The 115343-nt window shown below is 70.4% G+C and carries 91 protein-coding genes, 4 tRNA genes, 3 rRNA genes and 4 pseudogenes (2 of these 102 cut by a window edge); 71 read left to right on the top strand and 31 right to left on the bottom strand.

The genetic code is table 11. The features are described from left to right. Both C3V41_RS06335 and C3V41_RS06330 read right to left on the bottom strand, forming a co-directional pair. Nucleotides 1-150, bottom strand: the start of a protein-coding gene (locus C3V41_RS06335) for an ATP-binding cassette domain-containing protein (RefSeq protein WP_106109560.1). It extends 660 nt beyond the left edge of the window; the window shows 150 of its 810 coding nt (coding positions 1-150); it begins with the start codon at nt 148-150; the stop codon falls past the left edge of the window. After that, nucleotides 147-533, bottom strand: a complete 387-nt coding sequence (locus C3V41_RS06330) for a GntR family transcriptional regulator (protein WP_106109559.1) — start codon at nt 531-533, stop codon at nt 147-149. The genes C3V41_RS06335 and C3V41_RS06330 overlap by 4 nt, the downstream gene beginning before the upstream one ends. Nucleotides 534-824: 291 nt before the next feature. Between C3V41_RS06330 and rpsP the strand changes: the two genes are divergently transcribed. The 4 genes from rpsP (at nt 825) to C3V41_RS06310 (ending at nt 4600) form a co-directional block, all read left to right on the top strand. Then, entirely contained in the window at nt 825-1259 is a 435-nt protein-coding gene (rpsP, locus tag C3V41_RS06325) for a 30S ribosomal protein S16 (RefSeq protein WP_106109558.1), read from the top strand. A 2-nt stretch (nt 1260-1261) separates the two neighbouring features. After that, complete coding sequence (locus tag C3V41_RS06320; protein WP_106109557.1) at nt 1262-1498, top strand: RNA-binding protein; 237 nt, start codon at nt 1262-1264, stop codon at nt 1496-1498. A 919-nt stretch (nt 1499-2417) separates the two neighbouring features. Continuing rightward, on the top strand, nt 2418-2975 hold the full coding sequence (gene rimM / locus C3V41_RS06315; RefSeq protein WP_106109556.1) for a ribosome maturation factor RimM: 558 nt from the start codon (nt 2418-2420) through the stop codon (nt 2973-2975). Next, nucleotides 2975-4600 carry a GNAT family N-acetyltransferase gene (locus tag C3V41_RS06310; protein ID WP_106109555.1) on the top strand — a complete coding sequence of 542 codons (1626 nt, stop codon included), beginning with the start codon at nt 2975-2977 and terminating at the stop codon, nt 4598-4600. The genes rimM and C3V41_RS06310 overlap by 1 nt, the downstream gene beginning before the upstream one ends. A 291-nt stretch (nt 4601-4891) precedes the next feature. Here C3V41_RS06310 and C3V41_RS06305 read toward each other — a convergent pair whose 3' ends face one another. Next, entirely contained in the window at nt 4892-5545 is a 654-nt protein-coding gene (locus C3V41_RS06305) for a DUF4241 domain-containing protein (RefSeq protein WP_165271590.1), read from the bottom strand. A 242-nt stretch (nt 5546-5787) separates the two neighbouring features. Here C3V41_RS06305 and rplS point away from each other — a divergent pair, with 242 nt between their 5' ends. The 18 genes from rplS to C3V41_RS06215 all read left to right on the top strand — a co-directional run bounded on the left by rplS (nt 5788) and on the right by C3V41_RS06215 (nt 28443). Next, on the top strand, nt 5788-6135 hold the full coding sequence (gene rplS, locus C3V41_RS06300) for a 50S ribosomal protein L19 (protein WP_106109553.1): 348 nt from the start codon (nt 5788-5790) through the stop codon (nt 6133-6135). Nucleotides 6136-6268: 133 nt separating this feature from the next. Further along, nucleotides 6269-7363 carry a signal peptidase I gene (lepB, locus tag C3V41_RS13395; protein WP_217350964.1) on the top strand — a complete coding sequence of 365 codons (1095 nt, stop codon included), beginning with the start codon at nt 6269-6271 and terminating at the stop codon, nt 7361-7363. A 53-nt stretch (nt 7364-7416) separates the two neighbouring features. Beyond that, on the top strand, nt 7417-8247 hold the full coding sequence (locus C3V41_RS06290; protein WP_106110712.1) for a ribonuclease HII: 831 nt from the start codon (nt 7417-7419) through the stop codon (nt 8245-8247). Then, on the top strand, nt 8244-8549 hold the full coding sequence (locus tag C3V41_RS06285; protein WP_106109552.1) for a DUF2469 domain-containing protein: 306 nt from the start codon (nt 8244-8246) through the stop codon (nt 8547-8549). Before C3V41_RS06290 ends, C3V41_RS06285 begins: the two co-directional genes overlap by 4 nt. 321 nt (nt 8550-8870) lie before the next feature. Then, a complete protein-coding gene (locus C3V41_RS06280; RefSeq protein WP_106110710.1) occupies nt 8871-9404 on the top strand; it encodes a YraN family protein in 534 nt (177 codons plus the stop codon). After that, the gene (locus tag C3V41_RS06275) at nt 9401-10969 is read left to right on the top strand and encodes a YifB family Mg chelatase-like AAA ATPase (protein ID WP_106109551.1); all 1569 of its coding nucleotides are present in this window, start codon (nt 9401-9403) and stop codon (nt 10967-10969) included. Before C3V41_RS06280 ends, C3V41_RS06275 begins: the two co-directional genes overlap by 4 nt. Next, nucleotides 10966-12405: a DNA-processing protein DprA gene (locus tag C3V41_RS06270; RefSeq protein ID WP_106109550.1), complete on the top strand. Its 1440-nt coding sequence runs from the start codon at nt 10966-10968 to the stop codon at nt 12403-12405. The genes C3V41_RS06275 and C3V41_RS06270 overlap by 4 nt, the downstream gene beginning before the upstream one ends. Beyond that, the gene (locus C3V41_RS06265; RefSeq protein WP_106109549.1) at nt 12402-13511 is read left to right on the top strand and encodes a tyrosine recombinase XerC; all 1110 of its coding nucleotides are present in this window, start codon (nt 12402-12404) and stop codon (nt 13509-13511) included. Before C3V41_RS06270 ends, C3V41_RS06265 begins: the two co-directional genes overlap by 4 nt. Nucleotides 13512-14069: 558 nt before the next feature. Beyond that, nucleotides 14070-15455 carry an NAD-dependent malic enzyme gene (locus C3V41_RS06260; protein ID WP_106109548.1) on the top strand — a complete coding sequence of 462 codons (1386 nt, stop codon included), beginning with the start codon at nt 14070-14072 and terminating at the stop codon, nt 15453-15455. Nucleotides 15456-15984: 529 nt separating this feature from the next. Continuing rightward, nucleotides 15985-17527 (top strand): 16S ribosomal RNA (locus C3V41_RS06255). A 444-nt stretch (nt 17528-17971) separates the two neighbouring features. Then, nucleotides 17972-21147, top strand: a 23S ribosomal RNA gene (locus C3V41_RS06250). A gap of 245 nt (nt 21148-21392) precedes the next feature. After that, nucleotides 21393-21509: ribosomal RNA gene (gene rrf, locus C3V41_RS06245) — 5S ribosomal RNA — on the top strand. The 16S, 23S and 5S rRNA genes sit together here with 1 tRNA gene alongside, the layout of an rRNA operon. A 100-nt stretch (nt 21510-21609) precedes the next feature. Beyond that, a tRNA-Met gene (locus C3V41_RS06240) sits at nt 21610-21683 on the top strand. A 119-nt stretch (nt 21684-21802) separates the two neighbouring features. After that, nucleotides 21803-22750 carry an aldose epimerase family protein gene (locus tag C3V41_RS06235; protein ID WP_129591492.1) on the top strand — a complete coding sequence of 316 codons (948 nt, stop codon included), beginning with the start codon at nt 21803-21805 and terminating at the stop codon, nt 22748-22750. A 148-nt stretch (nt 22751-22898) separates the two neighbouring features. Further along, nucleotides 22899-24386 (top strand): FAD-dependent oxidoreductase, encoded by a 1488-nt coding sequence (locus tag C3V41_RS06230; RefSeq protein ID WP_106109546.1) that lies wholly within the window; start codon nt 22899-22901, stop codon nt 24384-24386. A 327-nt stretch (nt 24387-24713) separates the two neighbouring features. After that, nucleotides 24714-25829 (top strand): alanine dehydrogenase, encoded by a 1116-nt coding sequence (gene ald / locus C3V41_RS06225; RefSeq protein ID WP_106109545.1) that lies wholly within the window; start codon nt 24714-24716, stop codon nt 25827-25829. Nucleotides 25830-25977: 148 nt separating this feature from the next. After that, on the top strand, nt 25978-26850 hold the full coding sequence (htpX, locus tag C3V41_RS06220; RefSeq protein WP_106109544.1) for a zinc metalloprotease HtpX: 873 nt from the start codon (nt 25978-25980) through the stop codon (nt 26848-26850). A gap of 189 nt (nt 26851-27039) precedes the next feature. Next, complete coding sequence (locus tag C3V41_RS06215; RefSeq protein WP_246742144.1) at nt 27040-28443, top strand: peptidase T; 1404 nt, start codon at nt 27040-27042, stop codon at nt 28441-28443. 52 nt (nt 28444-28495) lie between these two features. Here the strand turns inward: C3V41_RS06215 and C3V41_RS06210 are convergent, their stop codons facing one another. Further along, a complete protein-coding gene (locus C3V41_RS06210; RefSeq protein WP_106109543.1) occupies nt 28496-28993 on the bottom strand; it encodes a YajQ family cyclic di-GMP-binding protein in 498 nt (165 codons plus the stop codon). A gap of 217 nt (nt 28994-29210) precedes the next feature. Here C3V41_RS06210 and C3V41_RS06205 point away from each other — a divergent pair. The 6 genes from C3V41_RS06205 (at nt 29211) to C3V41_RS06180 (ending at nt 31466) form a co-directional block, all read left to right on the top strand. Next, nucleotides 29211-29294: transfer RNA gene (locus C3V41_RS06205), tRNA-Tyr, on the top strand. Nucleotides 29295-29407: 113 nt separating this feature from the next. Next, nucleotides 29408-29480 (top strand) — tRNA-Thr (locus C3V41_RS06200). Nucleotides 29481-29520: 40 nt separating this feature from the next. Further along, a tRNA-Met gene (locus tag C3V41_RS06195) sits at nt 29521-29594 on the top strand. Nucleotides 29595-29641: 47 nt separating this feature from the next. Continuing rightward, nucleotides 29642-29812 (top strand): 50S ribosomal protein L33, encoded by a 171-nt coding sequence (gene rpmG, locus C3V41_RS06190; protein WP_106109542.1) that lies wholly within the window; start codon nt 29642-29644, stop codon nt 29810-29812. Nucleotides 29813-29829: 17 nt separating this feature from the next. Then, complete coding sequence (locus C3V41_RS06185) at nt 29830-30570, top strand: MaoC family dehydratase (RefSeq protein ID WP_129591491.1); 741 nt, start codon at nt 29830-29832, stop codon at nt 30568-30570. A 44-nt stretch (nt 30571-30614) separates the two neighbouring features. Beyond that, nucleotides 30615-31466, top strand: coding sequence for an MT-A70 family methyltransferase (locus tag C3V41_RS06180; protein WP_106109540.1), 852 nt, complete (start codon nt 30615-30617; stop codon nt 31464-31466). 101 nt (nt 31467-31567) lie between these two features. On the opposite strand, the gene C3V41_RS06175 is transcribed toward C3V41_RS06180, so the two are convergent. Beyond that, entirely contained in the window at nt 31568-32242 is a 675-nt protein-coding gene (locus C3V41_RS06175; protein ID WP_106109539.1) for a Maf family protein, read from the bottom strand. Nucleotides 32243-32264: 22 nt separating this feature from the next. On the opposite strand from C3V41_RS06175, the gene C3V41_RS06170 reads away from it, so the two are divergent. The 4 genes from C3V41_RS06170 to C3V41_RS06155 all read left to right on the top strand — a co-directional run bounded on the left by C3V41_RS06170 (nt 32265) and on the right by C3V41_RS06155 (nt 36466). Continuing rightward, entirely contained in the window at nt 32265-33182 is a 918-nt protein-coding gene (locus C3V41_RS06170) for a biotin--[acetyl-CoA-carboxylase] ligase (protein ID WP_106109538.1), read from the top strand. A gap of 158 nt (nt 33183-33340) precedes the next feature. Beyond that, nucleotides 33341-34525, top strand: a complete 1185-nt coding sequence (locus C3V41_RS06165) for an adenylate/guanylate cyclase domain-containing protein (protein ID WP_106110708.1) — start codon at nt 33341-33343, stop codon at nt 34523-34525. 144 nt (nt 34526-34669) lie between these two features. Next, complete coding sequence (locus C3V41_RS06160) at nt 34670-35350, top strand: response regulator transcription factor (RefSeq protein WP_106109537.1); 681 nt, start codon at nt 34670-34672, stop codon at nt 35348-35350. 36 nt (nt 35351-35386) lie between these two features. Further along, the gene (locus C3V41_RS06155; protein ID WP_106109536.1) at nt 35387-36466 is read left to right on the top strand and encodes a sensor histidine kinase; all 1080 of its coding nucleotides are present in this window, start codon (nt 35387-35389) and stop codon (nt 36464-36466) included. 25 nt (nt 36467-36491) lie between these two features. On the opposite strand, the gene C3V41_RS06150 is transcribed toward C3V41_RS06155, so the two are convergent. From C3V41_RS06150 to C3V41_RS06140, 3 genes are all read right to left on the bottom strand, one after another. Continuing rightward, nucleotides 36492-37199 (bottom strand): DedA family protein, encoded by a 708-nt coding sequence (locus tag C3V41_RS06150; RefSeq protein ID WP_106109535.1) that lies wholly within the window; start codon nt 37197-37199, stop codon nt 36492-36494. A gap of 219 nt (nt 37200-37418) precedes the next feature. Continuing rightward, nucleotides 37419-37937, bottom strand: coding sequence for a GtrA family protein (locus tag C3V41_RS06145; protein WP_106109534.1), 519 nt, complete (start codon nt 37935-37937; stop codon nt 37419-37421). A 111-nt stretch (nt 37938-38048) separates the two neighbouring features. Then, entirely contained in the window at nt 38049-39236 is a 1188-nt protein-coding gene (locus C3V41_RS06140; protein WP_106109533.1) for a hypothetical protein, read from the bottom strand. A 113-nt stretch (nt 39237-39349) separates the two neighbouring features. Here C3V41_RS06140 and C3V41_RS06135 point away from each other — a divergent pair, with 113 nt between their 5' ends. The 3 genes from C3V41_RS06135 (at nt 39350) to galE (ending at nt 42459) form a co-directional block, all read left to right on the top strand. After that, on the top strand, nt 39350-40606 hold the full coding sequence (locus C3V41_RS06135; RefSeq protein WP_106109532.1) for a 5-(carboxyamino)imidazole ribonucleotide synthase: 1257 nt from the start codon (nt 39350-39352) through the stop codon (nt 40604-40606). Nucleotides 40607-40770: 164 nt separating this feature from the next. Next, entirely contained in the window at nt 40771-41292 is a 522-nt protein-coding gene (gene purE, locus C3V41_RS06130) for a 5-(carboxyamino)imidazole ribonucleotide mutase (RefSeq protein ID WP_106109531.1), read from the top strand. Between the two features lie 177 nt (nt 41293-41469). Next, entirely contained in the window at nt 41470-42459 is a 990-nt protein-coding gene (gene galE, locus C3V41_RS06125; RefSeq protein WP_106109530.1) for a UDP-glucose 4-epimerase GalE, read from the top strand. Nucleotides 42460-42534: 75 nt separating this feature from the next. Here the strand turns inward: galE and C3V41_RS13680 are convergent, their stop codons facing one another. The 3 genes and pseudogenes from C3V41_RS13680 to C3V41_RS06110 all read right to left on the bottom strand — a co-directional run. Continuing rightward, entirely contained in the window at nt 42535-43437 is a 903-nt protein-coding gene (locus C3V41_RS13680; protein WP_254423707.1) for an LCP family protein, read from the bottom strand. Between the two features lie 745 nt (nt 43438-44182). Beyond that, nucleotides 44183-45445 (bottom strand): LCP family protein, encoded by a 1263-nt coding sequence (locus C3V41_RS06115; RefSeq protein WP_106110707.1) that lies wholly within the window; start codon nt 45443-45445, stop codon nt 44183-44185. 122 nt (nt 45446-45567) lie between these two features. Further along, nucleotides 45568-46611: pseudogene (locus tag C3V41_RS06110) on the bottom strand (glucosaminidase domain-containing protein); the annotation flags it as partial. Nucleotides 46612-47093: 482 nt separating this feature from the next. Between C3V41_RS06110 and C3V41_RS06105 the strand changes: the two are divergent. The 3 genes from C3V41_RS06105 to C3V41_RS06095 all read left to right on the top strand — a co-directional run bounded on the left by C3V41_RS06105 (nt 47094) and on the right by C3V41_RS06095 (nt 52552). Continuing rightward, nucleotides 47094-49067 (top strand): DUF6541 family protein, encoded by a 1974-nt coding sequence (locus C3V41_RS06105; RefSeq protein WP_106109528.1) that lies wholly within the window; start codon nt 47094-47096, stop codon nt 49065-49067. A gap of 126 nt (nt 49068-49193) precedes the next feature. Then, a complete protein-coding gene (locus tag C3V41_RS06100) occupies nt 49194-50273 on the top strand; it encodes an NAD-dependent epimerase/dehydratase family protein (protein ID WP_106109527.1) in 1080 nt (359 codons plus the stop codon). Between the two features lie 131 nt (nt 50274-50404). Next, nucleotides 50405-52552, top strand: coding sequence for an N-acetylmuramoyl-L-alanine amidase (locus C3V41_RS06095; RefSeq protein WP_254423706.1), 2148 nt, complete (start codon nt 50405-50407; stop codon nt 52550-52552). A 102-nt stretch (nt 52553-52654) separates the two neighbouring features. Here C3V41_RS06095 and C3V41_RS06090 read toward each other — a convergent pair whose 3' ends face one another. Continuing rightward, nucleotides 52655-54589 carry a DUF6541 family protein gene (locus C3V41_RS06090; protein WP_106109525.1) on the bottom strand — a complete coding sequence of 645 codons (1935 nt, stop codon included), beginning with the start codon at nt 54587-54589 and terminating at the stop codon, nt 52655-52657. A gap of 138 nt (nt 54590-54727) precedes the next feature. On the opposite strand from C3V41_RS06090, the gene C3V41_RS06085 reads away from it, so the two are divergent. Then, entirely contained in the window at nt 54728-55270 is a 543-nt protein-coding gene (locus C3V41_RS06085; RefSeq protein ID WP_217350962.1) for a hypothetical protein, read from the top strand. A gap of 57 nt (nt 55271-55327) precedes the next feature. Here the strand turns inward: C3V41_RS06085 and C3V41_RS06080 are convergent, their stop codons facing one another. Both C3V41_RS06080 and rfbB read right to left on the bottom strand, forming a co-directional pair. After that, nucleotides 55328-57046 (bottom strand): NlpC/P60 family protein, encoded by a 1719-nt coding sequence (locus tag C3V41_RS06080; RefSeq protein ID WP_368033289.1) that lies wholly within the window; start codon nt 57044-57046, stop codon nt 55328-55330. A 116-nt stretch (nt 57047-57162) separates the two neighbouring features. After that, nucleotides 57163-58158, bottom strand: a complete 996-nt coding sequence (rfbB, locus tag C3V41_RS06075) for a dTDP-glucose 4,6-dehydratase (protein WP_106109522.1) — start codon at nt 58156-58158, stop codon at nt 57163-57165. Nucleotides 58159-58412: 254 nt separating this feature from the next. Between rfbB and C3V41_RS06070 the strand changes: the two genes are divergently transcribed. The 18 genes from C3V41_RS06070 (at nt 58413) to C3V41_RS05985 (ending at nt 80065) form a co-directional block, all read left to right on the top strand. After that, nucleotides 58413-59966 (top strand): alpha/beta hydrolase, encoded by a 1554-nt coding sequence (locus tag C3V41_RS06070; RefSeq protein WP_106109521.1) that lies wholly within the window; start codon nt 58413-58415, stop codon nt 59964-59966. A gap of 231 nt (nt 59967-60197) precedes the next feature. Next, nucleotides 60198-61139: a glycosyltransferase gene (locus tag C3V41_RS13675; RefSeq protein WP_106109520.1), complete on the top strand. Its 942-nt coding sequence runs from the start codon at nt 60198-60200 to the stop codon at nt 61137-61139. Continuing rightward, entirely contained in the window at nt 61136-61996 is an 861-nt protein-coding gene (locus C3V41_RS13670) for a glycosyltransferase (RefSeq protein ID WP_106109519.1), read from the top strand. Before C3V41_RS13675 ends, C3V41_RS13670 begins: the two co-directional genes overlap by 4 nt. A 118-nt stretch (nt 61997-62114) precedes the next feature. Continuing rightward, the gene (locus tag C3V41_RS06055) at nt 62115-64226 is read left to right on the top strand and encodes an acyltransferase family protein (protein WP_106109518.1); all 2112 of its coding nucleotides are present in this window, start codon (nt 62115-62117) and stop codon (nt 64224-64226) included. Between the two features lie 194 nt (nt 64227-64420). Further along, on the top strand, nt 64421-65608 hold the full coding sequence (gene glf, locus C3V41_RS06050; RefSeq protein ID WP_106109517.1) for a UDP-galactopyranose mutase: 1188 nt from the start codon (nt 64421-64423) through the stop codon (nt 65606-65608). Further along, nucleotides 65605-67623 (top strand): glycosyltransferase, encoded by a 2019-nt coding sequence (locus C3V41_RS06045; RefSeq protein WP_106109516.1) that lies wholly within the window; start codon nt 65605-65607, stop codon nt 67621-67623. Before glf (C3V41_RS06050) ends, C3V41_RS06045 begins: the two co-directional genes overlap by 4 nt. 87 nt (nt 67624-67710) lie before the next feature. Continuing rightward, nucleotides 67711-68877 carry a UDP-galactopyranose mutase gene (glf, locus tag C3V41_RS06040; protein WP_106109515.1) on the top strand — a complete coding sequence of 389 codons (1167 nt, stop codon included), beginning with the start codon at nt 67711-67713 and terminating at the stop codon, nt 68875-68877. Further along, entirely contained in the window at nt 68874-69761 is an 888-nt protein-coding gene (locus C3V41_RS06035) for an ABC transporter permease (RefSeq protein WP_106109514.1), read from the top strand. The genes glf (C3V41_RS06040) and C3V41_RS06035 overlap by 4 nt, the downstream gene beginning before the upstream one ends. Next, nucleotides 69762-70490 (top strand): ABC transporter ATP-binding protein, encoded by a 729-nt coding sequence (locus C3V41_RS06030; RefSeq protein ID WP_106109513.1) that lies wholly within the window; start codon nt 69762-69764, stop codon nt 70488-70490. It abuts the gene before it with no gap. A 4-nt stretch (nt 70491-70494) separates the two neighbouring features. Next, a complete protein-coding gene (locus C3V41_RS06025) occupies nt 70495-72087 on the top strand; it encodes a glycosyltransferase (protein ID WP_106109512.1) in 1593 nt (530 codons plus the stop codon). After that, entirely contained in the window at nt 72084-72986 is a 903-nt protein-coding gene (locus tag C3V41_RS06020; RefSeq protein ID WP_106109511.1) for a glycosyltransferase family 2 protein, read from the top strand. Before C3V41_RS06025 ends, C3V41_RS06020 begins: the two co-directional genes overlap by 4 nt. 26 nt (nt 72987-73012) lie before the next feature. After that, nucleotides 73013-73753, top strand: a complete 741-nt coding sequence (locus tag C3V41_RS06015; protein WP_106109510.1) for a glycosyltransferase family 2 protein — start codon at nt 73013-73015, stop codon at nt 73751-73753. A 16-nt stretch (nt 73754-73769) separates the two neighbouring features. Further along, nucleotides 73770-74138 (top strand): DUF2304 domain-containing protein, encoded by a 369-nt coding sequence (locus C3V41_RS06010; protein WP_106109509.1) that lies wholly within the window; start codon nt 73770-73772, stop codon nt 74136-74138. A gap of 159 nt (nt 74139-74297) precedes the next feature. Continuing rightward, complete coding sequence (locus C3V41_RS06005; protein WP_106109508.1) at nt 74298-75728, top strand: sugar nucleotide-binding protein; 1431 nt, start codon at nt 74298-74300, stop codon at nt 75726-75728. A gap of 45 nt (nt 75729-75773) precedes the next feature. Then, complete coding sequence (locus C3V41_RS06000) at nt 75774-76613, top strand: NAD-dependent epimerase/dehydratase family protein (RefSeq protein ID WP_106109507.1); 840 nt, start codon at nt 75774-75776, stop codon at nt 76611-76613. 144 nt (nt 76614-76757) lie between these two features. Further along, nucleotides 76758-77633 (top strand): LicD family protein, encoded by an 876-nt coding sequence (locus tag C3V41_RS05995; protein ID WP_106109506.1) that lies wholly within the window; start codon nt 76758-76760, stop codon nt 77631-77633. 15 nt (nt 77634-77648) lie between these two features. Beyond that, entirely contained in the window at nt 77649-78881 is a 1233-nt protein-coding gene (locus tag C3V41_RS05990; protein ID WP_106109505.1) for a lipopolysaccharide biosynthesis protein, read from the top strand. A 95-nt stretch (nt 78882-78976) separates the two neighbouring features. Next, nucleotides 78977-80065, top strand: a complete 1089-nt coding sequence (locus tag C3V41_RS05985; protein ID WP_254423705.1) for an acyltransferase family protein — start codon at nt 78977-78979, stop codon at nt 80063-80065. Between the two features lie 41 nt (nt 80066-80106). Here the strand turns inward: C3V41_RS05985 and C3V41_RS05980 are convergent, their stop codons facing one another. After that, nucleotides 80107-80988 (bottom strand): glycosyltransferase family 2 protein, encoded by an 882-nt coding sequence (locus tag C3V41_RS05980; RefSeq protein ID WP_106109503.1) that lies wholly within the window; start codon nt 80986-80988, stop codon nt 80107-80109. A gap of 89 nt (nt 80989-81077) precedes the next feature. After that, nucleotides 81078-81950, bottom strand: coding sequence for a glucose-1-phosphate thymidylyltransferase RfbA (rfbA, locus tag C3V41_RS05975; protein WP_106109502.1), 873 nt, complete (start codon nt 81948-81950; stop codon nt 81078-81080). A 226-nt stretch (nt 81951-82176) separates the two neighbouring features. On the opposite strand from rfbA, the gene C3V41_RS05970 reads away from it, so the two are divergent. Next, a complete protein-coding gene (locus tag C3V41_RS05970; protein WP_106109501.1) occupies nt 82177-83913 on the top strand; it encodes a hypothetical protein in 1737 nt (578 codons plus the stop codon). 37 nt (nt 83914-83950) lie between these two features. Here C3V41_RS05970 and C3V41_RS05965 read toward each other — a convergent pair whose 3' ends face one another. The 5 genes and pseudogenes from C3V41_RS05965 to C3V41_RS05945 all read right to left on the bottom strand — a co-directional run bounded on the left by C3V41_RS05965 (nt 83951) and on the right by C3V41_RS05945 (nt 90468). Continuing rightward, nucleotides 83951-85354 carry an ABC transporter permease gene (locus tag C3V41_RS05965; RefSeq protein ID WP_106109500.1) on the bottom strand — a complete coding sequence of 468 codons (1404 nt, stop codon included), beginning with the start codon at nt 85352-85354 and terminating at the stop codon, nt 83951-83953. 653 nt (nt 85355-86007) lie between these two features. Next, nucleotides 86008-86799, bottom strand: a pseudogene (locus C3V41_RS13665) (ABC transporter ATP-binding protein); the annotation flags it as partial. Beyond that, nucleotides 86796-87851, bottom strand: coding sequence for an efflux RND transporter periplasmic adaptor subunit (locus C3V41_RS05955; RefSeq protein WP_106109499.1), 1056 nt, complete (start codon nt 87849-87851; stop codon nt 86796-86798). The pseudogene C3V41_RS13665 and the gene C3V41_RS05955, both read right to left, overlap by 4 nt. 503 nt (nt 87852-88354) lie before the next feature. After that, entirely contained in the window at nt 88355-89632 is a 1278-nt protein-coding gene (galK, locus tag C3V41_RS05950) for a galactokinase (RefSeq protein WP_106109498.1), read from the bottom strand. Then, on the bottom strand, nt 89629-90468 hold the full coding sequence (locus C3V41_RS05945) for a DeoR/GlpR family DNA-binding transcription regulator (RefSeq protein WP_106109497.1): 840 nt from the start codon (nt 90466-90468) through the stop codon (nt 89629-89631). Before C3V41_RS05945 ends, galK begins: the two co-directional genes overlap by 4 nt. Nucleotides 90469-90727: 259 nt before the next feature. On the opposite strand from C3V41_RS05945, the gene C3V41_RS13095 reads away from it, so the two are divergent. The 3 genes and pseudogenes from C3V41_RS13095 to C3V41_RS05925 all read left to right on the top strand — a co-directional run bounded on the left by C3V41_RS13095 (nt 90728) and on the right by C3V41_RS05925 (nt 93842). Next, nucleotides 90728-91270: a 2'-5' RNA ligase family protein gene (locus tag C3V41_RS13095; protein WP_217350960.1), complete on the top strand. Its 543-nt coding sequence runs from the start codon at nt 90728-90730 to the stop codon at nt 91268-91270. A 212-nt stretch (nt 91271-91482) separates the two neighbouring features. Beyond that, nucleotides 91483-92541, top strand: coding sequence for a YihY/virulence factor BrkB family protein (locus C3V41_RS05935; RefSeq protein ID WP_254423704.1), 1059 nt, complete (start codon nt 91483-91485; stop codon nt 92539-92541). 192 nt (nt 92542-92733) lie between these two features. Beyond that, nucleotides 92734-93842 (top strand): annotated as a pseudogene (locus C3V41_RS05925) (mannose-1-phosphate guanylyltransferase). A gap of 318 nt (nt 93843-94160) precedes the next feature. On the opposite strand, the gene C3V41_RS13085 reads toward C3V41_RS05925, so the two are convergent. From C3V41_RS13085 to C3V41_RS13655, 8 genes and pseudogenes are all read right to left on the bottom strand, one after another. Beyond that, nucleotides 94161-94496: a hypothetical protein gene (locus tag C3V41_RS13085; protein WP_165271587.1), complete on the bottom strand. Its 336-nt coding sequence runs from the start codon at nt 94494-94496 to the stop codon at nt 94161-94163. Continuing rightward, a complete protein-coding gene (locus C3V41_RS05915; protein ID WP_106109493.1) occupies nt 94493-94780 on the bottom strand; it encodes a hypothetical protein in 288 nt (95 codons plus the stop codon). Before C3V41_RS05915 ends, C3V41_RS13085 begins: the two co-directional genes overlap by 4 nt. Before the next feature lie 2 nt (nt 94781-94782). After that, nucleotides 94783-95046: a hypothetical protein gene (locus tag C3V41_RS05910; protein WP_106109492.1), complete on the bottom strand. Its 264-nt coding sequence runs from the start codon at nt 95044-95046 to the stop codon at nt 94783-94785. 12 nt (nt 95047-95058) lie between these two features. Beyond that, entirely contained in the window at nt 95059-95313 is a 255-nt protein-coding gene (locus tag C3V41_RS05905; RefSeq protein ID WP_106109491.1) for a hypothetical protein, read from the bottom strand. Between the two features lie 3 nt (nt 95314-95316). Then, nucleotides 95317-97602 carry an FtsK/SpoIIIE domain-containing protein gene (locus C3V41_RS05900; protein ID WP_106109490.1) on the bottom strand — a complete coding sequence of 762 codons (2286 nt, stop codon included), beginning with the start codon at nt 97600-97602 and terminating at the stop codon, nt 95317-95319. A gap of 33 nt (nt 97603-97635) precedes the next feature. After that, nucleotides 97636-98511, bottom strand: a complete 876-nt coding sequence (locus C3V41_RS05895) for a hypothetical protein (RefSeq protein WP_106109489.1) — start codon at nt 98509-98511, stop codon at nt 97636-97638. A gap of 709 nt (nt 98512-99220) precedes the next feature. Further along, entirely contained in the window at nt 99221-101206 is a 1986-nt protein-coding gene (locus C3V41_RS13660; protein ID WP_254423703.1) for a diacylglycerol kinase family protein, read from the bottom strand. Nucleotides 101207-101507: 301 nt separating this feature from the next. Beyond that, nucleotides 101508-101906: pseudogene (locus tag C3V41_RS13655) on the bottom strand (GDSL-type esterase/lipase family protein); the annotation flags it as partial. Between the two features lie 548 nt (nt 101907-102454). Between C3V41_RS13655 and C3V41_RS13650 the strand changes: the two are divergent. The 3 genes from C3V41_RS13650 to C3V41_RS05865 all read left to right on the top strand — a co-directional run bounded on the left by C3V41_RS13650 (nt 102455) and on the right by C3V41_RS05865 (nt 108786). Continuing rightward, nucleotides 102455-106261, top strand: coding sequence for a PfkB family carbohydrate kinase (locus C3V41_RS13650; RefSeq protein WP_254423702.1), 3807 nt, complete (start codon nt 102455-102457; stop codon nt 106259-106261). A 105-nt stretch (nt 106262-106366) separates the two neighbouring features. Continuing rightward, a complete protein-coding gene (locus C3V41_RS05870; RefSeq protein ID WP_106109488.1) occupies nt 106367-107854 on the top strand; it encodes a purine-cytosine permease family protein in 1488 nt (495 codons plus the stop codon). Further along, nucleotides 107851-108786 carry a purine-nucleoside phosphorylase gene (locus C3V41_RS05865; RefSeq protein ID WP_106109487.1) on the top strand — a complete coding sequence of 312 codons (936 nt, stop codon included), beginning with the start codon at nt 107851-107853 and terminating at the stop codon, nt 108784-108786. The genes C3V41_RS05870 and C3V41_RS05865 overlap by 4 nt, the downstream gene beginning before the upstream one ends. A gap of 81 nt (nt 108787-108867) precedes the next feature. Here C3V41_RS05865 and C3V41_RS05860 read toward each other — a convergent pair whose 3' ends face one another. After that, nucleotides 108868-109092 (bottom strand): CsbD family protein, encoded by a 225-nt coding sequence (locus tag C3V41_RS05860; RefSeq protein WP_106109486.1) that lies wholly within the window; start codon nt 109090-109092, stop codon nt 108868-108870. Between the two features lie 170 nt (nt 109093-109262). On the opposite strand from C3V41_RS05860, the gene C3V41_RS05855 reads away from it, so the two are divergent. The 5 genes from C3V41_RS05855 (at nt 109263) to C3V41_RS05840 (ending at nt 112807) form a co-directional block, all read left to right on the top strand. Further along, on the top strand, nt 109263-109658 hold the full coding sequence (locus C3V41_RS05855; RefSeq protein WP_254423701.1) for an MmcQ/YjbR family DNA-binding protein: 396 nt from the start codon (nt 109263-109265) through the stop codon (nt 109656-109658). A gap of 41 nt (nt 109659-109699) precedes the next feature. Continuing rightward, entirely contained in the window at nt 109700-111124 is a 1425-nt protein-coding gene (gene fumC, locus C3V41_RS05850; RefSeq protein ID WP_106109485.1) for a class II fumarate hydratase, read from the top strand. A 219-nt stretch (nt 111125-111343) separates the two neighbouring features. Further along, nucleotides 111344-111937, top strand: coding sequence for a hypothetical protein (locus C3V41_RS05845; RefSeq protein ID WP_129591488.1), 594 nt, complete (start codon nt 111344-111346; stop codon nt 111935-111937). 169 nt (nt 111938-112106) lie between these two features. After that, nucleotides 112107-112229 (top strand): hypothetical protein, encoded by a 123-nt coding sequence (locus C3V41_RS14165; protein WP_302475980.1) that lies wholly within the window; start codon nt 112107-112109, stop codon nt 112227-112229. A gap of 191 nt (nt 112230-112420) precedes the next feature. Beyond that, the gene (locus C3V41_RS05840) at nt 112421-112807 is read left to right on the top strand and encodes a DUF1304 domain-containing protein (protein WP_174714757.1); all 387 of its coding nucleotides are present in this window, start codon (nt 112421-112423) and stop codon (nt 112805-112807) included. A 244-nt stretch (nt 112808-113051) separates the two neighbouring features. Here C3V41_RS05840 and C3V41_RS05835 read toward each other — a convergent pair whose 3' ends face one another. Continuing rightward, nucleotides 113052-113825 carry a DeoR/GlpR family DNA-binding transcription regulator gene (locus C3V41_RS05835; protein WP_106109483.1) on the bottom strand — a complete coding sequence of 258 codons (774 nt, stop codon included), beginning with the start codon at nt 113823-113825 and terminating at the stop codon, nt 113052-113054. A 241-nt stretch (nt 113826-114066) separates the two neighbouring features. Here C3V41_RS05835 and C3V41_RS05830 point away from each other — a divergent pair, with 241 nt between their 5' ends. Together C3V41_RS05830 and C3V41_RS05825 are read left to right on the top strand one after the other, a co-directional pair. Further along, complete coding sequence (locus C3V41_RS05830) at nt 114067-115068, top strand: ABC transporter ATP-binding protein (protein WP_106109482.1); 1002 nt, start codon at nt 114067-114069, stop codon at nt 115066-115068. Continuing rightward, on the top strand, nt 115065-115343 hold the 5' portion of the coding sequence (locus C3V41_RS05825; RefSeq protein WP_106109481.1) for an ABC transporter permease subunit. The gene runs 468 nt beyond the window's last position; only the first 279 of its 747 coding nucleotides appear in the window; its start codon is at nt 115065-115067; the stop codon falls past the right edge of the window. Before C3V41_RS05830 ends, C3V41_RS05825 begins: the two co-directional genes overlap by 4 nt.

The raw sequence follows: 115343 nt of genomic DNA, 5'->3' as shown, positions 1-115343 counted from the left end.
GAGCGTGAGCCCGGTCAGGGCCGGCCCGCCGCCCCGCGCGTAGCGGTAGCCGAGGTCGGTCACGTCAATGGCCGGCCCGCCGGGAGCGGTCTCGCAGGAGGTCTCGGGGACGCTCTCAGGGGTGGGTGGCGCGGGGCGGTGGGTGCTCATCGGGTCTCCTTGGGGGTGCGGGTCCTCAGGTGGGTGGCGACGGCGTCGCGCAACTCGGTGGAGCTCAGGCCGAGTGCGAGCCCGGTGTCGAGCGCGGGGTGCAGGACGTCGTCGGTGTAGGTGGTGCGCCGTGAGCGGCGCAGGTTCTCCAGGGCGCCCTCGGCCACGAACATGCCGATGCCGCGTCGCTTGACCACCAGGCCCTCGTCGACCAGGAGCGAGACGGCCTTGTTCGCGGTGGCCGGGTTGATGCGGTAGCGGGTGGCGTACTCGGTGGTGGAGGTCAGGCGTGCCCCCTCGGCCAGGTCGCCACTGAGGATCTGGGTGCGGATCTCCTCGGCGATCTGGAGGTAGATGGGGGACGCGTCGTCAAAGTGGGGCAAGGGTGGGCACCTCCTCGAGGACTTCGTTGGTTAGTTACATGAGTAGTTAACCACGGAACCAGGGGTGTGGCAAGACGGACTCTGTGGGAGATCTCGCACCGGTGTCCCGGCGCCGGGTGGCGCCGCCGCTGGCAGCCTGCGGGGGCGTTCTGGCAGAATCCTCTGCTGTACTCGGCTGAGTACGGCCCCTCTCCCGGACCCAGTCGCGTCTCGGCAACCACCGGAAACTGTTGCTTGACCCCACCGGGGACCAGTGCGAGCCAAACCATCCAGAACCAGGAGTTCAACCAAGTGGCAGTCAAGATTCGCCTCAAGCGCATGGGCAAGAAGTTCGCCCCGTTCTACCGGGTCGTCGTCCTCGACTCCCGTAAGCGCCGCGACGGCCGTGTGATCGAGGAGATCGGCCTGTACGACCCGATGCAGGAGCCCTCGCTCATCCGCATCAACTCCGAGCGAGCCCAGTACTGGCTCGGCGTGGGCGCCCAGCCCACCGACGCCGTGTTCAAGCTGCTCAAGATCACCGGCGACTACCAGAAGTTCAAGGGCCTGCCGGGGGCCGAGGGCACCCTGAGGGTCAAGGACGCCGACGCCGAGGCGGTGGCCACCCAGGCCGCCGTCAAGGCCGTCGCCGACGACGCCGAGAAGCGCAAGGCCGCGGCGGCCAAGGCCAAGGCCGAGAAGGAGGCCGCCCAGGCCTCGGCCGAGGCTCCCGCCGAGGAGGCCTGAGGATGCTGGCCGACGCGCTCGAGCACCTCGTGCGGGGGATCGTCGACAACCCTGACGACGTCACCGTCACCTCCCGCTCGCTGCGCCGCGGCGACCTGCTGGAGGTGCGGGTCAACCCCGAGGACCTGGGTCGTGTCATCGGCCGCTCGGGTCGCACCGCCCGCGCCCTGCGCACCGTCGTCGGCGCCCTGGCGGAGGCGCCGGTGCGGGTCGACGTCGTCGACACCGACCGCCGGTAGGCATCGCGTCAGCTGACGGACGGCCCGGCCCCGCTCAGGGAGCCGGGCCGCCGCCGTCCCCACCCCCTCCCACCGCGAGAACGGTACTTATTCCCCGTGAGAACGGTACTTATTGCTCGCGAGAACGGTACTTATTCGCCGTGAGAACGGTACTTGTTCGTCGTGAGAACGGTACTTATTGCTCGCGAGAACGGACAGCCCCTGTCTCACCGGGCCTGACCTGCGCGGGCGTCCCGTTCAGGTGCCCTTGAGCGGCTCTCGCCGCCACTGTAAGGGCTCCCGAGGGTGGATGCGACCCCTCCGGTAACACTATATGCAGTAATCCAAATAATCTCCCAGGTTTCGGTCGCCCCGGCTTCCCGCGTTTGACGCAATCTGAGGATCAGAACGGGTCCCACCTTTGGCCGCGCTGGCGGACAAGTCTCTGACCTGCGTGGACATTAAGTGCACAAAGGCTGGAGCGGGGTGTGGGTGGTTCTGATCCTCAGATTGCGACAGAACCGGGTACCAGCCCCAGCAGGGCCGCGCATAGCACCCCGGTACCCGGCGGGGATTAGGGTGCACGCGGTGGCCCCACGGGGCCAGCCGTGCAGTGCGAGCGTGACCCGCTGGTCGCCCGGCGTGCCCTACTGGCCGCGCGGCGCGACCGGCCAACCGTACGGCGTGCCCTGCGTTACCCACTGGCCACGCGGTGCGACCCGCCAGCTGTACGGCGTGACCCACTGGCCGTGCTGGTGCCCGGGACGTGGTGGCTCCTGCCTGCTCCCGGCTCCTGACCACGGTGGTGCGCTCGTGGCCGGCGTGGTCAGCTGGCCCCGCCCACGCCCGACCCTGCCCGCATCCCGACCCCGCCCTCTCCCGGCACGCCTCAGCCGGTAGTGTCGGTTCCGGACACCTACCAGCCACCCAGGAGCCCCGCGTGCTGCTTACCGTCGCCGTCATCGGTCCCGCCCACGCCCTCAAGGGCGAGGTCCGCCTTGCGATCCGCACCGACGACCCCCGGGGGCGGCTCGCCCCCGGGACCACCCTGCCCGTGGAGGCCCCCGGCGGCTGGCAGGGGCCTGCACCCGCTACCCTGACCGTCTCGCGGCTGCGCTCCGACGGCGCCCGCTGGTTCGCCGCCTTTGAGGGGGTTCCTGACCGCACGGCCGCCGAGGCGCTGCGCGGCCTGCGCCTCCTGGTAGACACCGACGCCGAGGAACGTGACCCCGAGCGTGACGACCAGGAGTGGTACCGACACGAGCTCGTGGGCCTGCGCGCCCTCCACGTTGACGGGCACGTCCTGGGCACGGTGACGGACCTGGAACCCGGCGTCGCCCAGGACCGGCTGGTGGTGCGCACCCCTGACGGGCAGGAGGTGGCGGTCCCCTTCGTGACCGCGCTGGTTCCGCAGGTCGACCTGGAGGCCGGCGCCCTCACCCTGGATCCACCCGGCGGGCTCTTCCCCGCCTCGGGGCAGGCCGAGGAGGCGCGCTAGTGGCCGCCGCAGACCAGGGACAGGCCCGCACACGCCGCTACGACGTCGTCACCATATTCCCCGACTACTTCCAGGCCCTGGACCTGTCCCTCATTGGCAGGGCGCGCCAGGACCACCTCCTGGAGCTGCGGGTCCACGACCTGCGTGACTGGACCCACGACCGCCACCGCACCGTGGACGACACCCCGGTCGGCGGGGGCGCGGGCATGGTCATGCGTCCCGACGTGTGGGGTCGGGCCCTCGACGCCGTCCTGGACCTGCCCGCCCCGGGGCCGGACCCGCTGACGACGACGGCTCCGGGTGGTGCTGCCCCCCTCCTAGCTGGTGGCGGGATCGAGCCAGGACCTGGTGGCGCCGGGGCCGCCCCGGCCGGACCGGGCCGTACCGAGCTGCCCGCCCCAGCCGGACCACACGGTACCGGGACGGCGGGGGCACCCACCCAGGCAGCCGGTACCGGGACGGACGCCCCGCAGCGGGGCCGCACTGTGCTCGTCATCCCCACCCCCGCCGGGGACGTCCTGACCCAGCGGGTCGTCGAGGACCTGGCCGGTGCCGAGCACCTGGTCCTGGCCTGCGGACGCTATGAGGGTATTGACTCCCGCGTCGCCGAGCACTACCGCGCCCGGGGCGTGGAGGTGCGCGAGCTCTCTGTCGGCGACTACGTCCTCAACGGCGGGGAGGCGGCCGCCCTGGTGGTGATCGAGGCGGTGGCCCGGCTCCTGCCCGGGGTCCTGGGCAACCCGGACTCCGTGGTCGAGGAGTCCCACGGCACTGACGGGCTGCTGGAGCACGAGGTCTACACCCGGCCCACCACCTGGCGGAACCTGGCCGTGGACCCGGTCCTGCTGTCGGGGGACCACGGCCGTATTGCCCGTGCCCGGCGGGACCAGGCCCTGACCCGCACCGCGCGGCGCCGTCCGGACATGGTCTCCGCCCTGGACGCCGCCGCCCTGGACGCCGCCGACCGCGCCCGCCTGGCGGCCCTGGGCTGGGTGGTGCCGGTGGGGTGCGCCCACCCGGTGCCCGTGGGGCTGCGGGCCGCTGGCGTTGAGGACGCCCAGTGCCTGGCGGCCCTGGCGGCCCGTACCTTCCCCGACGCCTGCCCACCCTTCCTCAGCGAGGACCGGGTCGCCGAGCACATTGCGACTCACCTCACCGCAGAGCGCTTCAGTTCCTGGGCCGCGGACCCGCGTGTGCTCCTGACCCTGGCCTCCCTCGGGCGCGCGGTGCCACCGGGGGCCGACGTGCCCGCCCCGGGGGAGGTGGTGGGCTACAGCGCCCTGATCCTGGAGCGCCGGGACGGCGGCCGCCTGCCCGAGGGGCTGGACGCTAGGCCGTCCTGCGTCCAGGTCGGGGACACGGATCTGGTGGCTGAGCTGTCCAAGGTGTACGTGGACGCCCGCCTGCGCGGCTCAGGCCTGGCCGCCGCGCTCCTGGAGCGGGCCCTCCACCAGGCCCGGCAGGCCGGGGCCACGCTGCTGTGGCTGGGTACCCACACCGGTAACAGGCGGGCCCAGAAGGCCTACCGGCGGGCCGGGTTCACGGTGGTGGGAACACGTAGCTACGACGTCGGCGGACGGGCCTGCCGCGACGTCGTTATGGTGCGTCGGCTCCCGGACCGCTGAGGGCAGCCGCTAGCCCACTGACCCCGGGCCCCGGCCACAGGCCATGAGCCCCGGGCTGCGAGCCCCGGCCACAGGCTGCGGGCCCCGACCCCAGGCCACGGGCTCGCGCTCGCAGTACCGACCCGGGTCCGCGGCCAGGTGGTCGCAGGCGGGCCGTTCCCGGGGCCCGGAAGTCGCAGATCACGTGGGCCGAGGCGGCCCCGACCCAGGCGAGCTGTTCCGCGCTCCTCGCCGGGTTCCGGCAGAACCTGCTAGGCGGCCCCGGCCTAGGCTCCGGCCCGGGCGGGCCGTTCAGCCCTCGTCATCCTCGTCCTCCTCGGGCGCAATGAGGAGGAGGTCAATGTGCAGTCCCAGCGGCCTGCCCGCGGCGTCGCGGGTCAGGTACACCGGGTAGGAGCCGTCACCGAACCCCGAGTGGCTCATGACGACGTTCTCGCCGTGGGTCGCCAGCGGCATGACGATATTGGCGAGTCCGGGCTGGTAGTGCTCCTCGGAGTCCATGAGCTCGAACCAGGAGGTCGGCTCCCCGCTGTCAAAGATCTCTTCGTACCAGTCGCACTCATCGTTCAGCTCGGGCATGCACCGCTCCACGGCGTCGGCGTCGACCATGCCCACGGTCCCGGCGTCCACGGGGACCAGCCAGCAGCTCCCGGGCTCCGGGGCGCCCTCGACAGAGGCCGCCGGCTCGACGCTGGCGGCCTCCCCCTCGCCCAGTACCAGGGAGAAGTAGGCCTCACAGTCGGCCATGGTGACCCGTACCGGGTAGTCTCCCGGCGGGACCGCGAACTCGAGGCAGTCGTCGAGGTTGACGAACGGGTCGCAGACCCGCACCCGTCCCGAGGGCACGCGCAGCGTCCCCAGGTCGTGGACGCTCAGGGTCACCTCGTCCCCCTCGCCGTCGCGGACCGTACCGGGGTGCAGGGCGTGGAAGTCAGTGATCTTCATGCGGTGATGGTTCCGTAGCCGGTTCCGCGGTGTCAAACACGCCGTGAGGTCGCGCACGTCCTCGCCCCTGTGCTCGCCGCCTGCTGAGGGGCTGTGGCACACTTGCCTGGCCCCGGGCCCGGGAGCGGCTCTGCCACTGGGGAGCCCCTGCCGAGCGGGACCTGCGGGCACGAGCACCGACGCCCCGTGAGGTGTCGCCGACCAAGCGCCCATGACCAGTGGCACGTGCGTGGAGAAGAACCATGAACCTCATTGACCAGATCGACGCCGCCTCCCTGCGCGAGGACGTCCCCGCCTTCCGCCCTGGCGACACCGTCAAGGTGCACGTCAAGGTCGTGGAGGGGAGCCGTTCGCGTATCCAGGTGTTCCAGGGCGTGGTGATCGCGCGCTCCGGCGCCAGTGTCTCCGAGACCTTCACGGTCCGCAAGATCTCCTTCGGGGTGGGCGTGGAGCGCACCTTCCCGGTGCACACCCCCACTATCGACCGGATTGAGGTCGTCACCCGTGGTGACGTTCGTCGCGCCAAGCTGTACTACCTGCGCAACCTGCGTGGTAAGGCCGCCAAGATCAAGGAGCGTCGCGAGGCCTGACGTCCCAGGGCAGCCTTGCCCGCGGGTGAGGGCGTCCGTGACCACAGCGGTTGCGGGCGCCCTTTCGCGTGGCGGGTAGGTAGGATCACGGCAGGTTTCCGCGCCAGCGGAGCACACGAGTGAAGGGATTAGCGTGACCTCCGAGCAGGACGACGCCCAGCCCACCGCCGACGCCCGGGACGAGCCGCAGGACGACGCCCCGCAGGCGGACGGCGCCCGACCCGGGACCCGCCCCCAGTCCGAGGCCTGCCCCCGGACCGAGTCGCAGGACGGTGCCTCCCGAGAGGACGCTGCCCGCCTCCAGACCGAGCCCGAGGCCGAGCCTGAGACCGAGCCCGAGGCCGGGACTCAGGCTAAGGCCCAGGACGCTTCCCGGGACGAGCCGCAGGACGACGCCTCCCAGGCCGACGACGCCAGCTCCCAGGGAGAGACCCAGGACGGCTCCCAGGCTGAGACCCAGGACGGCTCCCAGGGCGAGGCCGGTCCGCAGGACGACGACCCGCAGGACCTCCCGCCCTCCTACCCGCCCCAGGAGCGCCCGACATCGTCGGACGACTCCGAGAGCAGCAGACCTGCACGCCGTCGGCCACGCCGAGGGTCCTTCCTGGTCCCCTTCGTCGTCATTCTCCTGCTCGTAGCGCTGTTCAAGACCTTTGTCATCCAGTACTTCGAGATTCCTACTGGGTCCATGGAGAGCACATTGGTCAACGGTGACCGGGTAGCGGTGACTATGTATGACTCCGACGACATTAAACGCGGCGATATTATCGTCTTCCGCGATCCTGATCACTGGTTGAATAGCATTGACCCTACCGGTCTGAGAGGGCTCATCCGTGACGGCCTCATCCTTATCCGGATCCTCCCGGAGGACTCGGGCCACCACCTCATTAAGCGTGTGATCGGAATGCCCGGGGACCGGGTCGTCTCCGACGGGCGGGGGACGGTCTCGGTCAACGGGGTGGTCCTTCACGAGACCTACGTCAAGGCAGGTGTCTCGCCCTCCGAGGTCGCCTTCGACGTCACCGTGCCCGACTCCATGGTCTGGGTCATGGGGGACAACCGCTCCAACTCCGCGGACTCCCGGGCGCACATGGATGACGTCCACGGCGGCTTCGTCCCCCTGAGCGACGTCGTGGGGGTGGCCAAGAGCATTATCTGGCCGGTGAGCCGCTGGGACGGCCTGGGCGAGGGGGAGGACGTCTTCGCCGGCGTCCCCGCGGCCCGGTGAGCCGCAGGCCAGCCTCCCGACCGGTCCCCGACCGCCTGGTCGAGCGCGCCCTCATGGAGCGGTTCCCGCTGGTGGGAGGGATGGACGAGGTCGGGCGAGGGGCGCTGGCCGGCCCGGTCACGGTGGGCCTGGCAGTCGTCGGCGCCGCCACGCCGGAGGCCTTCCCCGCCGGCCTGGCGGACTCCAAGCTCCTGTCCGCCCGACGGCGTGAGGACCTGGTGGGACCGTGCCGGCAGTGGCTGGAGGACTGGGCCCTGGGCAGCTCGACGCCGGGTGAGATCGACGCCCACGGCATTGTCGGCGCCCTGAGGCTGGCGGGCCTGCGGGCCCTGGCGCAGGTCGCCGCCCGGGGCCACCTGCCCGACGTCGTGCTCCTGGACGGCAGCGCCGACTGGCTCAGCCGGCCCCACGAGGACCTGCTCACGACGCTGGCGGGGCGGCCGGGCGCCGGGAACCAGGTGCCGGGTGCTGGCAGGGCCCAGGTGCCGGGTGCCGGTGGGGCCCAGGCGCTGGGTGCCGGTGGGCTAGAAGACGCGGGCACTGGTGGGCTGGAGGACGCGGGCGCCAAGGAGGCTGGGGCCCGCGACCCAGGGGAGTACGGTGCCCCCCTGCCCCCCGGGCTCACCCCGCCAGTGCGCACCAGGGTGAGGGCCGACGCGCACTGCGCCGTCGTGGCCGCGGCCTCCGTCCTGGCCAAGGTCCACCGGGACGGGCTCATGAGGCAGCTGGAGGATCCCGGCTACGGCTGGGCCAGCAACAAGGGCTACGCGGCCCGGGCGCACGTGGAGGGGCTGGCGCGGCTGGGTGCAAGTGACCAGCACCGCCGTAGCTGGCGCCTGCCCGGCTTGGAGAAGCATGAACGTCAGGGCATGATAATCCAGTGAGTATTGAGGATCTTGAGGCCTACGAGAACGACCTGGAGTTAGAGCTCTACCGCGAGTACCGAGACGTGGTGAGCCTCTTCTCCTACGCCGTGGAGACGGAACGACGCTTCTACCTGACCAACTCCGTGGACGTCCAGGTGCGCACCAACGGCGGGGAGGTCTTCTTTGAGCTCACCCTGGAGGACGCCTGGGTGTGGGACATCTACCGGGCCTCCCGGTTCGTCAAGTCCGTCCAGGTCGTCACCTTCAAGGACGTCAACGTGGAGGAGCTGGCCAAGCCGGAGATGGGTCTGCCCTCCTGACGGCTGCCGGGGCACAGGGGCTGTCCGGCGAGTCGGCTGACGTCGCTGGCCAGGTCCCTGGCGCCTCACCCCTCCTCGCCGGGGGGTGGCAAGGCCCGCTGGCGGTGCGGCTCCGGCAGCGGCGCGCCGGGCACCCCGGATCCACCGGGCACCCCGGATCCGAGGGGCCTCATGACGTACGGTTGACATACCCGGGGCGCGGGGACGCGCGGCGTCACCCGTCGCCTCCAGCCTGTGGACAGGAGGTTTTCCACAGGTCCAGAAGCCCGCGGTGGCGCGGGCAGGACGCGGCGGTGCAGCCTCATGACGGAGGTGATCCGCATGACCACAACCCGTCCCGCCCCCCGGGACACCGACTTCTGCCAGCGACCTGCGAGACTTGCGCCCCGGGAGGTCGGGCGTCGCGGCGAGCAGATCGCAGCCCGGTACCTTACGGATCTGGGCTGGCAGGTCCTGGAGCGCAACTGGCGTCCCTCCTCCGGCCGTCGTGGCGGGCAAAGGAGGCCTGGCCAGCAGCCCGGACCAGGGGCCCCGGGCGCCCCGGGGTCCGCCGACCAGGCGCCAGACGGTCCGCGGCTGCGCGGGGAGCTCGACATTATCGCCCTCCAGCCCCGGGAAGGCTCCCGGCCCCGCCTGGTGGTCATTGAGGTCAAGACCCGCACCAGCACGCGACTGGGGCCGCCCGGTGCGGCGGTGGACGCCCGTAAGGTCGCCCGGCTGCGGGCCCTGGCCGGTGCCTGGGCGGCCAGCCACGAGGTACCTCACGAGGGCCTGCGCCTGGACGTCATCTCCCTGCTGCTGCGCCCCGGTCAGCCCGTGTTCCTGCGTCACCACGAGGGGGTGGGGGAGGGATGAGCCTCGCCCGGACCCTCGCTATCACCCTCACCGGCCTGGACGGCCACCTGGTGGACGTCGAGGCCCACGCCGCGCCCGGCCTGCCCAGCTTCACCCTGGTAGGGCTGCCCGACGCCGCCGTCAGGGAGTCGCGGGAGCGGGTGCGTGCCGCCCTGACCACCTGCGGCCTGCGCTGGGGGGAGCAGCGTCTGACCGTCAACCTCTCCCCGGCAGACCTGCCCAAGTCGGGTACCGGGCTCGACCTGGCCCTGGCCCTGGCGGTGCTGGGGGCTCGCGACGCCCTGCCCGCTCAGGCCCTGCCCGAGCTCGCCCGGACCGTCTACGTCGGTGAGCTCGGCCTGGACGGCAGCGTCCACGCCGTACGAGGGGTCCTGCCCTCCGTCCACGCCGCCGTCGCCGCCGGGGTGCGGGACGTCGTGGTCTCGGCCGCGTCCGCCAGCGAGGCGCGCCTGGTCCCGGGCGCCCAGGTCACGGCGGTGGCCCATGTGGGGGAGCTGGTGGATCGCTACGGGGGCAGGCTGCCGACGGCCACCTACCCGCTGGTGGAGCGGGCGCTCCAGGAGGTCACGGTGGGCACGGACCAGGAGCCTGAGCCCACCAGCCACCTGGACCTGGCTGACGTCGTCGGCCAGCGTGGTGCTCGTCACGCCCTGGAGGTCGCGGCGGCTGGCGGGCACCACCTGCTCCTCGTGGGCCCGCCGGGTGCCGGCAAGACCATGCTCGCCCAGCGCATGCCCACCATCCTGCCTCCCCTGGAGCCGTCCGACGCCGTCACCGTCACCGCTATCCACTCCCTGGCCGGGACCTTCCGCGCCGAGTCCGGCCTGCTGAGCACCCCGCCGCTGCGGGCCCCGCACCACACCGCCACCCGTGCCGCGGTCATCGGGGGCGGCAGCGGGACGCCGCGCCCTGGGGACGTGTCCCTGGCGCACTGCGGCGTCCTGTTCCTGGACGAGGCCCCGGAGTTCGCCAGCGGGGTCCTGGACTGCCTGCGCCAGCCCCTGGAGTCGGGCACGGTCTCGATCGACCGCGCCGCGGGACGGGCCACCTACCCGGCGGCCTTCCAGCTGGTCCTGGCGGCCAACCCCTGCCCCTGCGGGGGCGCCAGCGGGCGGGGGACCGGCTGCACCTGCACCTCGCTGCAACGACGGCGCTACTTCTCCCGGCTCTCCGGCCCCCTGCTGGACCGCGTGGACATCCAGGTCGAGGTCCGCCCCGTCAGCGCCACCGACCTGGCCCTGACCGAGGGCCCGGAGTCCAGCAGGACCGTGGCCGCCCGGGTGGCCGCCGCCCGGCAGCGGGCCGCACGGCGTCTGGCCGGTACGCCCTGGCGTCTGAACTGCCAGGTCCCGGGCCGGTACCTGCGCAGCGCCGCCTCAGGCACCGACCCGGCGGTCGTGGCGCGGCTCATGCGGGTCCTGGAGACCGGCGACCTGTCCCTGCGCGGCGCCGACAGGGTCCTGCGCCTGGCCTGGACCCTGGCCGACCTGGGGGGCCACGCCTCACCCACCCTGGAGGACCTTGGCGGTGCCATGGCCCTGAGAATGAGAGGAGCACGCCCATGACGTCCCTGCCCTACGACGTCCACGACGAGGCCCTGGCACGTGCCACCTGGTCCCGCCTGGTGGAGCCCGCCGACGCCGCGGCCGCCGCCCTGGTCGGTCACCTGGGCGCGGGCCCGGCCCTGGAGTGGCTCCTGTCCGAGGGCCTGACCCCTGAGGGGGAGGCGCGCACCAGCCCCCGCCCGCCCCTGCCCTCGTGCCACGACGCCGCCGTCGCCAGTGCCCGCTGGGCCCAGGCGGTAGGCAGGTGGGCGCCGCGTCTGAGCGGGCTGGACATCCGCCGTGAGCTCGATGTCCTGGAGCGCCTGGGCGGGAGCCTGCTCACCCCGGGCGACCCGTGGTGGCCCCCGGGCCTGGGTGAGCTGGCCCAGCCACCCATGTGCCTGTGGGTGAGGGGGGATCCTGCCCTCCTGGTCAGCGCCCAGGACCAGGACCTCCTGGAAGGGGCGTCCCAGCCGCAGGAGGGCCAGGGACCCGGTGGGGAGCCGGACGAGGAGGACGCCGGTGGGCCCGAGGACCAGGAGGCCCCCGGCGAGGATCCGCCGGAGGAGCGGTCCGTAGGGCAGGAGGCCCCGGAGGAGCTGCCCCGGGGGTGGGGTCTCCCGGACCGCCCGCCCACCCGGGAGGACCGGGTCCCTCACGGCGTGGCCACGGGGTACTGCCTGGCCGTGGTGGGGGCGCGGGCCTCTACCGCCTACGGGGAGGAGGTCGCCACCGAGCTGGCCGGGGGCCTGGCTGCGGCCGGCTGCGTGGTGGTCTCCGGGGGCGCCTACGGGATTGACGCGGCGGTCCACCGCGGTGCCCTGGCCCGCGGCCGCACGGTCAGCGTGAGCGCCGGGGGAGTGGACCGCCTCTACCCTGGCGGCAACACGGCCCTGCTGGAGGCCGTCATCCGGCAGGGCGCCCTGGTGGCCGAGGTCCCGCCGGGCTGCAGCCCCGCCCGGCACCGGTTCCTGAGCCGCAACCGCCTGATCGCCGCCATGACGCAGGCGACGGTGGTGGTCGAGGCCGCCTGGCGCTCCGGCGCCCTGTCGACCGCCCGCTGCGCCCAGGACCTGGGACGTCCCCTGGGGGCCGTACCCGGCCCGGTCACCTCCATGGCCTCGGTCGGCTGCCACCGGATCCTGCGGGCCGGTGCGGTCCTGGTCACTGACGTCGACGAGGTGCTGGAGCTCCTCCTGCCCGTAGGCGCCCAGGACGCCGACGCCCGCAAGGAGGCGCAGCCCCGCAACCAGGGCCAGGGGCTCCTGGACGGGCTCGACGGCGACTCCGCCCTGGTCATGGACGCCCTCCCGGCTCGGCGGTCGGCCGGAGCGGAGTCCGTGGCGCGTAGTGCCGGGCTCTCCGTCCCCCAGGTCCTGGCGGCCCTGGGCCTCCTGGAGCTGTCCGGGCGTGTGGAGCAGGAGGGGGAGCGGTGGCGTCGTAAGGTGGCCGCATGAGCGAACATGGGCCCGCAGGCGCTGGGACGTCCCGGAGGGGCGTCGGCGGGGGCCGGAGCCGGTCCCGGACCAGGGGAGCCGTCACCCGCACCGGGAGCGGTGACGGCGCCCGCACCGGGGACGGCCCGGGCGGGTCCGCACAGAGCCCCCAGGCCGACGCCGCCCCGGGAGGGCAGGACGACCCCGGGCTCACCCGGGGCGCGCTCACGCAGGACTTCGCCCGGTACCTGGACTTCCAGCGGGGTCTGTCCCGGCACACCGTGCGCGCCTACACCGGTGACCTGGACGCGCTCCTGACCTTCCTGGGGGCGGGGCCGGACCAGGAGGCTGACGTCAGCCCCGTCCTGGCGGGCCTGAGCCTGGCCGACCTGCGGGCGTGGCTCGCGGACCAGGCCGCGACGGGCCACTCGCGTGCCACCATGGCCCGCCGCGGTGCCACCATCCGGACCTTCTCCACCTGGGCCCACCGCCGCGGCCTGCTGGGGGCCGACGTGGCGGTCCGCCTGCGCTCGCCCCGGGCTGACAACCGCCTGCCCACGGTCCTGAGCCAGGACCAGGCCCGCCAGGTCATGGAGGTGGCCGGGCAGGCGGCGCGGGGTGACCGGCCGTTGTCGGTACGCGACCACGCGATCCTGGAGATCCTCTACGCCAGCGGGATCCGGGTCTCTGAGCTGGTGGGCCTGGACCGGGCTGACCTCGACCCCTCCCGACGCACCCTGCAGGTCGTGGGTAAGGGGGACAAGGACCGGGTGGTGCCCTACGGCCTGCCTGCCGCCCGGGCGCTGTCACGGTGGCTGGCCGTGCGCGGCCGCCTGGCGGGGCCGGGGTCGGGGGACGCCGTCTTCCTGGGTGCGCGTGGGGGGCGGATCGACCCGCGCACGGTGCGCCAGGTCGTCCACCGCGCGACGGCTGCCGCCGGGGTCCCGGACCTCGGCCCCCACGGGCTGCGCCACTCCGCCGCCACCCACGTGCTCAGCGGAGGGGCCGACCTGCGCAGTGTCCAGGAGATCCTGGGGCACTCCTCCCTGGCGACGACGCAGCGCTACACCCACGTCACACCAGAGCGCCTGCGCACGGCCTACGCCCAGGCCTTCCCCCGAGCCTGAGGGGCCACGGCGCACCAGCGCCCCACTCGCCCCTCCCCTCCTCTCCCTCCCTCCCTCCCTCCCCACCGCGAGAACGGTACTTATTGCTCGCGAGAACGGTACTTGTTTCTCGTGAGAACGGTACTTGTTTCTCGTGAGAACGGGCTGTGCCCCTGCTGGCGCCACTTCTGAGAGGTATATCACCTTATATGGCCGGTCGTCCCCTCCCGGGCGGGGTGCCCACCACCGTCATAGGTGCTGCCGCACGGCGTCGTCCTTGCCCGTGCCCCGATTCCGGGTGGGCCCTCTTGCCCAGACCCGTTTCGGGGGTTCCTCCTGACTGTACCCCGGGCCCGGGTGGGCCCGTCCCGGCCTCGTGCCGGTGGGGCCGTGTGCCGGGGCCGGGCGGCTGCCGTACGCGGCGGTCGGCCCCGGGCGGGGACGGCACGACAGGCCCTTCTCGGTCTCAGCCAGTGGGATGAGGGACTGTTCATGTCTTTCCGACACGGGCTCCGACCAGCTCTGGCGATAGGCTCACCCCCGACATACAGCATCCTTGATGACCGGGAGGACATCCCCATGGCACAACCCAGTCCCAGTTACACCGTCGCCCTGCGCCTTGAGGTCCCCGCGACCCAGAAGGTCGTCGCGGCGCTGGTGGACACCGCGACCGCGACCGGAGCCATTGTCACCGGTGTCGACGTCGCCGAGGCGGACAACGACACCCTCATCGTCGACCTGACCGCGGACACCCGTGACTCCGTGCACCGTGGCGAGCTCGTCAAGGCCGTCCAGACCATTGACGGCGTCGTGGTGAACAATGTCGGTGACTCGACCTTCCTGGCCCACGTGGGCGGGAAGATCGAGATCGACTCGAAGTACCCCATCCGCAACCGGCGTGACCTCGCGCGGGTCTACACCCCGGGGGTGGCCCGCGTGTGCAAGGCCATCTACGACCACCCCGAGCGCGCCCGCCAGCTGACCATTAAGAAGAACACGGTCGCCGTGGTCACCGACGGTACCGCCGTCCTGGGCATGGGTGACATCGGGCCCTCGGCAGCGATGCCGGTCATGGAGGGCAAGGCCGTGCTCTTCAAGCAGTTCGGCGACGTGGACGCCTGGCCCGTGGCCCTGGACACCAAGGACCCCGAGGAGATCATCGCTATCTGCAAGGCGATCGCCCCTGCCTACGGCGGTATCAACCTGGAGGACATCGCGGCGCCCAAGTGCTTTGACATTGAGGCGCGTCTGCGTGAGGAGCTCGACATCCCGGTCTTCCACGACGACCAGCACGGTACCGCGATCGTGACCCTGGCCGCCCTCATTAACGCCCTGAGGATCGTGGGCAAGAGGATCGAGGACGTGCGCATCGTCCTGTCCGGCGTCGGCGCGGCGGGCAGCGCCATCGCCAAGCTCCTCATGGCCCACGGCGCGACCGACATCGTGGGCTACGGACGCACCGGGGCCCTGGTGGCCACCGACACCGAGGGGATGAACGAGCACCGCAGGTGGCTGGCGGAGAACACCAACCCCAGGGGCGTGACGGGCTCCCTCAAGGAGGGGCTCAAGGGCGCCGACGTCTTCATCGGCGTCTCCTCGGGCAACCTGCTCCAGCCCTCGGACCTGTCCGTCATGGCCAAGGACGCGATCGTCTTCGCCATGGCCAACCCGACGCCGGAGGTGGACCCGATCGGGGCCGCCGACTACGCCGCCGTGGTGGCCACGGGCCGCTCGGACTACCCCAACCAGATCAACAACGTCCTGGCCTTCCCGGGCCTGTTCCGCGGCCTGCTGGACACGGGGATCACGAACATCTCCACCGAGCTGCTGCGGGCCGCCGCCACCGGTATCGCCTCGGTGATCTCCCAGGAGGAGCTCAGCCCGGTCTACGTCATCCCCGGCGCCTTCGACAAGCGTGTGGCCAAGGAGGTCGCCCGGGCCGTGCGACGGTTCGCCGACGCCTGAGCGACCTCCGGGCGGGTGACCGCCGTCGCGCCAGCTCCTGGGGGCCGGGGGAGGGGGACCTCTCCCGGCCCCCAGCCCGCTGACGAGGGAGATATGGTCAGGGTCACTGGCTGCTGGTTTGACCGGTGGGGCTGGGATCTGGTTTAGTTATCTGCTGTCGCCGCGCGGGGTCCACTCGGATTCCACGCACGACACGGAGGATCCGCCGCAGGGCGCCCCAGCTTGTTGAGACCGAGATCACTTGGTTTTCGCTTGCTGGAGCCAAGATGCTCTGCTAAAGTACTCCAGGCGCTTGCGAGGTGCTGCTCGTCCTGTCCCTGAGGGCATGGCGGGCGACGTCGCTGGGTGTGTTGTTTGAGATCTCGATAGTGTGTCTTGTTTTTGTGTTTTTGTTTGTCTGGTTTTTTGCTGGGTGTGTTCTGGGCGCGTCTTGTTGGGTGTGTCTGGGGTGTGCTTGGTTGTTTTGTTTGTCTGGGTGGTGCTGGTGCCTGGTTCTGCTGGGTTTCTGGTGTTGCCTGGGTGATTGGTTTTTTTGGAGAGTTTGATCCTGGCTCAGGACGAACGCTGGCGGCGTGCTTAACACATGCAAGTCGAACGGGCCTGCCCTTTTTTGGGTGGGTTAGTGGCGAACGGGTGAGTATCACGTGAGTAACCTGCCCCCTGCTCCTGGATAACGCTCTGAAAGGGGTGCTAATACGGGGTGTGCTGGTGCTGCCGCATGGTGGTGCCGGGATAGGTTCCCCTGTTTGGGGGTTCTGGTGGGGGATGGGCTCGCGGCCTATCAGCTTGTTGGTGGGGTGATGGCCTACCAAGGCGGTGACGGGTAGCCGGCCTGAGAGGGTGGACGGCCACACTGGGACTGAGACACGGCCCAGACTCCTGCGGGAGGCAGCAGTGGGGGGTATTGCGCAATGGGCGGAAGCCTGACGCAGCGACGCCGCGTGAGGGACGGAGGCCTTCGGGTTGTGAACCTCTTTCGCCGGTGGAGAAGGCGCCCCCGTGTGGGGTGCTGACTGTAGCCGGGTTAAGAAGCGCCGGCTAACTACGTGCCAGCAGCCGCGGTAATACGTAGGGCGCGAGCGTTGTCCGGAGTTACTGGGCGTAAAGGGCTTGTAGGCGGCTGGTCGCGTCCGCCGTGAAATCCCCTGGCTCAACCGGGGGCGTGCGGTGGGTACGGGCCGGCTTGAGTGCGGTAGGGGAGGCTGGAACTCCTGGTGTAGCGGTGGAATGCGCAGATATCAGGAAGAACACCGGTGGCGAAGGCGGGTCTCTGGGCCGTTACTGACGCTGAGGAGCGAGAGCGTGGGGAGCGAACAGGATTAGATACCCTGGTAGTCCACGCCGTAAACGTTGGGCACTAGGTGTGGGGGGCCTCTTCCGGGTCGTCCGCGCCGTAGCTAACGCATTAAGTGCCCCGCCTGGGGAGTACGGCCGCAAGGCTAAAACTCAAAGGAATTGACGGGGGCCCGCACAAGCGGCGGAGCATGCGGATTAATTCGATGCGACGCGAAGAACCTTACCAGGGCTTGACATGGGCCGGTCGTCCGCGGAGACGCGGGCTCCCTTCGGGGCCGGTCCGCAGGTGGTGCATGGTTGTCGTCAGCTCGTGTCGTGAGATGTTGGGTTAAGTCCCGCAACGAGCGCAACCCCTGTCCCGTGTTGCCAGCACGTCGTGGTGGGGACTCGCGGGAGACTGCCGGGGTCAACTCGGAGGAGGGTGGGGACGACGTCAAATCATCATGCCCCTTATGTCCTGGGCTTCACGCATGCTACAATGGCCGGTACAGAGGGTTGCGATGCCGTGAGGCGGGGCGAATCCCTTAAAGCCGGTCTCAGTTCGGATCGGTGTCTGCAACTCGACACCGTGAAGCTGGAGTCGCTAGTAATCGCGGATCAGCAACGCCGCGGTGAATACGTTCTCGGGCCTTGTACACACCGCCCGTCACGTCATGAAAGCCGGTGACGCCCGAAGCCCGTGGCCCTACGGGGAGCGGTCGAAGGCGGGGCTGGTGATTGGGACGAAGTCGTAACAAGGTAGCCGTACCGGAAGGTGCGGCTGGATCACCTCCTTTCTAGGGATCTAGGGGTCTGCGGGGGGCGGGGGCGCGCACGGGCGCGCCCCCGGGTCCTCTCGTGGCCCGTCGGGAGGGCCGGACGGGCGGACAGCACGGGAACACGCTCCCTGGCCTGTGTCTGCTGGTGCCCGTGTGCGGGTGCCGGTGGGTGGGTGGGGGGTGCCCGCCCTTCCTCGCTCTTGTGGTGGGGGGGTGGGGGCATGCTGTCGGGGTCTGGGGCTGCGTGCCCTTTTGTGTCCTGCTTCTGCTTCTCTCCTGGTTGTTTGCTGCTGCTTGTTTGGTGGTGGTGTGGGGGGTTGTGGGGGTGTGGGTGGGTTGGTTGTGAACTGTATAGTGGACGCGAGTATCTTTGTTCTCTGTGGTGTGTTTTTGTTGTGTGCCTCGCGCCCGGGTCCTGCTGCTGTTGTGGTGGGTTCTGGGGCGTGGTTTCTGCCTGTGTTGTGTGTTGTTTTTATGGGCGTTCGGTGGATGCCTTGGCACCAGGGGCCGATGAAGGACGTGGTGGACTGCGATAAGCCTCGGGGAGCCGTCTTGCGGGCCTTGATCCGAGGGTTTCCGAATGGGGGGACCCGGCGCCCGTCACGGGGCGTCACCCGCGTCTGAATGTATAGGGCGTGTGGGGGTTACGCGGGGAAGTGAAACATCTCAGTACCCGTAGGAGAGGATATTCCGTGAGTAGTGGCGAGCGGAAGCGGATGATGGCTGAAACCGTCGTGGTGCTGGTTACCCGGCAGGGTCTGCCGCGGCGGGGTTGTGGGGTCGTGCCGTCCTGTTCCTGCCGGGGCGGGGGCGTGGTGAGAAACCGTGGTGGTAGCCGAACCCCCTGGGACGGGGGGCCGTGGAGGGTGAGAGCCCCGTAGGCGGAACTGCCTCGGCCGCGCTGGCACGGTGCCCGAGTAGCACGGGGCACGTGGAATCCTGTGTGAATCTGCCGGGACCACCCGGCTGCCTGAATACCTCCTGGTGACCGATAGCGGAGTAGTACCGTGAGGGAACGGTGAAAAGTACCCCGGGAGGGGAGTGAAAGAGTACCTGAAACCGGGCGCCTACGAGCCGTCAGGGCCCTGCCGCCCCCCCGTTTTTCGTGGGGGGTGGGGGGTGGTGGCGTGCCTATTGAAGAATGAGCCTGCGAGTCAGTGGCGTGTCGCGAGGTTAACCCGTTGTGGGGTAGCCGTAGCGAGGGCGAGTCCGAACAGGGCGTCTAGTGGCGCGTCCTGGACCCGAAGCGGGGTGATCTACCCATGGCCAGGCTGAGGCACGTGTAAGAGCGTGTGGAGGGCCGGACCCGCCTGGGTTGAAAACCGGGGGGATGAGCTGTGGGTAGGGGTGAAAGGCCAATCAGACTCCGTGATAGCTGGTTCTCCCCGAAATGCATTTGGGTGCAGCGTCGCGTGGTCCCCGGCGGAGGTAGAGCTACTGGTTGGCTGATGGGCCCCACAGGGTTACTGGGGTCAGCCAAACTCCGAATGCCGTCGGGTGTGAGCGCGGCAGTGAGACCGCGGGGGATAAGCTCCGTGGTCGAGAGGGGAACAGCCCGGACCGCCGGCTAAGGCCCCTAAGCGCGCGCTAAGTGGGAAAGGATGTGCGGCCGCGGTGACAACCAGGAGGTTGGCTTAGAAGCAGCCACCCTTGAAAGAGTGCGTAACAGCTCACTGGTCAAGTGGTCGTGCGCCGACAATGTAGCGGGGCTCAAGCGCGCCGCCGAAGCCGCGGACCCCCGGCCCCCTGTGGGGGGTTGGGGGTGGTAGGGGAGCGTCCTGTGCTGGGTGAAGCCGGTGGGGTGACCCCTGGTGGACGGTGCGGGAGCGAGGATGCAGGCATGAGTAGCGAGACCGGGGTGGGAGTCCCCGGCGCCGTGTGACCAAGGGTTCCAGGGGAAGGTTCGTCCGCCCTGGGTGAGTCGGGGCCTAAGGCGAGGCCGACAGGCGTAGTCGATGGGTGACGGGTTGATATTCCCGTACCGGTGGGGCACCGCCCGTGCTGACTGGTGGGTGCTAACCCACGCCGGGTGCCGCCTTCTTCCCCTTGTCCCGGGCTTCGGCCCGGGTGGGGGTGGTGGTGCCGGGTCTGGGGGTCCTCCGCCTTGGTAGGCAAGCGTGTTAACAGGGGTGACGCACAGTGGTAGCCTCCGCGGGCCTGATGGCTTGGCCCGTCCAACCGTGTGGCCCGTCCCCCAGGTAAATCCGGGGGGCTGTCTTTGGTGACGAGGGTGAGGCGGGACGGTGACCTGCCCCGTGGGGCGGGGAAGCAGGGTGATCCTGTGGTGCCTAGAAAAGCCTCGACGCGATGGTGTGAGCCGCCCGTACCCTATACCGACACAGGTGGTCCGGCAGAGTATGCCGAGGCGGGCGGGTGAACCGTGGTGAAGGAACTCGGCAAGATGCCCCCGTAACTTTGGGAGAAGGGGGGCCCTGTCCCCTGAGGCCCCGTGCGGGCTGGGGGGGCGGGCCGCAGAGACCAGGGGGGAGCGACTGTTTACTAAAAACACAGGTCCGTGCGAAGCCGTAAGGCGATGTATACGGACTGACGCCTGCCCGGTGCTGGAAGGTCAAGAGGATCCGTCAGCCCCCCGCGGGGGGTGAAGCGGTGAGTTCAAGCCCCAGTAAACGGCGGTGGTAACTATAACCATCCTAAGGTAGCGAAATTCCTTGTCGGGTAAGTTCCGACCTGCACGAATGGCGTAACGACTCCCCCGCTGTCTCCACCACGGGCCCGGTGAAATTGCACTACGAGTAAAGATGCTCGTTACGCGCAGAAGGACGGAAAGACCCCGGGACCTTTACTGCAGCTTGGTATTGGCGTCCGCCGTGTCCTGTGCAGGATAGGTGGGAGGCGTGGATCCCGGCGCGCCAGCGTCGTGGGGAGCCGTTGTTGGGATACCACTCTGGGTGCGGCGTGCGCCTGAACCTCGGCCCGTGACCCGGGTCAGGGACAGTGCCTGGTGGGTAGTTTAACTGGGGCGGTTGCCTCCTAAAGGGTAACGGAGGCGCTCAAGGGTCCCCTCAGCCTGGTCGGTAACCAGGTGTCGAGTGCAAGCGCACAAGGGGGCTTGACTGCGAGACCGACGGGTCGGGCAGGTGCGAAAGCAGGAGCTAGTGATCCGGCGGCCCCGTGTGGGTGGGCCGTCGCTCAACGGATAAAAGGTACCCCGGGGATAACAGGCTGATCCTGCCCAAGAGTCCATATCGACGGCATGGTTTGGCACCTCGATGTCGGCTCGTCGCATCCTGGGGCTGGAGCAGGTCCCAAGGGTTGGGCTGTTCGCCCATTAAAGCGGTACGCGAGCTGGGTTTAGAACGTCGTGAGACAGTTCGGTCCCTATCCTCTGCGCGCGTTGGAGGCCTGAGGGGGCCTGTCCCTAGTACGAGAGGACCGGGACGGACGGACCTCTGGTGTGCCAGTTGTCCCGCCAGGGGCACGGCTGGTTGGCTACGTCCGGGAGGGGTAACCGCTGAAGGCATCTAAGCGGGAAACCATCCCCGAGACCAGGCCTCCGCACGACCACCCCCCTGGGGTGGTGTGGTAGGCCCCCGGTAGACGACCGGGTTGATAGGCCGGGCGTGGAAGCGGGGTGACCCGTGGAGCTGACCGGTACTAACAGGCCGACACAACACACAAACACACGCGAACGAGCACGCGTCAGGCACACGGAGCGTGCCACGGACCACCCCCCAGGCGGGGGGTGGGCGTCCACTATACGGTCCACGACCAACCCCCACCACACACGCTGGTCCGCACCACACCGGTGCACGAGCGGGCGTGGGACACACGAGAACAGAACACGGGGCACGCACACCACCGGGACACCACCCCCCACACCCGGGGGGCCACAGTAGCCCGTGGGAGCCCCTACCAGGCCCGTCCTGGTGGTCATAGCGGGGGAGCCACGCCCGGCCCCATACCGAACCCGGAAGCTAAGACCCCCAGCGCCGATGGTACTGCACCCGCCAGGGTACGGAAGAGCAGGACACCACCAGGACACCACAACACAACTACACAAGAGGTCCCGAGAAGTGAGCGGGTGCATATGACACGTACTTGCTCTCGTCAGGTGCCTCATTGTATAGTGTTCTCGCTGACGCGGGGTGGAGCAGTTCGGTAGCTCGCCGGGCTCATAACCCGGAGGTCGCAGGTTCGAATCCTGCCCCCGCTACGAGACGGCGGCCCGGTTCCAGGGTACTTCCTGGAACCGGGCCGTTTGTGTTGTGCCACCCCCCAGGACCCGCCTCTGAGCTCCCCGCCCCGAGGGGTGCGGTGGGGCACAATATCCCCATGATCAACGGCGAACTCATTGACCTGTCCTCGGGCCGCTACCAGGCCCGGGTCGCGACCTGTGGTGCCACGCTCGTCCACCTGCGCCGCGACCACCGCGACCTGATCGTCCCCTTCGACGCCGAGAACTGCCTCCCGTCGGGCTGGCAGGGCAAGACCCTCATCCCCTGGCCCAACCGCATCCAGGGCTCGCGCTACACCTACCGTGGGACCACCTACCTGGTCAGCTGCAACGAGCCCGAGACCGGCGCCGCCCTCCACGGCCTGGCGGGCTGGGCCGACTGGAGCGTCTCGGAGGTATCCGACGACGCCGTCGTCCTGGGCCTGACCGTCCCTGCCTCCTACGTCTACCCGTGGAGCCTGGAGGCCACCGCCCGCTTCCGCCTGGACCCGGCCGGGGGCCTGGCCCTGAGCATCACCACCACCTGCGTGGGAGCCGCCGCCCCCGCCGTCCCCGCCACCCTGACGGTGAGCGCCCCTGAGGTGGACGGACACCTGGCACCCGCCCCCTACTCGGTCTCCACCCACCCCTACCTCACCCGGTCCGTCCCCCTGGACGACTGCGTCCTGACCTCCCCCGGCAGCCAGGTCCTGGACGTGGACCCCGCCACCATGGCCCCCACGCACCTGCGGGACGTGACCGGCACCGACTGGGACTGGCGTCAGGGCCGCCTCGTCGGGGCCACTACCACCGACAACGCCTACACGGGCCTGCCGCAGGGCACCTGGCAGGTCCGCCTGGCCCGCGCCACCGGCGGCCCCGCCGTCGTCATGCGTGCTGACGCCCCCTGGGTCCAGCTCTACACCGCCGACCACATGGGCCGCCGCGGGGTGGCGGTGGAGCCCATGACCGGCGCGCCCAACGCCTTCAACAGCGGCCAGGGGCTGCTGACCCTGGATGTCGGCCAGTCCCACACCTTCGACGTCGCCCTGTACGAGGAGGACTGAGGCGGTTCCCAGGCACGGTGGGGTGTGTCTAACTCCATGAGGGCGGGGCGCCGGGGGCCCATAGACTGGCGCGGGTGCGCCCCCGGTCCCGCCCTGGGACCGCCCGTGTCTGATCCCAAGTCCCACCGCTTAGAGAAACGAAAGAGCAGTGAACGCACGTCCTCTCAGTGTCGCCGTCATCGGGGCCGGCCCCGCAGGTATCTACGCCTCCGACATCCTGTCCAAGTCCGGGCTGGACGTCTCCATTGACCTCTTTGAGCGGCTCCCCGCCCCCTACGGGCTGGTACGCTACGGCGTCGCCCCGGACCACCCGCGTATTAAGCAGATCATTGTGGCCCTGTACAAGATCCTCCAGCGCGGGGACATTCGCCTGATCGGCAACGTGGAGGTGGGGCGGGACGTGTCGGTCGCCGAGCTGCGCGAGCACTACGACGCCCTCGTCTTCTCCACCGGGGCGGACACCGACGCTCCCCTGGACATCCCCGGCGTGGACGCCCCCGAGTGCTACGGCGGCGCCGACTTCGTCTCCTGGTACGACGGGCACCCCGACCACCCGCGCACCTGGGACCTGAGCGCCAAGGAGGTGGCCGTCATCGGCGTGGGCAACGTGGGCCTGGACATTGCCCGGATCCTGGCCAAGCACGCCGAGGACCTCATGGTCACCGAGGTCCCCGCCAACGTGGCCGAGATCCTGCGGACCAACCAGGCCACCGACGTCCACGTCTTCGGCCGTCGTGGGCCCGCCCAGGTCAAGTTCACCCCCCTGGAGCTGCGTGAGCTGGGCAAGCAGCCCGACGTCAACGTCCTGGTGGACGAGGAGGACTTCGAGTACGACGAGGGCTCGCAGGCCGCCCTGGCCGCCTCCAACCAGCAGCGTCAGGTCGTCAAGGCCCTGGAGGGCTACGCCATGGCCGAGCCGGAGGACCTCACCGCCTCCCACCGCATCCACATCCACCTCTTCTCCGCCCCCCACGAGGTCCTCACCGACGAGGACGGGCACGTGCGGGCCCTGCGCACCGAGCGCACCCGGCTGACCGGTGACGGCACCGTCACCGGCACCGGCGTCTACCGTGACTGGCCCGTCCAGGCCGTCTACCGTGCCGTCGGCTACGCCTCGACCCCCGTCAAGGGCCTGCCCTTCGACTCCGAGAACCACGTCCTGCCCAACGCGGGCGGCCGGGTCCTGGGTGAGGACGGGGAGCCGATCACCGGCGTCTACGCCACCGGCTGGGTCCGGCGCGGCCCGGTGGGCCTCATTGGCTCCACCAAGTCCGACGCCCAGGAGACCATTACCAACCTGGTGGCTGACGCGCAGGCCGGCCTGCTGCACGCTGACACCGATGACGCCAGCCAGGTCGGGCACGACGCCGTCACGGTGCTCCTGACCAGGCGCGGCGTGCCCTTCACCACCTGGCAGGGGTGGGAGCTGCTGGACGCCTACGAGCGCCAGCTCGGCCAGGACTACGGGGAGGTGGTGGTGACCTCCGGGCAGTCCAGGGGCCGCGAGCGCGTCAAGGTGGTCTCCCGTGAGGCCATGACCGCCATCTCCCGCAGCCAGGAGGTCCCCGAGGACCTCATCGCCGCTCCCGAGGTCGACCGGGTCCCGGACCGCGTGGCCCACCGCCTGGAGGGCTGAGAGCGTCCGCTTACGGCGCGACCGGGCCCGGCCGCGCCGTAAGTGGGTGCGGGGCTGTAAGGCGGGTGCGCACCGGCCGGACCGGCGCAGGCACCCCGGCCGCGGTGGGCCCGGGGCCGTAAGCGGGGCGGGCCCGGCGGGGGAGACCCGGGGAGGCGGCCAGCAGACCGTCCCAGGTGGAGGCGCCGGGCCGGTGGCCTCAGACGGGTGCGGCCCCAGGTGGGTGACGCCGTCGGCCCCGGTGCGCCCGGACCGGGGGTGCGCTAGAATCTGCGTGCTGTGGCGCCGGGCACGTGCGCCCCTGGTTCCGGCGAGGAAGGATCGACTATGCGTATTGGTGTCCCCACCGAGGTCAAGGACAGTGAGTACCGGGTGGCCCTGACCCCCGCCGGGGTGGACGCCCTGGTGCGGCGGGGCCACCAGGTGACCGTCCAGACCGGGGCGGGGGAGGGCTCGGCCATTGCCGACGCCGCCTACGCCGACGCCGGGGCCGACCTCACCCAGGACGTCGCGGCGCTGTGGGGGAGCAGCGAGATGGTCCTCAAGGTCAAGGAGCCCGTGGCCAGCGAGTACGCCTACCTGCGTCCCGGCCTGCTGCTGTTCACCTACCTCCACCTCGCCGCCAACCGGCCCCTGACCCGTGAGCTCCTGGAGCGGCGCGTCACCTCCGTCGCCTACGAGACCGTTCGGACCTCGGACGGCGCCCTGCCCCTGCTGGCTCCCATGAGCGAGATCGCCGGCCGCCTGGCCGCCCAGGTCGGTGCCGACTGCCTGCTGCGCCCCCACGGCGGGGCCGGGGTGCTGCTGGGAGGCGCTGCCGGGGTGCGTCGCGGTGACGTCGTCGTCCTGGGCGGTGGTACCGCTGGCCTGGCCGCGGCGCGGGTGGCCGCGGGCATGGGCGCGGACGTCACCGTCCTGGACGTCAACCCGCAGGTCATGCGTCGTATTGAGGAGGTCACCGGCGGGGCCGTGCGCACCCGCTACTCCACGCCCCTGGACGTGGCCCGGGCGTGCGCGGGCGCGGACCTGGTCATTGGCGCGGTCCTGGTGCCCGGGGCCCGCACCCCCACCCTGGTGACCCGCCAGATGGTGGCCGGGATGCGCCCGGGCAGCGTCCTGGTGGACGTCGCCATTGACCAGGGCGGCTGTTTTGAGGACTCCCGTCCCACCACCCACGCCGAGCCCACCTACACCGTGGAGGGCTCCACCTTCTACTGCGTGGCCAATATGCCCGGCGCCGTGCCCCACACCTCCACCTACGCCCTGACCAACGCGACCCTGCCCTACGCGCTGGCCCTGGCGGACTCCGGCTGGCGCCAGGCCTGCCTGGAGCACCCCGACCTCGCCCAGGGCCTGGCCACCTACGAGGGCCGCCTCTACGCCGCCGGTGTCGCCCAGGGCCTGGGGCTGGAGGCCGGGGACCCGGGGGTCCTGCTTGCCTGAGCGGCCCGGGCCGCCGGGTCGGGACGCCGTCGCGTAACCCGCGGGACGCACCGGTTCCTGTAGGGGGCCGGCCGGGCCCACGCGGGTACCCGGGGGCCCGCCGCCTCGTCCACAGCCTGGACACAGGTAGCCTTCCTAGACTTGCCCCATGCACGGGACGAACCACCACAACGGCCTCAAGACCGCCGTCCTCCTGGGCGTCATGTGGGGCCTGCTCATCCTCATTGGCTACCTCCTGGCCCAGTGGACCAGGTCATCGGTCTGGTTCCTCATAATGCCGCTTATTGGCGTGGCGCAGACCGCCTACTCCTACTGGAACTCGGACAGGATCGCCGTGCGCTCCATGGGGGCGGTCGAGGTGACCGAGGCCCAGGCCTCGGCCATGTACCGGATCGTGCGTGAGCTCTCGGCGACCGCGGGCCAGCCCATGCCGCGCCTGTACGTGGCCCCGACCATGAGCCCCAACGCCTTTGCCACCGGGCGCGACCCGGCCCACGCCGCCGTGTGCTGCACCCAGGGCATCCTCCAGCTCCTCAACGAGCGTGAGCTGCGCGGCGTCCTGGGCCACGAGCTCTCCCACGTCTACAACCGCGACATCCTCACCGGCTCCATTGCCGCAGGCATCGCCGGGATCATCTCCTCGGTGGCCACCATGTTCTTCTGGCTCGGTGGCGGCGCCAGGCGCGACCGGGACGACGGGGCCTCGGGCCTCGCCCTGCTCCTCATGGTGCTGCTCGCCCCGCTGGCCGCCAGCGTCACCCAGTTCGCCGTCTCACGCACCCGGGAGTACGACGCCGATCACGACGGGGCCATCCTGACCAATGACCCGCTGGCCCTGGCCAGCGCCCTGGGCAAGCTGGAGTCGGGCGTCTCGCGCGTGCCCATGGGCAGGGACCCCCGTGTGGAGCCGGTCAGCGCCATGATGATCGCCAACCCGTTCGGGCGGCTGAGGAGCCTGTTCTCCACCCACCCGCCCATGGCCGACCGCATTGCCCGCCTGGAGGAGATGGCCGGGTACTAGCGTCAGGTAGCCGGCTACGCTCAGCCCGGCCCCTGGGGTGCCTCCAGCCTGGTCGGGGGCGGGCAGGAGGAGACCGGGGCCGTGGCGCTGGTGTGCGCGGGCCGGTGTCCCGGGACCGGCCGGTCCCCACAGCGCCCTGGTGGCGCCAGCCCGGTGGCGTCGCGGGCGCGCGCCCGGGATACTGGCCCCGTGAACGCTCCTGGTACGCCCGCCACCGCGGGTGCCTCCACGCCCCTGGGGGCGGGTCCTGGCGACCTTGGTGCTGACCCCCCGGGGCGTCCGGGCCCCGACGAACCGGGACCGAGGGCCCGTCAGGACTCCCTGGTCGCCCGGTTCCTGCGCTACAGCGCCGTTCCCAGCCAGTCCGACGCGGGCGCCACCACGGTCCCCTCCTCGCCCGGGCAGCGTGAGCTGGCCGAGCTCCTGGCCGCCGAGCTGCGGGCGGCCGGCGCCGCCGACGTGCACCTGTCGGCGACATCGGTCCTCACGGCCCGGGTCCCCGCCAGCCTGCCACCCGGCCACGCACCGGTGCCCCCGGTGGGCTTCTGCGTCCACCTCGACACCGCCGACGCCGGGCTGAGCCCGCGGGTGCGTGCCCGCGTCATTGACTACGTCGGCGGGGACGTGCGCCTGAGCGAGCCCTGGGACGAGGGTGAGGAGGACCCCGACGCCGTCTGGCTGCGCGTGAGCGAGCACCCGGAGGTCGGGCGCTACACCGGGGACCGCCTGCTGGTCACCGACGGCACCAGCGTGCTGGGAGCGGACGACAAGGCCGCCGTCGCCACGGTCATGGAGGCGCTCACCGACGTCCTGGCCGACCCCGGGATCCCCCACGGCGAGGTCTACCTGGCGGCCGTGCCCGACGAGGAGATCGGCCTGCGGGGCGTGCGCACCCTGGACCTGGGACGCTTCCCGGTCCGCTACGCCTGGACCCTGGACTGCTGCGGGCTGGGGGAGGTGTGCTGGCAGACCTTCAACGCCGCCGCCGTCACGGTCCGGATCCGGGGCGTGTGCGCCCACCCCATGAGCGCCAAGGGCGTCCTGGTCAACCCCCTCCTGGTGGCCCACGACGTCGTGGCCCGGCTCGACCGCACCCGGACCCCCGAGTGCACCGAGGGGACCGAGGGCTTCACCTGGGCGCAGGAGATGACGGCGGACCCCTCCACCGCCACCCTGGGGCTCATTGTCCGTGACCACGACCTGACCCGCTTCCACGGGCGCGTCCAGGAGGTGCTCGACGTCGTGGACCAGGTCCGCGCCCTGCACCCGCGCGCCCGCCTCGAGGTGGAGGTCGAGGACACCTACGGCAATATCGCCGACGCCCTCACCCCGGCCAACCGCGCCGGGATCGACCTGGTCCTGGGCGCGATGGACGCCCTGGGCATCACCCCCAGGCCCGTGGCCATGCGCGGGGGCACGGACGGCTCCTGGCTGTCCCGTCAGGGGATCCTCACCCCGAACGTCTTCACGGGGGCCCACAACTTCCACTCCGCCTGCGAGTTCCTGCCCCTGTCCAGCTTTGAGCGCAGCCACGCGCTGGTCCGCACGCTCATGACCCTGGTCGCGCGGCAGGCGGCGCGGCAGGCCCCGTGAGCGAGCCCGAGGCCGCCGCGGCGGTCCTCGCGGCCCTGGGCCGGGTGGCTGCTCAGCGGTAGTTGACGAACTGGAGGGGGGCGTCCACGTCCAGGTCCTTGAGCAGGGCGATAACAGCCTGGAGCTCGTCACGGGACTTGGAGGACACGCGCACCTCCTCACCCTGGATGGTGGCCTTGACCCCCTTGGGGCCCCGGTCCCGGACGGCCTTGGTCACCTGCTTGGCCACCTCCTGGCTCAGCCCCTCCCGCAGTGGGCAGACCAGCCGGTAGATCTTGCCGCTGAGCCTGGGCTCGCGGTCGCCCAGGTCCAGGGCCTTCAGGGAGACGCCGCGGCGGAAGAGCCGGGACTCCAGCACGTCCAGGACGGCCAGGACCCGCTCGGGGGAGTTTGCCTCCAGGGTGATGACGTCACCGGACAGGTGGACCGCGGCGCCCACGCCCCGGAAGTCGTAGCGCTGGGAGATCTCCTTGGCGGTCTGGTTGACGGCGTTGTCCACCTCCTGGCGGTCGAGCCGGGAGACGACGTCGAAGGACGAGACAGAGGCCATGGCGGGGATCCTTTCGGGTCAGGGTGGTCCTGGGAGGGTACCGGTTGCCGGGGGCAGGCGGGGGAGGCGGCCGGGCGCGCCGGGCCAGATACCGGGTCTGAGAACGTCCGGGACGGTGTGAGAAGGCTCCCAGGGCCCTGGGTGGCGTACTCAGCTGGCAGCTTGCTATTCTTCCACGGCACCAGGCGCGAGACTCGTGGGGCTCGCGCACGGTCATGGCGGGTTGCCCGAGCGGCCAATGGGAGCTGACTGTAAATCAGCCGCGCAAGCTACGGGGGTTCGAATCCCTCACCCGCCACCATGACGGCCCCGGCCGTCAGAGGCCTCTCTTCAAGGGAGGTCCCCGCAGTGAGTGAGAACACTGTAGGACGTAGTTGCGCCAGCGACGACGGTCCGGCTAGAGTTCCGCTCGTTGCCCCGATAGCTCAGTCGGCAGAGCGTCTCCATGGTAAGGAGAAGGTCAAGGGTTCGATTCCCTTTCGGGGCTCTGGTACGGCGGGGCCCAGGACGGCCCCTCTTGTGTCTATGGCGAGGTAGCTCAGCTGGTTAGAGCGCACGACTCATAATCGTGAGGTCGAGGGTTCGAGTCCCTCCCCCGCTACGCAAGGCAGCTTCGAGCTGCTCGAGGATCAGTGAGAGGAGACCGACGTGGCTTCCAAGTCCAGCGACGTCCGCCCCAAGATCACTCTGGCCTGCTCGGAGTGCAAGGAGCGTAACTACATTACCAAGAAGAACCGTCGCAACACACCCGACCGCCTGGCGCTGTCCAAGTTCTGCGCCCGCTGCGGCAGGCACACCGAGCACCGCGAGACCCGCTGAGCACCCGACAGCCTGCCATGGGCGCTACCAGCCCCGCTGACGCGCAGTCAGCGGGGTTCCTCATTGCCCGCGGGGCGACGGGGCCAAGGGGGCCGCAGCCGTCTGACGGCGAGCCGCCGCGCCGCCTGGCCTCCTCCGTGCTGACGGCCTCCTCCGTGCTGACGGCCGCGGTCCGGGCCGTGGACGCGGTGAGGGAGGCGGTGGGGCCCAGGGCCTGGGACGGCCTGGTGCACCGGGGGTGCTCCGTGGGGGCGCGCGGGGCCGGCCCGGCTGCGGCCCCGCTGCTCCTACGCGCTGAGAGGGGCGGGTGGGAGCTCCTCCGTGCCCAGGTCGTGGTGGACGGTCGGTTGGTCACCCACGAGCTCGCCCGCCTGGTGGGGGAGGCCCCCGTGCCAGCCGCCTCCGCGCCCCCGTGCCAGGAGGTGCCGGAGGGCGCACGGACCTGGTTCCTCAGGGCGCGGGACGTGGTTGACTGGGCCGCGTGGAGCGGGGACCGCAACGCCGTCCACCGGGTTCCCGGTGCCGCCCGGGCCGCCGGGCTGGCGGTCGGTGAGGGGGCGGTCGTCGCCCACGGCATGTGCCTGGCGGCCATCGCCCTGGGCCTGCGGGGGGCGGAGCCACGTGGCGTGCGCCTGCGTTTCCTGGCCCCCTGCGCCGTGACGGGCGACGCCGTCGTGCCCCTGTGGTGGGAGGAGACGACCGGCCTCCTGCGCTCCCCCCAGGGCCCCCACCTGCGACTCCTCGCCCGGGGCGCGTGATCCTAAAGCCCGCTGGCGGATCTACCGGGCGCTAAGGTGCTCCGGTGACCGCCTCCATCGACGCGCTCCCCGACGGCGCCCCCGCGGCCCCCCTCCCCCGTGTGGACGGCGGCTTCCGGACCGTCCTGGCGGACCCGCCGTGGCGCTTCGCCAACCGCACCGGCAAGGTCGCCCCTGAGCACCGGCGCCTGGACCGCTACAGCACCATGGACCTGGAGGCGATCAAGGCGCTCCCGGTCGGTGAGGTCACCGCCAGGGACGCGCACCTCTACCTGTGGGTACCCAACGCCCTCCTGCCGGAGGGCATGGCCGTCCTGGAGGCGTGGGGCTTCCGCTACGTCTCCAACATTATCTGGGCCAAGCGCCGCAAGGACGGCGGGCCGGACGGGCGCGGTGTCGGCTTCTACTTCCGCAATGTGACAGAGCCCATCCTCTTTGGGGTCAAGGGCTCCATGCGCACCCTCCCCCCGGCACGCTCCACCGTGAACATGATCGAGACCAGGAAGCGCGAGCACTCGCGCAAGCCCGACGAGCAGTACGACCTCATTGAGTCCTGCTCCCCAGGCCCCTACCTGGAGATGTTCGCCCGCTACGCCCGTGAGGGGTGGACCGCCTGGGGCAGTGAGGCCGACGCCGAGACCGAGCCCCAGGGCAGGGCCCGGAGGGGCTACGAGGGCGGGCAGATCGAGCGCGTCCCCTACCTCTCCCCTCACGGGCGGATGAGCGACTGGCTCGCGGACCGTCTGGCCTCCGTCCTGGCGGACGAGTACGCGCGTGGCGCCTCCGTCCGGCAGCTCGCCGAGAAGACGGGCTACCCCGTGTCCCGTGTCCGTGCTCTTCTCAAGCGGGGGGGAGCGGAGCTGCGGGGCCGCGGCCGCCCCCGGGCCGCCCTCTAGGTGCCCGCCGGGGAGCGACAGGCCTGGCGCCGGTCGGCCTCACAGGGCGCGGTGTCCCCTCCCCGGGAGCGTGGACAGGCCAGCCGCACGGCCCACAGGGCTCAGGGCCTTGGGTCCTCCCCCGGGAGGTCGCGGACAGGGACCTCCCACAGGCTGGTCCACACCACACCCAGGTCGGCCAGGAGGAGGCGCAGCAGCGGCAGGGACACGCCGACCACCCCGTGCGGGTCCCCCTCGACCCCCTCGACGAAGGCGCCGCCGAGCCCGTCGAGGGTGAACCCGCCCGCGCACCCCAGGGGCTCGCCGGTGGCGACGTAGGCCTCGATCTCCGCCTTACTGGGGGAGGCGAAGCGGACCACGGTGCTGGAGACCCCGTGGCGCTCCCGGCCGTCGTCGGTGCGGATGAGCGTGTGACCGGTGTGGAGCGTGGCGCGGCGTCCCCGCAGGGCGGCCCAGCGCTCGCGGGCCCGCTGGGCGGTCAGGGGCTTGCCGATGACCTCCTCGCCGACCTGGAGCATGGAGTCGCAGCCCAGGACGACGCAGGCCTCGTGCGCCCCGGTGCGCGAGGCGACCTCACGGGCCTTGGCGGCGGCCAGGGCCTGGACCTGCTCGGCCGGCGTGGGGCGGGGCAGGCCCGCCTGGGTGCGGGAGCGGGCCAGGGCGTCCAGGACGGTGGGCTCGTCCACCGTCGAGACACGTACCAGCGGCACCACCCCGGCGGCGCGCAGGGTGGAGAGTCGACCTGAGGAGGCGGAGGCCAGGCAGAGCGGTAGCACCCCACCAGCGTAGTGTCAGGCCATGACCCCCCAGCCCGCGCCGAGCCCGGACGCCCCGCCCCGCCTGGTCACCGTGGGGACCACCGGATCGACCAACACCGACCTGCGCCGGGCCCTGACCGCGGCGGACGGCCACCTGGACGTGGCGGCTGCCCGCGCCTGGCCGCACCTGTCCGCCCTGCGGGCCGTGTCCCAGAGCGCCGGCCGCGGCCGGGGCGACCACGTGTGGACCACCCCGCCCACGGGCGCCCTCCTGGTCTCCTTCGTGCTGCGTCCCCTCGTGCCCCTGGCCCACCTGGGCTGGCTGCCGCTGGTGGCGGGCCTGGCCGTGCGTGACGTCGTCGCCGCCCGGGCCCGTATCTGGCAGGTGGGGACCAAGTGGCCCAACGACGTCGTGGTGGCCCCCCGGGACGGGGGCCTGCCCGACGTGCCCGGCTGGGGGGGCCTGCGCAAGGTCGGGGGCCTGCTGACCGAGGTGGTGCTGCCCTCCCCCCGCCTGGAGGGGGCTGCCACGCAGCGCCGCGCCCCGGCCCGGCGTGACACCGCCTGCGCGGTCGTCGTGGGCGTCGGCCTGAACGTGTGCCAGGACGACGCCGACCTGCCGGTGCCCTGGGCGGCCTCGCTGCGGACCATGGGCCTGGAGGCCACGGTGGACGGGCTCCTGACGGACGTGACCCGGGCCCTGGGCCAGGCGGTGGGCACCTGGGAGGCCGCAGGCGGTGACCTGACGGTACCGACGGCCGGGGGCCGGCAGCTGGGCGCCCGGCTGCGTCAGACGTGCACCACCCTGGGGCGCCGGGTGCGGGTCCAGGCGCCGGGCGGGGAGGTCGTGGGCACCGCCGTGGACCTCCGCCCCGGACTGGTCGTGACGGACGCCTCCGGGCAGGAGCACGTCCTGAACGCTGGTGATGTTAGTCACGTCCGATACCCGGTGGCCTGAGCCGGGCACAGGCTGCGGTGGCGGCGGTCCCGGCCGATTGGGCCACCGCACACATATGAGATGTGTCACCTGCCTTTGAAAGATCAGACATCGGACCAGTCGGACAGTGCCCGCTCAAGGTGTGATGAGGGATACATAGAGGCTAGACTGGCGTGGTGATGAACCAACACGCAGCCGATGACTCAGGACGGTGCACGGGCCGTCCCGAATCCGTCTCTGCGTCGGACGCCGCCAGGGCGCCGGGCCCCGCCGTGGGCGGCTTCGGGCCCCCGAGGCCCGCGTCGGACGCCGCCGGGACGCCGGGCCCCGGCCTGGACGGGGTGGTCGGGGCGGGCCAGGAGGCGCGGTGGGCCACCGTGGCCAGCCACAGCCGCCACCTGCTGGGGGAGGACCCCCACCTCACCCTCGCCCAGATGGCCGAGCACGCCGGGGTGGACGTCACCGCCGCCAGGCACTTCTGGCGGGCCATGGGGTTCGCCGACGCCAGCGCGGACACCACCTGCTTCACCCGGGCCGACGCTGACGCCCTGAGCCTGGTCGAGGAGCTCCACCGGGGCTCCGGCCTGCGCTCCGCCACGCTCATGGAGCTCCTGCGGGCCCAGTCCTACACCATGGACCGCCTGGTGCTGTGGGAGCTGGAGTCCCTGGTGGCCGACGTCGCCGACCGCTACGGCCTGGACGACACCTCCGCGCGCCTGGTCGCCCTGGACCAGGTGGGCGGGCTCATTGACACCCTGGGCCAGCAGCTCACCTACGTGTGGGGCCGTCACCTGGCGGCCCTCCTGGAGCGAACCGGCTCCGAGGTCGCCCAGCGCGGCCGCGAGGAGGCCGGCCCGGACCTCTACCCGCTCATACGCTCCCTGGGCTTCGTGGACATCGTCTCCTTCACCCAGCGCGCCCAGGGCATGGGGCGGGCCGAGCTGTCGGCCATGATCAACGACTTCGAGTCCACCGCCCGGGACGTCATCACCTCCCGCGGCGCCCGGGTGGTCAAGACCATCGGCGACGCCGTCATGTACATCTCCGAGGACCTGGAGGTGGCCGCCGACGTGGTCACCGCGCTGGTCGAGGAGCTCCAGTCCGGGCCGGACATGATGCTGGTACGCGCCAGCCTGGTCTCCGGGCGGGTCGTCTCCCGCTCCGGGGACGTCTTCGGCCCCACCGTCAACCTGGCCTCCCGCCTGGTGAGCACCGCCGAGCCCGGAGGGATCCGCATGGACGAGTCCACGGCCCGCGCCCTGCGTGACAGCGCCTCCGCCCGCCTGTACGAGATACGGCAGTGCCACGACGTCGTCGCCAAGGGCCTGGGCACGGTCACCCCCTGGTCGCTCAGGCGGCGCTGAGGGCGGGGCAGGGCGGCCAGGACGCCGTGGCACCCGCCGCGGTGGCCGCCCCGCCGGCGGGCGGCCGGTGGCGTGGGCCCCGGGCGCTGCTCTCCTCCTGGAGGATGATGACGCCGGGCGCTCGCCTCGCTTAGTATCGTCAGGGTGACCACTGTGCTTCTTGTTGAGGACGACCCCGCGATCTCCGAGCCCCTCGCCCGCGCCTTCGGGCGTGAGGGGTACCAGGTCCGCGCCCACGGCACCGGCACCGGTGCCCTCGCCGAGGTCCAGGACGCCGACATTATCGTCCTGGACCTGGGACTACCCGATATGGACGGGCTCGACGTGGCCCGTCAGGTCCGGGCCCAGGGCCTGGCCACCCCCATCCTCATGCTCACCGCCCGCAGCGAGGAGACCGACCTCGTCGTCGGGCTGGACGCCGGGGCGGACGACTACGTCACCAAGCCCTTCCGCCTGGCCGAGCTGCTCGCCCGCGTCCGGGCCCAGGTACGGCGGGCCTCCGGCGAGGTGGCCGAGGACTCCCTGAGCGTGGGGGGCGTCCGGGTGGACGTGGCCAGCCGACGCGCCTTCGTGGGCAGCCGCGAGCTCCAGCTGACCATCCGGGAGTTCGAGCTCCTGCGGGTCCTGGTGCGCGGCGCCTCCCTGGGGGGCGGGGCGGTGGCCGCGGACGACATACTCAAGGAGGTCTGGGGCGAGGACCCCACCGGGACCCGCCAGACCCTGGAGATGCACGTCACCTGGCTACGCCGCAAGCTCGGGGACGACGTCGACGCCCCCGCCCTGCTGGTGGCCGACGGTGAGGGCTACCGTCTCACGGCCGCCTGAGGCCGTCGGGACCGGGCGCGGCCGTCAGGAGGTGTCATGCGTCGTCGAGCCATGGAGATGACCATGGTCACGGTCCTCGTGGCCGTCGGCCTGCTGGGGATCCCCCTGGGCGGGGTGTGGGTCGTCCTGGCCATGCGCACCACCGCCGGCGCCGAGGACCGCCTGCAGGTGGTCCTCATGGTCGTGGCCACCCTCCTGGTGCTGACCGCGGTGGCCCTGGTAGCCGCCTTCGTGGTGGCCGCCAAGGTCTCACGGCGTATCTCCGCGCCCCTGATCTACCTGGCCGCCGAGGCCGAGCAGCTGGGCAGCGGCCAGGTCCGCCCCCGGCTGCGCTCCAGCGGTATCGAGGAGATCGACCTGGTCCAGGCCGAGCTCGTGCGCTCCGCCGAGCGGGTGGCCGGCCGCCTGGCGGCTGAGAGGCAGTTCGCCTCCGACGCCTCCCACCAGCTGCGCACGCCGCTGACCAGCCTCACCCTGCGCCTGGAGGAGCTGGAGCTGCTGGCCCCGGACGAGGACACCCGCGCCGAGGCCCGCGCCTGCCTGGAGCAGGTGGAACGGCTCACGGGCGTGGTGGAGGACCTGCTGAGGGTCTCGCGGCGCAAGGGCGGGGGCTCCACCGAGGCCCTACGCCTGGAGGACCTCTTTGAGCAGCAGCGTGAGGAGTGGGGCCCCGCCTTCGAGGCGGCCGGGCGCCGCCTGACCTTTAGTGACGACGTCGGGATGCCGGTCCTGGCCACCCCCGGCTCCTTGGCCCAGGTCCTAGCCACCTGCATTGAGAACTCCCTGCGCTACGGCGGGGGCACCACCAGCGTCTCGGTGCGCAGCGCCACCGGGGGGCACGGTGTCTTTATCGACGTCGCCGACCAGGGGGAGGGGATCGACGACGACCTGGCCCCCTACGTGTTCGAGCGCTCCGTGTCCGGGCACGGCTCCACGGGGGTGGGCCTGGCCCTGGCCAAGAGCCTGGTGGAGGCCGACGGCGGACGCATTGAGCTGCGTCAGCGCCGCCCTGCCGTGTTCACCGTGCTCCTCAACGCCGTCCCCAGGTCCCTGGACCCCGACCAGGTCCTGCCCCAGGGCGCCGTGGTGAGCGTGGGCCGACGGCGCCGCTTCTGAGGGGGCCTGGCGGTGGAGCGCCGCCTTACGCGGTCTCGGAGACGCCGTCCTTGCGGGCCTTGATCTTGGCCTGGGCCCAGGCGATGATCATGGGCAGCACCGAGACGAAGACGATTGCCAGGATCATGGAGTCGATATTCTTCTGGATCCAGGTCACGGAGCCCAGGAAGAAGCCCAGGCACGTGATGAGGAACGCCCAGAACGTGGCGCCAATGATGTTGAAGATCGTGAAGTGCCGGTGGCTCATCCGGCCCACGCCCGCCATAACGGGAGTGAAGGTGCGCACGATCGGCACGAACTGGGCCAGGGTCACCGCCTTGCCCCCGTGCTTCTCGAAGAAGGCCCCCGTGCGCTCCACGTGCTCCTTCTTGAACAGGCGCGAGTCCGGCCGGTTGAAGATCGACGGTCCGGCCCGGTGGCCGATGTAGTAGCCGGTCTGGTTGCCGATGACGGCGGCGAGCCACACCGCGGGCGCGGCGACCCAGATCGGCACGCCGACGGTGCCCGCGCCCACGAACATGCCCAGGGTAAAGAGCAGGGAGTCGCCGGGCAGGAAGAAGCCGACCAGCAGGCCGGTCTCGGCGAAGACGACCAGGGCCACACCCAGGACGGCCCAGGGGCCGACCCAGCTGACGAAGCTGTTAATGATGTAGGCGGGATCCAGCCACTCGGGGCCCAGGGCGGGAAGGGGCGTCGCCGGAAGGAGGGAGTGGGCGGCGGTCAGAGCAGTCACGGCGTCACCCTAGGCGTACCGGCCCCCAGGTGCTGGGAGACGGACCACGGGCAGCCTATGGGATCGGCCACGTGGGGACCGGGGGCGGTAGGCCCGCCCCCGCCCTTGTGGGACCGGCCGGACCGGCCTGGCCCGGTGGCAGTCCCGGGCGCGGGGCCGTCACGACTGACCGACTGCGGAGTGACGCCAATCGCGCGGGCAGCCCCGGGCGCGGGGCCATTAGGCGTCGTCGGCCTGCTGCGCGTCGGCGGGGCCCGCCGGGCCGGGCTCGGGTGCGCCCCCGGTGAAGACGATGTAGTGGTAGAAGACGAAGCGGAAGGCGGTACCCAGGCCGAACCCGACGACGTAGGCGGCGATATTGTCCGCCACCGCCCCGGTGAGGTACAGGACGTGGTGGGTGAAGAAGATACAGAACTGGGTGATGAGCAGGCCGCCGACGTTGGCGAAGACGAAGAGCAGGGCCTCGCGCCCCACGTCCTGGCGCGTCCGGCCCCGGTAGGTCCACAGGCGGTTGGCCACCCAGGAGAAGACCGTCGCAGTGCTGGCGCTGACTACGTTCGCGGTGTTGGCGTGCCCGGCCAGGAGGCCCAGGGGCCCGTGCTGGAGGGCGTTGAACAGGCCCGCGTCAATGACGAAGGCGAGCGCCCCGACCAGGCCGAACTGGACGAACTCCCGTCCCAGGGCCACCAGGCGGGTACGCAGGCTCCGAGGACGTGGGGGAGGGCTCTGCTTGGTCACGGACCGATCCTAGGAGGCCGCCGACCAGGGGGGACGACGTCGTCCACGCTTTCGGGGCCTACCTCACTAATGCGAGGAGGGCCGCGGGGCCAGCGGCCTCGGGCCCTCGGCTCACGGTATCCAGGTCATCTGGACCGTACGGTCCCACACCCAGCTCACCCAGAACAGCTGCCCGACCACCCCCGCCACGAGCAGGAGCGCACGCACCCGGGTGCCGGCCCGGCCCACCGCCCACGCCGCGGGGGCCAGCGGCAGCAGGAGGCGGAAGACCGAGGACGTAGGGTCAAAGAAGACCAGGAGGTAGAGGCAGTAGGACACGCACCAGCACCAGGGGACCGCACCCAGGGACCGGACCCCCGGGGCGCTGAGCACCAGGGCCCCGGCCGCGAGCACGCCCAGCACCAGCAGCCACCCCAGGTGAGGGCCCACCCAGGTGGCGCTGCGGGCCAGCCACGGCAGGACGTCAGGGGCCGCCCCCTGGCGCCAAGCCGTCTCGGTGGCCGTGTAGGCGTCCACCCGCCCCGTGACCAGCCAGGCCGCCACCGGCCAGGCCGCCGTCGCCGTCGCCGCCCCCAGCACCAGCACCAGGAGCCCACGACGCTGCCGGGCCTCCAGGACCTCGTGGCCCGGCAGGAGGCGGGCCAAGGCCGCCCGGGGTACCGTCCCCCGGGCCTGGGCCTCCTCCATGAGCCACCACAGGCCCAGGGCGCCGGTCAGGGGCACCCCCACCGGCCGGGCCAGGGCGGCCAGGGCGACCAGGGGCAGGGCCGCCAGGAACCGCCGTCGCCCCGCCAGCCACAGGCCCGCGCAGACCAGGAGCAGCCCCAGGGACTCCCCGTAGGGCACCTGGAGGACGGCCGCGCAGGGGGAGGACCACACCAGGGCGACCGCCCACAGCGACGCCGCCCCTCCCGCCCGGGGGGCGAGCCACCGGTCCAGGACCACGGCCGCCCCCGCGCTCGCGGCCAGGCAGACGACGGCGGCAAGCGGGTAGAAGCCCGCCCCGCTCCAGGTCAGCAGCCCGGTCAGCAGCGGCAGGAGGGGCATAAAGGCCCAGGCGTTCTGCTGGACCACCCCCGCCCCGTCCACGGGCAGGACGGCGGGGTAGCCCTGTCTGGCGATCCGCTCGTACCAGCCGGCGTCCCAGAAACGCAGGTGCTCGCCCCAGGAGGGCGCCGGACCAGCCCAGGGCGTCGCCCCGGTGTCGGCGGCACCCAGGCGCAGAATGAGCAGGCTGGTCGCCGTGCAGGCGGCCCAGAGAGCCAGCACCTGCACGGTGCGGGGAGGTCGAGGAAGCACGGTGGCAGCCTACGGGGCCCGCCCGCCCCGCCGCTCCGGTCGTGCCCGGCACCCTTTCGCAAGGTCCCGGTGCTCGGGTGCCGCTGGCCGGGACCGGAAGGTAGGCTGGGGGCGTGAGCACACCGGTCGTGGCTGTTGTCGGAGGTGGGCAGCTGGCCCGCATGATGCAGGAGGAGGCCTCGGCCCTGGGGATCCACCTGCGGGCCCTGGTGGAGGCCCCTGACGGCTCCACCGCCCAGGTCACCGTGGACGCCCCCGTGGGCGCCGCCGACGACCCGGGCGCGGTCCGCCGGGTCGTGGCCGGCGCGGACGTGCTCACCTTCGAGCACGAGCACCAGGACCCCGCCCTGCTGACCGCCCTCCAGGCTGAGGGGGTCAGCGTCCGGCCCGGCCCCCAGGCCCTGCTCCTGGCCCGCGACAAGCTCGCCATGCGTCGGGCCATGAGCCGGGCGGGCCTGCCCCAGCCCGTCTGGGCGGAGGTGACCGGGAGCGCCGACCAGGTGCGTCATGCCGTGACGGACTTCGCCGCCGATCACGGCTGGCCCCTGGTCCTCAAGACCCCGCGCGGCGGCTACGACGGCCACGGCGTCCTGCTGGTGCGCGACGCCGAGGACCTGGGGCGGGGCGAGGCCGCTGAGTGGATCGACGTCGTGGCCCGCGCCGGGGCCGGGCTGCCCACCACCCAGGCCGGTGGCGGCGGCAGCCTGGGCGGCGCGACGGTCACCAGCCTGCTGGTGGAGGAGGCCGTCCCCTTCACCCGTGAGCTCGCCGTGCTCCTGGCGCGCCGCCCCAGCGGGCAGACCGAGCTGTGGCCCGTGGCGCAGACCGTCCAGAGGGACGGCATGTGCGCCGAGGTCATCGCCCCCGCGCCGGGGCTGTCCGCGCAGGCGGTGGCGGAGGCGGAGAGGATCGGGCGGGCCGTGGCGGAGCACTGCGGGGTCACCGGCGTCCTGGCCGTCGAGCTCTTCTGCGTGGAGCGGCCGGGCGAGCCCGCGCGCCTGTACGTCAACGAGCTGGCCATGCGTCCCCACAACTCCGGTCACTGGACCCAGGACGGCGCCGTGACCAGCCAGTTCGCCCAGCACCTGCGTGCCGTCCTGGACCTGCCCCTGGGCTCGACCGCCCTGACGGCCCCGGCCACCGTCATGGTCAACCACATTGGCGCCCAGGTGGAGCCGGGCCCGGACGCCCTGGCCCGGGCACTCGCGGCGGACGCGCAGGCGCACGTCCACCTCTACGGCAAGGGCTGGCGGCCCGGCCGCAAGCTCGGGCACGTCAATATCACCTGCCCCGGTACCGGTCCCGCTGACATTGACCAGGCCCTGGCCCGGGCCCGCGCGGTGGTGGCCGCCCTCGGGGGCAGGTCCTGAGACGGCGGGGAGGCACCGGTCACGGTGAGGGCGACCGGCCTGGCCGGGGGCAGGTCCTGAGACGACGGGGAGACGCGTAGGCGCTGGCAGGGGCGGCGCGTCGGACCCGCCCCTCCCCGGGGTCCCGCGTACTGTGGCAGCCCCACGACCTGAAGGAATATGACATGACTAACGCAGCCCCCCTGGTCGGCATTGTGATGGGCTCGGACTCCGACTGGCCCACCATGAGCGCCGCCGCCGACGTCCTGGACGAGTTCCAGGTCCCCTACGAGGCCGACGTGGTCTCCGCCCACCGTATGCCCGACGAGATGATCAGCTACGGCCGGGGCGCCGCGGGTAGGGGCCTGCGGGTCGTGATCGCGGGCGCGGGCGGGGCCGCACACCTGCCGGGCATGCTGGCGGCCGTCACCGAGCTGCCCGTCATCGGTGTGCCCGTGCCGCTCAGGCACCTTGACGGCATGGACTCCCTGCTCTCGATCGTGCAGATGCCCGCGGGCGTGCCCGTGGCCACGGTCTCCATTGGCGGGGCCCGCAACGCCGGGCTCCTGGCGGTCCGTGTCCTGGGGGCCGGCCAGGGCCCGCAGGCGCAGCGGCTGCGTGAGGCCATGCTCGGCTTCCAGGACCGGCTCTCCCAGGTGGCCCACGCCAAGGGGGAGGCGCTGCGCCAGCGCCGCTGCCAGGGCTGAGGCCCGTCGGCACTACCGGGCGCGGGGCAGGGCGTCCACCCGCACCGCCTGCGCGCCCTCTTAAGAGCGAGTCTCGGCAGGCCCGGCAGCTGGCCGCGGCGGCCCCCTGTCGTTCGGTTCTGTTCGATTCTGCTCGGATCTGGGGTTTTCGGCCACCCTGTGCGCTACGATGGGCCCATGAGCATTCTCGTTGCCGGAGGCGCCGGCTACATCGGCGCCCACGTGGTCCGACTCCTTCTTGAGCGCGGGGACGAGGTGGTCGTCGTCGACGACCTCTCCTACGGCTCCCCCAGCCGCGTCAAGGGTGCCGACGTCGTCGAGCTCGACGTCGCCTCCGGTGGGGCGGTCAAGGTCCTCACCGACCTCATGGAGTCCCGGGGCGTGAGCGCCGTCATCCACTTCGCCGCCCGTAAGCAGGTGGGGGAGTCCGTGGCCCGCCCGGCCTGGTACTACCAGCAGAACGTCGGTGGTCTGGCCAATATGATGCTGGCCATGGAGCGCGCCCGCGTGGACCAGATGATCTTCTCCTCCTCAGCGGCCGTCTACGGGATGCCCCCGGTGGACGTCGTGAACGAGGACGTCGAGTGCCACCCCATTAACCCCTACGGGGAGACCAAGCTGATCGGGGAGTGGATGATGGCGGACTCCGAGAGGGCCTGGGGCCTGCGCTGGGCCGGGCTGCGCTACTTCAACGTGGCGGGCGCCGGCTGGGACGACCTGGGTGACATGGCCACCCTCAACCTCATCCCCATGGTCATGGAGCGTCTGGCCAAGGGGGAGGCCCCCAAGATCTTTGGCACCGACTACCCCACCCCTGACGGCACCTGCGTCCGTGACTACATCCACGTGCGGGATCTGGCGACGGCGCACATTGCCGCCCTGGACTACCTCGCCAGCGGCAGGACCATGACCGAGCACGTCTTCAACGTCGGCACCGGGCAGGGGGCCTCCGTGCGCGAGGTCGTCTCCAAGGTCATTGCCGCTACCGGCCTGGACGTGGTGCCCGAGGAGCTGGACCGCCGCGCCGGGGACCCGCCCCAGCTCATCGGCGACGCCACGCGCATTGGCAAGGTGCTGGGCTGGCGAGCCGAGCACGACCTGGACGACATTGTCACCTCCTCCTACACCTCCTGGCAGGCCGACCCCGCCCGCCCGCACTTCGTCTGACCGGCTCCGCCCGCGGGTACGTGCCCGTCCCAGGCACGTACCCGCGAGGGCCCTGCGCACCCGCGCGGGCGGGGGTCAGGAGTGGTTGAAGGAGGCCTTGGTCAGGGTCCCGTTGCGCAGGGCCTCAAAGAAGCCTGGTGCCGTGGTGTCCTTCAGCAGGACCGCGGCACCGATACCGCCGGGCTCGTAGTCCAGTGACTCGATCGGGGGCGCACCGGTCAGGCCGTCGTGCGAGGCGGAGCGGAAGGCCATGACCATGCGCGCCAGGGAGGGGACCGTGGCCTGCCGGTCCACGGTCAGCGCCTGGGTGCCGGCGTCGACCAGGGAGTCCTGCCGGAAGGGGTTGAGCAGCGTGCCGACGTTCATGGCCTTGGAGACCACCGCCGAGATGACCGCCCGCTGGCGCAGGCCACGACCGATGTCCCCGGTGGGATCCGACTTGCGCATACGGGAGTAGGCCAGCGCCTTGGTGCCGTCCACATCCTGGCAGGTGCCCCGGGACGTGTCCCACACCAGCCCGGAGTCCGCGTCGTCCACGTCGTAGTCCAGGCAGACCGAGATGCCGCCGACGGCGTCCACGAGCTGGGCGACCCCGTTCATACCGACCTCCACGTAGTGGTCAACGGTCAGCCCGGTGAGCTTCTCGACGGTCCTGACCGTCAGGGCCGGGCCCTCGTAGGAGTAGGCCGCGTTGATCTTGTCCTCGCCGTACCCGGGGATCTCCACGTAGGTGTCCCTGGGCAGGGTGGTCAGTGAGGCCTGCCCGTTGGGCGCCTTGTGCAGGAGCATGATCGAGTCGCTGCGCGCACCCTCGGTGTCGTCGGTCACGGCGGCGTCACGTGCGTCGGAACCCACAATGAGCCAGGTCTCACCTGGGGTGTCCGCGGCCCCAGAGAGGGCGTCGACCCTGTGGAGCCTGCTGCTGACGTCGTCCACCAGCATCCAGATGCGGCCGGCCACCAGGACCAGCAGGACCACCAGGACCAGGACGGCCCACCGCAGTGGGCGCCGCCGACGTCCCGACGTCGGTCCCTCGGGCCCCCCGGGGAACGGGGAGCCAGCAGGCAACGGGTCGCCGGGCCGAGGGAGCTGACGGGCTGGTCCTGGCGGTTGGGTGTAGCCCACCTGGCCGGGCTGCCCGGGACGGACCTGGCCCGGGCGCGTCCGGCTGCTGGGGGAGCCGGGCAGCAGCCGGGTCCGGTCAGGCCCCTCCGCCCCGTCCCGGGAGGACTGGCCGGGCCTGGGCGCAGCGCGTCGGTGCCCCTCGGGCCCGCCACCGGGTCCGGAGGCGGCCAGTGGCACCGCTGAGGAGCCGGAACGGGCCCGGCTGTGGGGCCCGGGGGCCGGTGCGCCGCCAGCGGGCCGGGGTGGTGAGGGAGGGCCGGACCGGGTGGGGCGGGGGGCCTGGGGTACCGGTCGCGGCTGCCGGGGACTGCCGTCCCCTCCGGGCTGCCCGCCCTCCTGACCGGGGGTCCCCGGTTGGGGGAGGCGCTGGGAGAGGGGGCGCCGGGGCGTGCTCCCCGAGCGTCCCGCGGACGCCGGCGGTGGCCCCTGGGAGGCGCCTGCCTGGTGCGCGGAGGTACGGCGTGGGGCTGCTGCCTGCGGCGGGTCCTGCCTGGGCGCGGGCCGCTGACGCCTCGCACCGGGGACGAAGGAGGGCGGGATGAGTGAGTCGTCGGCGCCAGGATGGTTCGAGGGGGTCTCAGGTGTCATGCGGTGCCCCTCAGCGGCACTCGAGCGCGGGGTCCTTGGTGGGGACCGGGGCGCTCTGGCCGGAAGGGGCGGGCGCCGGAGCAGGTGCGGGCGCCGGGGCACCCTGATCGGGCGTGGTCTCCTGGCCGTCAGAGGCGCTGGGCGTCGAGGGCTGGTCCGTGGGGGCGGTGGTGGAGCCGTCCGCGGAGGTGTGGGTGATAGTGCCGGGGATCGGGGCGTCCTTCCTCAGGGCCTCCCAGACCGTGCTGGCGTCGTCCGTAGGGATCACGCGGTTGTCGTCCAGGGGGTCGACCGTGTTGGGCATGGTAATGAAGTTGACGTTCTGCATCCCGATGCTGTTCATGCTCATGGCCAGCCCCGCCAGGGTGGACAGGTTGCCGATCGCGGGGTCCACGGTCAGGGACGACAAGGTGGCTGAGATAAAGTCGTACAGAGCCGGTCCCTCGGTTAGGAGGTTCTTGTTCATGGCCGCTCGCATCATGGCGGCCATGAGCTTCTGCTGGCGGCTGATACGGGAGATGTCGGAGCCGTCGCCGACGCTGTAGCGGGTCCGGGCGTAGCCGAGTGCCTGCTGCCCGTTGAGCCGCTGGCAGCCTGCGCTCAGGGAGAGGTCAGCGTTCTGGTCCTCAATGGGCTCGTCCAGGTACATGGGGACGCCGCCCAGGGCGTTGACCATGCTCTCAAAGCCCGAGAAGTCAATGACCATAAAGTTTTCAATGCGCATTCCGGTGAGGTTCGCCACCGTCCTCATGGCGCAGGCTGCGGCGTACTTGGTGTCAGCGGGGTTGCTGCTGCTGTTGGCGCCGGTAGAGAAGGCCGAGTTGAACATGGCGTAGCTCTGCGCCTCGCTCTTGCTCCCGTCGGGCAGCTTGCAGGAGGGGATGGAGAGCATGGTGTCGCGGGGTATTGAGACGACGTCAATACGCTTGCGGTCCGCCGAGAGGTGGAAGATCACGGTGGTGTCGGAGCGCATCCCCTCGGTGCCGTCGTCGTACTCGCCTTCCCTGCGGACGTCCGAGCCCATAATGAGGATATTGACGGGCCTGCCGTCAAAGTCGTCAACGGGGTGCGAGGGCGCGGCGGTCGGGTCGTCCACCAGCAGCGTGGTGACGTCCTGCCTGTCGATCTGGGAGTTGAGCTGGTTGTACACCCCGTAGGCCGCGGAGGTCAGGAACAGCGCGATGGCGAGGAGGGACAGACCGAACCGTCGGCCGATGTGCCGGCTGAGGTCCTTGGTGGAGTGGCGCGCGCGCGACATGGGAGACGGTGGCATGGACACGATCATACGGAACCCGGCGCCGGTGCGTACACTAGGGCCCAGGGTTTGAGAGCCTGCCCACGTCATAGTCCCTGGCATGTTTGATGACGTGAGACCTAAGAGACAATCTAAGACTATTAGAAATACTGGTTGATCATGTCAACGAGGTCCATCCCGTAGTAGCGGGCGGCCGCCCAGCCTGCGCGGGCGGGGTTCTCCTGGATGCCGAGGTACTGGACGTAGGAGGCTGACCCCTTGCGCACGTAGGCGAACCTCGGGTCGACGACGGCGTGGGCCAGGGCGCCCGGGGTCACCTGGGGGTCGGCGTAGGCACGCAGGTGCTGGACCTGGGCACGCAGGCCGGTGCGCACGTCGGGGAACCAGTTGCCGGCTGCCCCGCCGCCGGTGGCGCCAATGCCACCGAAGTTGAACTGCTCGACGGCGACGTCACCGGTGAACTGGAGCCACCCTGTCTCCTTCATCACCTGGGCGAAGAGCAGCTCGGGGCTGACCCCCTCGGCGACCGCCTCGTCGTAGACCATGGCAAAGAACTCCTGGGGCGTACCCGCCCCTCCGGCTGTGAGGGCCCATGCGGGGTAGGAGCAGCCCGATGCCGCGTAGGCCGAGGTCATGGTGGCGATCAGGACGTCCCTGGAGGCTGTCGGGGCGGCCATGACCGGGCGCAGGGTCTGGGACGCGGTGGCTACGCCGTCGACGTAGCGGGTGTAGGTCCACCCGTCCAGGACCCAGCCGTTGAGGTAGCCGGTCCACGCCCCGCTGCTGGTGAAGCCGGACCACTGCCCCTGGACCTGGACGGTTCCCGTGACCATGGCTCCTGAGGCCCCCAACCAGTACCAGGAGCCGTTGCTGGGCAGCCAACCGGTGACCATGGCACCGGTGGAGTCCAGGAAGTACCACTGCGAGCCGATCTGGAGCCAGCCGGTGGCCATGGCACCGGTGACGGAATCCAGGTAGTACCAGGAGGAGCCCACCTGGATCCACCCCCTGACCATGGCCCCTGAGGCTCCCAGGTAGTACCAGGAGCCGCCGCTGGGCAGCCAGCCGGTAACCATGGCGCCGGTGGAGTCCAGGTAGTACCACGATCCTGAGTCCTGTACCCAGCCCGTGGCACTGGCGCCGTCCGGGGTCCGGTAGTACCACCGGCCGCCGGAGGCCACCCAGGTGCCGCGGGACAGGGAGGCGGGATCCGCCTGCCCGTGGCCGTCCTGCCCGGTCGCAGCGACCTGGTCGGAGCCCGCGGCCGGGCGGACTACCGCGGGAACGGCAGGCACCTCCTGCGCCCAGGCCCCGGAGGAGCCCGGGACGACAAGGCCTGCGAGGACCGCAGGCACCACGAGCGCGGGGCGCAGGTATCGAGGAACGGTCACAAAGGACTCCTTCGGGCGGCACTGCACGCACGTGCGCCGACTTGGGGAACACGTGCCGGTGCGACTGACGGGATTCACGGCGCATCCTAGCCCTCGGCTTACTGGCCCGCGAGGACGGTCCTATACTGTGCCCGCACCGACGCTCAGCCCACTGGAGGAAGTATGCGTGTTCCCGTGCCCGCACCGGGAAGGACCGGGCTTCCGCTGGCGGTCCGGTACGCCAGGACCAGGCACGGGGCGGTCGACGTCAGCTCAGGCGGCGCGGGCGGTGGCAGATGACTCACGTTATCGCCGGTGTCCTGCTGGCGGCCACGGTCCTGATCGCCCCCGGGTTGCTCCTGGCCCGCCTGGGGGGTGTACGCGGCTGGGGGGCGGTGAGCGCCGCACTACCGCTGAGCTGTGCCGTCACAGGGATCTCGGAGGTCGTGGCCGCTGCCGGCGGGTGGGCCTGGGTTCCCTGGGGCTGGGCCGCGATCGCGGGGACCACGGCTGTGGCCGCCGGTGTCCTCGCGGTTATCCGTCGGGTCTGCCCCGGGGACTGGCGGGCCCGGCCCGATGACGGGCCGCGTGACCCGCGTGCTCGGCGTGGCGACCTCGTGCCCTGCGCGGTCGTGGTCGCATGCCTCGTCCTCGCCGTGGGGACGCTGATCGGCATGGGCTCGGTATCCACCCCGGGCCAGTCCTTTGACATCGTCTTCCACCTCAATGCCGTCCAGGCGATCCGGGAGACAGGCAACGCCTCCAGCTTCGGGAGCATGGCGGTCCTCTACCAGGGGGCCCCGACCTACTACCCGACCGTGTGGCACGGGGTGGTCGCCCTGCTCCCCGCCAGTGTGACGGTCGCCTCGAATATCATGGTGCTCGTCGTGGGCTCCCTGGCCTGGCCGCTGGCCGTGACCGGCCTGCTGACCGAGGCTCTTGACGACGACGCCCGCCCTCAGAACCGTACCGCGGTCGCCCTGGCCGTCGTCCTGAGCGCCGCCACGGTGGGGGCCCCGACAATGCTGCTGGGCACCCTGTCGGTGTGGGCCTACAGCGTGAGCGTGGTCTGCCTGCCCGGGGTGCTCGTCCTGGGACTGCGTCTGGTGCGCGTCCTGTCCCTGACGGTGGCTGACAAGGGGGACGGTCGGACTCGTCAGGCGCTCTTACGTGATCTGCTGACGAGTGGTCTGCTGCTCCTGGGGGCGGCTGCCGGGACGGCCCTGTCTCACGGTGCGGGCGCCTTCAATATCGCGGTGCTCCTGGCGCCGCTCACCGTGATCGTCCTGGTGCGCCTGGTGAGGGCCGGAGGCCGGTGCAGGACAATGACACTGTCGGTCCTGGGCGTGCTTGCCGTCTGCGTCCTGGCGGGAGCATGGGTCATGCGAGGTACCCTGGCCCTGGTCCTGAGCTATCCACGTCCTGGTGGGAGCCTGCTGGGAACGCTGGGGCAGGCGCTGCTCGACCTGCCGCAGTACGGTCCTCTCGCCTCCCACGGCCTGCCGCTGGGAGGCACGGTGTGTGTCCTGGCGGTGCTGGCGGCGGTGCACGTGCCCCAGGCACGTCCCTGGCTGGTGGCGGCGGTACTGGCGCTGTGCCTCGTTGTGCTTATAGGAGGCCCCCAGTGGTGGGGGCGTCAGATCGGTAGCCCGTGGTACCTGCAGAAGGCCCGTGTTCAGCCGATCCTCGTTGTCCCCGGCCTGGTGCTGGCCGCCATGGGGCTGCGCTACCTGCTGGGGAGACACCCTGGACGCAGGGCGCTCGCCGTCCTTGCCGCGGTCGTGTGCGTGACGGCACTGGGACGTGTGCCGCTGCAGGCGGCCCTGGCGGGGTCGGTCCACAATGCCACGCAGATCGCCTACGGTGTCCTGGTCACGCCTGAGGAGGCGAGTTTCATGGCGTCAGCGGGCGGCCGTCTTCCCGCTGACGCCGTAGTCGTCGGCGCACCGTCGCGAGGTGCGAGCTACCTGTGGTCGCTGGGGGGTGTCAACGTCGTGTACCCGCTGCGCTCAGAGCCGACGCCTGGGTCGGCCGCGGAGCTCCTGGCACGCCAGGAGCCGGACCTGCGCCCGGGCTCGTACACCTGCGACCTGCTGCACGAGCTGGGGGCTGAGTACTACCTCAAGGTTGACCGGAGCGGTACCGAGTGGGAGGGGCGGCAGGCCCCTCTGCGCTGGGACACGGCCCTGACCGCGTGGCCTACTGACGATATGGAGCTGGTGGCCTCGGCGAGCACGGTCAGCCTGTGGAGAATCGCCTCCTGCGGCTGACCGCGTCTACGGGCGAGAGCCTGACGCCGGGGGAGGCGGGACGCGAGGCCGGTGGTGCCGTTGTCACGCTGTAGAATCCTGGTGATTCAGCGGCCCGCTCGGGTCCCTGCCGAACTAGGAGGATGGATGCCAAAGGCCCTTATCACCGGAGGTGCTGGTTTTATCGGCCAGTACGTGGCGCGTGAGCTCAGTGACCGGGGATGGCAGGTTACCGCCCTGGACGTGCTGCACCCTCAGGTCCACAACGACCCTCAAGGGGCTGTGGACCGGTTTCCCGGAAAGGTCGTGGTCGGTGACACCACCGTACCGGCCGACTGGGAGCAGGCGGGGCCTGCCGACGTCATTATCCACCTGGCGGCTGAGACCGGGACCGCCCAGTCCATGTACGAGACTGAACGCTACCGTCACGTCAATGTTGACGGGACCCGGCTTGCCGCCGAGCACGCCCTGTCCTGGGACGCGCCCGTGGTCTTCACCTCCTCCCGTGCCGTCTATGGTGAGGGGCCCTACGTCTGCCCCTCCCACGGCCAGGTCACAGGGGCGTGCTGTGAGCAGGCCGTCTCACGTGACTCCAGGGAGGACGACGCCCTGGCCCCGGTCTCCTTCTACGGCCAGACCAAGGTCGAGGGCGAGGCGCTCCTGACCCGGGCCCTGACCGGACGCGTCCCGCTGGCGGTCGTCCGCCCGCAGAACGTGGTCGGCCCTGGTCAGGCGCTCCACAACCCCTACACCGGTGTCCTGGCTGCGTTCCTGGCCCGTCTGCGTGAGGGCCGTCCCCTGACCGTCTACGGGGACGGCTCGGCCACCAGGGACTTCGTGCACGTTGCCGACCTGGCGCAGCTCCTGGCCTGGCTCGCTGCCGGGCACGACGACGTCGCCTGCCCGTTGACCGTCAACTGCGGCACAGGGGTCCGCACCAACCTCACCCAGATGGCGCAGGCCGCTGCCGCCGGATCCCCCCAGGGCGTCGCCCGTATTGAGTATCTTCCGGTTCACCGGGCCGGCGACATTGAGCACGCCTGCGCCGACATGACCCGTTACCGCGCTATCGGCGCCCCGCAGCAGAAGTGGACCAGCCAGGAGGCCATCACTGACTTTATCCGGGCCTCGTGGAACCAGCCCGGGGTGGACTCCAGCGCCTGGGACCGCGCCCTGGACGAGCTCGCTCAGAGGGGCATGGCCTCCCAGCAGGAGCAGGGTAGGTAATTCCATATCAGCGCCTTTTTCTGCCTGCGGGGTTGCCACCCTGTTCAGGCGGTATGATAAGGTTGCCTCGTCTGTCTCAGTCCCATGAGTCTCAGCGTCCTAGCCCCTGTTCTCCTCACGGAAGGTCAACCATGCCCGCCTCCCGACCCCTTCGCGCGCTCCTGGCGGGCGCGCTACTGGCCCTCGGCCTGGTGCCGGCGACCGTCGCCGTAGCCGACCCCGCCACCAGGCCGGCACCCGTCCAGATCCTCCCCCTGACCACCTCCAGCGGGCACGTCACCGAGGTCGGCCAGGCGGGCCTGGACCAGGCCGCCTCCGCCCCGCAGGCCCCCGCCTCAAAGGACACCGGCACCCAGGCCGACGCGGGCACCACTGACACCTCCTCCCCGACCCCTGCTCCTGGCACCGCCCCTCTCGTCCTGACCGACCCCGTGAAGGTGGACAGCTTCCTCGTGGCGGGGTTCCGCTGGAGCGGGACGGACACCCTGCCCGAGGGCCTGTCGGTCTACCTGCGGGTGCGTGAGAACGGCGCGTGGTCCCCCTGGTACGAGAGCGGGCCCAGCTCCGCCGGCAAGGACACCGGCGGGGTCGCCGGGAGCGACGAGTTCGTCACCGGTGGTGCCGACGCCGTCCAGGTCAGTGTGGCGGGCAGGAGCGAGGACCTGCCCGCGGACCTCTCCCTGGCAATGGTGCCCGCCACGCCCTCCGGGGAGGCGACCCTCCAGGCCGGTGACCTGGAGACCACGGCGGCCGAGCCCACCGGCGTCGTCGCCTCCTCCACGGAGTCCCAGGACTCCCTTGCTGACCGGCTGACCTCCCCGGCCACCCTGCCCGGTGGCGGAGCGGGGACGACGTCGGACACCACCGACTCGACCACTGGTAGCGGCGACCACCTCACGCAGCCGGCCGTGGTCGGGGCAGGAAGCTCCGTGGGGTCCCTGCCTGTGGACGTGAACACCCGTGCCGACTGGGGGGCCGACCCCTCCGTCATGACGTGGGACCCGGAGTACGTGGCGGCCCACCACGTGGTGGTCCACCACACGGCGGGGACCAACAACTACAGCGCCTGGCAGTCGGCCTCGATCGTGCGCGGTATCTACCACTACCACGCGGTCGTCCTGGACTGGGGCGACATCGGCTACAACTTCCTGGTCGACAAGTACGGGCAGGTCTTCGAGGGGCGCTCAGGCTCCCTGGCGGCCGCTCCCGGCCAGATGGTCATAGGCGCCCACGCCCGCGGGGTCAACACCGGCAGCATGGGCATCTCCATGCTGGGCGACTACTCCTGGGTCCGCCCCAGTGACATGACCCTGGACCGGGTAGGCAAGATGGCGGGCTGGTTCCTGGGACGGGCCGGCTACACCGACGTCAACCAGGTCGCCGGGATCCTGGTGCGCACCACCGAGAAGTACCAGGCCGGGACCGTCCTGAACCTGCCCCGTATCTTCGGGCACCGGGACTCCGGGAACACCGCCTGCCCGGGGGACACCGGCTACTCCATGCTGGGGACCATCCGTTCCATCGCCCAGGACCAGGCGCAGATCTCCAGCCGCCCCTCTACCAACTACCTCGGGTGGGTCCACGAGGGCGGGTCGTGGTACTACTTCTCCTCTCCCGGCGTCATGGCCACCGGCTGGGTCCAGGTAGGGGAGAACTGGTACTACCTGGACCCCGGTACCGGTGCCATGGTCACCGGCTGGGCTGCAGTCGGCTCGCGCTGGTTCTACTTCCGCTCGGACAGCGGTGCCATGGCCACCGGCTGGATTCACCTGAGCTCTGGCTGGTACTACCTGGACCCCACCAACGGCGCCATGGCCACCGGCTGGACCCAGATCGGTCCGGACTGGTTCTACTTCGACGCTACCGGTGTTATGTCCACCGGATGGCTCCAGGTCGGCTCACGCTGGTTCTACCTGGACCCCGCCACCGGCGCCATGGCTCTCGGACGTATCCAGGTCGGCTCGCGCTGGTACTACCTCGACCCCACCAACGGCGCCATGGTCACCGGCTGGGTCCAGGTAGGGTCCGACTGGTACTACTTCGGTGCCTCTGGGGCAATGGCCACCGGGTGGACGGTGGTCGGCTCGCGCTGGTTCTACTTCCGCTCGGACAGCGGTGCCATGGCCACCGGCTGGATTCAGCTGGACTCTGGTCGCTACTATCTTGACCCCGCCACCGGCGCCATGGTCACGGGCTGGATTCTGCTGGACTCGACGTGGTACTACCTGGACCCCACTACGGGCGCCTTGGTCACCCAGCAGCCCGCGAAGGGGGCGTAGCGTTTCCTCCTCCCCGCGTCGGCTGATGTGGGCGACGAGAAAGACTTGCTCCCGAGGTAACACCTCGGGAGCAAGTCTTTACGTGCCGTGGTCGCGTCGGCCTTATCCGCAGGCGGTGATACGGTAGAGGGACGCCTTGCCCTGCCGGGAGACCAGCTCGAATCCCGGGGCGTTGTCCAGGTGCGCGAACCCGGGGACCGGCTTCTTGTCTGAGATGATCTTGCCCGGGAAGTACAGGACGTAGGTGATCCGCATGCGTCTCAGGGCGGGGCAGACAGCGGGGTCGGTGCTTGCCTTGTTGAGCCTGTAGTCAACTCTGTCGATATCCGTGTTGTGCCGGTGCAGAAGGTGCTTCAGGTTGGTGTCGACCCCGGAGATCGCGTAGGCCAGGGACGCCCCTGTCCCAGGGTCGACAGCTACTACGGCGTCCTTCTCAATCAAGTCCGGCAGCCGTTCGATCAGGGCGTACTCGTCAGGGGTCAGCGACGACGAGTCGGCAGACATCAGGTAGCCCTTCTCCACCAGCTTCACCGTGTCGGACATGGCCTCTGAGAGAGGGCCGGTGAGCACCAGGGCGAGAACTATGACAGGGTACGAGGAACGCACCAGCCACTGCGGGACGGTGAGTCTCCCGGCTACCGCCTTCCGAGCCCACCGGGCGAGGACGATCATGCCGAGTGCCGCCAGGGGAACCGCGGTGACCGGGATCAGGGCCGCCAGGCGGCTGGCGTCCTTGTACCAGGTGCCCACGAAGATATAGCGTATCTCCTCGTCCTTGGTGGACCGGGCGACGACGTAGAGGATGCTTGTCGTAATGTGGAGTACGGCCAGCCACCTGTAGGGGCGGGTACGCAGGGCGGCGACAAAGCCAATAAATGTCAGTACGCTGGCTGTCCAGACCACCGGGAGCTGTACGGGCATCGTGGTTACGACTTCCCCGATCGATCCGCTTGTCGCGTAGCTGGGCTCCCAGATCGCTGACTCAAACGGCGGGCGCAGGAAGATCCACGTCACCGCCATGACGATGATCAGGGCGTTGGCGACGTAGGCCTGACGGCGGATCCTGGCCGCGGCGCCCTTGTCCTGTGAGGTACCCAGGACGGTGGTCACACTGAGGACGACCGAGGCGATGACGAGGGTGACTACGGTGTTGGGCTGGGACAGTCCGAGGCCTCCGATCGCCAGGATCCCCGCGGGCAGGAGGAGAGGAGTCGGCTGGGTGTCCGCTGCCGTCAGCAGCTGGTGGGTGGCGGCCAGGACTGACGGAAGCAGGGAGATCGCGAAGAAGTTGGGGTAAAGCACCCCCCAGGACAGCATGACGGAGGGGAAGGCGCTGAGGCTTCCGGCGATGACCGCGGCTGTAAAGAGGGCCAGGTGGTGTCCACGGAAAATGACGTGCGTCAGCGTCAGGCACCCGGAGGTCCACACCAGGGCGGCGACGGCCAGTACGGTCGCGTTCGTGGCCACGGGGACGGCGGTCGCGTGGCACAGCTTCATGGACAGGGCGACGAGCGTGTGCCACCCGACGGGGTAGACGAACCCCTCGGGGGCCTCCAGGTAGAAACGCAGCGAGGACGCGTTATCTGTTTGGAGTATCCACTCCACGGCATTGAGGTGGAAGACCGCGTCAAAGGTCTGTGAGATAGCGTTGGGGGTGTTGATAATGCGGCACACAGTGAGTCCAGTCACTGCCGCTGATAGCGGCCATGCCAGGCACCAGGTCACGAGAGTGCCAAGCCGCGGCCACTGCGAAGCGCTGGTTCTCCGACGCTCAGGGTGTCGCCTGGCGAGCACGAGCCTGACAGCCAGGATGACGATGACAGTGAACAAGGTCACTGCCGAGACCGTTAGCAGCCCCCAGGGAACTGCGAGCATGGGGGCGATAACGCCTGTTCCGGCGATGAGCCCTACGGAGATCGCTGGCGCCAGGCCAATGGCCAAGGACTTTCGCAGCCCTGCGGCGATGCCGACGAGGCCGCCGGGAACGAACAGCAGCGTAGCCGCTGAGGCAAAGACGGGTATGAGTGAGGACCACACGGAGGATACTCTACCTACCCGTGCGCAGTCCGCCCTGCCTTCTGGCGGCCGTCTCCCGGGGCCGGGTGACTCCAGGCGGAACTGGCCGGAACCTACGGGACTGGTGTCGACCACTCTGCGTGCGGCTATTCTTGGGGCATGGGTCCCCGACACGCAGTCCTCGGTTCAGTCGTCCTCCTCACGGCTCTCGGCTTGGCGGGGTGCTCATCGGACCCGACCTCTGCTGCCTCGGCCGTGCCCTCCGGCCCACCGCAGACCGAGGCCCCCACCAGCGCGTGCGGGGCGATGGACGCGGTCCTGGTGGAGGCCCTGGCCCAGACCCCTGAGGGACAGGCCTTCACCAGCCGCCCCCAGGACGCCACCGCTGACCAGACCCGGGCCGCGTGGGGGTCGTTCACCCAGGTCCTGGCTACCGACTACCTCGCCCGGCTGCAGGCCGCCGCCGGGGACGAGGCCACGGCCAGCAGCGCCGTCACTGCCCTGACGACCTACAACTCGGCGAGCGCCCGTCTGGCCAGCGGCCAGGTGCCGGAGTTCCAGGACGAGGCCCAGGCCGAGAAGGACATTAAGCTGGGACGCACCCCGACGCCCAACCCCGAGTACACCCAGGACGTCGAGGCCCTCACCAGCGCCCACCTTGAGCTCAGCCAGTGCATGCCCCACTGGCCGGTCGTCTTCTAGGGGTCTCCAGGGCGGCCCGGTGGGCCGCCCCGGTCCCTGCCGAGGTCGGGGCTGAGGTCACGGGAAGGGCCGGACGACGTAGCCGGTCATGTTCTCCCAGCCGTAGCCGACGGTAATGTGCTGGACCCGGGCCGGACGGCCCATCCAGTCGGTGTGGATCACCTGGTCGTCACCCAGGTAGATCGCCACGTGCGTGACGACGCCCTCGGAGGTGTAGAAGATGAGGTCCCCGCGCTGCCGCTGGCTCAGCGGCACGTGCATGAGGCCAGGGTGGTTGTAGAGCTCCTGGGACGTGCGGTACGCGGGCCAGGCGTGCTTGTACACGTCGATCGGCTGGGGGTCCAGGCCAGCCCGGTAGAGGGACTGGAGGCTCAGGCCCGAGCAGTCGAAGCCGAGGTTGTAGGGGCCGGCTCCGCCCCACGTGTAGCTTGAGCCCAGCTGGTCCCGGGCGTAGCCGATCATGGCCTCAATGCGCTCGCTGCGCGTGGCGCTCAGGGACACTGGTGTCGCCTGGTACTGGTCCACCCACCAGGAGTACCCGGTGTCCAGCGCGTTCCAGGTGCTCTGGTCGACCACGCCGGTCTGGGGAAGGCCGACGCGGCGCTGGAAGTTGCGCACGGCGTTCTGGAAGCTGGCGTCCACGCTGGCCAGCTTGGTGGAGTACCACAGGCCCAGGCGCTGCTGGACGATGCGCACCTTGACGCCGTTCATCCCCCAGGTGAGGTCGTTGGTGGCCCACCCCAGGGAGGTGATCTGGGAGACCGGCTGGAGGTATCCGGCGGGAGCCTGGTAGCCGATCCACACCCCGGTCGAGGTGAAGTGGTAGGTGGTTCCGTCAATGGTCAGGGTGCCGGTGGCCATGGCCCCGGTGATGGGGTTCAGGTAGAACCAGGAGTCACCGACCTTGGTCCAGCCGGTGGCCATGGCCCCGGTGGTGGGGTCCAGGTAGAACCAGTACTGCCCGATGGAGGTCCAGCCCGTGGTCATGGTCCCGGTGGTGGGGTTCAGGTAGAACCAGGAGCCGTTGATCCTGGTCCAGTCCGTGGCCATGACGCCGGTGGCCGGGTCCAGGTAGTACCAGTTGCCGGAGTCGGCCTGCCAGCCGTGGGCCTGCTGGCCGCTGGAGCGGTAGTAGTGCCAGCCGTCGTCCTGCTTGAGCCAGCCGGTGACCATGACGCCGGTAGCGGTCAGGAAGTAGGTGAAGCCGCCCACAGTCAGGGTACCGGTGGCCATGACGCCGGTGGCCGGGTCCAGGTAGTACCAGTTGCCGGAGTCGGCCTGCCAGCCGGTGGACAGGGCGCCCGAGGTACCCAGGTAGTACCAGGACCGGCCGTCCTGCCACCACCCGGTCTGTACGTACCCCTCGTCGTCAAAGCGGTAGACCACGGCCTTAATCCGGGCCCACTGGGAGCGGGCCAGGCTCCCGTCATTCAGGTGCCACTGCCACCGCCCGTTCGCAGCGACCCAGCGGCCCTTACCGGTGAGGTCGACCAGCCCGGGGATGGCGGATCCGGGGCCGTCGGTCTGCGACGCCTTGGCGTCGTCCTGCGGGGTGCCACCGTTCCCGGGGGCACCCTGGGTCACCTCGGGAGTGGCAGAGGGGGAGGGAGTCGGTGAGACCGGGGCACTGGGCGTGGCGGTCGTCGTGTCCTGGGCGGGCGGGGCAGGGTCGTCCGTGCCCACGAGCGCGGCCGCCGGTGCCCCGACCACTACCAGGGCGGCGGACAGAAGCAGCATGACGCCTGTGCGCAGCGGTGCGCGATACCTTGTACTCACCATCTCAGGGTACCGTCTCATAATGCCTGGTGGGAGCCCTGAGGGGCAGGTTCGCTGGTCAGGGGCGCACGGCACCTGTCCTGCTGCGGGGGCGACAGCGCGACCGCCCCGGGTCCCTACTGGCCCTGGGCGGCGTAGGCGGCTTCGACCTCGGCCTTGAGCGGGCGCCACCAGGCCTCGTTGTCCCGGTACCAGTCGATGGTGGCCTGCAGGCCGGAACGGAAGTCGGTGAAACGGGGCGCCCAGCCCAGCTCCTGGACCAGCTTGGAGTTGTCAATGGCGTAGCGCATGTCGTGGCCGGGACGGTCCGCCACGTGGTCGTAGTCGTGCGGGTCGTGGCCCATGAGCTCACAGATGAGCTCGACGACCTCCTTATTGCTCTTCTCCCCGTTGGCGCCAATGAGGTAGGTCTCGCCAATGCGGCCCCGCTCGATAATGTCCCACACGGCGTCATTGTGGTCCAGGACGTGGATCCAGTCGCGCACATTGGCCCCGGCGCCGTACAGGCGCGGGCGCACGCCGTCCATGAGGTTGGTGACCTGGCGGGGGATGAACTTCTCAATGTGCTGGTAGGGCCCGTAGTTGTTCGAGCAGTTGGAGATCGTAGCCTCTACCCCGAAGGAGCGCACCCAGGCCCGCACCAGCAGGTCGGAGCCCGCCTTGGAGGATGAGTAGGGGGAGGAGGGGTTGTAGGGGGTGGTGGGAGTGAACTTGGCAGGGTCGTCCAGCTCCAGGTCCCCGTAGACCTCGTCGGTGGAGATGTGGTGGAAGCGCACCTTGTGACGGCGCACCGCCTCCAGCAGGGTGAAGGTCCCCACCAGGTTGGTGCGGATAAAGGGGGAGGGGTCGCGCAGGGAGTTGTCGTTGTGGGACTCGGCGGCGAAGTGGACGACGACGTCGGCGTCCGCCACCAGCGGGTCCACGGCGTCGGCGTCGGCGACGTCGGCCACGACGAGGGTGACGTGCTCGCCCAGGTCCGCCAGCGAGCCCTTGTTACCGGCGTAGGTGAGCTTGTCCAGGACCGTGACGGTGGCGTCGGGGTAGCGGTGAAGCGTCTGGTGGACGAAGTTGGCGCCAATGAAGCCGGCACCGCCGGTGATGAGGACGTGCATGTCTTGGGTTCTCCCTGAAGATGAGGTGGCGTTCGACGCCGTCGTTCCGTCCCGATGCTACCCGGTCATCCGCCCGCCCCCTCGGCCGGGCAGGCGGGTGCGGTCCCATCTGGTGGGAGGTGGGCTCCGCCCGGCCCCGTGCCGTGGGTCAGGCTCCGGTGCGTTCTCGTCTGGCGGGAGGCGTCCCGCCCGACAGGGCCGGGCGGCTCCTGACGTGTTGCAGGTAGCCGCGTACCGCGGGGCATGATTCCCCCATGCACCAGATCGCCGACGTCAGCGTCATCGGGGCCGGTTTCTCCCGGGTACTGACGGCCGTCACCCTCGTGACGGTCCTCACTGTGAGCGCCGGGCTCGTCTGGTCCGCACGACGGGGCAGCGACCAGGAGAAATGTGATATTAGTCGCGAAGAGTCGGGCCTGGTTCACGGCCTCCGGCGAGCGCGGCGCCTGGGCCGACAGGCCCTGAAGGTGGGGGCGGTGCTGCTGTGCCAGCTGCTCGCCGTCGGCCTGGTAGCGGCCCGGGTCAACTCGGCGATCGTGTTCGTCACCACTCTCGGTCAGGCCGCGAACCTGCTGCTCCCCGGGGGGCAGGAGCAGGACGCCGTCCTCTCCCCGGTGACGCCTGCGCCGCTGCCCGCGGCCGGTACGATACCGGACCCCCGTGATGTCCTCACCCCGGTCCCCCAGGAGGACGGCTACGGCGCCGCCACCGTCACCGGGTGGCGCAGCGGCGCCTCCGGGCAGGTCCGGGTGTGGACGCCGCCGGGGTACGCGCCCGATGACGGGCGGACCTACCACGTCCTCGTGCTCCTGCACGGCCAGCCGGGCACCCCCGAGAGCGTCTCCGAGGGGTACGCGACGGCGCAGCGCCTGCAGGCGGCTGTCCAGGACGGGACCATCCCCCCCACGATCGTGGTGGTCCCCTCACTCAACCTGGACGACCAGCAGTGGCACGAGCCCGACTGCGCCGACGTCGAGGGACACGTCCGGACGGGGACGTGGCTGGCCCAGGACGTGCCGGCCATGATCACCGCGACCTACCCCAACGTGTCCCGGGACCGTGCGCACTGGGGCGTGGGAGGCAACTCCTCAGGGGCCTACTGCGCCCTGTGGACGGCGCTGAGCCACTCGGAGGTCTTCGGGTCGGCCATCTCCATGTCCGGCTACGACATCCCCGTGGTGGGCGGTATGCGCACTACCGCGCAGCTGCGTCGGGAGAACACGCTGAGCACCCTCATTGCCGCCCGGGACCACCAGCCACTGCGGTTCTGGGTGCTCGGGGCCTTGGACGACCCCTCCTCCACCGACCTGGGGCGGACCCTGGCCCAGGCCGCGCCCGCGACGGACTCGGTGACCAGCGTGTCGCTGGCCTCAGGGTCGCACTCGTGGACGCTGTGGAACACCTGGTTCCCCTACGCCCTGGCCTGGTTCGGGGGCGCTACCGACCCGGTCCTGACCGGGCAGTCCCAGTCCGTGGAGGGGGACCAGGTAGGTCCGGTGCCCTGGTGGCGACGGGGCATTGACTCCTTCACGACGATCCGGGGCAGCGGGCTGCTGGTCCTGTCCTGGGCGGCGGTGATCCTGGCCACTGTCCTGGTCCTGCGTGCCCCGGGCTGGCTGGCCGGCCCCCGGCGTCGGGGGACGCAGGCCTTCCTGTGCGCGTGGGCGGTTCGTCTGGGGGCGCTCGGGGTGTGTAGCCTGCTGGGGGCCCTGGCGCTGGGGCTGACCCTCAACAGCTGGGGTGAGTTCTACTCCAGCTGGGAGGTAGCCAGTCTGGATCTTCTGCCCTCGCTGGTCACCGGGCACTGAGCGGCGAGGGCCGTCGGCGCCTGCCTGTGGTCCTGACGCCCGTGCGTCGCCGTCTGCGCCTCGTCCGCCATATGCGACCATAGACGTCTATGGAACGGCACGTAAGTGCCGTGTCCTGATCAGGAAAGGAAGTGAGCCAGTGGGAGTGCTCAGAACCAGGCGCTCGGCCCTGGGCCGGGGAGAGGACGTCGCGGCCGTCTCCGTGACGGGAGGGGTCGTGGAGGCCGGCCAGTGAGCGGGGTCGTCGCCGTCGTGGTGGCCTACAACCGTGCCGAGCTGCTTGCCCAGTGCCTGGACGGACTGGCTGAGCAGGCGGTGGCCCCCAGAGGGGTCGTCGTCATTGACAACGCCTCCACCGACGGCTCCGCCCAGGTCGCCCGTCAGCACCGGGTGGGCGCACAGGTGGTGAGCCTGCCTGAGAACACCGGGGGCGCCGGAGGCTTTGCTGCCGGGATCGCCCGGGCCCTGGCCGTCTACCCTGACGCGCGCTGGGTGTGGCTGATGGACGATGACACCGTCCCTACCCCCGGCGCCCTGGAGGCGCTGCTGGACGCGGCAGCCCGCTACCCGGGCCAGCCGGCCGTCCTGGTGTCGCGGGCGGTGTGGCACGACGGTACCGAGCACCCCATGAACCGGCCCCGTACCCGCGTGGGCCTGACCCGCTCCCTGTACCGGCACGCTGAGGAGGCCGGGTGCCGCCAGGTACGCAGCGCCTCTTTTGTGTCCGTCCTCATGGACGTGCGCGAGGTCCGCGCCCAGGGGCTTCCCAGGGCGGCCTTCTTCCTGTGGAATGACGACTTCGAGTACACGATGCGCCTGCTGCGGCACCGTGTGGGGCTGTACGTTCCCCAGTCCGTGGTCCGGCACCTGACGAGGACGCTGGGCTCCTCCGACTCCGACCCCGGGGAGCGCTTCCGTTTCGAGGTCCGTAACAAGATGTGGACCTTCCGCTACGGAACCGGTCTGGGGGCGCTGGACCGACTGCTCTACGGGTTGGGTACCACACGGCGCTGGGTGCGGACGTACCTGGGGTCCACGGACCGGGCCGCCCTGGTGCGGGCTGGTTGGAGGGGGGCGCGTGAGGGGCTGGGCGCCCCCAGGCCCACGACGCGGATCCTGGCGGCCACACCGGTCGGTGACGATGTCGCCCGCCTTGAGGCGGGTGCGGTGTGACGACCCGGGAGAGCCCTCCGGAGTTCAGCGTCCTCCTTCCCGTCTACCACAAGGACCGGGCCGCGTTCCTGCGCCGTTCCCTGACGTCGGTGACCGTGGACCAGGAGCTGCCCCCTGACGAGGTGCTCCTGGTGCGTGACGGTCCGGTGCCGTCCAGCCTGGAGGACGTCCTCGTCGACGCCGAGTCCGGGAGGCTGACCGACGGCGTACCCGTGCGTGTGCTCAGGCTGGAGAGGAACCAGGGCCTGGCGCGGGCCCTGGAGGAGGGGCTCGCCGCCGTCTCGTACGACACCGTCGCGCGGCAGGACGCTGACGATATCTCACTGCCCGCTCGTTTCTCCTGCCAGCTGCCGCTGATAGCCAAGGGCTACGAGCTCGTCGGATCCGCTATTCAGGAGTTTGTTGACGAGGCCGACCAGGAGGGCCTGGTGAGGCGTCAGCCCGCGAGTATGGAGGGTATCCGTCGCGCCCTGAGCATCCGTGACCCCTTCAACCACCCCTCCGTGGTGTTCAGCGCGAGCAAGGTCCGTTCTGTCGGCGGCTACCAGGACCTGGATCTGATGGAGGACTACTGGCTCTTCGCCCGGATGGTCCACTCCGGGGTCCGGGCCGTCAACGTCCCGGAGGTCCTGGTACGTTACCGGGTCGGCGCCGGCGCCTACGCTCGTCGCGGCGGCCTGCGCCTGCTGCGTAGCGAGCTGACCCTCCAGGCCAGGATGCGCCGTTCCGGTATCGTGACACGTTCCCAGTTCGTGCGTAATATCGTCGTGCGGGCTGGATACAGGCTGGTGCCGACCCCGGTGAGGGCGACAGCCTACAGGGGGGCGCAGCGTGCGCTCCTGCGTCGTCGAGGCTGAGACCGGGGCAGGCGGCCCAGCGCGCCCCACGTCCAGGCGGTGGCCGGCTGCATGAGGCGGACGCCACCTCACGGTCAGGGCCCGGGGTGGCAGCAGAGGCTGAGGAACGAGGAGGAACGTGAGGCACGGTATCCGTTCGCTGGGTACGGCACGCCCGAGGAAGACCCTCCGGGGGGACATCCAGGCCCTACGCGCGCTGGCGGTGCTCATGGTCGTCGGCGTCCACCTGTGGCCCTCGCGGCTCAAGGGCGGCTTCGTGGGGGTCGACATCTTCTTCGTCATCTCCGGCTTTCTCATCACCTCCCACCTCCTGCGTGAGCTCGACGCCACCGGCAGCATTAGCCTGGGGCGCTTCTACGCCCGACGTGTGCGGCGTCTCCTGCCTGCCGCCTACCTGGTCATCCTCGTCTCGGCGGCTGGTGTCGTCCTGCTCATGCCCTGGGACCTGTGGGGACGCAACTTCACCGAGCTGGCCGCCTCCGTCGGCTACGTGCAGAACCTCTGGCTGACGGCGCAGTCGGTGGACTACCACGCCCAGGGGCAGGCCGCCACCGTGGCCCAGCACTACTGGTCCCTGTCGGTCGAGGAGCAGTTCTACCTGGTGTGGCCTGCCGTCCTGCTGGCCCTACGTCACCTGTTTGGCCGACGCCGGTACGTCCAGGGGGGTGGGGACGCGATGAGAGCTCGTTTCCGCAGGTTCCTCGCGCTCGGGTCGGTCGTGATCGTCCTGGTGTCCTTCGGGTTCTCCCTGTGGTTTACTGGGTTCAGCCCGAGGCAGGCGTACTTCTTTACCCCGGTGCGTTTCTGGGAGTTTATGACCGGAGGGTGCCTCGCGGTTTTGTCTCCCTGGATCTCCCGGGTGCTCGGTGGCGCGGGCGCGCTCGTGCTGGCCGTGGCCGCCTGGGCGGGACTGGTGGTCAGCGGGTTCGTCGTGGACCCGGCGAAGCCCTTCCCGGGATGGTGGGCGGTCCTGCCGGTGGTGTCAACGGCGTCAGTCATTGCCGCTGGCTGCCCCGGGGCGGTGCCGGGACTGCGCCTCCTGACGGACCTCAGGGCGGTGCGCCTCCTGGGCGACGCCTCTTACTCGATGTACCTGTGGCACTGGCCGTTCATTATCCTGCTCCCTCATCTGCTGGGACGTGCCGTCCTGCTTCCTGAGAAGCTCGTTATCCTGGTGGCGACGACCTTCCTGGCGGTCCTGACCAAGAGGTGGGTCGAGGAGCCGGGACAGCGGGTGAACTGGGGTGTACGTCGTACCTTCGCCGTGACGGCCGGCGCCATGTCCGTGGTCCTGGCCCTGTGCGCCGGATCGGTGGTCTGGGCCCACAGGTCTATTGCGTCCGCCGCCGCGGTACAGCGGGACTTCCTCGACCAGGAGTGCTCCGGCCCGGCTGCCCTGCTCAGGACCGAGTGCCGCGACCACGTCAACGACCCCCTGGTATCGACCGTCCTGGGGCAGGACGCCGAGTACTTCCGGGAGATCCCCGGGTGCGTGTGGCTCTCCGACGCCCAGGACAACGGTATGCCGTCCGTCTACGAGTGCGACTACACTCCGGCCGGGCAGAAGCCTTACACGGTCATGCTCATTGGGGACTCCCACGCCCAGCAGTGGGAGGGCACCCTTAACGCCGTCGCCAAGCGTAACGGCTGGCGCATGCGCCTGAGTCTCAAGGGCGGGTGCCCTATTACCCACCTCCCCCTGTCCATCGGGGATCCCAAGGCTGAGGCAGAGTGCAGCAGGTCCCAGGCGGCCGTGGACGAGTACGTCCTGGCTCAGGCGCCGGACGTCGTCGTGTACTCCACGTACGCCATCGGGGAGCACGTCGACGACGGGACAGGACGCAGCCAGGGCGAGATGTACTCCGACGCCCTGGGGGCCACGTGGTCCCGGTGGGCGGCCAATGGTACGCGGGTGGTGGTCGTCGCGGACACGCCCCTCAACGACGCCGTCCGGCCGGCTGAGTGCGTGACCGCTAACGCCAGCAACCCGGAGGTGTGCGCCCGCCCGCGTTCCGAGGCGCTCCCGGACTCCCCCATGAGCACGGCAGTGAGGGCGCTGGGGGATCCTCGGGTCACCCTCGTGGACCTGACCGACGCCTTCTGCGACGAGACCCGGTGCTACGCGGCGGTCGGGGGCCTCCAGGTCTACTACGACTACAACCATGTCCAGCGGGCCTACGCCATGAAACTTGTGGACCAGCTCGACGCCGGGATCAAACGGCAGACATAAGATGGCGCACGTACTGGTGGCCGGGGCGGAGTGGCGGCACAGGTGGGGCCGACGGTGCCCGGAGGCTCGTCGCGCACCAAAAGGTGACGATAACCACTGCCGCGGGGAGGGGGCTGGCGGGGCTGCGCGGGCTCGTCGCGGCTCTGACGTGGTGGAACCTGGGTTAGACTGTTGGTTGAGGGAAGGATCTTGTGGTGAGTTATGATGTCGTGGTTGTTGGCTCGGGTTTGTTCGGGTTGACGGTGGCTGAGCGGTGTGCTAATGGGCTTGGTCTGAGGGTTCTTGTTGTTGAGCGGCGTGATCATATTGGTGGTAACGCGTACTCGGAGGCTGATCCGGTTACCGGTATCGAGGTGCACCGGTATGGTGCGCACCTGTTCCACACGTCTAACGAGCGGGTGTGGGAGTACGTGAACAGGTTCACGTCGTTCACGTCGTACGTGCACCGTGTGTACACGGTGCATGGTGGGGTGGTGTACCCGATGCCGATCAACCTGGGGACGATCAACCAGTTCTTTGGTGCGGCGTACTCTCCTGACGAGGCGCGTCGGTTGGTGGCGGAGCAGGCGGGTGAGCTGGCTGGCAGGGATCCGGGGAACCTGGACGACAAGGGGGTCAGCCTGATCGGGCGGCCGTTGTACGAGGCGTTCATCAAGGGGTACACGGGTAAGCAGTGGCAGACGGATCCGCGGGATCTGCCGGCGTCGGTGATCTCGCGGCTGCCGGTGCGGTACACGTACGACAACCGGTACTTCAGTGACCGGTACGAGGGGCTGCCGGTGGACGGTTACACGGCCTGGCTGGAGCGGATGGCGGACAGCCCGCTGATCGAGGTGCGTACGGGGGTGGACTTCCTGGACGGGTCGCAGCCGCTGAGCCGGGACGCGCTGCGGGGGCGGGTGCCGGTGGTGTACACCGGGGCGGTGGACCGGTACTTCGACTTCTGTGAGGGGGTGCTGGGGTGGCGGACGATCGACCTGGTGCGGGAGTACCCGGACACGGGTGACTTCCAGGGTACGAGCGTGATGAACTACGCTGACGCTGACGTGGGGTACACGCGTATCATTGAGCCTCGGCACTTCCACCCGGAGCGTGACTACCCTGGTGACCGGACGGTCATTATGAAGGAGTACTCGCGTTTCGCCGGGGAGGGTGACGAGCCGTACTACCCGGTGAACACGCCGCGGGACCGTGAGCGGCTGCTGGCCTACCGTGCCAGGGCCGAGGCGGAGCCGGGCGTGTACTTCGGCGGCCGGCTGGGGACCTACCAGTACCTTGACATGCACATGGCGATCGCCGCGGCCCTGAACATGTTCGACAACACCATCACACCACACTTCCACAAAGGCACCTCCCTGAACGGAGAAGGAACCAAGGCATGAGCACCACGACGCGAGTCCTCCAGCGTTTTGTCCTGCCCGCTGACAGTGACGACGACATTCTGCCGCTGTACGCTGAAGGCGAGATTCTCTCGGTGGCCCCGCCCCCTGCCGACAAGCAGGACAGCGACCTTCCCACCGGCATGGCCGAGACCGCGCGCCAGAGCGGCGGTCAGATTATCTCTCGGTACAGTTACCGGATTCCCTCCCAGACTCGGTCGTCCTTTGGTACCTACTTCAACGCCTTCCCGGCGGCGTACTGGCGTCGCTGGACCATAGTGACTGAGGTCACGCTGAAGGTTCAGGTCCGGGGATCCGGGTCCGTCATTGTCTACAAGTCCAATGCCCGGGGCTCTGCTCACCGTGTGGCCAGCTCCCGCATTGGCGCCCAGGCCGAGGAGCTGGCCTTCAAGCTGCCGCTGGACACCTTCGGCGACGGGGGCTGGTACTGGTTCGACGTCGTGGCCGACTCCGCCGACGCCGTCGTGGAGGCCGCCCACTGGGAGACCGAGGTTCCCCAGGAGACGCCCTCCGGACGCACCACTATCGGGATCACCACCTTTAACCGCCCGCACGACTGCGCCACCGTGCTCACCCAGCTAGGCGCCTCCAAGACCCTGCCGAGTGTGCTTCGCGAGGTCGTCGTCGTGGACCAGGGGGACCGGAAGGTCAAGGACGACCCGCTTTTCCCGGACGCTCAGCAGTCCCTGGGCGAGCACCTGCGTGTCGTGGACCAGGCCAACCTCGGTGGCTCGGGCGGCTTCTCGCGTGGCATGTACGAGGCCCTGGAGGACGGGGCCGACTACGTCCTGCTCCTGGACGACGACGTGCGTATCGACCCGGAGGGCATTGTGCGGGCGACCACCTTCGCGGACCTCACACGTGTGCCGACGATCGTGGGCGGGCACATGTTCTCCATGTATGAGCGCACCATGCTCCATGCCTACGCCGAGCACATCCAGCCCTGGCGCTTCTGGTGGGAGGCGTCCAGGGGCACCGAGCACGACCACGACCTGTCCAAGGCGCCGCTGCGTACCACACCCTGGCTGCATCAGCGTGCCGAGGCCGACTACAACGGCTGGTGGATGTGCCTCATCCCGACCTCCGTCGTCCGCCGGATCGGCCTCAGCCTGCCCTTCTTCATTAAGTGGGACGACTCCGAGTACGGTCTGCGGGCCAGCGAGGCCGGCGTGCCCACGGTCTCCTTCCCCGGGGCCGCTGTCTGGCACGTGCCGTGGACCGACAAGGACGACTCCCTGGACTGGCAGGCCTACTTCCACGAGCGCAACCGGCTGGTGGCGACCCTGCTCCACTCCCAGTACAAGTACGGCGGGCGGTTCATTAAGGAGTCGATGTACGACCAGATCAAGCACCTGCTGTCCTCTCAGTACTCAGTCGCGGAACTGCGTCTGAAGGCCATTGAGGACGTCCTCAGCGGCCCCGGCCACCTTCAAGCCGGGATCTCGACGATCGTGCCGGAGGTGCGGGCTCTGCGCTCGGGCTTCGATGACGCGACGGTGGAGAGGGATCCCGACGCCTTCCCCATGGTCCGGCGTCAGAACCTGCCCCCCAAGGGTGAGAACCGTGGCTACCCCAAGACCATCGTCGGCCGCCTCACCATGGCGGTCAAGGGCACCATTAAGCAGGCGCTGCCGGTCAGGGAGTCCTCCCTGGCCCACCCGGAGGCGCGCGTCCCGTGGACCGACGCCCGCTGGTGGGTGCTCTCCCAGTTCGACTCCGCCGTGGTGTCCAACTCCGACGGCTCGGGTGCCTCCTGGTACCACCGTGATCCCGTCCGGTTCCGTGACCTGCTGGCCCGCTCGGTCGTCCTGCACAGGCGCCTGCGCCAGGAGTGGGACGCTCTCCAGGGCAGCTATCGCAGGCAGCTCGACGAGGTCGTGGGGCCCCAGGCGTGGATCCGGACCTTCGGTATCGTCCCTGCTGGCTCCAAGCCCAGGAAGGCCGCCGTGAAGGGGAAGAAGACCGCCGTGAAGGACGGCTCTCGGAAGTCTCGGTGACTTAGGCCTGCCGGGCCGGGGGCGACCCCGCCCCCGGCCCGGCAGGGCCGTCTGGGTTAGACTGTTGGTTGAGGGAAGGATCTTGTGGTGAGTTATGATGTCGTGGTTGTTGGCTCGGGTTTGTTCGGGTTGACGGTGGCTGAGCGGTGTGCTAATGGGCTTGGTCTGAGGGTTCTTGTTGTTGAGCGGCGTGATCATATTGGTGGTAACGCGTACTCGGAGGCTGATCCGGTTACCGGTATCGAGGTGCACCGGTATGGTGCGCACCTGTTCCACACGTCTAACGAGCGGGTGTGGGAGTACGTGAACAGGTTCACGTCGTTCACGTCGTACGTGCACCGTGTGTACACGGTGCATGGTGGGGTGGTGTACCCGATGCCGATCAACCTGGGGACGATCAACCAGTTCTTTGGTGCGGCGTACTCTCCTGACGAGGCGCGTCGGTTGGTGGCGGAGCAGGCGGGTGAGCTGGCTGGCAGGGATCCGGGGAACCTGGACGACAAGGGGGTCAGCCTGATCGGGCGGCCGTTGTACGAGGCGTTCATCAAGGGGTACACGGGTAAGCAGTGGCAGACGGATCCGCGGGATCTGCCGGCGTCGGTGATCTCGCGGCTGCCGGTGCGGTACACGTACGACAACCGGTACTTCAGTGACCGGTACGAGGGGCTGCCGGTGGACGGTTACACGGCCTGGCTGGAGCGGATGGCGGACAGCCCGCTGATCGAGGTGCGTACGGGGGTGGACTTCCTGGACGGGTCGCAGCCGCTGAGCCGGGACGCGCTGCGGGGGCGGGTGCCGGTGGTGTACACCGGGGCGGTGGACCGGTACTTCGACTTCTGTGAGGGGGTGCTGGGGTGGCGGACGATCGACCTGGTGCGGGAGTACCCGGACACGGGTGACTTCCAGGGTACGAGCGTGATGAACTACGCTGACGCTGACGTGGGGTACACGCGTATCATTGAGCCTCGGCACTTCCACCCGGAGCGTGACTACCCTGGTGACCGGACGGTCATTATGAAGGAGTACTCGCGTTTCGCCGGGGAGGGTGACGAGCCGTACTACCCGGTGAACACGCCGCGGGACCGTGAGCGGCTGCTGGCCTACCGTGCCAGGGCCGAGGCGGAGCCGGGCGTGTACTTCGGCGGCCGGCTGGGGACCTACCAGTACCTTGACATGCACATGGCGATCGCCGCTGCCCTGAACATGTTCGACAACACCATCACACCACACTTCCACAAAGGCACCGTCAAGTGAGTTCGATCGCCGACCAGGAGTTTGTGACGCCGGGCCGTTCCTCCGGTCTCTTCGAGGTTATTAAGCAGCCCTACCTGACGTCGCTGATCGTGCACAAGGAGCTTCGGGCCCGTTACCGGGGCTCGGTCTTCGGTATGCTGTGGAGCTACGCCAAGCCCGCTACGCAGTTCCTGGTCTTCTACTATGCCATCGGCGTGTTCATGCGGATGAACGACCAGGTGCCGAACTACGTCATCTACATGTTCTCCGGCGTCATTCTCATCAACTATTTCAGTGAGATATTCGGGAACGCCACGCGCTCTGTCGTCGGCAACGCCCCCCTCGTGAAGAAGATCTACCTGCCTCGTGAGCTCTTCCCGGTCTCCTCCATGCTGGTAGCCCTCGTGCACTTCCTGCCCCAGGTGGTCACCCTTCTCGTGGGCGCCCTGTACATGGGGTGGTGGCCCTCGTTGACCAGCGTCGCCGCGATCCTCGTGGGTTTTGTGATCGTGACCTTCTTCGCTCTCGGCCTGGGACTGCTCACCGGGGCGGTCAACGTGTTCTACCGGGACTCTGAGAACTTCGTCGACCTCATCCTCATGATGGCGACCTGGCTGTCCCCGGTCCTGTACACCTGGAGCATGGTGTACAAGGCGCTGGGGCAGGTGTGGGGCGGCGCCCTGTGGTACGTCTACCAGCTTAACCCGCTCACGATCGCCGTCGAGCTGTTCCACTACGGCTTCTGGGAGGCGACTCTCGACGGCACGGGCGGGGTCGTGGTGTCCGCCGTGATGCCTGGCATGACGAGGTGGGTGCTGCTCGCCCTGGTGACCTCCTGCCTGGTGCTCCTCCTTGGTGAGACAGTGTTCCGTAAGCTTGACTCCCAGTTCGCCCAGGAGCTATAGATGTCAGAGATCATCAGGGTCGACTCCGTCATCAAGGAGTTCCGTATCCAGAACACCCACACGCTCAAGGACCGTCTGGTGTGGACCCTGCGGGGCAGGCGTAACCAGCTCACTCACGAGTTCCGGGCCCTGGATGACGTCTCGTTCCGGGTCAACGAGGGGGACTCGATCGCCCTCATCGGTTACAACGGCTCGGGGAAGTCCACCATGCTCAAGCTGATCTCCGGGGTCATGCAGCCCACCGCCGGGAAGATCGGCGTCCGCGGCAGGATGGCGGGCCTGATCGAGGTGGGCGCCGGGTTCCACCCCGACCTGACGGGGCGGGAGAACGTGTTCCTTAACGGGGCCATCCTGGGAATGACCCGAACGGAGATCGAGGACGCGTTCGACGACATCGTGCGGTTCTCCGAGATCGAGCAGTTCATCGACACCGAGGTCAGGTTCTACTCCTCCGGCATGTTCCTGCGCCTGGCGTTCTCGGTAGCGGTCCACACCGACCCGGACATCTTCCTCATTGACGAGATCCTTGCCGTCGGGGACGAGCCGTTCCAGCGAAAGTGCCTGGACCGTATACGTCAGATGCAGGAGATGGGGCGCTCCCTGGTCATTGTGAGCCACGACCTCAACATGGTCAGGGAGCTCTGCACCAGGGGCATTATGCTCCAGCAGGGCAAGCTGGTCGTGGACGATACCGCTGAGAAGGCGGTCAGCGTCCTCAGGGAGGCGTAGGCGCATGGATGCCGAGCTGTTCGCCGCCCAGGTCTCCGACCTGCTGGGGGCGGAGACCGTCTCAATGTCGGTGACGCCCAGGGTGAGGGCGGTTATCGACCGCCTGGGGGCGGCCTGGGTCGCCTCCGCCCTGCGCCCGCTCCTGCTGCTCAGGGGCGCTGACCAGACACTGTCCGCGGAGCTTCACGTCTGTGACCGCCAGCCAATGACCTACGTGGCCCAGACCCGGGGAGCCGGCCATGAAGGAGTCGTCCTGGTCGGGGACGGCCGGGGCCTGTCCGCCGGGCACCTGACCCTCCCCGGCCCGGGCGTACTGGACGGGTCGGCACCGTTCGCCATAGGGCCGCAGGACACCACCTGGATGCGGCTGGCCTCCGGGGCCTACGGGCGCTTGTACCGCCACCTCCCGCTGGGCCTGGACACCTACCGCCAGTGGTGCAACCACCGCCGTCGCCTGGATCTACGAGCTGGCTCCTGGAGCAGCGCCACCACCGGGGCCGGTCCTGGCGCGGGACAGCGGACCATGTGGGTGGCCATGCACTGGGCCGAGGAGGGAGGTGCCGAGTCGTGGGCCTGGGCCCAGGCCAGGCTTGCGGCCCAGGCCGGCTTCAACCTGGTCATCACCACCGACCGCGCCGCGCCGCAACGCCTTCTGGACCAGGCCCTGAGCCTGACCCCCCACGTCTACAGCGCGGGTAACGCCGTCCCGGTCTCGGAGTTCCCCCGTCTCGCCATGGCCCTCATGGACAGGCACCAGGTCACCGATATCCACATCCACCACTCACTCCTGGCCTACCGGGCGCTCCCCCTTGTCCGCGCCCTCTACCCCGGCACCAGGGTGGAGGACTCCACCCACGTGGTGGAGTACCGCGGTGGTGGTTTCGTGGGGATGTCCGTCGCCGCTGACGGCATGATCGACCTGCACCACGTCATCTCCCCCCAGCTCCTCCGCCTTTACCGTCAGGCGGGTGTACCTCGGCACAAGGTCGTCTACCGGCCCCTGACACAGGTCGGGGCACCTGGTCGGGCCCGGGCCCGGCGGCCGGTAGCGGGCGCCCCTGTGCGCGTCGGCTTCCTGGGCCGTTTCTCGGTGCAGAAGCGTCCTTATCTTTTCCAGCGCGTCGCGGCGGTGCTCTCACGGGGCCTCCCGGGACGTTTTGCGTTCATTATGCAGGGCGCCGGTGAGCTCGAGGGGACGATCCTCAAGGACAGCCGGAGGCTGCGGCTCGGGGACACGATAGAGTACCGGCGGTGGGGGCCGGCGGAGGACCTCCTGCAGGACGTTGACGTGCTGCTTGTCCCCTCCGAGAACGAGGGGCTGACTCTGACCGCGCTCGAGGCCGACGCCGTGGGCGTGCTCGTGGTGTCAGCCGACGTCGGCTCCCAGGACTCCGTCGTCGCCCAGGAGGCCCTGCTCCCGGCGCAGCCCGTCGCCTTCATGGCCGAGGCCGTCCGCCTGCTGAACCGGCTCGCACGACACCCCTCCCTGCGGGTCCGGCTCCTGGCCGAGCAGCACCGCAAGGTGGGCGAGGTCGAGCGCGCGGAGTCGGCTAGCTCGTTCTTTTCCCACCACTACCAGAAGCTGGTGTCCCCGTGAACGGACAACCCGAGGTGGCCGCGGTCGTCGTCACCTATAACCGTCTTGAGCTCCTTGAGAGGGTACTGGACGCCCTCGAGTCCCAGACCTACCCCGTAGGGCGCGTCTACGTCATCGACAACGCCTCAACGGACGGCACGTCTGAGTACCTGGCCTCCCGGAGGTGGAAGCGCCCGGCGTCGGTCATAACCGCGAGGGTCAACACCGGCGGGGCGGGCGGGTTCACCCGGGGTATCGAGGCCGCTGCCGCAGGCGGGGCCGACATGTTCTGGCTCATGGACGACGACACCCTCCCGCACCCTGACGCCCTGGAGAAGCTCGTAGAGGCCTACGCCCGCTCCACCGGCATGCGGGGTAAGGCGCCTTCCTTCGCCTGCTCCCAGGTGCTGTGGTCGGACGGCAGCCTCTGCGAGATGAACAACCCGGAGCCGACCTGGGACTGGTCACGTCCCCTGGCGGCCGGGGGGACGTGGCTGGACGTGCAGTCCTGCTCGTTCGTCTCGTGCCTGGTCTCGCGTGAGGCCGTCAGGTCAGTGGGGCTACCCTACAGGGAGTACTTTATCTGGTACGACGACGCCGAGTACACTCTGCGCCTGTCGAAGTGGAGCCCGGGGATATTCGTCCCGGAGTCCCGGGTCACCCACCTCCTGGCGAGCAACCGTGGAGTGAACTGGGGGGACGTCACTGCTGACAACATCTGGAAGTTCGAGTACGGCATGCGCAACCAGGTCTCCGCCGCGTGGTCGCTGCGCAGGCCTCACATCGCCGTCGTCCTGGCAGAGAACGTCATTGGGCAGATGAGGGGATCCGGCGTCCCGGCGCCCCTGCGTCTGCGACTGCTGCGAGCGGCCTGCCGAGGACTGTTCTTCCACCCCAAGAGACGTTACCTGCGCTCATAGGTACCGGTAGCACCGAGGAGAAGCGTATGAGTCAATCTCACCACAACGTACTGGTGATTATGCCGGCCTGGAACGAGGCCGCCGTCATCGCAGGGGTGCTCCAGGAGGTCACCGGCTCCGTCGGGGCGTTCGCGGACGTCCTCGTCGTGTCTGACGGCTCGACGGACGCGACCGCCCAGATCGCCAGGGGCGCCGGTGTCATGGTGCTTGACCTGCCCATTAACCTGGGCGTCGGTGGTGCTATGCGTGCCGGGTACCTGTACGCCCGTCGTATGGGCTACGAGTACACCGTGCAGCTCGACGCTGACGGCCAGCACGACCCCGCGGAGATCCAGTCACTGCTGGAGTGCGCCCGCCGGGAGTCCGCCGACGTGGTGATCGGCGCACGATTTGCCGGTAAGGGCGAGTACGCTGTCCACGGTCCCCGTCAGTGGGCCATGAAGATACTCTCCTTCATTCTCTCCCGCGTGTGCGGGACCCGCCTGACAGACACCACGTCAGGTTTTAAGCTGGCCAACCGCCGGGCGATCGAGCTCTTCTCCTACGAGTATCCCGCAGAGTACCTGGGAGACACCGTCGAGGCGCTTGTCGTCGCGGCGCGCCACGGCCTCAGGGTCCGCCAGCAGCCGGTGGCGATGAGGGCCCGGGCGGGCGGGGAGCCCTCCCACAGTCCGCTGAAGGCGGCACGTTTCCTCGTCCGGGCCTTCCTCGCGCTGGGAGTGGCCCTGACCCGCCCCAAGACGTCCGTCGACGTCACGCAGTCCTGATAGGAGGGGGACCGGAATGCAGACGACATATATTTTTGGCCTGGTGTTCGGGGCGATCGTCCTCGTCTCCATCTTCATGCGCATGCGCAATCAGGGCATGAAGGAGCGCTACGCGACGTGGTGGATCGTCATCGCGCTGTCGGTGATCACGTTTTCCGTCTACCCTCCGTCGCTCGATGCGATCGCTGACTTCCTCGGTTTCCAGGTGTCGCTGAACCTGCTGTTCTTCCTGGCCAGCATCGTCATGCTCATGCTCTCGCTGCGGTTCAGTATCGATCTCTCCCGGAGCGACGAGGAGCGCCGTCGGCTGACCGAGGAGATCGCCATCCTCAGGGCCCAGGTCGCGGAGCTGCAGGACAAGGAGTTGCAGGACAAGGAGTCTTAAGAGGGCGGGGGAGCGGGCCGTCAGGGGCGCTGACCGTCATGACATGCTATGCTCTCCTGCCGGCGAAACCCGATCTGCCTTCCCGGTCGAGCCGTGTCGTGGCAGGAGGGTGTGGGCAGGTTCATGCGAACCATGAAGACAAGGAAATGAGGCGGTCCAATGACTGAGACCAGGCCCCTGGGCATCCACACCACGCCGATCCCCGGCTTCCTGAGGATCGACCTGACCCTCCACGGGGACAACCGGGGGTGGTTCAAGGAGAACTGGCAGCGGGAGAAGATGGTGGCCCTGGGCCTGCCGGACTTCGGCCCGGTACAGAACAACATCTCCTTCAACGACGAGGTGGGGGTGACCCGGGGTATCCACGCCGAGCCCTGGGACAAGTTCGTCTCGGTGGCCACCGGCCGGGTCTTCGGGGCCTGGGTGGACCTGCGCGAGGGCCCCAGCTTCGGCACCGTCTACACCTGTGAGATCGACCCCTCGGTGGCGGTCTACGTTCCCAAGGGCGTGGGCAACGCCTACCAGACCCTGGAGCCGGGCACGGCCTACACCTACCTGGTCAACGCCCACTGGTCGCCGCAGGCCCGGTACACCTTCCTCAACCTGGCCGACGAGACGGTGTCCGTGCCCTGGCCCATCCCCCTGGAGCAGGCGATCCTCTCCGACAAGGACAGGGCCCACCCGCGCATGGAGGACGTCACCCCCTTCCCGGCCGCCCCCGCCGAGGGCCTCGCAGGCAGGCGCGTCCTGGTCACCGGGGTCAACGGACAGCTGGGACGCGAGCTCATGGCCCAGCTGCCGGCGGCGGGCTACCACCCCACCGGCGTGGACCTGCCCGAGTTCGATATCGCCGACGCCGCCGCCGTGGACGCGCTGGACTGGGGCCGCTACGACGTCGTCGTCAACGCGGCCGCCTGGACCGACGTCGACGGGGCCGAGACCCCCCGGGGACGCCGGAGCGCCTGGAGGGCCAACGCCACCGGGCCGGCCAACCTGGCCCGCGCGGCGGCCGTCCACGACCTCACCCTGGTGCACGTCTCCAGTGAGTACACCTTCGACGGAAGCGCCGAGATCCACACCGAGGACGAGCCCCCCAGCCCCCTGGGCGTGTACGGCCAGTCCAAGGCCGGGGGCGACGCCGCCGTCCAGGCGGCCCCCCACCACTACCTGGTGCGCACGTCCTGGGTGGTGGGAGAGGGCAGGAACTTCGTGCGGACCATGGCCTCCCTGGCCAGGCGCGGTGCCGCGCCCAGGGTCGTGGCCGACCAGACCGGTCGCCTGACTTTCACCACGGACCTGGCGGCGGGCATTATCCACCTGCTGGCCACCGGCGCACCCTACGGCACCTACAACCTCTCCGGCCAGGGGCCCGTGGTCTCCTGGTGCGACGTCGCCAGGCGCGTCTACGAGCTCACCGGCCACGCCCCGGACCTGGTCACCCCGGTCACCACCGAGGAGTACTACGCCGGGCAGGAGGGCGTCGCCCCTCGCCCCCTGGTCTCCACCCTGGACCTGGGCAGGATCGAGGCCACCGGTTTCACCCCCGGCAACTCCATGGAGCGCCTGGAGGCCTACGTCGCCGGGCTGTAGGAGGCCCTCCTGGCTGCCGGCACGACTTGGGCATAGGATACCCGCATGCACAAGACCGCCGTTGTCACCGGTGCCGGTGGATACATTGGACGTCACGTGGTCCGCTCCCTCCTGGACCGGGGGTTCTCGGTCGGGGCGGTGGACCCGCGCCTGGACGGCGTGGACGCCAGGGCCGAGAGGCTGGACGTGGACATCTTCTCCGGGGCCCCGGACGTGTACGAGCGCATGGGCCGCCCCGACGTCGTCCTGCACCTGGCGTGGCGTGACGGCTTCAAGCACGCCTCGACGGCGCACCTGGACGACCTGGCTAGGCACTACCACCTCATTGAGGACCTCTACGCGTCCGGCCTGCACCAGCTCGCCGTCATGGGCACCATGCACGAGGTCGGCTACTGGGAGGGCGCTATCGACGAGAACACCCCCTGCCGTCCCGCCTCCCTGTACGGCATCGCCAAGAACGCCCTGCGCCAGGCCACCCTCCTGTCCGCCGCCGCGCACGGCGGCGTCGCCCAGTGGATCCGGGCCTACTACATCGTGGGGGACGACGCGTTCGGCAGCTCGATCTTCTCCAAGCTCCTGTCCGCCGCCGCCGAGGGCCGCAGGACCTTCCCCTTCACCTCGGGGAAGAACCGGTACGACTTCATCTCCGTGCAGGACCTCGCCGACCAGATAGCCGCGGTGGTGTGCCAGGAGGACGTCGACGGCATTATCAACGCCTGCTCGGGCCGGCCCGTGACGCTGGCGGAGCGGGTGGAGCAGTACATTAAGGACAACGACCTGGACATCACGCTGGAGTACGGCGCCTTCCCGGACCGCCCCTATGACTCGCCCGGCGTCTGGGGCGACGTGTCAAAGATCACCAGGATCCTTGACTCCGTAGGCTGATCCCCGTACCACCCGCATGCCGCGGCGGCGTCCTGCCGGACGCGCACCGGGGACGGGTCCTGCTGGTCCCGCCGTTGTGGCACAATCATCCCCGGTCCGCCACAGTGGCGTGACCGGTCCCGTGCGACGGATAGGAGTTCTGGTATGGCTTCCGACGAGGCGCTGACAGACCCGGAGCTGCTGCACCGTATACAGGCCCTGCTCCTCAAGATGCTGGCGGACTTTGACGACACCTGCCGCCGCCTCGACATCCCCTACGTCGTCTACGGCGGCACCGCGATCGGTGCCGTGCGCCACCACGGATTCATCCCGTGGGACGACGACGTGGACGTCCTCATGACACGGGCGGACTACGAGCGGTTCCTTAAGGAGGCGCCTGATGCGCTGCCGGAGGGGTACCAGATCGACAACACGCGCACACGTCCGGACTTCCCCTTCATGTTCACCAAGCTCGGGCTCAAGGGAACGCTCCTGGTACCGGAGTTCGGCAGGGACTCCAAGTACCGGATGCCGATCTCGCTCGACGTCCTGCCCGTGGACAACGTCCCCGACGACTCCCGCGCGGCCCGCTCCATGAGCCGCAGCACCTGGCTGTGGGGCAGGCTCCTCTACGTCCAGGGCACGCCCACCCCCTACCTGATCGGCATTAAGGGCCTGAGGCGGGTCGCCATCCACACCGCCACCTCCGCCGCCCACTGGGCCATGAGGCTGCTGCGGGTCACCCCCCGGACCCTGCAGGCGCGGTGGGACCGGGCCGCCCGACGCTACGAGGACACCCCCACCCGGAGGATGGCGGACTTCTCCATGCGGGACCCGTGGAACTGGGCGGTGACCACGGACGACCTCTACCCGGCCCTGGAGGTTCCCTTCGAGGACATTACGGTCAAGCTGGCACGCAACTACGACAAGCTGCTGCGCCGCTCCTACGGGGACTACATGCAGCTGCCTCCGGAGGAGCAGCGGCGTAACCACAAGCCGTGCGTCATCGACTTCGGCCCCTACGAGACCACCGGCTCCTGAGGAGGGGCCACGTGCATGCCTGGCACGAGTGAACGCTCCCAGCTCGGGCGCGACTACCTGTGGAACACGGCGGCGTCCCTCATGACGTCCCTGGCGACCGTGGTCATGCTCCTGGTGGTCACCCGTACGGCGGGGATCCGGGCGGCCGGCGTCTACTCCCTGGCCATTGCCGTGGGCCAGCAGTTCCAGACCCTGGGCATGTACGAGGTCAGGACCTACCACGTCACCGACCTGCGCCACCGGTTCACCTTCGGCACCTACCTGGCCACCCGCATTGTCACCGTGGCCCTCATGCTGGCGGGTATCGTCGGCTACGCCATGGTGTCAGGGGACGGCGGCAGCGACGTCCTCCTCATTGTGCTGGTGGCCAGCCTGCGTGTGTTCGACGCCTTCGAGGACGTCTACGTGTGCGAGCTCCAGCGGGTCGGGCGCCTGGACCTGGGGGGCCGGGCCTGCTTCTGGCGCGCCCTGAGCACGACCGCGTCCTTCTCCGGCATGCTCGTGGCCACCGGCAACCTCCTGGTGTCCACCGTCGTGTCCCTGGTGGTCTCCCTGGTCGTCATGGTGGGCGTCTACCTGCCGCCGTCCCGCGGCCTGTTCCCGCTCCGGCCCACCTGGGACCCCCGGCGCGTCGGGCAGGTGCTCCTGGCCTGCCTGCCTCTGTTCCTGGCCTCCTTTATATCCATGTACCTGTCCAACGCCCCTAGGTTCGCCATCGACCGCTACCTGGACCCCACCCAGCAGGGCTACTTCGCGATCCTGTTCATGCCCGCCGTCACCATTAACCTCATGTCCCTGGTCATCTTCCGCCCCCTGCTGACGCGAATGGCGGGTTTGTGGGTCCAGGGCGACCGCCCCGGGTTCCGGGCGGTGGTCAACCGGGGGCTGCTCGCCACCGCCGGCGCCTTCGTGGTCGTCGGCCTGGTCACCTACGTCGCCGGCGTACCGATCCTGGGCCTGGTGTTCGGCAAGGACGTGTCCGCCTTCTCGGTTGAGCTCATGGTGCTCGTGGCTGGCGGGGCCATGAACGCCGCCAGCGTGGTCCTCTACTACGCCCTGACGACGGTGCGCCTGCAGAACCTCGTCTTTGCGGGGTACGTCCTGGCTGCCGGGGCCATCACCCTGCTCTGCGTGGTGCTCGTGCCCCAGGGCTCCCTGCTGGGCGCCTCGGTCGCCTACACGGCGGCCATGTCCGTGCTGGTGGCCGTGTTCGCCGTGGTCCTGTACCGCGCCGTCACCAGGAGGTAGGACGGGGCCCGCCCGGGCCCGCCCGTCGGTCATGGTGCGAAGGAACACAGGCTGGCGGCGGAGGCGGCGGAGGCGCCTGTACTAGGCTGCCGCGTGTGGAACTCTCCCGTTTGTTCGCTGCACGTGACCTGGGGTCGCGCGACAACTCCCTCAACCTGATCCGGCTCCTGCTGGCCTTTATGGTGCTGTACTCCCACGCCGAGATCCTTACCGGGGTGGGGGACGGGATCAAGTGGCAGGGGCAGCACATTGGCAGCTGGGCCGTCGTGGGGTTCTTCGCGATCTCGGGGTTCCTCATTACCGGGTCCAGGGAGCGCTCCGACGCCGGACGCTACCTGCTCAACCGGGTCACCCGGATCTTCCCCGGGTTCCTGCTCGCCCTGGTCTTCGTGGCCTTCTTCCTGGCCCCCATCGCCCAGGTCATTGAGACAGGGAGCCTGCGCGGCTACTTCAGCACCCCCGTCACCCCCGGTTACTACGTGTACGGCAACATTCTGCTGAGGATCATGACCTACGAGATCGGCACGACGCTGGCCGACATCCCCTACCCCAAGGCGTGGAACGGCTCGCTGTGGAGCCTGTACTACGAGTTCTGGTGCTATATCATTATCGGTGTCTTCCTGTCCTGGAAACTAACCCGGGAGAAGGTCTGGCCCACGGTCCTGCTGTTCCTCCTCAGCGTGGGGGTGCACTCCGGGATCGGCTATATCGGCGGTTTTGTGGACGAGAGCTACGACTTCAGCATGCTGTCGTTCATGTTCCCCTACTTCATGGGCGGGGCGGTGGTGTACAAGCTGCGCGACCGTCTTCCCATGCGGCCACTGATAGCGTTTGTCTGTGCCGTAGTGGCGGTGGCCCTGATCAGGTACTCCAACGACTACGGGCCGCAGCTGGCCTCCCCTCTGATCGCCTACGTGGTGCTGTGGCTGGGGGCTGTCGTGCCCTCTCCGGCGGTGACCAGGGTCCACGACATCTCCTACGGGGTGTACATCTTCCACTTCCCTGTCATCCAGTTCCTGGTCCTGCTGGGCCTGCACCGCCACGGGTTCGCTCTCCTGCTCGTGGTCGCGGTGGCGGTCACCATCGTCCTGGCCACGGCCAGCTGGCTGGGGGTGGAGCGGGCCGCCATGCGGTGGTCGCGCGGACGCAGGCCCTGGGGGGACCTGCGCCAGGCGGCCCGCTGACGCGCGCCGGCCTGTCCGCGGCCGACGCGCGTCAGCTGCGGCTAACGGGCCAGGGCGTGGGAGGCCAGCATCCGTGCTGAGTCCGTGTCCCTGCGGCGCAGCGCGGTAGGCAGCAGGGCCAGCGCGTGGGCGCGCGAGGTCGTGTGCCACCGGGCGGCCCGGGCCGCCCTGGACCAGCCGTTGCGTCGCACCAGGTCCGCGGCCAGCGCGAAGTAGGCGCGCTCACCGCTGAAGCGGCGTCCGTCGAACAGGGCCGTGGAGGAGGCGGACTCCTCGTGACGGCGGTAGGCGAAGCACGTGTAGGGGTCCAGCAGCAGGCAGCCGCCCGCCACGACTACGTCAATGACCAGGGCGAGGTCCTGGATAATGGGGAAGCCCGGCCGGAAGGGGGTCCGCGTGAGCACCTCACGACGGAAGGTCAGCGAGGGCCAGTAGAGCCAGTCGGCGCGCAGCAGCGAGGCCGCCAGGTCCTCGCCCGACAGCAGGCGCGGGGAGCGGGTCCGTGGCATGGTCAGGCGCTTGACGGTGTCGGCCAGGGAGCCTGAGACCGTCCCTGAGGAGTCAATGACCTGCACCCCGGGCTGGATAATGTCCGCCTGGGGGAAGTGCCTGTGGTCAGCCAGGACCCGGGCCACGTAGTCCGGTAGGAGGACGTCGTCGCACCCTAGGAGCATGACCAGGTCCGCGGAGGCCAGCTCGATGCAGCGGGCGTAGTTCCCGGTGATCCCGAGGTTCTTCTCATTGCGTACATAGGTCACCTGGGGGTGAGCGAGATCCTTGAAGTACTCCTGGACCTGCGGGTCGGGGTAGCAGTCGTCGACGACGGTCAGGTGCCAGTGCCTACTGGTCTGGCACAGGACCGCCTGGACCGTCTCGTACAGGTAGTGAGGCTCGCCCCAGAAGGGGATCATAATATCGATCATGGGTGTCCTTGTTACTTGGTGGTAGGTGTGGGTCGCCGGGTGCACGAGGCGGACGGCGCAGCGCCCGCTACCCGCGGGGCCCGGTCCCCTCAGTGCCGGGCCCGGGCGAGGATGTCCAGGAGGTACTGGCCGTAGCCGGACTTGACCAGGGGCTCGGCGCGGGAGCGCAGGCCATCGTCGTCAATGAAGCCCATACGCCAGGCGATCTCCTCGGGACAGCCGATGTTGAGCCCCTGGCGGTGCTGGATGGTGCGTACGAAGCTGGTGGCGTTGGCCAGGGAGTCGAAGGTCCCGGTGTCCAGCCAGGCGGTGCCGCGCGGCAGGACCTCCACGTTCAGGCGCCCGGCCTCCAGGTAGGTGCGGTTGACGTCGGTGATCTCGTACTCCCCGCGGGCGCTGGGCCTGAGGTTCCTGGCGATCTCCACGACGTCGTTGTCGTAGAAGTATAGGCCGGGGACGGCGTAGTCGCTCTTGGGGCAGGCGGGCTTCTCCTCGATGGAGACGGCCTTGAGGTCGGCGTCGAACTCCACGACGCCGTAGGCGCTGGGGTCGGCTACCTGGTAGGCGAAGACGACGCCGCCCTCGGGGCTGGTGTGGCGGCGCAGCTGGGTCCCCATGCCGGGGCCGTAGAAGATGTTGTCCCCCAGGACCAGGGCCGCGCTGTCGGAGCCGATGAAGTCGGCGCCCAGGACGAAGGCCTGGGCCAGGCCGTCGGGGGCCTCCTGGACGGTGTAGGACAGGCTGACCCCCAGCTGGGAGCCGTCGCCGAGCAGCCGGTGGAAGCTGGGGGCGTCGTGCGGTGTGGTGATGATCAGCACGTTCTGGATGCCCGCGAGCATGAGGGTACTCAACGGGTAGTAGATCATCGGCTTGTCGTAGACGGGTACGAGCTGCTTGGAGGTGCCCAGGGTGATCGGGTTGAGTCGCGTGCCGGAGCCGCCGGCCAGGATAATGCCTCGCATGGTGCCAGTCTGTCCTAAAAGATGCCACCTGTCACGGTAGCCGGGTGTGCTCGGCGACGTCGTCGGGAAGCCGCACCGGAGTATATTATATGTGGTGCAACGCATAGCCGGTCCGGTGCGCGCGGCGTCTCCGTTTCGGCAGGGCGCCGGGTATGCCCTATGATCTCGGCGTGTGCGGCGGGCCCTCATCCAGGCCGCGTCGGGACTCTGAGCGAAGGGGTAACGGATGCGGGTACGTGTTGACGTCGTCCTGGCGAGGGCTCTGACCCTGTGGGTGCTCTGCCTGATGTGGCTGTCCCTGCTTCTCCCGCTCCTGGTGACCTCCTCGGGGACCGTGCTCATAGGGGCCGGAGCGGTCTCCCTGGGAATCTCGGCCTACTATCTGGTGAGGGCCCTGCGCGGGAGCCGTGGCGGCGCAAGGTGGTGGAGGCGCCTGGCGGCGGTCGCGACGGTGAGTTGCTCTGCCGTCGTGGGCACCGCCGACATTATCGCCAATGTGGTGCGCTACCACGGTATGTCCCCCCACTTTACCCGTGAGGACATGGTGTTCAACTCGATCCTCTCCCTGCGTATCCACCAGGCGGGCGGTATCGACGACATCAACAACCCGGCGTTCCTCGCCAACCTCGTGACCTCGCTGTTCTACGGGCCCGGTAAGGGATACCCGCCGCTGCGCGTCATGATGACCGGTAACGCCGTGAGTGTCGCCCTGATATGCGCCCTGGCCAGCCTGGTGGGGGCCGCGTACACGTGGTCACGTACCCAGCGGGCGCGTCCTCTGGGGCGTCTGGTCGCGGTCGTGGCCGTGGGGTGGATCCCCTTCACCGGCGTCGTCCTGGGGTCCGAGGTCATTGTCGGCCACATTAACGTGGTCATGACCTACCTGGTCCTGTGGCTCGCCTGGATCCTCTATGACTCGGAGGACGAGAGGGCCGGTGTCGCTCTGGCCTGGGAGCTGTGCGCGACGACCCTCGTTCTGGCGTGCTGGCCGCCAGTGGCTATTATCCCGGGCGTCCTCTGCGTTCTCATGGGCGTCCGCTGGCGCAAGGCACTGCGGGCGCAGGGCGGCAGGCCTGAGCGCAAGGAGCTTGTCATCCTGACCGTCTCGGCACTGGGCTTCCTGGCCTTCACGGTCGGCTACCCCCTGCGGGCGCTCGCCTCGTACGGGGAGGTCCTCGGGGCGAACGGGGGGAACATCGGGGACCCGCCCTTTATCCTCCTGGCGATCCTGGTCGATATGCTCTGCGGCCTGTGGCTCGTCCTGGCCCGGCCTCAGAGCCGTGAGCGGAGCCTGGCCATAGTCCTCGTCTTCAGCGGGGCGTTCCTCGGGGTGGTGTACCTCCTCAACCAGCGCACCGAGGACACGATCGGGATGGGCTACTACGTCAACAAGTACCTCCTCCTCGTGAACGTGTTCACCGCCAGCATACTGGCGGTTGAGCTGGCTAGCGAGATGGCGTCCCAGGACAGGAGCTCCGGGCCTCGCTCGTTGTTGCGGCACGCGACGATCGTGCCTGCCCTCGCGCTGGTGCTCTGCGCCGTCGGCCTGCCTCTGCAGAACTACGGAATGCGTTCCTGGGTCGCTCCCATCCACACCCCGGTCAACTGGGCGGTATTCGCCCCGGTGGAGGTCATGAACCACGAGGACGACGTGTTTGCCCGGGTGTTCGACAAGGAGCAGGGAGGGGCGGCCATGTTCTACAAGGCCTCGACCGAGCTGCTGGTCGATATGGACCGCAACAGGTTCATGATCCAGTTCAGCGCCCCCACGGACAAGGAGGTGCGCATCTACGCCTACACCTCGGCCAGGGACTACTACGGGCGGGTGTGCGGCGTGTTCGAGGCCTGGGGGAAGGACGCGACCGTCTACACCAGCAAGAGCCGGCGGACTGACGCGCGTCTGTGGGTCGAGGGCTGCCGGGCCCCGGGCCAGAAGGTGGAGATTATCGCCGTTGACGACTGAGCCGGGCTTTCTGCTCGGCTCGTTGCCGACGCCTCTCTTAGTAGCGGATGGCGTCGATAGGACGGATCCGCACCGCCACCAGGGCGGGGACGGCGCCTGCCAGCGCCCCCACGCCGGTGGCCGCCGCCAGGCCGATGAGCGCCGCGCTCATGGGGAACGGCGGCCGGGTGGGGACCGGGAGGCGGAGGATCGTCTCCAGGGGGGCCAGGCGCATCCCCACGATCGCGATCCCGATCCCGATCACGCCGGCCACGACCGTGGCCACCACCGACTCCAGCATAATGGAGAAGAAGATGCGTCTGCTGGTGGCCCCGAAGGCCCGCCTCACCCCGATCTCGTGGATGCGCTGGCGCACGGTCACCATGGAGATGTTCACCAGCCCCAGGACCCCCATGAGCATGACGCACACCCCCGCGATGGTGACCACCTTGGTGAAGGTGCTGGACGACGAGGTGGTGGCACCCTGGTCCACGTTGGACTCGGCCCGGGTGGACCCCGCCCCGAAGGCCGCGTTGAAGTCCTGCTTGGCCAGCTCGATGACGCGCTGGTCGGCACCGTCCTGACCGGCCCAGATCTCCAGGACGGGAGTAGCCCGCTCCACGTTCGTGGGCAGCATGCGCTCATAGGGTGTATTGAGGACCATGGCCATCAGCGGCTGCGCGCAGGGCGTCTCGTCGGGGCCGGAGGTCTGGCAGCTCTCCCTCTTCTCGGGCTTGAGGACCCCCACGATCGTGTAGGTCATGGGCGTGGGGGCGTAGGCGCGCACCTGGACCGGCCCGGTGAGCCGCTTGAGGCCCAGCTGCTCCAGGAAGCCCTGGGAGACGATAATGGAGGGGGAGAGGTCGTCGGCGTCCTCGGCGGAGAACCAGCGCCCCTGGGCCACGTCGGTGTGGTGGAGGATGCCGTACTGGAGGCTCACCACCTGGGTGTGCACGGTGCGTCCCCCGCTGGGGAAGGCGACCCGCAGGTTCTGGTCGTAGTGGGTGGCCCAGGCCTTGACCTGGTAGCGCTCGACGAAGGAGCTCTGGGCCCGTACCACGTCCGCCGCGCCCAGCCCGGGGCGGGAGCCGGCCTGTGCGCCCGTACCGCCCGCGGGACCGTCCGGGGAGGTGCCCGAGGAGGTGCCCGGCCCGGAGGGGGTTGACCCGGAGGAGGACCCCGAGGAGTCGCTGTCACCCGAGGCGTCCGTCCCCTTGCCGGTAGGGGAGACCATAATGCTGACGGTCCCGGGACGTCCCGTGTGGGACTCGTTGAGCCTGTTCACGGCTGAGACGGTCACCTGCCCCAGGGCGATGACAAAGGTCATGGCGGCCACCGCCACGGCCACGCCGACCAGGGACAGGAGCACCCGCAGCCTGCCGATACGCAGCTGGGCCCAGGCCTCGCTGACCGCACCCACCAGTCCGGTGAGGATTCTGTTGACGTTGCTCAGGCCCTTCACGGCACGACTCCAATCTTCTGGGTGTCCTGAAGATCCTGGGTGGTGGGAGGCTGTGGCCTGCTGGTGGTGGGAGGCTGTGGCCCGCCCGAGGCCGGGGCGCTGGCGTCAGGCCTGGGTACGGGCTTGGGGGCCGGAGCGGGAGTCGGGGCTGAGGGGGGCGTGACAGGCCTCTCCGCTGACCCCGGGGTCGGCGGCGTGGGCGGGGGTGAGGCCGCTGGCTCCACTGGTTCCACGGTGGGCGGGGGTGAGGTCGCTGGCGCCGGGGTGGCCGGGGGCCTGGGCCGTGCGGGGACGCGCCTGGCCAGGGGGGTCCGGCTGGTCGCGGGCACCTGGCGGGGGGCGCGGGCGGGCGCGGGGCCGCCCCTGGGTCTGGGGCCGTTGCGGGGCGCAGGGCCGTTGCCGGGACTGGGGCCGTCTCCTGGCGCCGACGTCATTGCGGGGGCGGACTGGGCCGAGGAGGCCGAGGGGCTGGAGGCAGCCGGTCGTGGTGCGGCTGGTGGTGCCGACTGGGCCGATGGGGCGGAGCGGGCCGAGGGGCTGGAGGCGGCCGAGGGGCTGGAGGCGGGCGAGGGTGCCGACCGGGGCGTAGCCAGCTGTGGCCTGACAGCCGGGGCCACCCGTGGCGGGACAGGCCCGGACCCGGCCGATGGGGCGGAGCGGGCCGAGGGGCTGGAGGCGGCCGAGGGGCCGGGCGCAGGGGCCGAGGACGGGGCTACTGCCTCGCCGAACTCCTCCAGGGTCCCCACCCGGTGCCGGGTGACTGTGACCTGGGTGAGCACGCCGTGGTCCAGGCGGTACTGGGTGGAGGCGCGTGCGGCCACAGCCAGGTCGTGGGTGATAATGATCAGGGCCGCTCCCCTCTGGGCGCACTGGGCCTCCAGGAGCTCCATGACGGCGGTACCCGTGTCCACGTCCAGCGCCCCGGTGGGCTCGTCGGCCAGGATGACCCGGGGCTGGCGGGCAATGGCCCGGGCGATGGCCACCCGCTGCTGCTCACCACCGGACAGGAGCCCGATCGGTGAGTCGACCTTGTCTCCCAGGCCGACGGCGTCGAGCAGCTCGCCTGCCCGGGCGGTACGGGTCCAGAAGGACCTGCCGGTGTCGTACAGCAGGGGGGCCGCCACGTTCTCGGTGGTGCTCAGGCCCTCAATGAGGTTGAAGGACTGGAACACGAAGCCGAAGGTGGCTCCCCGCAGACGGGCCCGGCGTCCCTCGGACAGGCGGGTGGCGTCCTGGTCCTCCAGGGTGTAGGTGCCCGACGTCGGCTGGTCGATCAGGCCCAGGATATTGAGCAGGGTGGACTTGCCGGTGCCCGAGCGCCCCACGATCGCAATGTGCTCCCCGGGCTCTACGTCCAGGTCCACCCCGGTGAGGATGTGCAGGTCAGGGGCGTGCGGCACCTGGAAGGTACGGGTCAGCCCCCGCAGCGACAGCAGGGGGCTCACAGGATCTCCTTGCCGTTGTCGTCGTAGCACACAGACATGTCCGCCTCGCAGGTGTTGGGCTTGCCGGTGCGAACCGTGTCCTTGTTGGGCACGAACAGGAGAATCTCGTCACCCTCGGACAGGCCGTCAGTGACCTGGACGTTGGTGCCGTCGGTAATACCCAGGGTGACCTCGCGCTTCTCGGCGGCGTCGGGCTTGGCGGGGTCGGTGACCACCCAGACGTTGCCCTTGAGCACGGTGCCCTCCACCGCGGTGACCGGCACCAGCAGGGCCCCCGTGGCGCTGCCAGCGTCCACGCCGATACTGACCGTCAGGCCCGGGAACACCTTCTGGTCCGCAGGCACCGGGCAGCGCACCTCCACGCTGGTGCCGTCACCGGTGGTCGTGGTGGTGGTGCCGTCCTGGCTGGTGGTGGTGGAGGTGGTGGGCTTGGTGCCGATCCTCAGGTTGTCGCAGGTGAAGGGCGCCGCCCCGCCCTCAATGGTGAGGGTGGCCTGGGTGGGGGCGTTGACGAGCTGGTACTGCTGGGAGGCGGTGATGGTGCCCGTGGCGGAGAAGGTCCCCGGGGTCACGGAGGCCACCGTCATGCCCACGGACGTCTCCTGGTCCTTGATCACGTTGAATGAGACCGTCCCGGAGACCGGGGCGTAGACCGCGGCGCGGGTGACCTTGTCCGGGACCTCGGTGGTGGTGACCCTGCCGTCCTCGTCCGTGCGGGTGACCGGCTCCTGCCTCTCGACCTTCTTAATGGTCAGCAGGGCCGCTCCCGCCTCGACGTAGCCGCCCTTGTCCACGGACAGGGACTCCACGGTGCCCGAGAGGGTGGCGAGGGCTGTCACGGCGGCGTCCTCGACGATCTTGCCCTTGACCTCGATAATGTTGGTGATATCACCCTTCTTTGCCAGCGTGGTCTGGGTGGTGACCTCGAATCCCGGGGTGATGCCTGCCGTCGTGCCCTCCTCCTGGCTGGGGAAGAAGGCGATCTTGGTCAGTGCCACGGCGATCACCAGGGTCAGGAGGATCTTGATCGTGGGCAGGACGTAGCGCTTCACTGCGTGCTCCTCAGCAGGGACGGTCGGACGCCGACGTGGGACCAGCGCGGCGGTACCCCCGAAGAGTAGGTGCCCCGCTGCCAGTCGGTCCCTCCTCCCGGAGGAGGATTCACGGAACCGGGCGCGGTGTACTCCACAAGAGGGCTGGTCCGGGGGCCGGGCGGGGGCGACGCCGGACCGGACGACGCCCACTCTACCCAGGTTCCCCCGCACCGTAGGGACCTGACCGGGGGCGGGGCCGGCCTGCCTCCCGTGTGCGAGCACATGTTCACCTGAGTCGCGCAAGGGCTCCGGGTCGGTACGTCCGCGCAGGTCAGAACGGGTGCGGCGGACGCCGTCCGTTCTCACGACGAATAAGTACCGTTCTCACGGCGAACAAGTACCGTTCTCACGAGCAATAAGTACCGTTCTCACGAGCAATAAGTACCGTTCTCGCGGTGGGAGGAGGCGGGTGGGCTGGAGGCGGACGGGGTGGGGCCGCGCTGTGGGGCCGTGCGGGGCCCTCAGGCCAGGCGGCCTGCCGGGGCACTGGGGACGGCGTCCAGGAAGGCCGGGACACCCAGGTCCTGGCGCGCGTAGGCGGTGACGACGGCGCGCGCCACGTCCTGGACCGTACCCGCGTCCACCAGCGCGATCGCGCTGCCGCCAAAGCCTCCGCCGGTCATGCGGGCCCCGTGGGCCCCCGCGTCCCGGGCTGCCTGGCAGGCCACGTCGAGCTCGGGGACGGTCACCTCGTAGTCCACGCGCAGGGACTCGTGGGAGGCGTCCATGAGGGCCCCGGCCGCGGCCAGCTTCTCACCCGCCAGGGCCCGCCCGTCCTGGAGCAGGGCCACCAGCTCACGGGTGCGGGCGATCTCGGTGACCACGTGCCGGGTGCGTCGCACCAGGACGTCGGCGTCCTCCTCGCCGCTGGCCCCCAGGCGCCCCAGGGCCTCCTCCAGGCCGTCTCGGGGGACGTCGGCCAGGAGCTCCACGCCCAGCAGCTGGGCCGCCCGCTCGCAGGCCGCCCGCCGGGCCCCGTACTGGCCGTCCACCAGGGAGTGCTCGGCCCTGGTGTCGATCACCAGCAGCGCCAGGCCCTGCGCGTCCAGGTCGAAGGGGACGTGCTCCACCGACCCGTCGCGGCAGTCCAGCTCCAGGGCGTGCCCGGCCCGGGCGCGCAGGGAGGCGGACTGGTCCATGCCCCCGGTGGGGGCGCCGGCCACCTCGTTCTCCGCCCGCACGCAGGCCTCCACCAGGCGGGCGCGTCCGACGTCCGTGGGCGCCTGCGCCGGACCTGCCAGGGCCAGGCCCGCCACCTCGTCCAGGGCCACCGCCGTGGCGCACTCCAGTGCCGCGGAGGAGGACAGTCCCGCGCCCAGCGGCACGCAGGAGACCAGGGCGGCGTCGAAGCCCGGCAGCGGGCCCAGGCCGTCGCGCTCCAGCGCCCAGGCGACCCCGGCGACGTAGGCCGCCCAGTGAGGGATCTCCCCGGGTGTGCCCTTGGGGCCGATACGGTCCAGGTCCAGGACCTCCACCGCCCGGGCCTGGGAGGAGACCAGGCGCACAGTGCGGTCCTCGCGGGCGCGCAGGGCCAGGTGGGCGCGGTGCGGCAGGGCGATCGGCAGGGCCAGGCCGCCGTTGTAGTCGGTGTGCTCGCCGATAATGTTGACCCGCCCGGGGGCGTACCAGACGCCGTCGGGCTCACCTCCCAGGGCCGTGCGGAACAGGTCGGTGGCCGCCTCCCGCCCCTGCTCGGCGCTGAGCGCGGGGGAGAAGACGGGGGAGCTGGTGGTGGTCATGAGGTCCTCCGGGTGGTGTGGTTGTCAGGTGCGGGCAGCGGGTCGGCGACAATGAGGGTGGTGCCTGACTCGTCCAGGGCCGCCGTCGTCCTGGCGTCCGGCCGGGAGTCGGTCACCAGGACGCCGATGTCCCTGGTCGGGCAGAAGGAGCGCAGCCCCAGGATCCCCCACTTGCTGGCGTCCAGGACGGCCACGGCGGTGCGCCCTGAGGCCAGGAGGGCCTGGTTGACGGCCGCCTCCTGGAGGTTGGGGGTCATGAGGCCCGCCTCGGGGGTGAAGCCGTGCGCCCCGAGCACCACCCACTCCACGCGCAGGGCGCGCAGCATGTCAATGGCCGGCAGCCCGACCAGGGCGTTGGACGGCGTGCGCTCACCACCGGTGAGCAGGACGGTGGGTGCGTCGCGGGACTCGGCGCGGGCGGCGTCGGCGGCGTCAAAGAGGAGCTGGGCGGCGGGCAGGGAGTTGGTGATGACGGTCAGGGTCCCCAGGTGGGGCAGGGTGGTCAGGGCCTGGGCCACGGCCAGGGTGGTGGTGCCCGCCGACAGGGCCAGGGCGTCCCCCGGTCGCAGGAGGGCGGCGGTGGCCGCGCCAATGCGCCGCTTGGCGTCGAGGTGGAGCGTGGACTTGGCGGTGAAGCGGGGCTCCATGCTGGTGGGGCCAGCGGCGACGGCGCCCCCGTGGACGCGCTCGACCAGCCCCTGGGCCACGAGCTCGGTAATGTCCCGGCGGACCGTCATCTCCGAGATGCCCAAGGCCGCCACGACCTCGGCGACCCGCACCCCGCCGGTGGCGGACACCTGCTCCAGGATGTACTCCTGGCGCTGGCGGGCAAGCATGCCTGGTCCGGCGGTGCGCGGGTCGGGGCTGGAGGTGGTCACAGACACAGTCTGCCAGGTTCGCGCCCTAAAATCACGCAAACTCAAACATTGCCGCTCAGAAACGAACAGGGAGCAGGAGGGAAGGAGCACACACCTCGTGTTGCGCAGCGGCGTCAGCCGCGCACGGTATCGTGACCGCCGACCGTGCGGACGGCTCCGGCCCTCCCGCGCGCGGACCAGCGCCCACGGACCAGGAGGGGACCTAATGGATCTTCCCGTGCCCACTGACCGCGAGCGCGTCATCGGGCTGACCGTCCCCGTCCCCGAGCCCTGGGCGTCCCAGGTCCGCAGCGCCCGGGCCGCCGCCGGGGACCCGCTGGCGCACACCGCCCCGCACGTCACCATCCTGCCGCCCACCCTGGTCCCCGCCGACGGCCTGCCCGCCGTCACCAGCTTCCTGCGCACCACGCTCACCGGGGTGCCGGCCTTCACCGTGCACCTGGCGGGGGTGGAGAGCTTTGAGCCGGTCAGTCCCGTGGTCTACCTGGCCCTGACGCAGGGGGCGCGGGAGTGCACCGACCTCCAGGCGCGGGTCCGCTCCGCCGACGGCCCCCTGTGCGGGGAGCTCAGGTTCCCCTACCACCCGCACGTCACCCTCGCCCACCTGCCTGACCACCGGGCCCAGGACCGGGCCGCCCGGGTGGGGCGGGGGATCGAGGCGGTGTTCGTCGTCGAGCACCTCCACCTCCACGAGCTCGGGGCCGACGGCTCGTCCACCTACCTGCGCTCCCTGCCTCTGGGCGCGCTTGATAAGGGGTGAGGTGGATGGTGGTTCGGGACGGCGGCGCGGCCGCGGGGGGCGATGCAGCCGCGGGGCGGGCTCGGGCTGGTGGGCCCGGGGATGCTGAGGGTGCTGAGGGCCCTGGGGGTGCCGGAGGTCGGGCGGCTGGTGCCCGGGTAGACGCTGACCCACCGGCCGCCTCCACCGGGGGTGCCGGAGGCCGGGGGCCCGGGGCTACCTGGTCTAGCCAGGTGGCGGGCCGGGCGGCTGCCGCATACCGGCGCGTCCTGGGGCCCGCCGTGGTGCGCCTGCGCTCCACCCGCCTCGCCCGGGCCCTGACCCGCTACTCCACGGCTAACGGCTCCCTGCTGGCCGGGGGCATCGCCTACACGGGGCTGTTCTCCGCCTTCGCGGTCCTGACCCTGGGGGCCACCACGCTCATGGCCGTCCTCGCCCACCGTCCCGCCTGGCGGGACGCTGTCGTCCGAGAGGTGAACGGCGCCGTCCCCGGTCTCATTGACACCGGCGACGGGACAGGGGTGCTGAGCCTCCAGTCGCTGACCTGGGGCTCGGCGCTGACCTGGGGCTCGGCGCTGGCCGCCGTCGCCCTGCTCTACTCGGCGACGGGGCTCATGCGGGCGGTGTCGGCGGCGCTGCGGGTGGTCTTCGGCCTGGTCTACAACCCGCGTCACCCCGTGGTCACCCAGGCGTGGAGCCTCGTGGCCTTCCTGGGGGTGGCGGTGGGCGTCGCGGCCACGACGGTCGCGTCGGTGGCCACCACGAGGCTGCCCGCCTCCCTGGGGGCGAGGCTGGAGCTGCCGGCCTGGGCGACCGACTGGGGCGGCTGGCTGCTGGGGGTGGGGTCCTCCTTCCTCATTGACGCCGCGGTCCTGGCCGTGCTGGTGCTGTGCGCGGGGGTGCGTCCGCCGTGGCGCGACCTGGTTGAGGGCGCTGCGCTGGGCAGCGTGCTCTTCGGGGTGATCAGGCAGGTGGGCGTGGGGGTGGTGGCCCGCTCGGCCGACAACCCGCTGCTGGCCTCCTTCGCCACCCCGGCGATCCTCGTCCTGTGGCTCCACCTCATGGGGCGCGTGGTGCTGCTGACGGGGGCCTGGATCGCCAACCCGCCCCGGCTGCAGGCGGTGGCCAGCCCCCAGGAGGTCCACGCCCACGAGCGGCCCAACTACGTCACCCTCTCCGTGCCCGCCACGCTCAGGTGGCCCCACCAGGGCCTGACCGGATCGGTGGGGGTGGACAGGGCGGTCCTCGCGCCCCAGGGCGGGGCGACGGAGGAGGGCCAGCGGGCCCGGTAGCCTGGGGGCGTGAGCCAGACCGCCGCCTCCACCGCCTCCATCGCTGACGCCGCCGACACCGGCGCCCCCGCCTCTGCCGCGGGCCCCGCCCGCACCGCCGGGGCCCTCACCGACACCAGCCACGACGCCACCAGTCGTGACGCCACCACGGGCGCCGGTGCCGGGGCGCCCGCCGACCGCCTCGTCCACGCCATTATCCCCGCCGGGGGGCGGGGACGAGGCTGTGGCCGCTGAGCCGCCGCCAGCGCCCCAAGTTCCTCCTGGACCTCACCGGTGCGGGCCGCTCCCTCATCCAGGGCACGGTGGCACGCCTGGCACCGGTAGCCGCCTCGGTGACGGTGGTCACCGGCGTCGCTCACGTGGACGCCGTGGCCAGCCAGCTTCCCGACGTCCCCCGGGACAACCTCCTGGCCGAGCCCTCCCCGCGCGACTCCATGGCCGCCATCGGCCTGGCCGCCGCCGTCATCGCCTCCCGGCACGGGCGCGACGCCGTGGTCGGCTCCTTCGCCGCCGACCAGACCATTGCCGACGAGGCCGCCTTCACCCGGGCCGTGCACCAGGCCGCCGCCCTGGCCGGGCAGGGCTGGGTGGTGACCATCGGTATCGAGGCCACCGGCCCCTCCACCGCCTTCGGCTACATCCACGCCGGGGGCCCCACCGACGTCCCGGGCGCCCCGGACGGACGGGTGGTGCTGGGCTTCACCGAGAAGCCCGACGCCGCCACCGCCGCCCGCTACCTGGCCACCGGCGACTACCGCTGGAACGCCGGGATGTTCGTGGCCCGCGCCGGGGTCCTCCTGGACCACCTGGCCGCCCAGCGCCCCGACCTGGCCGCGGGCGTGGAAGCCATTGCCGCCGCCTGGGACACCCCGGCACGCCAGGAGGTCCTGGACGCCACCTGGCCGGGCCTGGAGCGGATCGCCATTGACCACGCCATTGCCGAGCCGGTCGCCGCCGCCGGGGGAGTGGCCACCGTGCCCGCCGCCATGGGCTGGGACGACGTGGGCGGCTTTGACGCCCTCCACGACCTCCTGGCGCCGCGCGGACAGGGACCGGCCGCCGGGGTGGCCGTGCTCGACGGCGCCGCCCAGGGCGGCCCGGTGGCCGACGTGGAGGCCGTGGACAGCCCCGGTGCCCTGGTGGCCTCGACCACGGGCCGTAAGGTGGTCCTCCTGGGGGTGCCGGGGGTCGTGGTCGTGGACACCCCTGACGCCCTGCTGGTGACCACCCCCGAGCGGGCCCAGGCCGTCAAGGGGGTCGTGGACCGGCTGCGTGACCAGGGGCGGACCGAGCTGCTCTGAGGGCGCGACGTCGGGGTGCCCGGGTGCTGGGGGCGTCCGGGGTGCTGGGGGCGCTCGTAGGCTGGCCGGGCCTTGGGGTAGCCCATTGCCTCCCCGCGCACAGAGGAACATTTTGTGCACAGGGTAACATTTTGTGCAGAAAGTAACGAATCCAGGTTACTTTCTGCGCAATCGGTTACCTTCTGCACAAAATGTTCCGCCAGATGCCAGCCCCGCAGGTGCTCGCATCGCGGTGTCCCCGGCCCAGGCCCGGCCCGGGTGCCAGCATTACCACCCTCAGGCGGCTCCCGCAGGAGCGCCCCGGCCCGGGTGCCAGCCCTAGGCCCGCAGGTGCTCGACCAGTGCCTCGACGCCACGGCAGTAGTCGCCCAGGGCGCCCGCACTGGCATTGCACACCTGGTCGCGGGCGGCGTCGGCCTCCTGCAGGGCGGCACCCTCCTCCTGCCCGGTAGAACCGCCCCTCCCGGTGTCACCGGCCGCTCCCCAGGTGCCAGGCCCGCCTCCGGCACCCGCCTCCAGCGCGGCCAGATCCGACCGGGCCTGGTCGATGTGGACCAGCGCCTCGTCGAGCAGGACCAGGGCGCCCCGGCCCCCCTGCACCAGCTGCAGGCAGGCACCCAGCTCGGAGACGGACTCACTCAGGGTGCTGGTCACGTGTCCTCCTCGTCCTCGTCGACCCACTCCTGGGTACTGATCTCGTGGGCCAGGGCGCGCGCCCTGGCCAGGTGACCTAGTGCCGCGGACTGGATGGCCAGGGCTGAGCGGCAGGCCCGGAGCGGCTGCTCCCCCCGGGCGGTCCCCTGCACCTCGGCGGTGGTCCTGGAGACGACCTCCTCGGTTGCGCTGACCGCGCAGCGGACCCGGAACTCGGCCTCGCACAGCGCGGCTATAGCGCTGCGCCTGAGCCTCTCCCTGACGGGGTTGGTGACCCAGGGCATGGCTACTGCCGGGCCGCCCTGACAAAGGTGTCTACCTCACGCCGGAGGGCGCCTAGGGCCACCACCGCCTGGCGCACGGCCCGGACCGCCTCCATGGTCTGTGCGGCGGCCTCGCCGCCGGAGCGGGAGGGGCGCGTGACCACGGCCAGCTCCTGGCCGAGCCGGGCCAGCCTGTCGGCGCTGCTGCGGGACCGGTCGCAGACGTCCCGGGTGGAGTCGCCAATGCGGTAGGCCGCGTTAATGACGTCCTGGAGTGAGTCGCTCATTGTCCTTCCCTCCTACAGGGTGGTCACGTGCTGGGAGGCGTCCCTGGCCCGGCCCAGTGCGCCCTGGGCCGTCTCCAGGGAGCGCTCGGCCCGCTCCAGGGCCGCCAGCATGCTCTGGTCGCGGCCCTGGGCGCTGCCGGTCAGCCAGGAGCGGACGGTGTCCATGTTGTCGCGGTTGCTGCGGCTGAAGCCGTCCAGCAGGGCCTGCTGCTCCTCGATCTGGCGTTGGATGGCGGTGACGGTCTTAATGACGTCCATGAGGGACACGGGCTACTCCTCTGCTCGGGTGTAGGGGATGACGACGACGGGGGCGGCCGTCTCGGCCACGTCCCAGGCCAGGGCGCGGTTGGCCCGCGGCCGCCACTCCAGGACCGGGTCGTTCATGAGGCGGCGGGTGGACTGGGTGTCCAGCCCCAGGGCCAGACGGACGTCGAAGGAGCTCTCCCCGCCGTAGCCCACCGTGTCGTTGAACGCCTCCAGCTTGCTCCAGCCCGCCAGGACGTGGGTGCCGCCCAGGGGCAGGGCGCGCAGCAGCTCCCCCAGGGACGCCGGGACCTCGCGCAGACGCTCGCAGTGCGGCACCAGGAGCAGGCCGCGGGCGGGTGGGCGCAGCAAGGCCTCGTCCACCCAGGCGCTGACCTCGTCGGCCGGGACGGTGCGGGTCTGCCAGCCGACCCGGGAGGACTCCTCCTCCAGGGCGCGGACGGCCTCCCGGTCCGGCTCGGGCAGGCCCCGGGGCAGCAGGACGGTCAGCAGGCCGGCGGGGGATGTGGCCAGGACCGCCCGTGCGGCGGCCACCAGTACCGCCACCTGGTCCCCGGGGCCGACGACGGCCAGGTTCCGCCCCAGCCCGGGCTCCAGGGCCACGGCCTCCACGGGGGTGCCCACCTCGACGCGGTGCCCCAGCAGGAGCGTGGGCACCCGGGTCCCGTGCAGGCCCGGCAGGTCGGCGTCAATGGTGACGGGCGCCTCCCCGTTGAACACCTCGGGGGCCTGGTAGCGGCCGGCCGCCAGCGTCCACCAGTGCGCGCGCAGGGGGGTGAGGACCTCCTCGTCGGCGTAGGCGATAGTCACCTTCCGGTTGGCGTCCAGGGCCCCGTAGTCGCAGTTGACAATGGCCTCCCGGGCGCGCAGGTGGGTGGCCGCGTCATTGCGCACCCCCAGGGTGGCGTGGGACTCGGTCAGGGAGTTCTTCAGGGCAATGCGTACGGGGATCTGGCTGAACAGGCCGTCCCCGGCCGAGCCCGCCAGGGCCATGTTCCCGCCGATGGTCTGGGAGGCGAGCAGAAGGTGAATGCCCGCGGCCCGGAACAGGCGCACCGAGCGCACCAGCAGGTCCGCCGCCTCGCGCGCCAGGGAGTCGTTGTCGGCGAACAGCATCTGGAACTCGTCAATGACCACCAGTATGCGGGCCATGGTGCGGGCCGGGCGGAGCGCGCGGTACTGGCGGATCGACTGGACGCCGGTCTCCTTGAAGCGGGCCATGCGCCGCCTGTAGGTCCGCAGGAGGTGACGCAGGACGTGCACCCCGTACTCACGGTCGGCGTCCAGCCCCAGGACCCGGGCGTGGGGCAGGAACTCGCCCCGCCCGTTGGGGGCCAGGGGCTTGAGGGTGACGCCCTCCTTGAAGTCCAGCAGGTAGAGCTCGAGCTCGTCGGGGCTGTAGCGCTGGCACAGGCTGTGGACGATGACCGAGACCAGGTTGGACTTGCCCTGCCCGACGGCCCCGGTGACCAGGACGTTGTGGCGCTGGTTGACCTCGTCGCCCAGGGTCACCTCGACCCGGGACAGGCCGTAGCGTCCCAGGGAGAAGGTGATGCCGTCGGCGCTGGAGGCCCTCCAGGGGCGGGTCAGGTCCTGGACGGTGCTGAAGACGATGGGCGCCATGGGGGTGGTGCCCACCTGGCGGGCGACCTGCTGGGCGACGCCGATGAGCTCCTGCGCGTCCGGGGCCGGGACCCGCCCCAGGCGCCTGCCGGAGGCGTCCAGGACGGTGGTGCCCTGGCAGGTGAGGTGGGTGCACATGCCGGTGAGGAACTCGTTGACCCCCATGGACATGGAGTGGATGAGGAACGTGACCCCCGCCCGGGGACCGGCCTTGAGCAGGACGGCGACCTCGTTCTGGATCCGCTCGGGCAGCAGGGAGAAGTCGGCGGCGAGCACCACCAGCTTGAAGCTCTCGACGGGGTAGTCCACCTGCCTGCGGAACTCCAGCAGGCAGGGGGCGCGCCCCTGGACCACGTTGTTGACGCCCTGGATGTGGGCCCTGAGGTAGGCCAGGGTGGCCAGGAGGTCGTCGCGCCCCGGCAGGACGTCCAGGATCTTCTGGCCGCCGCCGTTGACGTCCTGGAAGGGGGAGGTGACGCCGGTGAGCGAGTCGTCCAGGACGATGACCTCCAGCTGGCCGGGCGTGGTCCCGCTCAGCGCCAGGGCGATGAGCGCCTGGGCCACCGCCTGCGAGGCCCCGTCCAGGACGGAGTCCTCCACCCAGACGTTGCCCCGTCCAATGAGGTCAATACCGGCCCCGCCCAGGCTGACCTGGTCTGCTACGGGCATGGTCGTGCCACCTATTCCTGGGGTCGGTTGGGGTTAGTAGTTGCGAATCCTCTCCAGAAGCTCGTCGCTTGCCTTCTCGGCGGCGCGGGCCTTGACTTGGTCTTGTTTGTAGGGATGCTGGCGTAGATAAATCCACAAGTATCGACAGGCAATGTATACAATGATGAGCGCGGCCGCCTGAAGATAGTGCTGTAGATTGGGAAGTCCAAGAAGAAAGCAGATTGCTGCTAGCACCAGTGCTCCCGGAAGAGGGATGAAAAACAGGAATCCTATGTCGCCAATAAACGGTTCGCCGGGGCTGGGTTGGTCCCGGAGAGTCTTGGCGAGACGGAAAAGGTCAAGTATCTGAGCGCAAAAATTAATGTAACTGACCAAATCTCTCTTGTTGTCGATCGGAAGGTCGAGGGAGTTCACCTGCGACGCCAACTTATTTAGTTGTTCAATGCGTTCTGCGAGCTCCTTAATATTCCATCCTTTGTATCCATGGTCCTCGTAGTCGTGGCGGCATCCAGCCCAGCTCTTTATGCTGCTTTTTATAATCCCGTCAATACTTCTCCTGGCGTCTGGAGTAAGATTGTCGACCAAAGCCTCTAGGCAGAGATCAATGGTCACCTTATTATTGAAGCTGAAGGCTCTGACCAGGCGCAGGTAGAGCTGGCTCTTGTAAGTGTCCGAGGCGCGCCTAATGGCCTGCCGGTAACAATTGACTGCCAGGTCTGGCTCATCCACGGCCTCGAATGCGACACCGCGGACCTCCTGGACTTCTACCGCGATATCCTCATTCTCGTCGAGAATAAGGGCTTTATCGGCATAAACCTTGGCCTGCTTATTCTTTCTTCTGTCGTCGAAATTGTTCCAGAATTCCATACCATTGGAGCTCTCGGCGAGCTCAATCCAGGCGGAGACCACCCAGGGTCTGGGGTCGGAAGGGGCGGCCTCCCGGGCCTTGCGGGCGGCAATCCGGGCCGGGCCGTAGTCACCTGCGTGGTAGTATCTCCAGGCCCGACCGGTCCAGTCGACCTGGACGGGCCTGCGGCGGAGCCGGATGTCGTACTCGTCCTTGGAGTCCTCGGTGGCAAAGACCTGCCTGGCCTCGGCGATCCACGCCAGGCTGCGCCGCGCGCTCTCCCCCTGGGCGTTCTTGAAGACGGCGCGACTGCGGTTCTGCGCCTCCAGGACCGTGAGCCGGTTCTGAATCTCCGAGACGGGCGCGTCCTGGTCCAGGCCGAGCTCCTGATAGTAGTCAGTGGTCAGAGAATCGCTGGGGGGGGGTGGTCATGAGCAGCATCCTCACGGTCTAGGAGCGGCGGGCAGCGGGCCCGCAAGAGGCGAGTGGAGTATAGGCAGGTGCCCCCACCCCGCAGGCGCCTCCGCTCTGCTATCCGGCAGGAACTTGTGCGGAAAGGCCTCCGTACCGACAAGTTAAACATATTTTACCATAATCTGACAGCACCAAGGTAAAACTGCCCTGGCTGCTGGCACGGACCAGAACCTGCCTGGATTCCCTTAGTCCGGGCTATGACTGGCAAGACACGGGTGCGGGCTGCGAGTAGGGGCGGACGGTGCCTTAAGTCCGGGCTATGACTGGGACCCGCCCTGACCCAGTTCCCGTATTGCCTCAGGGGGCTATGACTGACAGGACCCCGGGCTCCACGCGGACGGCCAGGTGGCGGGTGACCCCGGCGGTGTCGCCGTCGAGCTCAAAGGGCACGGGGCGGTCCAGGGTCATCTCAATGCTGCGCGCCCGGAAGAAGTCCAGCCCCTCCACGTCCATGCCCGTCAGCAGGCCCGTGCCCAGCTTGGCCCAGGAGACCACGTGGGACGGGTTGGCCAGAAGCAGGTCGATCACCCCGTCGTCGGGCACAGCCCGGGGGAAGAGCGTCATGCCGCGCGTGATCGTCCCCACATTACCTACCAGGGCCATGACGGCCTGGTGCGTGGTCGGCTCCCCGCCGTCAATGCGCAGGGTCAGGGTGAAGGGGTCCGGGACCGCGTTCTGCACCGCGGCCACCGCGTAGGCGCCCGCGCGGATGACCTTCTTCAGCCCGTCATTGGTGTCCTCCATAATCTGGGCGTCCAGGCCCAGCCCCGCCATGACCGCGAAACGGGTGGCCCCGTCGGCCGCGGGACTCAGGCGGGGGGCCACGACCTGGGGCGGGGAGGCGTCCGGCACCTCAGCGGTGCCGGGCCCCTTGGTGCCAGCCTCCGGAGCTCCGGGAGGCTGCCGTGAGGCGGGGGAGGCGGCGGTCCCCGGCGCTCCGGCGGCACCGGCCAGGCCAGCCTCCTCGGTGCTGGGCCCCGCGAGCCCGGGCCCCTTAGCGTCGGGCCTCTCGAGCCCGGGTCCCTCAGCGCTGGTCACCGCAGTGACCCGGGGGCCGGGGGCGTCGGCCTCCCAAGGGCCCGGGGTGCTCAGAACCTGGGCGCCCAGGCTGCCCGCCGCCTCAGTGGAGCTGTTCCCCGGCAGGCCGTCCCCTGGCAGGCCAGAATCCGGGGTACCGGCGTCGGTGCTCACCGTGACCACGTCAATGCGGCGCGGCCGGCCCGTCAGCGCCAGGCGCAGGGCGGCGTCGGTGTCCAGGGGAACCGAGAGGTTACGGGCCAGGAGGTTGCCGGTGCCCGAGGGCAGCAGCGCCATGGACACCCCCGTGCCGGCCAGCTCGGAGGCCACCACCCGCACCGTCCCGTCGCCCCCCGCCACCAGCACCAGGTCCACCCCGGCGTCCAGGGCCGCACGGGCGGCCGCGTGACCGGGGTCCTCCGCCGTCGTCTCCAGCCACACGGTAGGCCGCCAGCCCGCCGACAGGACCTCGGAGTCCACGCGGCGCCGCAGCAGGGACAGGTCGTCGAGCTTGGTGGGGTTGAGGATGACGGCGGCGCGTCGGTCCACGGCACGACTGGCCAGCCCCAGGTGCCCCCAGGAGGCCAGGATCGCCTGGATGCCGCCAATACGCAGGGCCGCCGCGGCACCCGCCGAGCCCAGCAGGAGGCCGCCCAGGATGTCGGAGATCCGGCTCAGGCCCATGAGCCACTGGCTGGCGCAGGTGGCCAGGACCACCAGCACCCCCAGGAGGGACCCGGCCCAGATATTGGAGGTCGGTCGCCGTTGCGCCCGCGTCAGGGTCACCAGCACCCACGAGGCAATGGTCACGGCCACCACGTGCGCGGCCGGGTAGGCGTAGCCCTGGTGCGAGATGGAGTCGGCAAAGGCCGACGCCGGTCGGGTGCGGCTGAGCCACATGCTCACCGCCGTCCCCACGGCAGGCGTAATGAATGTGGCCGCCAGCGCCACCGCCAGACGCCGCATCCGACGCTTGTAGGCCACCAGGGCGGCCACCCCGATAGCCGTAAAGACAATGACCGGGTGGGTGGCCAGGGAGACCGCCTCGTAGATCTGGCCCGGGACGGACCGGGGAGCCAGCCGGGATGGGCGCAGGTGGTCCAGCCAGCCCGTGGCGCCCGCGCCCACCAGGGCGGTCCAGACCACGAACCCCAGGCAGGAGGCCACCAGGACGTAGTCCTCCAGGTGCCAGCGGCGCCGACGGGGCGCGGGGGAGGGACTGGCGGGGTAGGAGGGCGCGGCCGAGGCGGTCGCGGACGTGCTCACGGTGGTTCCCTCCCTGATCAGGCTGACACTGGGTGCAGGCTACGCCGGAGGAGTGTGTTCCCGCTGTGACGCTCGTGTGACAGGGCCGGGGGCGGGGTAGGAGGGCGCGGCTGGTTAGTGCTCCTGGCGGAGGGGTGGTCAGTGGTCCTGGCGGAGGGGCGAGCCGGTCCGCGTGGCGCCCAGGGCGCTGAGCATGGGCTCGGTGACCATGCTGGCGGCCATCTCGTAGCCGGCGGCGGAGGGGGTGGAATCCGTCCTGGGCCCAGAAGCCCTCGGCGAGGTCGCAGTGGGCCACGTCGACGTAGAGGACGCGGCGGCGCGCGCAGATGGCCGCGGAGGCCTGCGTCTGGGCGTCCGTCCACTCGCGCAGCACGCGGCGCAGGGTCCGCATGAGGACGGGACTGCGGTAGAGCTGCCCGGCGGAGCAGACCACCACGTGCCGGGCGCGGCCGGCGGCGTCGTCCAGGACGGCCTCGAGGTCCTCCTCCCACTCCGCCAGGGAGCGGCGGGCCAGGAGGTCGTTGGAGCCGGCGCACACCAGCAGGACGTCGGCCTGGTCCACCTCGGGCAGGAACCGGTACCGGACGCGGCGCATGGTCGAGCCGAGCCGGGCGTGGGTGGACCAGGCCACGTCCTCACCGGTGCCGGCGGCCAGGAGGCGGGCGATACGCGGGGTCAGGGCCTGGCCCTGGCTGTCCACCCCGGAGCCGGCCACCAGGGAGTCCCCGACCGCCTCCAGGCGCAGGGTGCCCTCGGTGCCGGGAGAGGGCAGGGCGCGGCCGTCGGGGGTGATGACGCCGGACCTGGCCCCGGGAGGCTCAGGGGCCAGGTGCACGGTGCGCTGGGCGATGACGGCCTCGGCCACGGCGACGGGGCGCCGCAGGAGACGTCGGACACGGCCTGGGGGACGGACTGGGGCGGGGGTAGTCACGGTCCCGGAGTGTAGGAGCGACCGGCCCGCACCTCAGGGAGGCCGGCACCGGGGGGCGCATGAGCCTGGACACCCGCCGGGCCCGACGCCGTCCAGGGAGCGGCCGCGTCCAAGGGGCGGCCGCCGCGGGCGGCAGGCCTCATTCACCCTGGGGTCCTGGTCGGGCTGGCGGGGCGGCCGCGGACGGCAGGCCTCCTGCTGCTAGTGTGACCGCGCACTATTTAGCAGCAGTCGGGCGGCACCACGGGGGAGGACGCCTCCACCATTGGGAAGTGATTAGCGCGGCACCACGGGCGGCACCACGGGGGAGGACGACGGTGGGCACTGAGAGCACCGGAGACGCTGGGAAACGGGGAAGCGCAGGCCCTGGGACGGGCCCTGGGACGGGCCCTGGGGCGGTCACCGCGGGCGTCGACTGGTCGGAGCTGGACGGCGCCTACGGGCCCGCCACCGAGGTGCCCGAGGCCCTGGAGGGCCTGACCGACCCAGAGCTCGCAGACGACGCTCTTAATGACCTGTACTCCACCGTCCTCCACCAGGGCAGCCTCTACCCGGCCTCCGGGCCCGCCGTCCTCGAGGTCGCCCGCCTGCTCGCCGCAGGGCGCTGCGCGGATCCGACCGGCGCCCTTAGCCTCGTGGCCTACTACAGCCAGTGCGTCCAGGAGCATCGTGCCGCCCTGGCGTTCCTTCGGGCGTACCCGCGTGGGTACCGGCGCGCCGAGGACCGGCTCGGGGAGTACCAGGCCCGGCTCGACGAGGCCGTCGACGTCCTCGCCCCGCTGCTGGCTGGCCTCGGCTCCTTCGACCCGCTCGCGGCCCAGGCCCTCACCCTCCTTCAGGGCCGACGCTCCCGGCTCGGCCCCCAGCGCGCCGCCGTGCTGGGCGAGCTCGCGTCCGCCGGCTCAGGCCCCGAGGGCGGTCCCGACGCGGCAATCGCCCGCGCCGCCGCCTTCGTGCTGGGCCGCCACGGCCTGGGCGTCCCCGACACCCCCGAGGCCAGGACCTGCGCCCTGCTCGGGCGCGTGGCGGGCAGCCGTGCGAGCAAGGAGGACGCCCGCACCCTGGCCGCTGGCTGGTCCACGGCGCTGGGCGTCGCCGACGTCTGCCTCAACGAGCTCACGGACGACATCCCCGACCCCTCGTTGCCAATGTGGCTCGCCCTCACCGACCCGCCACTGGCCGCGGAAGTACTCACCGCCCTGCCCGCCGACGCCGGTGGAGCGAGCACGGAGGTTATCGAGGCCCTCACCGAGGTGGTCCTCAGGTCGCGTGGCGCCACGCCGTCGGCCCGTGAGCGCCTGCTCGAGCTCGCGGAGCGCCCCGACGCGGACCCAGACACCATGGTGGGCGCCCTGCGGCTCATGCGCTCGCGGCCGGAGGTCCGCGATGCCCTGGCCCGCCTGGCAGCACGCCCTGAGGCACTGCGCCCGAGCCGCCACCGGGGCACGCCGCGCACCGACGCCGCCTACGCCCTCGCCCTCCAGGGCGACGAGCGCTGGGCCGGCCTGCTCGCCTCCGCGCTCCGGGCGCGCCCGAACCCCTCCGACCTGCGCCTGAACGGCATGACCGGGTTCGTGAGGGACTTCGCGGGTACGGGCGCCGCGCCAACACCTGAGCTGCTGGACGCCGTCGCCGGTCTCCTGACCGACCCCGCTGCCACCGACGATGCCGTTGGGGCGGTACTCGACCTCGTGGGCGGCTGGGCCGAGCGCTGGCCAGCCAGCCTTCTTTCCTCCTTGGTACCTGTCCTGGAACGGGTGCGTGCGGATCGGCCGCCCGCACGGTCCAGGTGGTCCGCGCTCCGGCTAATGTCGGTCCTATTGCCTATTAGTGTCCACGCTCCAGGAGCTGCGATGACCCTTGCAGACGCAACATCAACCGACGACCGCCATGACCGTGCCACCGGGGCCCTGGCGGGTCTCGCCCTGGGTGACGCCCTGGGCATGCCCACCCAGGCCCTGAGCCCAGCCAGCATTACTCGCCTCTACGGGGCGGTCACCGGACTCGTGGACGCCTCCCCCGAGCAGCCCTACGCGCCCCTGGCGCCGGCCGGCTCCGTCACCGACGACACCGAGCAGGCCTGGCTTCTGGCCGAGCAACTCCTCGACCCGTCCCCCGACAGCGGCGGGGCCGGTCATATTGAGCCCAGGGCACTAGCTCAAGCCCTCATGAACTGGGAGGAGGACATGATCGACCGCGGCTCCCTGGATCTCCTGGGTCCTTCCACGAAGGCCGCCCTGGAGGAACTGCGCGCGGGCGCCGAACCTGGAACCACCGGCCGCACCGGGACCACCAACGGCGCCGCCATGCGGGTGACCCCGGTCGGGATCGCCTACACCACCGGGGCCCCAGCCGCCTGGGAACCGCTCTTCGGCACCGGCGGGCACGCCTGCCTGACGGCCTTCGGCCAAGCCGTGCGTGAATCCTGCTTGGTCACCCACAACACCATCCAAGGGTTCCAGGCGGCCGGTTTGGTGGCGGCCGCCGTCAGCCACGGCATTGACGGCGCCGACACCCTCACCGCCGTGCACCTGGCCCAGGCAACTGTTGCCTCCCTGCCTGCTCAGGGCACTTGGGCGCCCAATGCCTCAGTCCTGGCGGTTGCCAGCAGCGCCGTCGAGTACGCCGCTGATCATGCGGGTGATGATGCCTCCTTCCTCATGTGGGTACGTGATCATGTGGGTACTTGCGTAGAGTCCACCGAATCTATTCCAACCGCCCTGGCCCTGGCCGTCCGCTACCGCCACCGCCCCTGGGAGGGGCTACTGGCCGCCGCCAACCTCGGCGGGGACACCGACACCATTGGGGCCATTACCGGAGCCATCCTGGGGGCGACCCACGGCGTGCGCGCCTTCCCCGCTCAGGCCCTGGCGCGCGTGCAGGCCGTCTCCGACCTGGACCCCGGTGCTCTTGCAGCGCGACTCCTCCGCCTGCGCCGCCGCAATGACCCGGTCGAGGTTTCACAGAAGGCCGGCGCCGGTCGGCCGGCCCACCTGAGCGGGGCAGCCGACCCCGCGGCCCACCTGAGCGGGGCAGCCGATCCCGCGGCCCACCCGGGCGGGCAGGTCGGTTCCGCCGGCCCGTCAGTCGGCCCCGCCCAGCCGGTTGGACGTGTCCTGCACCTGGGTGAAGTTCTCATCGACCTATCCATGCGGGTACCCAATCTGCCGCCGCGGGGCGGGGATGTCTTCGCCACCAGCCACGACATGAGCCCCGGCGGCGGGTTCAATGTCCTGGCCGCGGTGCGCCAGTGGGGATGCGACGCCGTGTACTGCGGAGCCCTGGGTACCGGCCCCATGGCGCGAATGGCCCGCGCCGCCCTGGACTCCATAGGCGTGCTCCACGCCGGACCGACACTGTCCACGCACGACACCGGCGTAAGCGTGGCCCTGACTGAGGCCGACGGCGAGCGCAGCTTTATCTCCACTGCGGGCGCCGAGACGCTCACCCCACCGGAGTGCTACCAGCACCTGACGGTGGGGGAGCAGGACCTGGTTTACCTGTCGGGCTACTCCCTGTGCGCGCCCGCCACTCGCGAAGGCCTGCTGCGCTTCGCCTCCAGCCACGCCGGCCTGCCCCCACGGCCCGACGGCGTCCCGCGCGTCCTGGTTGATGCCTCGCCCATGGTGGGGGAATTAGACCTGTCCGACCTCCAGGCGTTGGGGGCCCTGCGACCCCTGTGGTCCCTCAGCGAGCGTGAGGCCCACATTCTCACTGGACGACTGGGCGACCAGGGAGACGCCGGAGCCTCCGGTCCGGATGGCCCGCGGGAGGCGGCCGGTGCGCTCGCGAAGTACCTGGGTTCCCCAGTGCTGGTGCGGGCGGGAGCCCAGGGCGCCTGGTTCGTTGACATGTTGGACGGCACGCCCCCCGCGGACCCAGTCCATGTGCCCACGGTGCCGGTGACGCCCGTGGACACCAATGGGGCAGGGGACGCGCATGCCGGTGTGCTCGCCGCCGCGCTAGTCCAGGGCACGCCCCTGCGCCGGGCACTGGTTTTAGCCAATTGCGCTGGCGCGTTGTCGACGCTCACCGCCGGTCCGGCCACCTGCCCCGAGCGGCATAGTATTGAGCAGGCGGCCGGCGCTTTGAGCAAGCGAATGAGTGTCATGACACTGCGCTAGGGTGGTATGATGGCGAGCCAATGATGGTTCTTCACCGCCGGCGCCTCCCATCCGAGGGCGCCCCTGGTGGTGTGGGCGCCCTCTTCTCTTACGAACAGGAGTTCCATGAGCAATCCCACCACTGGAACCGAGGCCGCGGCGCCCAACACCCTGTTGGAGAACGCCGGGCTCGACGTCATCGCTGAGTCCGAGCGCAAGGGCCGCCCTCGCGACCTCTTCATGCCCTGGTTTGCCGCCAACATCTCCGTACTGGGCCTGTCCTGGGGTGCGTGGGTGCTGAGTTTCGGCCTCAATGCCGTCCAGGCGATTATCGCCGGGACCATTGGCATCACCTTCTCCTTCTTCCTGTGCGGGGTCATGGCCGTCCTGGGCAAACGGGGCAGCGTTCCCACGCTCGCCCTGTCGCGGGCCGCTTTTGGCTACAACGGCAACCGGCTCTCGGCAGTGATCTCCTGGATGCTCACCGTGGGGTGGGAGACTGTCCTGTGCATCTTGGCGACGCTGGCCTCAGCCACAGTCCTGGAGGCCCTGGGCTGGCACAACACCGTCGGGGCGCAGATCGTCGGCTTCCTCATGACCGTGGGACTGGCCGCGAGTGCCGGCATTCTGGGCTTCGACACCATTATGAAGGTCCAGACCTGGATCACCTGGGCCACCGGCGTCCTGACCGTCATCTACCTCATCCTGGTGGCGGGGAGGATTGACTGGACGGCCCTGGGCTCCCTGCCCGCAGGCAACGCTGCCGCTTTCATTGGCGCCCTGGTCATGGTCGCCACTGGCTTCGGCCTGGGCTGGGTCAACGCGGCGGCCGACTACTCGCGTTACCTGCCGCGTACCGCCTCCACTGTCGGCGTGGTGGGCTGGACCACCACTGGTGCGGCTCTGCCCTGTGTCATTCTCATCATTGCTGGAACACTGCTGGTGGGCAGCGATGCCGAACTCGGCAAGGCCATTAACGCCGACCCCATTGGAGCCCTCACCACCATCTTGCCCACCTGGTTCCTCATCCCCTTCGCCATTGTGGCGATCCTGGGCCTGGTGGGCGGCATCATTATGGACCTGTACTCCTCGGGTCTTTCGCTTCTGGCCACCGGGGTGCCGGTGCGCCGTCACGTGGCTACGAGCATTGATGCCACGATTATGACCCTGGGTACCATTGCGGTCATTGCCGGCGCCGACGGTTTTCTCGGTCCATTCCAGGGCTTCCTGACCACTCTTGGTGTTGTGATTGCTGCCTGGGCCGGTGTCATGCTCGCCGAGGTGGTGATGCGTCGGCGCGACTACGACGAGAAAGCGCTGTTCACCCCCGACGGCGTTTACGGTTCGGTCAACTGGGAGGCGATCGCCCTCGTGGCGGCCGGCACGGCGGTCGGCTGGGGGTTCGTGGTCAACACCGCCGCCTCCTGGCTGGGCTGGCAGGGCTACCTGCTCGGTCCCCTGGGCGGGCGCGACGGCGCCTGGGCGGGCGCGAACCTGGGCGTTCTCGCCGCTCTGCTCATCGGCCTGGTCGGACACCTGGCGCTCGGGCGCGGCCGCGTGCGGGCCCAGGAGGCCGACGGCGGTGCGGCTGACGGTGACGGGGCGCGCGCATGAGCGCCGTCGGAGCGCCCGGCGCGGACCGGCCCGCGAACCCGCCCGCCGCCCCCGCGCGGCCCGGCGCGGTCGGCCCCGCCCTGCTGGAGGCGCTGACCGCATCCGGCGGCCGGGACGGGCCCGGCCCAGCCCTGGAGGCCGCCCACCAGATCGCCCGCCGCACCGGCGCGGCCCGCCACGACCTGCTCGTCGTCCTCGGATCGGGGGCCGAGGGGGCCCTGGCCGCCTGGGGCGAGCCGGCGGCCGCGCTGCCGCTGTCCGACCTGCCCGGCGTGCCCGCGCCCGCGGCGCCCGGGCACGCCGACCGCCTCGACTCCTTCGAGCGCGCGGCGGGCGCCGGCGGCCCGGCGCGGGTGCTCGTCGCCCACGGCCGCACCCACCTGTACGAGGGGCGCGGGACGACGCCCGTCGTCGCCCTGGTCCGGGCCGCCGCGGCCGCCGGGGTGCGCGCCGCCGTCCTGATCAATGCCAACGGCTGCCTGCGCGACTGGCGGATCGGGGAGGTCATGACCATCACCGACCACCTCAACCTCTCCGGCGCCTCGCCCTTCGCCGGCACCGTGTTCGTCGACGTGCGCGGCGTGTGGGACCCGGAGCTCGCGGGGGTGCTGAGCGCGCTCACCCGGCGCGCCGGCACCTACGCCATGGTCCGCGGCCCGGAGTACCAGACCATGGCGGAGACCCGCATGCTGGCCTCCCTGGGCGCCGACTGCGTGGGCATGTCCACCGTCCTGGAGGCCGTCGCCCTGCATCAGCTCGGCGTGCGCGTGGCCGGGATGAGCGTCGTGTCCGACCTGTCCCTGTCCGCCGAGCCCACCGACCCCGACGAGGTCGTGCGCCTGGCCGCGGCCGCGCACCCCGTGCTCGCCGCCGGGGTCGGGGCCGTGCTGGAGACTGCGCTGGAGATGCGCGAAGGGTCCGACGGCGCCTGACCGCCACCCCGGTGCGGACGTTGCGAGGCGCCCGGCACCCCGCGGGGTGCCGGGCGCCTCAGCGCAAGGGGCGTCGGGGCCTCACTCGTCCTTCTTGAAGCGGGCGGCCACGCCCTTGACGGCGTCCTTGACGTCGTCGGCCTTCTCGGCGACCTCGTCCTTGACCTCGCCGAACTTCTCGGCGACCTTGCCCTCGATGTTCTGGAGCTTGCCCTCGGTCTCGGTCTCCTTGTCCCCGGTGGCCTTCCCGGCGGTCTCCTTGACCTTGCCGGCGACCCGGTCGTAGATGGCGTCCTTGTCGGCCATGAGCGGCTCCTTCCGTTGCGTCGATGATGACGGGGGAAGGGTGCCAAGACATTCTGAACGTTTCCTGGGAGCGGGGTCGCTCGGAGCGTCCCGGCGGCGGAGCCCGGTCCCGGGCGACGATGGAACTGCGCCCGGTCCCGGCGGCTCCGTCGTCGGGGCATGATGGGGCGGTGAACGCCGATGAGCTGCGCGCCAGAGCCCACGAGATCGCCCGGACCCTGCCCGGCTCCCAGCTCGACCGTCCCTTCGGCCCCGACTGGGACGTCTACAAGGTCCGCGGCAGGATCTTCGCGCTGCTGACCGAGACGACCGGCCCGCAGATGCTCACGCTCAAGGCCGATCCGGAGGACGGCGCGGCGCTGCGCCGCCAGTACGCCGACATCGCCCCCGGCTACCACATGAACAAGCGGCACTGGATCACGTTGACGCCGGGGGAGAGCCTCGACGCCGACCTCGTGCGCGAGCTGGTCGTCGTCTCCTACCTGCTCGTCGTCGAGGGGCTGGCGCGCCGTGCGCGCCCCGTGGACCCGGCCGCCTACGCCCGGGCCGCGGGCCTGACAGGCTGAACGGCGCCCTCGGGGCGGCGCCCGCCGTATAGCCTTGGCCCATGGCATCTGACAAGTCCAGCGCGACGACGCGCACCGAGTCCGACTCCATGGGCACCATCGAGGTCGCCTCCGACCGCTACTGGGGCGCCCAGACCGAGCGGAGCCTGCACAACTTCAACATCGGCCGCGAGACCTTCGTCCTGACCCGCCCCCTCATCAGGGCCCTGGGCGTGCTCAAGAAGTCCGCCGCCCTGGCCAATGCCGAGCTCGGCGAGCTGCCGGCCGACATCGCCGAGCTCATCGCCGCCGCCGGCGACGAGGTCATCTCCGGGCGCCTCGACTCCCACTTCCCGCTGGTCGTCTTCCAGACCGGCTCGGGCACCCAGTCCAATATGAACGCCAACGAAGTCATCTCCAACCGCGCCATTGAGATGGCCGGCGGCGTCCTCGGCTCCAAGACCCCGGTTCACCCCAACGACCACGTCAATCGCGGCCAGTCCTCCAACGACACCTTCCCCACGGCCATGCACATCGCCGTCGTCAGCGAGCTGGCCGCCATGTACCCGCGGGTGGAGCGGCTGCGTAACACTCTGAACGCCAAGGCCGAGGAGTACGACGACGTCGTCATGGTGGGCCGCACCCACCTGCAGGACGCCACCCCCATCCGCCTGGGGCAGGTGATCTCCGGCTGGGTCGCCCAGATCGACTTCGCCCTGGAGGCCATCCGCTACGCCGACTCCCGGGCCCGCGAGCTGGCCATCGGCGGCACCGCGGTGGGCACCGGGCTCAACGCCCACCCCAGGTTCGGCGCGCTGACCGCCGAGAAGATCAGCGCCGAGACCGGCATCCCCTTCACGCAGGCCGGCAACCTCTTCGCCGCCCTGGGCGCCCACGACGCCCTGGTCCTGGTCTCCGGCGCGCTGCGCGTCCTGGCCGACGCCCTGATGAAGATCGCCAACGACGTGCGCTGGTACGCCTCCGGCCCGCGCAACGGCATCGGCGAGCTGCTGATCCCGGAGAACGAGCCCGGCAGCTCCATCATGCCCGGCAAGGTCAACCCCACCCAGTGCGAGGCCATGACCATGGTGGCCACCAAGGTCTTCGGCAATGACGCCACCGTCGGCTTCGCCGGCTCCCAGGGCAACTTCCAGCTCAACGTCTTCAAGCCCGTCATGGCCTGGTGCGTGCTGGAGTCCATCCAGCTGCTGGGCGATACGTGCGTGTCCTTCGACGAGCACTGCGCCTACGGCATCGAGCCCAACCGCGAGCGCATCGAGCACAACCTGGAGACCAACCTCATGCAGGTTACGGCCCTCAACCGCCACATCGGCTACGACAAGGCCTCCAAGATCGCCAAGAACGCACACCACAAGGGCCTGTCCCTGCGCGAGTCGGCCCTGGAGCTCGGCTTCGTCACCGAGGCGGAGTTCGACGCCTGGGTGGTGCCCGCGGACATGACCCACCCCAGCGCCGCCACGGACTGAGCGCCGCGCCGGGGCCTGGCCGCGGCCAGGGCGGGGCGCATGGTCCCCGCAGCTGGCCCGGCCGGGGCGCCGGGGTGCGGAGCCGGGGCCTGCGGCACGGAGCTGTGGCGCCGCGGCTGACCTTCTGGTGCCCAGTAGACCCTGGGGCTTCCCTCGTCCTGGACCACCTGGTAGTGTGATGACTGACACTTGTGCTGCGTCACCTTCTTGAGGAGCTCCATGACCACGCCCACCAGCTCTGAGCCTCCTGGGTCCCGGCCACCCGTCCAGGAGGCGGTCTCCCCGACCCCGGGCCCACAGGGGGGCGGAGCCGGGCCCGCCCCGGGCATCCCGGTGGCCTCACGCCGCCCCGGCGCCCCGGCTGGCCCGGCGTCGCCCCAGCCCGTCTCCGGTGTCAGGAGGTACTGGTCAATGCTCCTGGGCGGCGCCGTGGTCAGCTGCCTGACCACGCTCCTGATCGCCGGCGCCCTCCACCCGCTGTTCGTCTACGTCTGGGTGCACCGCGTCGGGCGCGTCCAGGTGCCCGCCCTCGCCCTGGTTCTGCTGCCCTCCTACATTGCGCACCGCCGCTACGGCCCGGGGCGCTCGGGGCTGACCACCGCCTCCTTCCGGTTCGTCTACTGGACCACGACCGTGCTCATGGGGACGGCGACCGGCATTATGGTCGCCCTCTCCTTGTCGCGAGGTTTCCTTGAAGCGCCTCCCGACTACTTCTGGCCGGCTGTGCTCTCCTGGGTGGCCATCGTCCTCCTGGTGCTCATGGCCGTGGACGGGATCGTGCGGGCCCTGGGCCGCCGGGGGGTGTTCCGCTGACGACGGGGCGCTGGCGGTCAGGTGCCGCCGTGGAGGTCGGCCTCGTCCTGGGGGCGGCTGTCTGAGGGCGAGTACCTGGACAACACGCGAAGGTCAGCCTCGCCCTGGGGGGCGGCGGGCGTGGGCTCGGATTCGGAGGAGCCCGCCACTGCCCGGGGCCGTGCCGCGGGTGCCGCCGGGTCCGGTGGCCCTGCTCACCTTCTTCCCGGGGGTCCACGGCACCGCGGGCGAGTCCACCGGGTCCGGTGAGACCAACTTCATTGCCTGGGTCACCCGGCAGGCGGCGGGCTGAGGACGCGCCCCGCTCCTGCCCCGCTCCTGGGCGCCGGGCCCGGGGTGGCGGGCCCGCGCGGCCGGGTGCGTCCTGTGCTGCCCGACGCGGCCGTGCGCGCCATTGACCGCCTCCGGGGGCGGCGGCGTGTATGGTCCTTGCGATCCACCGTCGTGGAGCAGCAGCCGGATGGTGCCGGAAAGGAGAGGTACGTGCTTGCCCTGGGAATGGTCCTCGCGGTCCTGGCCGCCATCGTCCACGTGGTCATCTTCTACATGGAGTCCATTGACTGGGAGGGGCCGCTGGCCCGAAGGACCTTCGGCGGGAGCCCCACCCAGGCCAGGCCCCACACCTTCTACGCCTACAACCTGGGCTTCTACAACCTCTTCCTGGCCGTGCAGACCTTCTGCGGGGTCATCGCCCTGAGCACGGGCTTCACCGCCACGGGGGGCGCGCTCACCCTGGCGGGGACGGGGTCCATGCTGGCTGCGGCGGCCGTGCTCTACCTGGCCGCCCCCGAGTACCGCACCGCCGCCGTCAAGCAGGGGACCTTCCCCCTGGCGGCCGTGGTCCTGGTGTCCCTGGGCCTCATCTTCTAGCCCTCTCCCGGGCCCGACGTCCGGCCCGCGGGCGGTCTGGCCACGATACGAGGTCTATGCGCGGTCCTGGTGGGGACGGGGCCCGCCAGTGCCCCGATGTGGCCACTGTCCTCATGGTGAGCCGAGGTCGGTGACGGCGCGCTCGGCCCCGCGCCGGGAGACGCGACAGGAACCCTGGACGGCCCGTTCTCACGGCAAACAAGTACCGTTCTCACGGCAAACAAGTACCGTTCTCGCGGTGCTCTTACTCGCACACGCTGACCGCCACCCCGGCGGCGCGCAGCTCGGCCAGGGACTCCTCCGGGGCGTCGGAGGTGACCAGGATGTCGTCCACGTCCTCCAGGGACCCGAACCGGTAGGTCGAGGCGCGGGTCAGCTTGCGCGTGGTGGTGGGCAGCAGGACCCGGCTGGCCGAGGCGATAATCGCACGCTTGACCACGGCGTCCTCGGGCTGGTACGTGCACAGCCCGGAGGCGGGGGAGGCGGCGCAGGCGCCCAGGACCGCCGTGTCGGCCCGGAAGTCCCGCAGCGCGTCCACGGTCATGACGGTGAGCAGGGACAGGGTCTCGGTCTCCACCGGGCCGCCGGGGATAGTGACGCGCGCCCCGGGGACCTCGGCCAGCGTGGCCGCCGTACGCAGCGACAGGGCCATGACGGTCAGGTCCCGTCCGGCCAGGTGGTGGGCGATCAGCTCGCAGGTGGTGCCGTTGTCCAGGATGAGGCTCTCGCCGTCCTCAATGCGCGCGGCGGTGGCGCGGGCCAGGACCCGCTTGGCCTCCATGTCCTCGCTGGCGCGCACGGCGTAGGTGGGGCGGGCCCCACGCCTGGTGGGTAGTAGGGCGCCGCCGTGGACGCGCCGCACCAGGTCACGGGAGGCCAGGTCGGACAGGTCACGGCGGATGGTCACGACGGAGACGCCGGTCAGGCGCGCCAGGGCGTCAACGCTCACGGGATCGACCCGGTTGAGGGACCGCAGGATAGTGCGCTGGCGCTCGGCGGGGGTGGTGGTAGGTGTCATAGTTAACGCCTATGGTAGGCGCATTGGCCGCCAGACGCCCGTGACACCAGGCAGGCACGTGCGCGGGCCGACGTAATCAAGGAGGCGGCCAACTTGTCGGGGGACCACCAGGCGGGCAGGCGCGCGGGCCAGCGGCACCGGTAGCCGTCCGGGTGACGTGCACCTCCCGGTACCACGGCGGCACCTGGCCTAGGGTGGGCGCACCGCCCGCGACCGGCACGAACAGGGAGGAGGCGGGGCCATGATCGAGTTCGACGGCGTCACCAAGCAGTACGGGCGTGACGCACCCGCCGTGGACGCCTTCACGGCCACGTTCCGCGACAGGGCGGTCACGGTGCTCCTGGGCTCCTCGGGCAGCGGCAAGACCACGCTCCTGCGCATGGTCAACCGCATGGTCGAGCCCACCAGCGGCCGGATCCTGCTGGATGGCGCGGACGTGGCCGACGCCGACCCCGTGGCCCTGCGCCGCTCCATCGGCTACGTCATGCAGAACGGCGGCCTCCTGCCCCACCGCACCGTGGTGGACAACATCGCCACCGTGCCGCGCCTGAACGGCGTCCCCCGCGCCACCGCCCGCCGTCGGGCCCGCGACCTGCTGGCACAGGTCGGCCTGGACGACTCCCTCGCCTCCCGCTACCCCCACCAGCTCTCCGGCGGGCAGGCCCAGCGCGTGGGCGTGGCCCGGGCGCTGGCCGCCGAGCCCTCCGTGCTGCTCATGGACGAGCCCTTCGGGGCCGTGGACCCCCTGGTGCGCCGCGAGCTCCAGGACGAGCTCCTGCGCCTCCAGGCCGACATGGCCAAGACCATCGTCTTCGTCACCCACGACGTCGAGGAGGCCCTCACCCTGGGCGACGACATTATCCTGCTGAGCGCGGGCGCCCACATTGCCGCCCGAGGCAGCGGCCCGGAGCTCCTGGCCGGCAGCACCGACCCCTTCGTCACCCAGTTCCTCGGCCTGGGCGGGGACGGGCGGCGCCTGTCCCTGGGCGGGGACGGGACGGTGGTCACCGACAAGTACGGACGGGCCGTCGGGATCCTGGACAACGGGGCCCCGGGCACGGTGGCCCCCACCACGGGAGTCCGCGCCGCCAGGGACGGGGCAGCCAGGGGCGGGGCCGCGAGCGCCCCCGCAGGGCGGGCGGTGGCCGGTGCGGGGGATGCCACGCAGGACCCTGGCGCGGGGGATGCCACGCCCGCCGGGCCAGGAGCCCGCGGTACCGCGACCCCGGGGAGCCGCCCGTGACCTGGGTGCTGCGCAACCTCGACCTCGTCGTCTCCCTGCTGTACGCCCACCTGGCCCTGGCCCTGCCCGCGCTCGCGGCCACGGCGCTCCTGTCCCTGCCCCTGGCGCGCCTGGCCGTGGGGGTCAGGCCCCTGCGGGCGCTGCTGGTGGGGGCCGCCTCCCTGCTGTACGCCGTCCCCTCCCTGGCGCTGTTCGTCATCCTGCCCTCACTCATCGGCACCACGATCCGCAGCGACCTGAACGTGGTGGTGGCCCTGAGCCTGTACGGCCTGGCC

It is taken from the genome of Actinomyces sp. oral taxon 897, from assembly GCF_002999235.1.
Taxonomy (GTDB): Bacteria; Actinomycetota; Actinomycetes; order Actinomycetales; family Actinomycetaceae; genus Actinomyces.
Note: the sequence above shows the minus strand (reverse complement) of the source record. Positions and strands in the feature narration are given on the sequence as shown.

Excerpts from the sequence above, each read along its gene's own strand:
- C3V41_RS06305 (WP_165271590.1), bottom strand. The coding sequence starts at position 5,545 with ATGAAGATCACTGACTTCCACGCCCTGCACCCCGGTACGGTCCGCGAC.
- galE (WP_106109530.1), top strand. The coding sequence starts at position 41,470 with ATGAGCATTCTCGTTGCCGGAGGCGCCGGCTACATCGGCGCCCACGTG.
- C3V41_RS06070 (WP_106109521.1), top strand. The coding sequence starts at position 58,413 with ATGCACCAGATCGCCGACGTCAGCGTCATCGGGGCCGGTTTCTCCCGG.
- C3V41_RS06210 (WP_106109543.1), bottom strand. The coding sequence starts at position 28,993 with ATGGCCTCTGTCTCGTCCTTCGACGTCGTCTCCCGGCTCGACCGCCAG.
- htpX (WP_106109544.1), top strand. The coding sequence starts at position 25,978 with ATGCACGGGACGAACCACCACAACGGCCTCAAGACCGCCGTCCTCCTG.
- C3V41_RS06000 (WP_106109507.1), top strand. The coding sequence starts at position 75,774 with ATGCACAAGACCGCCGTTGTCACCGGTGCCGGTGGATACATTGGACGT.
- C3V41_RS05995 (WP_106109506.1), top strand. The coding sequence starts at position 76,758 with ATGGCTTCCGACGAGGCGCTGACAGACCCGGAGCTGCTGCACCGTATA.
- C3V41_RS06235 (WP_129591492.1), top strand. The coding sequence starts at position 21,803 with ATGATCAACGGCGAACTCATTGACCTGTCCTCGGGCCGCTACCAGGCC.
- rfbA (WP_106109502.1), bottom strand. The coding sequence starts at position 81,950 with ATGCGAGGCATTATCCTGGCCGGCGGCTCCGGCACGCGACTCAACCCG.
- C3V41_RS06010 (WP_106109509.1), top strand. The coding sequence starts at position 73,770 with ATGCAGACGACATATATTTTTGGCCTGGTGTTCGGGGCGATCGTCCTC.
- C3V41_RS06155 (WP_106109536.1), top strand. The coding sequence starts at position 35,387 with ATGCGTCGTCGAGCCATGGAGATGACCATGGTCACGGTCCTCGTGGCC.
- C3V41_RS06170 (WP_106109538.1), top strand. The coding sequence starts at position 32,265 with ATGACCCCCCAGCCCGCGCCGAGCCCGGACGCCCCGCCCCGCCTGGTC.
- C3V41_RS05945 (WP_106109497.1), bottom strand. The coding sequence starts at position 90,468 with ATGCTTGCCCGCCAGCGCCAGGAGTACATCCTGGAGCAGGTGTCCGCC.
- C3V41_RS06280 (WP_106110710.1), top strand. The coding sequence starts at position 8,871 with ATGACCACAACCCGTCCCGCCCCCCGGGACACCGACTTCTGCCAGCGA.
- C3V41_RS05870 (WP_106109488.1), top strand. The coding sequence starts at position 106,367 with ATGAGCAATCCCACCACTGGAACCGAGGCCGCGGCGCCCAACACCCTG.
- C3V41_RS06165 (WP_106110708.1), top strand. The coding sequence starts at position 33,341 with ATGAACCAACACGCAGCCGATGACTCAGGACGGTGCACGGGCCGTCCC.
- C3V41_RS06025 (WP_106109512.1), top strand. The coding sequence starts at position 70,495 with ATGGATGCCGAGCTGTTCGCCGCCCAGGTCTCCGACCTGCTGGGGGCG.
- C3V41_RS05830 (WP_106109482.1), top strand. The coding sequence starts at position 114,067 with ATGATCGAGTTCGACGGCGTCACCAAGCAGTACGGGCGTGACGCACCC.
- C3V41_RS05910 (WP_106109492.1), bottom strand. The coding sequence starts at position 95,046 with ATGAGCGACTCACTCCAGGACGTCATTAACGCGGCCTACCGCATTGGC.
- galK (WP_106109498.1), bottom strand. The coding sequence starts at position 89,632 with ATGACCACCACCAGCTCCCCCGTCTTCTCCCCCGCGCTCAGCGCCGAG.
- C3V41_RS06045 (WP_106109516.1), top strand. The coding sequence starts at position 65,605 with ATGAGCACCACGACGCGAGTCCTCCAGCGTTTTGTCCTGCCCGCTGAC.
- purE (WP_106109531.1), top strand. The coding sequence starts at position 40,771 with ATGACTAACGCAGCCCCCCTGGTCGGCATTGTGATGGGCTCGGACTCC.
- fumC (WP_106109485.1), top strand. The coding sequence starts at position 109,700 with ATGGCATCTGACAAGTCCAGCGCGACGACGCGCACCGAGTCCGACTCC.
- rplS (WP_106109553.1), top strand. The coding sequence starts at position 5,788 with ATGAACCTCATTGACCAGATCGACGCCGCCTCCCTGCGCGAGGACGTC.
- C3V41_RS06095 (WP_254423706.1), top strand. The coding sequence starts at position 50,405 with ATGCCCGCCTCCCGACCCCTTCGCGCGCTCCTGGCGGGCGCGCTACTG.
- C3V41_RS06085 (WP_217350962.1), top strand. The coding sequence starts at position 54,728 with ATGGGTCCCCGACACGCAGTCCTCGGTTCAGTCGTCCTCCTCACGGCT.
- C3V41_RS06030 (WP_106109513.1), top strand. The coding sequence starts at position 69,762 with ATGTCAGAGATCATCAGGGTCGACTCCGTCATCAAGGAGTTCCGTATC.
- C3V41_RS05990 (WP_106109505.1), top strand. The coding sequence starts at position 77,649 with ATGCCTGGCACGAGTGAACGCTCCCAGCTCGGGCGCGACTACCTGTGG.
- C3V41_RS05865 (WP_106109487.1), top strand. The coding sequence starts at position 107,851 with ATGAGCGCCGTCGGAGCGCCCGGCGCGGACCGGCCCGCGAACCCGCCC.
- C3V41_RS06100 (WP_106109527.1), top strand. The coding sequence starts at position 49,194 with ATGCCAAAGGCCCTTATCACCGGAGGTGCTGGTTTTATCGGCCAGTAC.
- C3V41_RS05835 (WP_106109483.1), bottom strand. The coding sequence starts at position 113,825 with ATGACACCTACCACCACCCCCGCCGAGCGCCAGCGCACTATCCTGCGG.
- C3V41_RS05915 (WP_106109493.1), bottom strand. The coding sequence starts at position 94,780 with ATGCCCTGGGTCACCAACCCCGTCAGGGAGAGGCTCAGGCGCAGCGCT.
- C3V41_RS06275 (WP_106109551.1), top strand. The coding sequence starts at position 9,401 with ATGAGCCTCGCCCGGACCCTCGCTATCACCCTCACCGGCCTGGACGGC.
- C3V41_RS06015 (WP_106109510.1), top strand. The coding sequence starts at position 73,013 with ATGAGTCAATCTCACCACAACGTACTGGTGATTATGCCGGCCTGGAAC.
- C3V41_RS05845 (WP_129591488.1), top strand. The coding sequence starts at position 111,344 with ATGACCACGCCCACCAGCTCTGAGCCTCCTGGGTCCCGGCCACCCGTC.
- C3V41_RS06265 (WP_106109549.1), top strand. The coding sequence starts at position 12,402 with ATGAGCGAACATGGGCCCGCAGGCGCTGGGACGTCCCGGAGGGGCGTC.
- rfbB (WP_106109522.1), bottom strand. The coding sequence starts at position 58,158 with ATGCACGTCCTCATCACCGGCGGTGCCGGCTTCATTGGCGCCAACTTC.
- C3V41_RS05980 (WP_106109503.1), bottom strand. The coding sequence starts at position 80,988 with ATGATCGATATTATGATCCCCTTCTGGGGCGAGCCTCACTACCTGTAC.
- C3V41_RS06115 (WP_106110707.1), bottom strand. The coding sequence starts at position 45,445 with ATGCCACCGTCTCCCATGTCGCGCGCGCGCCACTCCACCAAGGACCTC.
- C3V41_RS06005 (WP_106109508.1), top strand. The coding sequence starts at position 74,298 with ATGACTGAGACCAGGCCCCTGGGCATCCACACCACGCCGATCCCCGGC.
- C3V41_RS05900 (WP_106109490.1), bottom strand. The coding sequence starts at position 97,602 with ATGCCCGTAGCAGACCAGGTCAGCCTGGGCGGGGCCGGTATTGACCTC.
- C3V41_RS05970 (WP_106109501.1), top strand. The coding sequence starts at position 82,177 with ATGCGGGTACGTGTTGACGTCGTCCTGGCGAGGGCTCTGACCCTGTGG.
- C3V41_RS06185 (WP_129591491.1), top strand. The coding sequence starts at position 29,830 with ATGGGCGCTACCAGCCCCGCTGACGCGCAGTCAGCGGGGTTCCTCATT.
- C3V41_RS06260 (WP_106109548.1), top strand. The coding sequence starts at position 14,070 with ATGGCACAACCCAGTCCCAGTTACACCGTCGCCCTGCGCCTTGAGGTC.
- C3V41_RS06290 (WP_106110712.1), top strand. The coding sequence starts at position 7,417 with ATGGAGCGGTTCCCGCTGGTGGGAGGGATGGACGAGGTCGGGCGAGGG.
- C3V41_RS05860 (WP_106109486.1), bottom strand. The coding sequence starts at position 109,092 with ATGGCCGACAAGGACGCCATCTACGACCGGGTCGCCGGCAAGGTCAAG.
- C3V41_RS06105 (WP_106109528.1), top strand. The coding sequence starts at position 47,094 with ATGACTCACGTTATCGCCGGTGTCCTGCTGGCGGCCACGGTCCTGATC.
- C3V41_RS06270 (WP_106109550.1), top strand. The coding sequence starts at position 10,966 with ATGACGTCCCTGCCCTACGACGTCCACGACGAGGCCCTGGCACGTGCC.
- C3V41_RS06320 (WP_106109557.1), top strand. The coding sequence starts at position 1,262 with ATGCTGGCCGACGCGCTCGAGCACCTCGTGCGGGGGATCGTCGACAAC.
- ald (WP_106109545.1), top strand. The coding sequence starts at position 24,714 with ATGCGTATTGGTGTCCCCACCGAGGTCAAGGACAGTGAGTACCGGGTG.